Origin of the sequence: Micromonospora saelicesensis (assembly GCF_900091575.1) — a bacterium.
GTDB lineage: Bacteria > Actinomycetota > Actinomycetes > Mycobacteriales > Micromonosporaceae > Micromonospora > Micromonospora saelicesensis.
On the sequence record NZ_FMCR01000001.1, the window covers coordinates 680,603 to 791,575 of the forward strand.

Annotated in this window: 118 protein-coding genes, 2 tRNA genes and 1 pseudogene (2 of these 121 only partly in view); 48 read left to right on the forward strand and 73 right to left on the reverse strand. The window is 70.8% G+C overall.

Annotated elements, in window-relative coordinates; genetic code table 11:
- Positions 1-879 carry the 5' portion of a Gfo/Idh/MocA family protein gene (locus GA0070561_RS03195; RefSeq protein WP_091394690.1) on the reverse strand. It extends 207 nt beyond the left edge of the window, so only the first 879 of its 1,086 coding nucleotides appear in the window; the start codon lies at positions 877-879; its stop codon lies beyond the left edge, outside the window.
- A 59-nt stretch (positions 880-938) separates the two neighbouring features.
- Between GA0070561_RS03195 and GA0070561_RS03200 the strand changes: the two genes are divergently transcribed.
- Complete coding sequence (locus GA0070561_RS03200; protein ID WP_141710307.1) at positions 939-1,673, forward strand: hypothetical protein; 735 nt, start codon at positions 939-941, stop codon at positions 1,671-1,673.
- 117 nt (positions 1,674-1,790) lie between these two features.
- On the opposite strand, the gene GA0070561_RS03205 is transcribed toward GA0070561_RS03200, so the two are convergent.
- Both GA0070561_RS03205 and GA0070561_RS03210 read right to left on the reverse strand, forming a co-directional pair.
- Positions 1,791-2,273, reverse strand: a complete 483-nt coding sequence (locus GA0070561_RS03205; RefSeq protein ID WP_091394696.1) for an SRPBCC family protein — start codon at positions 2,271-2,273, stop codon at positions 1,791-1,793.
- The gene (locus GA0070561_RS03210; RefSeq protein ID WP_208603676.1) at positions 2,270-2,590 is read right to left on the reverse strand and encodes an ArsR/SmtB family transcription factor; all 321 of its coding nucleotides are present in this window, start codon (positions 2,588-2,590) and stop codon (positions 2,270-2,272) included. The genes GA0070561_RS03205 and GA0070561_RS03210 overlap by 4 nt, the downstream gene beginning before the upstream one ends.
- A 315-nt stretch (positions 2,591-2,905) precedes the next feature.
- On the opposite strand from GA0070561_RS03210, the gene GA0070561_RS03215 reads away from it, so the two are divergent.
- The gene (locus tag GA0070561_RS03215) at positions 2,906-3,430 is read left to right on the forward strand and encodes a hypothetical protein (RefSeq protein ID WP_208603677.1); all 525 of its coding nucleotides are present in this window, start codon (positions 2,906-2,908) and stop codon (positions 3,428-3,430) included.
- A 16-nt stretch (positions 3,431-3,446) separates the two neighbouring features.
- Complete coding sequence (locus tag GA0070561_RS03220) at positions 3,447-3,800, forward strand: tyrosine-type recombinase/integrase (protein WP_244166039.1); 354 nt, start codon at positions 3,447-3,449, stop codon at positions 3,798-3,800.
- Here GA0070561_RS03220 and GA0070561_RS03225 read toward each other — a convergent pair.
- From GA0070561_RS03225 to GA0070561_RS03250, 6 genes are all read right to left on the reverse strand, one after another.
- Positions 3,779-3,855: transfer RNA gene (locus tag GA0070561_RS03225), tRNA-Ala, on the reverse strand. The two genes, GA0070561_RS03220 and GA0070561_RS03225, sit on opposite strands and share 22 nt — an antisense overlap.
- A gap of 242 nt (positions 3,856-4,097) precedes the next feature.
- Positions 4,098-4,874 carry a divisome protein SepX/GlpR gene (gene sepX / locus GA0070561_RS03230; protein WP_091394699.1) on the reverse strand — a complete coding sequence of 259 codons (777 nt, stop codon included), beginning with the start codon at positions 4,872-4,874 and terminating at the stop codon, positions 4,098-4,100.
- A gap of 206 nt (positions 4,875-5,080) precedes the next feature.
- The gene (locus tag GA0070561_RS03235) at positions 5,081-5,731 is read right to left on the reverse strand and encodes a GNAT family N-acetyltransferase (RefSeq protein ID WP_091397273.1); all 651 of its coding nucleotides are present in this window, start codon (positions 5,729-5,731) and stop codon (positions 5,081-5,083) included.
- A 112-nt stretch (positions 5,732-5,843) separates the two neighbouring features.
- Entirely contained in the window at positions 5,844-7,157 is a 1,314-nt protein-coding gene (locus GA0070561_RS03240) for a molybdopterin molybdotransferase MoeA (protein ID WP_091394702.1), read from the reverse strand.
- Entirely contained in the window at positions 7,154-8,116 is a 963-nt protein-coding gene (locus tag GA0070561_RS03245) for a UTP--glucose-1-phosphate uridylyltransferase (RefSeq protein ID WP_091394705.1), read from the reverse strand. The genes GA0070561_RS03240 and GA0070561_RS03245 overlap by 4 nt, the downstream gene beginning before the upstream one ends.
- 9 nt (positions 8,117-8,125) lie before the next feature.
- On the reverse strand, positions 8,126-10,480 hold the full coding sequence (locus GA0070561_RS03250) for a GGDEF domain-containing protein (RefSeq protein WP_091394709.1): 2,355 nt from the start codon (positions 10,478-10,480) through the stop codon (positions 8,126-8,128).
- An 85-nt stretch (positions 10,481-10,565) separates the two neighbouring features.
- On the opposite strand from GA0070561_RS03250, the gene GA0070561_RS03255 reads away from it, so the two are divergent.
- Positions 10,566-11,243, forward strand: coding sequence for a 5-formyltetrahydrofolate cyclo-ligase (locus GA0070561_RS03255; RefSeq protein WP_091394712.1), 678 nt, complete (start codon positions 10,566-10,568; stop codon positions 11,241-11,243).
- Positions 11,240-11,446: pseudogene (locus GA0070561_RS34030) on the forward strand (FmdB family zinc ribbon protein); the annotation flags it as partial. The gene GA0070561_RS03255 and the pseudogene GA0070561_RS34030, both read left to right, overlap by 4 nt.
- A gap of 14 nt (positions 11,447-11,460) precedes the next feature.
- Here GA0070561_RS34030 and GA0070561_RS34035 read toward each other — a convergent pair.
- A complete protein-coding gene (locus GA0070561_RS34035; RefSeq protein WP_244166112.1) occupies positions 11,461-11,691 on the reverse strand; it encodes a hypothetical protein in 231 nt (76 codons plus the stop codon).
- Between the two features lie 384 nt (positions 11,692-12,075).
- Here GA0070561_RS34035 and GA0070561_RS33890 point away from each other — a divergent pair, with 384 nt between their 5' ends.
- Complete coding sequence (locus GA0070561_RS33890) at positions 12,076-12,318, forward strand: hypothetical protein (RefSeq protein ID WP_181545422.1); 243 nt, start codon at positions 12,076-12,078, stop codon at positions 12,316-12,318.
- A gap of 118 nt (positions 12,319-12,436) precedes the next feature.
- On the opposite strand, the gene GA0070561_RS03265 is transcribed toward GA0070561_RS33890, so the two are convergent.
- Positions 12,437-12,619 carry a hypothetical protein gene (locus tag GA0070561_RS03265; RefSeq protein WP_091397276.1) on the reverse strand — a complete coding sequence of 61 codons (183 nt, stop codon included), beginning with the start codon at positions 12,617-12,619 and terminating at the stop codon, positions 12,437-12,439.
- A gap of 152 nt (positions 12,620-12,771) precedes the next feature.
- Here GA0070561_RS03265 and GA0070561_RS03270 point away from each other — a divergent pair, with 152 nt between their 5' ends.
- On the forward strand, positions 12,772-13,284 hold the full coding sequence (locus tag GA0070561_RS03270; RefSeq protein WP_244166040.1) for a hypothetical protein: 513 nt from the start codon (positions 12,772-12,774) through the stop codon (positions 13,282-13,284).
- A gap of 33 nt (positions 13,285-13,317) precedes the next feature.
- Here GA0070561_RS03270 and GA0070561_RS03275 read toward each other — a convergent pair whose 3' ends face one another.
- Positions 13,318-13,800: a DUF2231 domain-containing protein gene (locus tag GA0070561_RS03275; protein WP_091397283.1), complete on the reverse strand. Its 483-nt coding sequence runs from the start codon at positions 13,798-13,800 to the stop codon at positions 13,318-13,320.
- A gap of 201 nt (positions 13,801-14,001) precedes the next feature.
- Here GA0070561_RS03275 and GA0070561_RS03280 point away from each other — a divergent pair, with 201 nt between their 5' ends.
- Both GA0070561_RS03280 and GA0070561_RS03285 read left to right on the forward strand, forming a co-directional pair.
- Complete coding sequence (locus GA0070561_RS03280) at positions 14,002-14,430, forward strand: Fur family transcriptional regulator (RefSeq protein WP_091394719.1); 429 nt, start codon at positions 14,002-14,004, stop codon at positions 14,428-14,430.
- Positions 14,431-14,489: 59 nt separating this feature from the next.
- Positions 14,490-15,353 (forward strand): oxygenase MpaB family protein, encoded by an 864-nt coding sequence (locus GA0070561_RS03285; protein ID WP_091394723.1) that lies wholly within the window; start codon positions 14,490-14,492, stop codon positions 15,351-15,353.
- A gap of 21 nt (positions 15,354-15,374) precedes the next feature.
- Here GA0070561_RS03285 and GA0070561_RS03290 read toward each other — a convergent pair whose 3' ends face one another.
- The 11 genes from GA0070561_RS03290 to GA0070561_RS03335 all read right to left on the reverse strand — a co-directional run bounded on the left by GA0070561_RS03290 (position 15,375) and on the right by GA0070561_RS03335 (position 23,802).
- A complete protein-coding gene (locus GA0070561_RS03290) occupies positions 15,375-16,325 on the reverse strand; it encodes a RecB family exonuclease (protein WP_425255879.1) in 951 nt (316 codons plus the stop codon).
- Positions 16,326-16,338: 13 nt separating this feature from the next.
- Positions 16,339-16,953 carry a MarC family protein gene (locus GA0070561_RS03295; RefSeq protein ID WP_091394729.1) on the reverse strand — a complete coding sequence of 205 codons (615 nt, stop codon included), beginning with the start codon at positions 16,951-16,953 and terminating at the stop codon, positions 16,339-16,341.
- Positions 16,954-16,994: 41 nt separating this feature from the next.
- Complete coding sequence (locus tag GA0070561_RS03300) at positions 16,995-17,867, reverse strand: PHP domain-containing protein (protein WP_091394732.1); 873 nt, start codon at positions 17,865-17,867, stop codon at positions 16,995-16,997.
- A gap of 53 nt (positions 17,868-17,920) precedes the next feature.
- The gene (locus tag GA0070561_RS03305) at positions 17,921-19,183 is read right to left on the reverse strand and encodes a hypothetical protein (RefSeq protein ID WP_091394734.1); all 1,263 of its coding nucleotides are present in this window, start codon (positions 19,181-19,183) and stop codon (positions 17,921-17,923) included.
- A complete protein-coding gene (locus tag GA0070561_RS03310; protein WP_091394736.1) occupies positions 19,180-19,965 on the reverse strand; it encodes a SigE family RNA polymerase sigma factor in 786 nt (261 codons plus the stop codon). Before GA0070561_RS03310 ends, GA0070561_RS03305 begins: the two co-directional genes overlap by 4 nt.
- 103 nt (positions 19,966-20,068) lie before the next feature.
- Positions 20,069-20,944: a PH domain-containing protein gene (locus GA0070561_RS03315; RefSeq protein ID WP_088951386.1), complete on the reverse strand. Its 876-nt coding sequence runs from the start codon at positions 20,942-20,944 to the stop codon at positions 20,069-20,071.
- A 6-nt stretch (positions 20,945-20,950) separates the two neighbouring features.
- Positions 20,951-21,109 carry a hypothetical protein gene (locus GA0070561_RS33450; RefSeq protein WP_007455302.1) on the reverse strand — a complete coding sequence of 53 codons (159 nt, stop codon included), beginning with the start codon at positions 21,107-21,109 and terminating at the stop codon, positions 20,951-20,953.
- A gap of 116 nt (positions 21,110-21,225) precedes the next feature.
- Positions 21,226-21,972 carry a DUF6758 family protein gene (locus GA0070561_RS03320; protein ID WP_341844837.1) on the reverse strand — a complete coding sequence of 249 codons (747 nt, stop codon included), beginning with the start codon at positions 21,970-21,972 and terminating at the stop codon, positions 21,226-21,228.
- Between the two features lie 10 nt (positions 21,973-21,982).
- On the reverse strand, positions 21,983-22,606 hold the full coding sequence (locus GA0070561_RS03325) for a TrmH family RNA methyltransferase (RefSeq protein WP_091397287.1): 624 nt from the start codon (positions 22,604-22,606) through the stop codon (positions 21,983-21,985).
- Between the two features lie 51 nt (positions 22,607-22,657).
- Positions 22,658-23,194 (reverse strand): hypothetical protein, encoded by a 537-nt coding sequence (locus GA0070561_RS03330; RefSeq protein WP_181541079.1) that lies wholly within the window; start codon positions 23,192-23,194, stop codon positions 22,658-22,660.
- A 92-nt stretch (positions 23,195-23,286) separates the two neighbouring features.
- A complete protein-coding gene (locus GA0070561_RS03335; RefSeq protein ID WP_030486570.1) occupies positions 23,287-23,802 on the reverse strand; it encodes a MaoC family dehydratase in 516 nt (171 codons plus the stop codon).
- A 548-nt stretch (positions 23,803-24,350) separates the two neighbouring features.
- Here GA0070561_RS03335 and trxA point away from each other — a divergent pair.
- The 3 genes from trxA to GA0070561_RS03350 all read left to right on the forward strand — a co-directional run bounded on the left by trxA (position 24,351) and on the right by GA0070561_RS03350 (position 26,264).
- A complete protein-coding gene (trxA, locus tag GA0070561_RS03340) occupies positions 24,351-24,713 on the forward strand; it encodes a thioredoxin (protein WP_030329190.1) in 363 nt (120 codons plus the stop codon).
- 154 nt (positions 24,714-24,867) lie between these two features.
- The gene (locus GA0070561_RS03345; protein WP_091394742.1) at positions 24,868-25,308 is read left to right on the forward strand and encodes a hypothetical protein; all 441 of its coding nucleotides are present in this window, start codon (positions 24,868-24,870) and stop codon (positions 25,306-25,308) included.
- Complete coding sequence (locus GA0070561_RS03350) at positions 25,305-26,264, forward strand: HTTM domain-containing protein (protein WP_091394745.1); 960 nt, start codon at positions 25,305-25,307, stop codon at positions 26,262-26,264. Before GA0070561_RS03345 ends, GA0070561_RS03350 begins: the two co-directional genes overlap by 4 nt.
- On the opposite strand, the gene GA0070561_RS03355 is transcribed toward GA0070561_RS03350, so the two are convergent.
- Entirely contained in the window at positions 26,228-26,647 is a 420-nt protein-coding gene (locus GA0070561_RS03355) for a thiol-disulfide oxidoreductase DCC family protein (RefSeq protein ID WP_091394748.1), read from the reverse strand. The genes GA0070561_RS03350 and GA0070561_RS03355 overlap by 37 nt on opposite strands.
- Before the next feature lie 93 nt (positions 26,648-26,740).
- Between GA0070561_RS03355 and GA0070561_RS03360 the strand changes: the two genes are divergently transcribed.
- Positions 26,741-27,784: an Rv2578c family radical SAM protein gene (locus GA0070561_RS03360; protein WP_091394750.1), complete on the forward strand. Its 1,044-nt coding sequence runs from the start codon at positions 26,741-26,743 to the stop codon at positions 27,782-27,784.
- A 19-nt stretch (positions 27,785-27,803) separates the two neighbouring features.
- Positions 27,804-28,211 carry a CoA-binding protein gene (locus tag GA0070561_RS03365; protein ID WP_091394753.1) on the forward strand — a complete coding sequence of 136 codons (408 nt, stop codon included), beginning with the start codon at positions 27,804-27,806 and terminating at the stop codon, positions 28,209-28,211.
- A gap of 109 nt (positions 28,212-28,320) precedes the next feature.
- Here GA0070561_RS03365 and GA0070561_RS03370 read toward each other — a convergent pair whose 3' ends face one another.
- A complete protein-coding gene (locus tag GA0070561_RS03370; RefSeq protein WP_091394755.1) occupies positions 28,321-29,517 on the reverse strand; it encodes an acyl-CoA dehydrogenase family protein in 1,197 nt (398 codons plus the stop codon).
- 177 nt (positions 29,518-29,694) lie between these two features.
- On the opposite strand from GA0070561_RS03370, the gene GA0070561_RS03375 reads away from it, so the two are divergent.
- Positions 29,695-30,234 (forward strand): DUF4190 domain-containing protein, encoded by a 540-nt coding sequence (locus GA0070561_RS03375; protein ID WP_181545424.1) that lies wholly within the window; start codon positions 29,695-29,697, stop codon positions 30,232-30,234.
- A 27-nt stretch (positions 30,235-30,261) separates the two neighbouring features.
- Here GA0070561_RS03375 and GA0070561_RS03380 read toward each other — a convergent pair whose 3' ends face one another.
- Entirely contained in the window at positions 30,262-31,167 is a 906-nt protein-coding gene (locus GA0070561_RS03380; RefSeq protein ID WP_091394758.1) for an SDR family NAD(P)-dependent oxidoreductase, read from the reverse strand.
- 118 nt (positions 31,168-31,285) lie between these two features.
- On the opposite strand from GA0070561_RS03380, the gene GA0070561_RS03385 reads away from it, so the two are divergent.
- Positions 31,286-31,843, forward strand: coding sequence for a DUF4190 domain-containing protein (locus GA0070561_RS03385; protein WP_091394761.1), 558 nt, complete (start codon positions 31,286-31,288; stop codon positions 31,841-31,843).
- 79 nt (positions 31,844-31,922) lie between these two features.
- Here GA0070561_RS03385 and GA0070561_RS03390 read toward each other — a convergent pair whose 3' ends face one another.
- Complete coding sequence (locus tag GA0070561_RS03390; RefSeq protein WP_091394764.1) at positions 31,923-32,879, reverse strand: HpcH/HpaI aldolase/citrate lyase family protein; 957 nt, start codon at positions 32,877-32,879, stop codon at positions 31,923-31,925.
- Between the two features lie 128 nt (positions 32,880-33,007).
- On the opposite strand from GA0070561_RS03390, the gene GA0070561_RS03395 reads away from it, so the two are divergent.
- The 3 genes from GA0070561_RS03395 (at position 33,008) to GA0070561_RS34040 (ending at position 34,919) form a co-directional block, all read left to right on the forward strand.
- Complete coding sequence (locus GA0070561_RS03395) at positions 33,008-33,832, forward strand: SDR family NAD(P)-dependent oxidoreductase (protein ID WP_091394766.1); 825 nt, start codon at positions 33,008-33,010, stop codon at positions 33,830-33,832.
- Positions 33,825-34,118 carry a DUF1330 domain-containing protein gene (locus tag GA0070561_RS03400; RefSeq protein ID WP_091394768.1) on the forward strand — a complete coding sequence of 98 codons (294 nt, stop codon included), beginning with the start codon at positions 33,825-33,827 and terminating at the stop codon, positions 34,116-34,118. Before GA0070561_RS03395 ends, GA0070561_RS03400 begins: the two co-directional genes overlap by 8 nt.
- Positions 34,119-34,274: 156 nt before the next feature.
- Positions 34,275-34,919, forward strand: a complete 645-nt coding sequence (locus tag GA0070561_RS34040) for a hypothetical protein (RefSeq protein ID WP_091394770.1) — start codon at positions 34,275-34,277, stop codon at positions 34,917-34,919.
- Between the two features lie 6 nt (positions 34,920-34,925).
- Here GA0070561_RS34040 and GA0070561_RS03410 read toward each other — a convergent pair whose 3' ends face one another.
- Positions 34,926-35,882: a DMT family transporter gene (locus GA0070561_RS03410; RefSeq protein WP_091394772.1), complete on the reverse strand. Its 957-nt coding sequence runs from the start codon at positions 35,880-35,882 to the stop codon at positions 34,926-34,928.
- A gap of 106 nt (positions 35,883-35,988) precedes the next feature.
- Here GA0070561_RS03410 and GA0070561_RS03415 point away from each other — a divergent pair, with 106 nt between their 5' ends.
- Positions 35,989-36,714 carry an HAD family hydrolase gene (locus tag GA0070561_RS03415; protein ID WP_091394774.1) on the forward strand — a complete coding sequence of 242 codons (726 nt, stop codon included), beginning with the start codon at positions 35,989-35,991 and terminating at the stop codon, positions 36,712-36,714.
- 8 nt (positions 36,715-36,722) lie between these two features.
- On the opposite strand, the gene GA0070561_RS03420 is transcribed toward GA0070561_RS03415, so the two are convergent.
- Both GA0070561_RS03420 and GA0070561_RS03425 read right to left on the reverse strand, forming a co-directional pair.
- Positions 36,723-37,253, reverse strand: a complete 531-nt coding sequence (locus tag GA0070561_RS03420; RefSeq protein ID WP_091394776.1) for a hypothetical protein — start codon at positions 37,251-37,253, stop codon at positions 36,723-36,725.
- 12 nt (positions 37,254-37,265) lie between these two features.
- Positions 37,266-38,135: a PhzF family phenazine biosynthesis protein gene (locus tag GA0070561_RS03425; RefSeq protein WP_091394779.1), complete on the reverse strand. Its 870-nt coding sequence runs from the start codon at positions 38,133-38,135 to the stop codon at positions 37,266-37,268.
- A 33-nt stretch (positions 38,136-38,168) separates the two neighbouring features.
- Between GA0070561_RS03425 and GA0070561_RS03430 the strand changes: the two genes are divergently transcribed.
- The 3 genes from GA0070561_RS03430 (at position 38,169) to GA0070561_RS03440 (ending at position 41,323) form a co-directional block, all read left to right on the forward strand.
- Positions 38,169-39,455, forward strand: coding sequence for a magnesium transporter MgtE N-terminal domain-containing protein (locus GA0070561_RS03430; protein ID WP_091394782.1), 1,287 nt, complete (start codon positions 38,169-38,171; stop codon positions 39,453-39,455).
- Positions 39,448-40,098 (forward strand): DUF1003 domain-containing protein, encoded by a 651-nt coding sequence (locus GA0070561_RS03435; protein WP_091394785.1) that lies wholly within the window; start codon positions 39,448-39,450, stop codon positions 40,096-40,098. Before GA0070561_RS03430 ends, GA0070561_RS03435 begins: the two co-directional genes overlap by 8 nt.
- Positions 40,099-40,174: 76 nt before the next feature.
- The gene (locus GA0070561_RS03440; RefSeq protein WP_091394788.1) at positions 40,175-41,323 is read left to right on the forward strand and encodes an Mrp/NBP35 family ATP-binding protein; all 1,149 of its coding nucleotides are present in this window, start codon (positions 40,175-40,177) and stop codon (positions 41,321-41,323) included.
- A 181-nt stretch (positions 41,324-41,504) separates the two neighbouring features.
- Here GA0070561_RS03440 and GA0070561_RS03445 read toward each other — a convergent pair whose 3' ends face one another.
- Both GA0070561_RS03445 and GA0070561_RS03450 read right to left on the reverse strand, forming a co-directional pair.
- Positions 41,505-41,927 carry a twin-arginine translocase TatA/TatE family subunit gene (locus tag GA0070561_RS03445; protein WP_091394791.1) on the reverse strand — a complete coding sequence of 141 codons (423 nt, stop codon included), beginning with the start codon at positions 41,925-41,927 and terminating at the stop codon, positions 41,505-41,507.
- Between the two features lie 97 nt (positions 41,928-42,024).
- Positions 42,025-43,491, reverse strand: a complete 1,467-nt coding sequence (locus GA0070561_RS03450; protein WP_425255885.1) for a S1C family serine protease — start codon at positions 43,489-43,491, stop codon at positions 42,025-42,027.
- 299 nt (positions 43,492-43,790) lie between these two features.
- On the opposite strand from GA0070561_RS03450, the gene GA0070561_RS03455 reads away from it, so the two are divergent.
- The gene (locus tag GA0070561_RS03455) at positions 43,791-44,360 is read left to right on the forward strand and encodes an O-methyltransferase (RefSeq protein ID WP_091397298.1); all 570 of its coding nucleotides are present in this window, start codon (positions 43,791-43,793) and stop codon (positions 44,358-44,360) included.
- A 54-nt stretch (positions 44,361-44,414) separates the two neighbouring features.
- Here GA0070561_RS03455 and GA0070561_RS03460 read toward each other — a convergent pair whose 3' ends face one another.
- Complete coding sequence (locus tag GA0070561_RS03460; protein WP_091394796.1) at positions 44,415-45,890, reverse strand: leucyl aminopeptidase family protein; 1,476 nt, start codon at positions 45,888-45,890, stop codon at positions 44,415-44,417.
- Positions 45,891-46,037: 147 nt separating this feature from the next.
- Positions 46,038-46,205: a DUF3117 domain-containing protein gene (locus GA0070561_RS03465; RefSeq protein ID WP_007455245.1), complete on the reverse strand. Its 168-nt coding sequence runs from the start codon at positions 46,203-46,205 to the stop codon at positions 46,038-46,040.
- 190 nt (positions 46,206-46,395) lie between these two features.
- Here GA0070561_RS03465 and GA0070561_RS03470 point away from each other — a divergent pair, with 190 nt between their 5' ends.
- Genes GA0070561_RS03470 through GA0070561_RS03485 form a run of 4 tightly spaced genes read left to right on the forward strand, consistent with a single transcriptional unit; the run spans position 46,396 to position 50,624 of the window.
- Entirely contained in the window at positions 46,396-47,214 is an 819-nt protein-coding gene (locus tag GA0070561_RS03470) for a PaaX family transcriptional regulator (protein ID WP_091394799.1), read from the forward strand.
- 4 nt (positions 47,215-47,218) lie between these two features.
- Entirely contained in the window at positions 47,219-48,010 is a 792-nt protein-coding gene (locus GA0070561_RS03475) for an enoyl-CoA hydratase-related protein (protein ID WP_091394802.1), read from the forward strand.
- A gap of 59 nt (positions 48,011-48,069) precedes the next feature.
- Entirely contained in the window at positions 48,070-49,368 is a 1,299-nt protein-coding gene (locus GA0070561_RS03480; RefSeq protein ID WP_091394805.1) for a DUF1800 domain-containing protein, read from the forward strand.
- Positions 49,369-49,382: 14 nt separating this feature from the next.
- Positions 49,383-50,624 (forward strand): DUF1501 domain-containing protein, encoded by a 1,242-nt coding sequence (locus GA0070561_RS03485; protein WP_091394808.1) that lies wholly within the window; start codon positions 49,383-49,385, stop codon positions 50,622-50,624.
- On the opposite strand, the gene GA0070561_RS03490 is transcribed toward GA0070561_RS03485, so the two are convergent.
- Both GA0070561_RS03490 and GA0070561_RS03495 read right to left on the reverse strand, forming a co-directional pair.
- On the reverse strand, positions 50,621-51,244 hold the full coding sequence (locus GA0070561_RS03490) for a hypothetical protein (protein WP_091394811.1): 624 nt from the start codon (positions 51,242-51,244) through the stop codon (positions 50,621-50,623). The genes GA0070561_RS03485 and GA0070561_RS03490 overlap by 4 nt on opposite strands.
- Positions 51,245-51,257: 13 nt before the next feature.
- Positions 51,258-51,839 carry a DNA-3-methyladenine glycosylase I gene (locus GA0070561_RS03495; RefSeq protein WP_091397302.1) on the reverse strand — a complete coding sequence of 194 codons (582 nt, stop codon included), beginning with the start codon at positions 51,837-51,839 and terminating at the stop codon, positions 51,258-51,260.
- 135 nt (positions 51,840-51,974) lie between these two features.
- Between GA0070561_RS03495 and GA0070561_RS03500 the strand changes: the two genes are divergently transcribed.
- Complete coding sequence (locus tag GA0070561_RS03500; protein WP_091394815.1) at positions 51,975-52,871, forward strand: sterol desaturase family protein; 897 nt, start codon at positions 51,975-51,977, stop codon at positions 52,869-52,871.
- Here the strand turns inward: GA0070561_RS03500 and GA0070561_RS03505 are convergent.
- A complete protein-coding gene (locus tag GA0070561_RS03505) occupies positions 52,816-53,313 on the reverse strand; it encodes an SRPBCC family protein (RefSeq protein ID WP_091394820.1) in 498 nt (165 codons plus the stop codon). The two genes, GA0070561_RS03500 and GA0070561_RS03505, sit on opposite strands and share 56 nt — an antisense overlap.
- Positions 53,310-53,924 (reverse strand): DivIVA domain-containing protein, encoded by a 615-nt coding sequence (locus GA0070561_RS03510; protein WP_091397306.1) that lies wholly within the window; start codon positions 53,922-53,924, stop codon positions 53,310-53,312. Before GA0070561_RS03510 ends, GA0070561_RS03505 begins: the two co-directional genes overlap by 4 nt.
- Positions 53,925-54,080: 156 nt before the next feature.
- On the opposite strand from GA0070561_RS03510, the gene folP reads away from it, so the two are divergent.
- A complete protein-coding gene (folP, locus tag GA0070561_RS03515) occupies positions 54,081-54,950 on the forward strand; it encodes a dihydropteroate synthase (RefSeq protein WP_091394823.1) in 870 nt (289 codons plus the stop codon).
- 67 nt (positions 54,951-55,017) lie between these two features.
- On the opposite strand, the gene ndhC is transcribed toward folP, so the two are convergent.
- Positions 55,018-55,395 (reverse strand): NADH-quinone oxidoreductase subunit A, encoded by a 378-nt coding sequence (gene ndhC, locus GA0070561_RS03520; RefSeq protein ID WP_091394827.1) that lies wholly within the window; start codon positions 55,393-55,395, stop codon positions 55,018-55,020.
- A gap of 129 nt (positions 55,396-55,524) precedes the next feature.
- Between ndhC and GA0070561_RS03525 the strand changes: the two genes are divergently transcribed.
- From GA0070561_RS03525 to GA0070561_RS03535, 3 genes are all read left to right on the forward strand, one after another.
- Positions 55,525-57,003, forward strand: a complete 1,479-nt coding sequence (locus GA0070561_RS03525) for a hypothetical protein (RefSeq protein WP_091394831.1) — start codon at positions 55,525-55,527, stop codon at positions 57,001-57,003.
- A gap of 281 nt (positions 57,004-57,284) precedes the next feature.
- The gene (locus GA0070561_RS03530) at positions 57,285-59,132 is read left to right on the forward strand and encodes a 2-oxoacid:acceptor oxidoreductase subunit alpha (RefSeq protein WP_091394835.1); all 1,848 of its coding nucleotides are present in this window, start codon (positions 57,285-57,287) and stop codon (positions 59,130-59,132) included.
- Positions 59,125-60,159: a 2-oxoacid:ferredoxin oxidoreductase subunit beta gene (locus tag GA0070561_RS03535; RefSeq protein WP_091394838.1), complete on the forward strand. Its 1,035-nt coding sequence runs from the start codon at positions 59,125-59,127 to the stop codon at positions 60,157-60,159. Before GA0070561_RS03530 ends, GA0070561_RS03535 begins: the two co-directional genes overlap by 8 nt.
- 76 nt (positions 60,160-60,235) lie before the next feature.
- On the opposite strand, the gene GA0070561_RS03540 is transcribed toward GA0070561_RS03535, so the two are convergent.
- Together GA0070561_RS03540 and GA0070561_RS03545 are read right to left on the reverse strand one after the other, a co-directional pair.
- On the reverse strand, positions 60,236-61,966 hold the full coding sequence (locus GA0070561_RS03540) for a trypsin-like serine protease (protein WP_167362329.1): 1,731 nt from the start codon (positions 61,964-61,966) through the stop codon (positions 60,236-60,238).
- Between the two features lie 500 nt (positions 61,967-62,466).
- Positions 62,467-63,111 carry an FMN-dependent NADH-azoreductase gene (locus GA0070561_RS03545; protein ID WP_244166041.1) on the reverse strand — a complete coding sequence of 215 codons (645 nt, stop codon included), beginning with the start codon at positions 63,109-63,111 and terminating at the stop codon, positions 62,467-62,469.
- A gap of 82 nt (positions 63,112-63,193) precedes the next feature.
- Here GA0070561_RS03545 and GA0070561_RS03550 point away from each other — a divergent pair, with 82 nt between their 5' ends.
- On the forward strand, positions 63,194-63,673 hold the full coding sequence (locus GA0070561_RS03550) for a MarR family winged helix-turn-helix transcriptional regulator (protein ID WP_091394849.1): 480 nt from the start codon (positions 63,194-63,196) through the stop codon (positions 63,671-63,673).
- 72 nt (positions 63,674-63,745) lie between these two features.
- Here the strand turns inward: GA0070561_RS03550 and GA0070561_RS03555 are convergent, their stop codons facing one another.
- Positions 63,746-64,759 (reverse strand): potassium channel family protein, encoded by a 1,014-nt coding sequence (locus GA0070561_RS03555; protein ID WP_030329269.1) that lies wholly within the window; start codon positions 64,757-64,759, stop codon positions 63,746-63,748.
- 166 nt (positions 64,760-64,925) lie between these two features.
- On the opposite strand from GA0070561_RS03555, the gene GA0070561_RS03560 reads away from it, so the two are divergent.
- From GA0070561_RS03560 to GA0070561_RS03580, 5 genes are all read left to right on the forward strand, one after another.
- Positions 64,926-65,438, forward strand: a complete 513-nt coding sequence (locus GA0070561_RS03560; RefSeq protein ID WP_244166042.1) for a SigE family RNA polymerase sigma factor — start codon at positions 64,926-64,928, stop codon at positions 65,436-65,438.
- Positions 65,439-65,449: 11 nt separating this feature from the next.
- Entirely contained in the window at positions 65,450-66,568 is a 1,119-nt protein-coding gene (locus tag GA0070561_RS03565) for a hypothetical protein (protein WP_091394855.1), read from the forward strand.
- A 113-nt stretch (positions 66,569-66,681) separates the two neighbouring features.
- Positions 66,682-67,179, forward strand: a complete 498-nt coding sequence (locus tag GA0070561_RS34585; RefSeq protein ID WP_091394858.1) for a helix-turn-helix domain-containing protein — start codon at positions 66,682-66,684, stop codon at positions 67,177-67,179.
- A 137-nt stretch (positions 67,180-67,316) separates the two neighbouring features.
- On the forward strand, positions 67,317-67,916 hold the full coding sequence (locus GA0070561_RS03575) for a ClpP family protease (protein WP_091394861.1): 600 nt from the start codon (positions 67,317-67,319) through the stop codon (positions 67,914-67,916).
- Positions 67,917-68,000: 84 nt separating this feature from the next.
- Entirely contained in the window at positions 68,001-69,317 is a 1,317-nt protein-coding gene (locus tag GA0070561_RS03580) for a M23 family metallopeptidase (RefSeq protein WP_091394865.1), read from the forward strand.
- Between the two features lie 21 nt (positions 69,318-69,338).
- On the opposite strand, the gene GA0070561_RS03585 is transcribed toward GA0070561_RS03580, so the two are convergent.
- Positions 69,339-69,411, reverse strand: a tRNA-Arg gene (locus GA0070561_RS03585).
- Between the two features lie 309 nt (positions 69,412-69,720).
- Between GA0070561_RS03585 and GA0070561_RS03595 the strand changes: the two genes are divergently transcribed.
- Together GA0070561_RS03595 and GA0070561_RS32915 are read left to right on the forward strand one after the other, a co-directional pair.
- Positions 69,721-70,290 (forward strand): RNA polymerase sigma factor, encoded by a 570-nt coding sequence (locus tag GA0070561_RS03595; protein ID WP_167362330.1) that lies wholly within the window; start codon positions 69,721-69,723, stop codon positions 70,288-70,290.
- Positions 70,287-70,850 carry a hypothetical protein gene (locus GA0070561_RS32915; protein WP_141710308.1) on the forward strand — a complete coding sequence of 188 codons (564 nt, stop codon included), beginning with the start codon at positions 70,287-70,289 and terminating at the stop codon, positions 70,848-70,850. The genes GA0070561_RS03595 and GA0070561_RS32915 overlap by 4 nt, the downstream gene beginning before the upstream one ends.
- Before the next feature lie 79 nt (positions 70,851-70,929).
- On the opposite strand, the gene GA0070561_RS03600 is transcribed toward GA0070561_RS32915, so the two are convergent.
- Positions 70,930-71,499, reverse strand: a complete 570-nt coding sequence (locus GA0070561_RS03600) for a hypothetical protein (RefSeq protein WP_141710309.1) — start codon at positions 71,497-71,499, stop codon at positions 70,930-70,932.
- Between the two features lie 1,111 nt (positions 71,500-72,610).
- Here GA0070561_RS03600 and GA0070561_RS03605 point away from each other — a divergent pair.
- Both GA0070561_RS03605 and GA0070561_RS03610 read left to right on the forward strand, forming a co-directional pair.
- The gene (locus tag GA0070561_RS03605) at positions 72,611-73,144 is read left to right on the forward strand and encodes a hypothetical protein (protein ID WP_244166043.1); all 534 of its coding nucleotides are present in this window, start codon (positions 72,611-72,613) and stop codon (positions 73,142-73,144) included.
- A 167-nt stretch (positions 73,145-73,311) separates the two neighbouring features.
- Positions 73,312-73,878, forward strand: coding sequence for a hypothetical protein (locus GA0070561_RS03610; RefSeq protein WP_244166044.1), 567 nt, complete (start codon positions 73,312-73,314; stop codon positions 73,876-73,878).
- 155 nt (positions 73,879-74,033) lie between these two features.
- Here the strand turns inward: GA0070561_RS03610 and GA0070561_RS03615 are convergent, their stop codons facing one another.
- On the reverse strand, positions 74,034-74,684 hold the full coding sequence (locus GA0070561_RS03615; RefSeq protein ID WP_091394885.1) for a CGNR zinc finger domain-containing protein: 651 nt from the start codon (positions 74,682-74,684) through the stop codon (positions 74,034-74,036).
- Between the two features lie 229 nt (positions 74,685-74,913).
- Here GA0070561_RS03615 and GA0070561_RS03620 point away from each other — a divergent pair, with 229 nt between their 5' ends.
- Positions 74,914-76,161, forward strand: coding sequence for an MFS transporter (locus GA0070561_RS03620; RefSeq protein WP_091394888.1), 1,248 nt, complete (start codon positions 74,914-74,916; stop codon positions 76,159-76,161).
- Positions 76,162-76,240: 79 nt separating this feature from the next.
- Here GA0070561_RS03620 and GA0070561_RS03625 read toward each other — a convergent pair whose 3' ends face one another.
- Complete coding sequence (locus GA0070561_RS03625) at positions 76,241-77,641, reverse strand: glycoside hydrolase family 6 protein (RefSeq protein ID WP_091394891.1); 1,401 nt, start codon at positions 77,639-77,641, stop codon at positions 76,241-76,243.
- Positions 77,642-77,801: 160 nt separating this feature from the next.
- On the reverse strand, positions 77,802-80,510 hold the full coding sequence (locus tag GA0070561_RS03630; protein WP_167362331.1) for an AfsR/SARP family transcriptional regulator: 2,709 nt from the start codon (positions 80,508-80,510) through the stop codon (positions 77,802-77,804).
- A 9-nt stretch (positions 80,511-80,519) separates the two neighbouring features.
- Between GA0070561_RS03630 and GA0070561_RS33455 the strand changes: the two genes are divergently transcribed.
- Positions 80,520-80,672 (forward strand): hypothetical protein, encoded by a 153-nt coding sequence (locus GA0070561_RS33455; RefSeq protein WP_167362332.1) that lies wholly within the window; start codon positions 80,520-80,522, stop codon positions 80,670-80,672.
- Between the two features lie 100 nt (positions 80,673-80,772).
- Here GA0070561_RS33455 and GA0070561_RS03635 read toward each other — a convergent pair whose 3' ends face one another.
- The 17 genes from GA0070561_RS03635 to GA0070561_RS03715 form a co-directional block, all read right to left on the reverse strand.
- Complete coding sequence (locus tag GA0070561_RS03635) at positions 80,773-81,750, reverse strand: carbohydrate kinase family protein (protein ID WP_091394896.1); 978 nt, start codon at positions 81,748-81,750, stop codon at positions 80,773-80,775.
- 14 nt (positions 81,751-81,764) lie between these two features.
- Positions 81,765-83,210: an adenosylhomocysteinase gene (gene ahcY, locus GA0070561_RS03640; RefSeq protein WP_091394899.1), complete on the reverse strand. Its 1,446-nt coding sequence runs from the start codon at positions 83,208-83,210 to the stop codon at positions 81,765-81,767.
- Between the two features lie 105 nt (positions 83,211-83,315).
- Positions 83,316-84,779 carry a peroxidase family protein gene (locus GA0070561_RS03645; RefSeq protein WP_167362333.1) on the reverse strand — a complete coding sequence of 488 codons (1,464 nt, stop codon included), beginning with the start codon at positions 84,777-84,779 and terminating at the stop codon, positions 83,316-83,318.
- A 154-nt stretch (positions 84,780-84,933) separates the two neighbouring features.
- A complete protein-coding gene (locus GA0070561_RS03650; protein ID WP_091394905.1) occupies positions 84,934-86,319 on the reverse strand; it encodes an acetyl-CoA carboxylase biotin carboxylase subunit in 1,386 nt (461 codons plus the stop codon).
- 4 nt (positions 86,320-86,323) lie between these two features.
- The gene (locus GA0070561_RS03655) at positions 86,324-86,761 is read right to left on the reverse strand and encodes an acetyl-CoA carboxylase biotin carboxyl carrier protein (protein ID WP_091394908.1); all 438 of its coding nucleotides are present in this window, start codon (positions 86,759-86,761) and stop codon (positions 86,324-86,326) included.
- On the reverse strand, positions 86,748-88,409 hold the full coding sequence (locus GA0070561_RS03660) for an acetyl-CoA carboxylase carboxyltransferase subunit alpha (protein WP_091394910.1): 1,662 nt from the start codon (positions 88,407-88,409) through the stop codon (positions 86,748-86,750). Before GA0070561_RS03660 ends, GA0070561_RS03655 begins: the two co-directional genes overlap by 14 nt.
- Positions 88,406-88,876, reverse strand: coding sequence for an SRPBCC family protein (locus tag GA0070561_RS03665; protein ID WP_091394913.1), 471 nt, complete (start codon positions 88,874-88,876; stop codon positions 88,406-88,408). Before GA0070561_RS03665 ends, GA0070561_RS03660 begins: the two co-directional genes overlap by 4 nt.
- Positions 88,877-88,880: 4 nt before the next feature.
- A complete protein-coding gene (locus GA0070561_RS03670; RefSeq protein ID WP_091394916.1) occupies positions 88,881-89,138 on the reverse strand; it encodes an acyl carrier protein in 258 nt (85 codons plus the stop codon).
- A complete protein-coding gene (locus GA0070561_RS03675; RefSeq protein WP_091394919.1) occupies positions 89,135-89,596 on the reverse strand; it encodes a cupin domain-containing protein in 462 nt (153 codons plus the stop codon). Before GA0070561_RS03675 ends, GA0070561_RS03670 begins: the two co-directional genes overlap by 4 nt.
- A gap of 2 nt (positions 89,597-89,598) precedes the next feature.
- On the reverse strand, positions 89,599-90,606 hold the full coding sequence (locus GA0070561_RS03680; protein ID WP_244166045.1) for a class I SAM-dependent methyltransferase: 1,008 nt from the start codon (positions 90,604-90,606) through the stop codon (positions 89,599-89,601).
- Entirely contained in the window at positions 90,603-90,944 is a 342-nt protein-coding gene (locus tag GA0070561_RS03685) for a TcmI family type II polyketide cyclase (RefSeq protein ID WP_091394922.1), read from the reverse strand. The genes GA0070561_RS03680 and GA0070561_RS03685 overlap by 4 nt, the downstream gene beginning before the upstream one ends.
- 4 nt (positions 90,945-90,948) lie before the next feature.
- Positions 90,949-92,571 carry an FAD-dependent oxidoreductase gene (locus tag GA0070561_RS03690; RefSeq protein WP_091394925.1) on the reverse strand — a complete coding sequence of 541 codons (1,623 nt, stop codon included), beginning with the start codon at positions 92,569-92,571 and terminating at the stop codon, positions 90,949-90,951.
- On the reverse strand, positions 92,564-92,890 hold the full coding sequence (locus tag GA0070561_RS03695; RefSeq protein ID WP_091394929.1) for an antibiotic biosynthesis monooxygenase family protein: 327 nt from the start codon (positions 92,888-92,890) through the stop codon (positions 92,564-92,566). Before GA0070561_RS03695 ends, GA0070561_RS03690 begins: the two co-directional genes overlap by 8 nt.
- 15 nt (positions 92,891-92,905) lie before the next feature.
- Positions 92,906-93,964, reverse strand: a complete 1,059-nt coding sequence (locus tag GA0070561_RS03700) for a methyltransferase (protein WP_091394932.1) — start codon at positions 93,962-93,964, stop codon at positions 92,906-92,908.
- The gene (locus GA0070561_RS03705; protein WP_091394934.1) at positions 93,961-95,181 is read right to left on the reverse strand and encodes a ketosynthase chain-length factor; all 1,221 of its coding nucleotides are present in this window, start codon (positions 95,179-95,181) and stop codon (positions 93,961-93,963) included. The genes GA0070561_RS03700 and GA0070561_RS03705 overlap by 4 nt, the downstream gene beginning before the upstream one ends.
- Entirely contained in the window at positions 95,178-96,440 is a 1,263-nt protein-coding gene (locus GA0070561_RS03710) for a beta-ketoacyl-[acyl-carrier-protein] synthase family protein (protein ID WP_091394937.1), read from the reverse strand. Before GA0070561_RS03710 ends, GA0070561_RS03705 begins: the two co-directional genes overlap by 4 nt.
- Positions 96,441-96,521: 81 nt before the next feature.
- A complete protein-coding gene (locus GA0070561_RS03715; RefSeq protein WP_091397314.1) occupies positions 96,522-97,310 on the reverse strand; it encodes an AfsR/SARP family transcriptional regulator in 789 nt (262 codons plus the stop codon).
- Positions 97,311-97,542: 232 nt separating this feature from the next.
- Between GA0070561_RS03715 and metK the strand changes: the two genes are divergently transcribed.
- Positions 97,543-98,730: a methionine adenosyltransferase gene (gene metK / locus GA0070561_RS03720; protein ID WP_091394940.1), complete on the forward strand. Its 1,188-nt coding sequence runs from the start codon at positions 97,543-97,545 to the stop codon at positions 98,728-98,730.
- A gap of 43 nt (positions 98,731-98,773) precedes the next feature.
- Here metK and GA0070561_RS03725 read toward each other — a convergent pair whose 3' ends face one another.
- From GA0070561_RS03725 to GA0070561_RS03750, 6 genes are all read right to left on the reverse strand, one after another.
- Positions 98,774-99,472, reverse strand: coding sequence for a response regulator (locus GA0070561_RS03725; RefSeq protein WP_181539555.1), 699 nt, complete (start codon positions 99,470-99,472; stop codon positions 98,774-98,776).
- Positions 99,473-99,601: 129 nt separating this feature from the next.
- Entirely contained in the window at positions 99,602-100,723 is a 1,122-nt protein-coding gene (locus tag GA0070561_RS03730; RefSeq protein ID WP_091394946.1) for a ScyD/ScyE family protein, read from the reverse strand.
- A gap of 88 nt (positions 100,724-100,811) precedes the next feature.
- Positions 100,812-102,887, reverse strand: a complete 2,076-nt coding sequence (locus GA0070561_RS03735) for a multicopper oxidase family protein (protein WP_141710310.1) — start codon at positions 102,885-102,887, stop codon at positions 100,812-100,814.
- A gap of 105 nt (positions 102,888-102,992) precedes the next feature.
- Complete coding sequence (locus GA0070561_RS03740) at positions 102,993-103,652, reverse strand: response regulator (protein WP_091394952.1); 660 nt, start codon at positions 103,650-103,652, stop codon at positions 102,993-102,995.
- Complete coding sequence (locus GA0070561_RS03745) at positions 103,649-104,767, reverse strand: sensor histidine kinase (protein ID WP_091394956.1); 1,119 nt, start codon at positions 104,765-104,767, stop codon at positions 103,649-103,651. Before GA0070561_RS03745 ends, GA0070561_RS03740 begins: the two co-directional genes overlap by 4 nt.
- An 82-nt stretch (positions 104,768-104,849) precedes the next feature.
- A complete protein-coding gene (locus tag GA0070561_RS03750) occupies positions 104,850-105,875 on the reverse strand; it encodes a methyltransferase (RefSeq protein WP_091394959.1) in 1,026 nt (341 codons plus the stop codon).
- A 127-nt stretch (positions 105,876-106,002) separates the two neighbouring features.
- Here GA0070561_RS03750 and GA0070561_RS03755 point away from each other — a divergent pair, with 127 nt between their 5' ends.
- Positions 106,003-107,541 (forward strand): aminotransferase class III-fold pyridoxal phosphate-dependent enzyme, encoded by a 1,539-nt coding sequence (locus GA0070561_RS03755; RefSeq protein ID WP_167362334.1) that lies wholly within the window; start codon positions 106,003-106,005, stop codon positions 107,539-107,541.
- A 162-nt stretch (positions 107,542-107,703) separates the two neighbouring features.
- Positions 107,704-109,401 (forward strand): MFS transporter, encoded by a 1,698-nt coding sequence (locus GA0070561_RS03760; RefSeq protein ID WP_091394965.1) that lies wholly within the window; start codon positions 107,704-107,706, stop codon positions 109,399-109,401.
- A gap of 52 nt (positions 109,402-109,453) precedes the next feature.
- Here GA0070561_RS03760 and GA0070561_RS03765 read toward each other — a convergent pair whose 3' ends face one another.
- The 3 genes from GA0070561_RS03765 to GA0070561_RS03775 all read right to left on the reverse strand — a co-directional run.
- Entirely contained in the window at positions 109,454-110,020 is a 567-nt protein-coding gene (locus tag GA0070561_RS03765; RefSeq protein ID WP_091394968.1) for a PadR family transcriptional regulator, read from the reverse strand.
- Positions 110,021-110,085: 65 nt separating this feature from the next.
- Complete coding sequence (locus tag GA0070561_RS03770) at positions 110,086-110,763, reverse strand: response regulator (RefSeq protein WP_244166046.1); 678 nt, start codon at positions 110,761-110,763, stop codon at positions 110,086-110,088.
- On the reverse strand, positions 110,760-110,973 hold the 3' end of the coding sequence (locus tag GA0070561_RS03775) for a sensor histidine kinase (RefSeq protein WP_208603679.1). The gene runs 971 nt beyond the window's last position; 214 of the gene's 1,185 nt are visible here — the last part of the coding sequence; its start codon lies beyond the right edge, outside the window; it ends in the stop codon at positions 110,760-110,762. The genes GA0070561_RS03770 and GA0070561_RS03775 overlap by 4 nt, the downstream gene beginning before the upstream one ends.

The window sequence follows — 110,973 nt, forward strand, 5'->3', positions numbered from 1 at the left end:
GCGGTAGACCACCTCGCCGTCGAAGCTGATGTGCTTGAGGTCGAGCCCTTCCAGGTTGAGGTCGAGACCGGTCTGCCGCCGGGTCAGGAACGACTCCACCGGCGTGCTCGGATCGACCAGGCGGACCACCCGGTCGTCCACCAGCTCACCGCGCGAGCCCCGGACCACCAACCGGCGGGTACGCAGCGGGTTCCACCACTGGTTGTCGGTGAAGTCGTACAACCCCATCCGCCCGCCGAAGTCGATGGTCGCGAGGGTGGTGGAGAGCTGCTGCGGGGTGTCGTCGCCGCTCCAGCCGGCCGGCGAGAGCGGGTTGGCCAGCGGCGCGACGAAGGCGCGCGCGCTCACCTCGGCGCTCTCGTGACCGACGCCGAGCAGACCCCGGATCAGCGAGACCGCGTGGTACAGGTGGGTCGAGGAGATCTGGACCGAGGTCGGCTCACCGAGCACCCCGGCGCGGACCAACGCCAGCCGTGCCGCGTGCCCGGGCATCAGCAGGTACTGCTCGGCGACCTGCACCAGGCCGCTGGCTCCGACGTCGGCCCAGAGCGAGCGCAGACCCGCCAGGTCGGGGGCGGGCGGCGTCTCGGCGAGCACCGGCACGCCGGCCGCCACCAACTCCCGGGTCGCCTCTGGTGTCACCGGCCACGGCACCGACACGATGACGAAGTCGGGCCGCTCGTGGGCGAGCAACTCCGCCGTCGTGCGGAAGGTCGGCACGCCCCAGTCGGCCGTCACGGCAGCACCCCGCGATTCGGTACGCGTCACCACCCCGGTCACCCGGAACCGCTCGGGAAGCAGCCGGGCCAGGCGAAGGAAGAACTCACCTCGCCAGCCACTGCCGATGATGCCGAACCGGGTCTGGGCCACCGAAGTCATCTGGGCTCCTCACGTAGAGGTCCGGATGCTAACCGTTCTCCTTCGCTACGGTGGTGCTGATGACCACCGAGCCGTTGCGGGCCGTACCCGTGCTGATGCCCGACGCGGGACCGCCCCTGGACTACTACCTGGTCCTACCTCGGCCCGACGACCACAGCCCGGCCACCACTGTGGAAGGGATCGTCGTCGAGGAGTTCACCCGCCACCACGACTTCGCCACGACGGGGCTGGACAGCGCCGGTTGGACGCCGGAGGCCGGCTGGTGGAGTTCCGCCGCGCTGAGCCGCGGCATGCGCACCGACCCCGAGGTGCTGGCGCGGGTGCTCCCCACCTCCCGCCGGGAGGCCGAGGACGTCCACCGCGCGCTCGGTGGTGGGCAACTGCCGGACGAGTCGCTGCTTCGTACGCACTTCCTCGACCATCAACCGATCGCCACCGCCCCGCCGCTGCGGCTCGGCCCGGCGCAGCCACCCGCCGGCTTCCACGAGCGGCGGGTGTACCGCGTCCTCTTCGCCAAGGACCTCCGCGCCGAGCAGGTGGCGAGCCTCCGGACGGCCTGGCGGACACCGGCGGGCGGCACTGTCGCGTCCGCCGCGAGCGGTCGTCTCGACGAGCACGGCGACCAGTTCACCTGGGATCTGCGCCGCGTCGGCCACTCCCTGGCCTGGTGTCTCGACGTGACCGCGCTGCTGAGGACCGCCGCCACCGCGACGCTCGGCTCGACCCTGTCCGAGCTGACGAACGTCCTGCGCCAGCACGGCCTGATACCCGTGACGACCGAACGCTTCGCCTAGGTGGATCAACGCCTCGCCTGGCCTGCCCGTCGGGGACGTCGGAAGGTCGGTCACGCACCTGAAAGATCGCAAAGGCCGTCTCCGACTCGCGGAAACGGCCTTTGCCGGGTCGTGCCGTCAGCTGCCGCCACCAAAGAGGGAGAGGTAGCGACTGAGGTAGAGGGGCCAGCCAGTATCGCTGTCGACTCCGTCTCGGACCGACTCCCAGCCAGGGCCGTGCCGGTCGAGGTGCCGGTGTTCCAGCTCGATTCGGGTCCGGTCTGGAGTCTCGGCAACGAATAGGACTTCGACCTCGCTGGTGAGATCCGGGTCGGCTTCGACCTGCCAGGTCGGTCCGATGTCCCAGCTGAAGACGACCCGGGTCGGCGGCTCGAACGCGAGAATGCGTGCCCACCGGCATTCGCTACCGTCGGTACCTCGGTCGTAGATGTGCCCGCCGGCCCTGGGCTCGAACACGGTCGCGGCGATCGGGACCTGGAGCAGATTGTGCTCGCGTGGCTTGAAGTCGCCGAACCGCTCGGTGAAGACGGTGAAGGCCTGTTCGATCGGCGCGTTGACGACGATCTGTCGGCGGACGACCGCCGTAGCTGCTTGCGTCATGGGCACTCCTCGGTCTCTTCAACGATGTCTTGATAGCCGTCCAGCGCCCGGCGCCAGAAGGTGTCGAGCTGGTCCCGCAGGGCGGCCAACCCGACCGGACTCAGCCGGTAGACGCGACGGGTTCCCATCGCCTGGTCGACGACCAGGCCCGCGCTCTTGAGCACCTTGAGGTGCTGCGACACGGCTGGTCGACTGATGGGCAGCTCGTCCGCCAGCTCCCCCACGGCACGGGGCCGCTCGGCCAGGCGCTGGACGATGGCGAGCCTGCTGGGATCGCCCAACGCCTCCCAGCCCGGATGCACTCCGTAAGTCACCACGAACGAAAGCTACGACTTACCGATACAGCCGTCAAGGCGAATCACCGAAGCCCCGGATCTGCCAACAACCATGGCGGCCCGGGGCTTCTTCGTATGTCGCGCCGACGGCGGGCTGTCAGCGGCGCGCTGGCGGCCGAAGGCCAGAGGCACGGCGGCGGGCCATCGGCCCGGCACAGAACAAACGAGTGCTCAGTCACGGGACATGCTTGACACTCGCGTCCCAGCAGGCGCTTGACATGATCGAGATGATCGTCAGCAGTAGTCCCCCCGTTCCTCGGCGCATTGATCCAGGGACAGTCGAGGAGGTTTCGCGGCGTGTTGGAGCCGGACAAGCTCGACGCGGCTCGTCGTCGCTTCCCAGTGGGCGAGCACATCACGGGTCAGGTCGTCCTCATACCGAGGCCCGGAGCGATCGGGTTGCTCGTGGACCTGGGCCAAGAGCCAGAGGGCTTCGTTGACGTCGTGGTCTTGCCACACGAACCGGCTGACTGGCCTCCAGTTGGCACAGTGACCACGTTTGAGGTTCTCCAACACAGGCCGGGTCAGGTTCGCCTTCTTCCTCTCGACGAGCGATTCCGTTCACGGAGCTACCTGCCCGCCAGCCTGAGCGACCAGGAGTGGCTATCCATCAAGGCGCGATTTCCGATCGGCTCCGTGGTCACCGCGACCGTCACTCACGTCTTCACCTCGAACAGGGAATACGTCGTGAGCTTCGAAGATTGCTGGTCGTCCCTGGGATGGAACAGCGAGACCCCTGAGGTCGGCGCCACTGGCAGGTACACCGTCACCCGGCACCTGGACGTCACTCGACGGGTCGTCCTTGGATCGACCGATTCATGACCAGCGGTGGTCGCAGATGTGGCGAACCTGGCGCAACGCGGCCAGCTGGCCCGATGAGGCCACCTTCCACTCTCGGCGACACTACTTCGTCACCCGCCTGATCACCTCGGGTGCCGATTCCACCGAGGCGCAGAACGCGCTACGGCACTCCAGCCTGCGGATCACGCTGGAAACCTCCGTCACTGGTGGCCGAAGAAAGACCGCCACCGCAACATCAGCAGCGGGGCTCTGCGCGACGCGAGCGCCAAACGAAAACGGGGCCCGAAGGCCCCGGATCCTCGCTGATTTGTGTCGGACCTGTGCCCGCCGATCTTGCTGGCGGGATTCTCCCCAGGTCGTACGTGTTGCTGGTGGAGCTGAGGGGATTTGAACCCCTGACCCCCTCGATGCGAACGAGGTGCGCTACCAGTCTGCGCCACAGCCCCCCGCCGGCGAACCGGCTTCGGTCCCACCCGGCTTACACCGGGCGGGCCGGCAGCAAGGCTAACAGGTCGTCGGCCTCCACCGCGAATCCGCCCCCGGCCCGGCGCTCCGGCCTGCCCGAAGATCGACTCGGCTTCCTGGAAATCGGGGCATCCCGGACGCCACAACCACCCGACTTCCAGAAACCCGAGTCGATCAAGCCAGCCGGGCACGGCCGGGACCTGGGCAAGGCCGGGACCCGGCGTCAGGCGCCTCGGCCGGCCTCGTAGGGACGGCCGCGCAGGCCGCCCGAGCGCCGGTACGAGACTGATCCACCGTTGACCGCCGCCGGCAGGTCTCCCGACCGGTCCAGGCCCATGGCGGCTCGGCGTACCCCTTCGCGTTGGGCGGCGAGGCGGCGCTGCGCCTCCCGGCGGGCCGCGGCCCGGCGGGCCTGCTCCCGGCGCACCTCGGCCTGCCGGGCGGCCAACCAGGCGGCCTCCCGGGCGCGGGCGCGGCGGCGGCGACGCCCGGCGAGGGCCTGACCCCGCAGGTGCACGACGTACAGGGCCAGGAGCAGGAAGGTGACTCCGAAGCCGACCCAGAAGCCGGGGCTGACGAACAGCACGCCGATCAGCTCGACGACGTTGAGGAGCAGGAGGGCGGCGAGCACCCGGCGACGCCGGTACACGGCGGGGGTGTGCTGTCGGCGCGGCGGCGGGCGGCGACGGGACCGCTTCGGTGCGGCGGGCACCGCGCGCAGTCGACCGGAGCGGCGGACGGCCGGTGGCGCGGAGACCGGCGCGCCCAACGCGCCGGTAGTCGCGTCTTCACTCAAGGTGACGACCAGTGAGCGCGGAGGATGGACGGGTCGCCGTCCCGGCACAGTGCGGCGCCGTCGGCGGCGCTGGAGCACCCGCGCCGTCGACTGCGCCCGCTCCGCCACCAGCCGCTCGGTGGCGTCGTACCGGCGAACCAACGCCGGGGCCAGGGCGAGCAGGCCGGCGGCGGCGAGGACGGCGAGGAGCACCGAGGTCGGCACCCTCACCCCTCCCGTCACCGAATTCGAAGCAACCGCCATCCGACCGCAGGATCTTCCATCGATCACGCCTGGGCGCGTGGATCGTCCGGCCGGGGAGCGCTTGCCGCAGCTTGCAGTTACTTGAGGTTACGGCGCACCGACCGGGATGCCACCGCGCCGCGCCGATCCCGTCCGTGGGACGAGTGGGCGGATGTCGGGAAATCCTCCTACCGCGCGTTGGCGCGAACCCGATGCCAGCGGGCCAGCAGGCCACCCTCGGCGGCGATCTCCTCACTCGTCATCGCGTACCCGATGTGGTCCCGCCAGGCGCCGTCGATGTGCATGTAGCGCACGTGGTACGCCTCCTCGCGGAAGCCCAGCTTCTCCACCACCCGGCGGGACGGCCGGTTCTCCGGACGGATGTTCACCTCCACCCGGTGCAGCCCGCCCGGCCCGAACGCGTGGTCCACGGCGAGCGCCAGCGCCGTCGGGATCACACCCTGGCCGGCGACCCGCGCGTCCACCCAGTAGCCGACGTAGCCGGAGCAGAGCGCCCGCCGCACGATGCTGCCCACGTTGATGTGCCCGACCAGCCGGTCCCGGTCGGCCTCACGCAGGCAGACCGCGAACGGCATGCCCTCACCCTCGCGGGCCGAACGCCGCTGGTCGCGGTGCACCCAACGGAACGCGGCCGGCGAGTTCATCTCGTCCCAACCGCCGGGCAGTGACGACTCCCAGGGTGCCAGCCAGGCCCGGTTGGCCCGCCGCACCTCCGACCACGCCGCCGCGTCGGAGCGCCGGTAGGGCCGCAGCAGCACTGGGCCGTCGGCCAGTTCCACCGGCCAGCCCGGTGCCCGCGCGGGTCCGAAGAGACTCACCCGCACAGTCTCCCGCGCGGGACCGTGTCGCGCGCAAGTGGTCCCACCGCGTTCACCGCACAGACCCCGACGATCACCCGACGCGGGCCGCGAGCGGACCGGTCGGGACGCGTCACCGGCGGCGGTCCAGCAGCAGGACGTCCACTGTGGAGCCGGCCGCGGCCGTGGTGACCCGCTCGCCGAGCACCAGCAACCCGTTGGCCTCGGCCAACCCGGAGAGGGTGAACGGCCCGCCGCTGAGCGGCTGGACCGTGTACCCGCCGCCGCGTCGCTCGGCGACGTGCGCCGGCCGGAACTCGCGCAGCCCCGTCGGCGACGACACGGTCTCCAGCAGGTGTGCCCGCACACTGGGTCGAAACACCGGCTCGGCGCCGGCGAGCAGTTGGATGGCGGGGCGGGCCAGCACCTCGAAGCCGATCAACGCAGCGCCCGGGTCGCCGGGCAGGCAGACCACCGGCACCTCCTCGGCGCCAACAGTGCCGAACCCCAGCGCGGTGCCGGGATAGAGCGCCACGTCGGTGAAGGTGACCGGCCCGGCGCGACCGCCCTCACGGCGGGAGAGGATCCGACGCACCATGTCGCCGGGGCCGGTGCCGGTGCCCCCGGTGGTGATGATCAGGTCGGCGCGCAGCGTCTGGTCCTCCAGCAGCCCGCGCAGCCCCTCCGGGTCGTCGTCGCAGATGCCCACCCGGTACGCCAGCGCGCCCACCTCGGCTGCCGCGGCGGTCAGCGCGTGCGAGTTCGCGTCCACCACCTGACCGGGTTGACTGCCCCGGCCCACGTCGACGAGTTCGTCACCGGTGGCCACGATGACCACCCGTGGACTGGGCCGGACCACCACGTGCCCGATGCCGGTCGCCGCGAAGACGGCGACCAGGGCCGGGGACACGTAGGTGCCGGCCCGGGCGAGCAGGGTGCCGGCGGGCAGCTCCTCACCCGCTCGGCGTACCCCGTACCCCCGTTTGGGGGTGCGGAAGATCTCCACCGCGGCCATGCCCTGGTCGGTCCACTCCACCGGGACCACGACGTCAGCGGCGACCGGCAGCGGGGCCCCGGCGGCCACCGAGAAGCACGAGCCGGGGGTGAGCCGGACCGGCCGCCAGCTCGCGGCGCCGAGATCGCCGACCACGTTGAGCCGGATGGTGCGGCCGCCGGGCGTGCCGGAGGGGGCCGGGACGTAGCTCGGCCCCCGGCCCCCTCCGGAAATGTCCTCCCAGCGCGCGGCGTAGCCGTCCACGGCCGCCTGGTCGAAGGCCGGGAAGGCGTGCGGCGCGACGACGTCCTCGGCGAGGACGTTGCCGTGCGCCTGGGTGAGGTCGAGGTCGAGTGGTGGCAGCGCGCGCAACCTGCGCAGCACGCTGCCCAGGTAGTCGGCGAGCGGCGTCAACTCGTTCGCGGCCGCCTCGGCGTCGGCCGTCGCGGTCATGTACCAGATCCGCCTGCCGCGTCGGCCTTGACGAAGTCGGCCAGCCAGGACCGGAACTCGGCGCCCAGGTCCTCGCGCTCGGCGGCGATCTGCACCACCGTCTGGAGGTACCCCAGCGGCATGCCGGTGTCGTAGCGGGTGCCCCGGTAGACGATCGCGTGCACCGGGACGCCCTCGGTGCGCAGCAGCTCCATCGCGTCGGTCAGCTGGATCTCGCCGCCGCTGCCCGGCTTGGTCCGCCGGATCGCGTCGAAGATCCTGCCCGGCAACACGTAGCGGCCGAGCACCGCGAGGTTGCTCGGGGCGTCCTCGGGCTGCGGCTTCTCCACCATCCCGGTCACCTTGACGACCTCGCCGATGTCGGTCAGCTCCGACTCGGCCGGCTCGACGGAGGCGATCCCGTACCGCTTGGTCTCGGACGGGTCGACCTCGAAGAAGGCGAGCACCACACCGCCGGTGCGGGCCTGCAACTCCAGCATCGCCGGCAGCAGCGGCTCCGACGGCTTGACGAACTCGTCGCCGAGCAGCACCGCGAAGGGCTGGTCGCCGACGTGCGACTCGGCGTACCCGATGGCGTGGCCGAGCCCGAGCTGCTCGGGCTGCCGCACGGTGTAGATCTCGGCCAGCTCGCTGGGCCGACGCACGGCGGCCAGCCGCTCGGAGTCGCCCTTCTCCTCCAACCTGGTCTCCAGGTCCGGGCGACGGTCGAAGTGGTCCACCATCGACGTCTTACCCCGACCGGTGATCAGCAACACGTCACCGATGCCAGCCTGCGTGGCCTCCTCGACGATGTACTGCAACACCGGCCTGTCCACCACCGGCAGCAGTTCCTTGGGCACCGCCTTGGTGGCCGGCAGGAACCGGGTGGCCAGTCCGGCGGCCGGGATGACGGCCTTGACCGCCAGGGGACGGCCAGTTGCGGCGACCGTCGATGAGGGGTTCGCTGAGTGCTCCGACATGCCGCGAGACTATCGGCCACGGCTCTGCCGCGGCGGGTGTGGCCCAGAAGACGCGCCGCCACCCGGCCCCGGCCGCGCCGCGTCCGGGCCGGCCCGCGCCGCGCCCGTCGCGCTGTCCGGCGTGTCGTCGGCCGAATCCGGTCGGGCGTGCGCCGGGCCCGCCAGCGATGATTCCGGTACGCCCGCCGCCGGGTCGGACCGGGCGGGCCCGCCCGGCTCCCGGCTGGCCTGCACCGGCTGGCCGGCGCGCGGCAGCCCGTCGGGTGGGCTCACCGCACACGCGAGCACCGGAATCTCCCGGGTCGGCAGATCCGAGCGCACCTCGGCGACCCGGTACGTGTCGCGGCCCGCCGCCTTGGCCGCGTAGAGCGCGTCGTCGGCGGCCTCCAGCACCTCCCGCCCGGTGCTGCCGTGGTCCGGGAAGACGGCGATGCCCACCGACACGGTCACCAGGACCGGCCCGGCGTACGCCTCGACGGCGATGGGCGTGTCGCGCACCGCCGCGCCGAGGCGCTCCGCCACGATCGCCGCGCCCCGCGCGTCGGTCTCCGGCAGCAGCAGCACGAACTCCTCACCACCCTGGCGGAAGGCCAGGTCGACCTCACGGATCTCCCCGCGCACCCGCCGGGCGAACTCGGCCAGGACGGTGTCCCCCGCTGCGTGCCCGTAGGTGTCGTTGACGTCCTTGAACCGGTCCAGGTCCAACGCGAGGACGCTGAGCATCCGCCCGAAGCGGCTGGCCCGTTCCACCTCCCGCCGGATCGACTCGCGCAGGTAGCGGTAGTTCCACAGCCCGGTGAGCGGGTCGGTGAGGGAGAGCCGCTGCGCCTCCTCGTGCACCCGCACGTTGTCCACCGCCACGGCCGCGTGACCGGCGAAGGTGCGCAGGGTGGCCAGGTCGTCGTCGTCGAACTCGTCGGCGCCCAGCCGGTCGTAGAGGGCCAGCACGCCGAGCGCGGCCGCCGCGCCCGCCTCGTCGACCGACCCCGAGGGTCCGCCGAGGGTGGCCGTGGCACCGCCGGCCGGGGCGGCGAACGGAACCGCGACGTAGGTGCGGCAGCGTGGCTCACCCGTTGGCGCCTCGGTCGACTCCGTCCTGCCCCGCTGCGGTTCCCCGGTGGCGGCGACCTCACCGACCACGCCGACGCCGACCGGCACCCGGAGCGTCTGCGACCCGTCCGCCTCCTCGGCCGGCCAGCGCCCGTCCAGCCCCTCGGTGCACTGCGCGACGAGCACCCCGCCGGTCTCCACCAACAGCACGGCACCGGCACGCGCGCCGGTGGCCCCGATGGCACTGCGCAGGATCACCCGCAGGATGCGTTGCAGGTCGTGCGTGCTGGCCAGGGTGTCGCCGAGCACCGCGAGGTGCCCGCGCAGCTGGTCCCGGTTGCTGGTCAACGCCGCGACGTAGGAGCCGGTCTCCCGGGTCATCCGGTTGAACGCGGCGGCCAACCGTCCCAACTCGTCGCGACTGCGTACCGGCACCCGGGCGGTCAGGTCACCCTGGGCCACCCGGTCGACCGCACCGGCCAGCTCCGCCAGCGGCCGGGTGGTCACCCGGGCCAGCCGCCAGGCGGTCAGCACGGCGAGCAGCCCGGCCAGCACGACCACCCCGAGCAGCGTGGCGTGCAGCCCCGGTGGCCGTTCACTGGGCACGGAGAGCACCAGTGGCAGCGGCTGCGCGTCGGAGGGCCCGAGCCTGCGCACGTACCGGCCCTCGTTGGTCTCGGTGACCTGCTCGCCCCGAACGCCGACGGCGGCGGCCAGCACCGCGTCGCGGACGTCACGGGACTCGGTCGTGTGGGTGACCCGCGCGGCGCTCGCCCCACTGTCGAGCAGGGTGACCGCCACCCCGGTCACCGCCGCCAGTCGGGCCACGAAGGCCGGGTCGACCAGTTGCGCGGCGGTCACCGTGCCCAGCCGGGTGCCGGCGCGATCGTGCAGGTCGACCTGGGCGGCCAACGCACGGACCGGGCCGGCCGAGCCTCGGTTCGAGCCCCCGTTCGTGCCCTCGGCCGAGCCGGCGCAGTCCTGCCACGGGGTCGACGGAGCACCGGGCGAGATGTAGGTGACCTGGCCGGCCACGTCGGTGATCAGCACCGCGGCGGCCAGTCCCCGGCCGACCAGTTGCGCGGCGGCGACGGCCGGATCGGCGGTGAGCGCCACCGCGTCGGCGGTGGCGCGTAGCTGCTGGCAGAGTGCGTCGACCGAGGTACGAACGGTGGACGCCGCCACCGCCAGGCGCTCGGTGGAGCGGCTGCGGTCGACCGCCGCGAGGGTAGAGGCGACGAAGAGCGCGCCGAGCAGGACCGGCCCGAGCACCACTACGAGGAAGGCTGCCGTCAACCGCCCGCGTAGCGTCACTCGGTCCCCCCGGAAGTTCCGCCTCCGTTGCTTGCGATGCTGACACAGTGCAACCGTGGGAGAGGCGTTGCGTCAGGAGTGTTGCGTGCCGGAATTTTCTGATGAAGCGGAAGTGACCCGGATGGCGAAGCGGGACACCCGCGTGGAACTGCTCGCTCGCCGCCGGTCGCTGCCCGCCGCCACCCGGGCATCCGCCGCCGGGCGCGTGCAGGCCGAGCTGGTCACCCTGGTACGCCGGCTGCGCCCGCACCGGATGACGGCGTACGTGCCGGTCGGCTCCGAACCGGGCGGCGCCGACCTGCCCAAGGTGCTGCGGGCGGCGCTGCCGGCGGACGCCGAGTTGCTGCTGCCGGTGCTCCTCGCCGACCTGGATCTGGACTGGGCGGCGTATACCGGGCCGGATGCCTTGATCGCGGCGGGACGGGGTATCCGCGAACCGGTCGGTGTCCGTCTCGGGGTGACCGCGGTGGCGCACGCGGAACTCGTTGTCGTACCGGCTCTCGCGGTCGACCGCCACGGTCGGCGGCTCGGGCGCGGCGGCGGCTCGTACGACCGCGCACTCGCCCGGGTACCCGATGCGGCCCTGACGGTGGTACCGCTGCACGACGGTGAGCTGGTCGAGGCGCTGCCGGCGGAGCCCCACGACCGTCGGGTGCGCGCGGTGGTCACTCCCGCCGACGGGGTGCGTACGCTTGACGGCGGCCCGGGAGCGGCGCACGGTGTCGCGCCCCACACGTCTGCTGGACGAACCCGGGGCGAATGACGCACCATTGGCACTCGAATACGTCGAGTGCCAACTGGCGGAGCCCAGATCCGGAGGAGAACGTGCCCACGTACCAGTACGCCTGCACCACGTGCGGTCAGCAGCTCGAGGCGGTGCAGTCCTTCTCTGACGAGCCGTTGACCGAGTGCCCGGCGTGTCAGGGGCGGCTGCGCAAGGTCTTCAACTCGGTCGGCATCGTCTTCAAGGGTTCGGGCTTCTACCGCACCGACTCCCGGGCTTCCGGCTCCGAGACGACCGCCGGCGGCACGGCCACCAAGCCGGCGAAGTCCGAGTCGTCCTCCAGTGACAGCTCGTCGTCCTCGTCGTCCTCTTCGGGGTCCTCGTCCTCGTCCGGGTCGTCCTCGGGCTCGTCGTCCTCCTCGGGCTCGTCTTCCGGGTCGTCCTCGGGTGGATCGGGCGGCGGCAAGGCGGCGGCGGCCAGTTCCACGACCTGATCGCCGAAGGCCCGACCCCACCACGGGTCGGGCCTCGATCAACTCGGGAGGTCAGCCCCTCCTCGCGGTGCCGACGACCCGACTTCCCACCAGACCCGACCGGCCCACCGATTGGTCTTGATCCACTCGGGTTTGTCTTGATCCACTCGGGTTTCAGGAAGTCGGCCTGTCTCCGTCGCCCTGACCGCCCAGATTCCTTGATCTTGAGTCGATCAAGGCGGCTGCCATAGCAAATCGTGCCGACGGATGCGCGTTTTCCACAGGCCGGGCGGTTGTCCACAGGCGTCGGCTGCGGGTCGGCCGAGGCGGCCGGAACTGCCTAGCCTCCCGTACGCGGGTGCCACTGCGGCGCTCGGGGACGGGAGGCGGCAGAGGCGATGGTCGATCCGGATTCCGCGCGGGCGTTGCGCCCGCTGCGCCAGCTCACTGCGCCCGGCGGGCGCACCCTGCTCCGGGCCGGTCTGGTCGCCGCGCTGCTCGGCCTGGCCGCCGCGGTCCTGCACACCCCGGCCGGATGCCCGCCGGCCGTCGTGCCCTCCGACTCACCATCGGTGGCAGACCGAACCCCGCCACCACAGACTCCACCGCCGTCAGCGGGGGCCCGAACCGGAGGGGGCTGACCCGCTCACCGACGGGTACGACACGACGGGGCAGGTTCCGCACGAAGCCGTCCTGCCCGGTCATCGCGCGGTCGAATGACGGATCGAGGTCGTGAGGGTCTGGCCGAGCCACCCGGGGTCACTCCCAGTGCGGGGGGCGTTCGGCGAGCAGCCAGTCGTCGTTGCCGCCCGACCGCTCGCCCCAACCACGGTCGGTGTCGTCAGAGGTCTGCTCGGGCAGCACCACGAAGTCTTCGCTCAGGTCGACGGCGCGGTCATCGTCTCCACGTGCGCCGTGCGTGCCGGGGTCCTCGGTGCTCACGAGCGGCAAGACTAGCGCAGCCGACGACGGTGGACCGGGCCATCGGCGGTGCCCACTCCGGCCAGAGCCGGCCAGGCCGGCCGGACCGCCGACCGTGGGCGCGCCGGCCAGAAGCGACCGGGCCGCCGGTCGCGTTGGTAGCGTCGGACGGCGTGACGACCCCCAGCGGTGGCAGCACCCCGGACGACTACTGGCGACGGCCCGACACCGGTGACGACGCGGTGGCGGACCAACCTCCCGCCGCGCCCGCGACCACACCACCGACCGGGCCCACCGACCCACCGCAGGACGAGCAGGCCAGCCCGGCATCGACGGGCGGTACTGCCAGCGAGAACGACGGCCCGCCGCCGGCCGGTCCAGCGCCAACGGGCGGTACTGCCAGCGGACACCCCGGCCCGCCACCGGCCGGGCCGACCGGGCCAGCGCCAACGGGCGGCACTGCCAGCGGGTACTCCGGCCCGCCACCGAGCGTGCCGCCGCCGGCGGGTTGGCGTCCACCCGTACATCTGCAGCCGGCGCCGCCGCGACAGCTGCCACCGCAGGACATGGCCGACCTGGACGCGGCCGAGCAGCGCTCGCAGCGGGTCACCTACGGCTTCGGCGCTGCGGCCGGCGTGGTGCTTCTGGTACTGCTCTGTCTGCTCTGCTCGCGAGTCATCTTCTGATGCCACCCCCGGGCAGCAGCAGCGGGCAGCAGCTCAGAGGGTGGTGCCCCAAACCGTCTCGGCACCGGAGTGGCCCGTCAGGTAGACGTAGACCAGGGCGGCAATGGAAAGCCCCACGGCCGCTACCGCCAGCACCGGGATGACCAGCGCGGGCAGTTGCGGCACCCGGGGGTGCCCACTTGTCGCCACGAGCAGCAGGATGGCCACGATCCCGAGCGGCACCACGACGCGTAACAGGATGTCACCGTATCGGGAGTGCTCGAAGATCTGATCGAGGATCGGCCCCTGGAAGCCCCGGGCCACCAGCGCATCGGTGAGTGCCTCACCCGACTTGACCGCGACGTAGGCGGTCACCGGCGCGGCCACGGCGAGGAGGCCCAGCGCCCAGTCCAGCCGGTGCCGCCACCGCGGTAGCCCCACGTACGCGATGGCCAGCACCGCCAGCAGCGGCACGAACACGACGACCGCGTGGATTACCAGGACGTGCACCGGTAGACCCAGGATCTCCTCGAACATCGAACCCTCCAGGTGGATCATGGTCAGGAGTGGTCAGCCTATGGTCCGCCGATCGTCCCCAGGCTCTCGACCGGTGACACGCGCGCCACGTCGATCGGGTTCATCCTCTGGGCCGTACTCCCGATCTTGCCTGGCTGTGTCGGTGGCCACCCGGAGCGGGCGACGGTTGTCGATGCGGGTCGGGCGTGTTGTCATTGGCCAATGTCCGGTGCCGAGGAGCTGCTGCGGTCGAGGGGCCTGCGTGTCACGCGGCCACGTCTCGCGGTGCTCGACGTGCTGGCCGGCGGCGGCCACCTGGAGGTCGACGAGATCACCCGGCGGGTTCGCGAACGCCTCGACTCGGTCTCCACCCAGGCGGTCTACGACGTGCTGGGCGCGCTGTCCCGGGCCGGGCTGTCACGCCGGATCGAGCCGGCGGGCAGTCCCGCCCGCTATGAGGCGCGGGTGGGCGACAACCACCACCACGTGGTCTGCCGGGGCTGCGGCGAGATTGCCGACATCGACTGCGCGGTGGGCAGCGCCCCGTGCCTGGAGCCGAACGGCGCACACGGGTTCGAGGTGGACGAGGCCGAAGTGACCTTCTGGGGCCTCTGCCCGGGCTGCCGGGCCCGCCGCTCCGCCGACGTCTGACCAGCGGCACCGGCGGCACGTGACCGGCGAGGGCGGCCCGACCGTGGCACTCTTGTGCGGTGGACTCCGATGACCTCGGCCTTTTCGGTCCGGGTTCGGTCACGTGGAAGGTGCACGAGGAGCCGATCCTGATCGTCGCCGGCCTGCGCTCGCTCTACCTCCAGGCGTTGCACCCCCGGGCCATGGCCGGGGTCGCGCAGAACAGCAACTACCGCACCGACGCCTGGGGCCGACTGCTCCGCACCGCTACCTACGTGGCGACCACCGTCTACGGGACCACCGCCGAGGCGGAGGCCGCCGGGGCCCGGCTGCGCCGCGTGCACGACCGGCTGCGGGCCACCGACACGCTCACCGGTGAGCAGTTCCGGATCGACGAACCGGACCTGCTGCTCTGGGTGCACGTGACCGAGGTCGAGTCGTTTTTGAGCACGGCCCGACGCGCCGGGCTGCCGCTGAGCGACGACGAGGTGGACGGCTACTACACCGAGCAGCGCCGCGCCGCCGCCCTGGTCGGCCTGGACCCGGCCACCGTCCCGGGGACCGCCGCCGAGGTCGCGGACTACTACGAGGCGGTACGGCCACAGTTGCGGATGACCCGGGAGGCCGCCGAGACGGCGGTGTTCCTCACCGCCCCGCCGCTGCCGTGGAAGCTCAGCCTGCCGGTCCGGTTGGGGCTCACTCTGGGCCCGCCACGCTGGGCGTACCTGGGGATCGCCAGCACCGCGTTCGCGCTGCTGCCGACATGGGCACGCCGGATGTACGGAGGTCTCGGTCTACCGACCACCGCGCTGTCGGCGGACCTGACAGTGCGCGCGCTGCGGCTCGCGTTCGCCGCCGTCCCCCGCCGCTACCTGGAAGGGCCGTTGATACAGGCAGCCAAGGAGCGGGCCGCGCGGCACGCCGCCGCCTCGCTGGCCGGCTGACCCGACCCTCGGCAGGGGCGATCAGCCGTCGGCGGGCCGGTCCATGGCCGCCCACGGCTCCTTGCCCGGGGCCTGCGCGCCCGTCGGGCAGTGCCGCCGGAAGTCGCACCAGCCACAGCGCGGGCTGGGTGCCACCGGGAAAGCCTCGTCCGCGTCGGCGCCGTCGGCGACTGCCCGCTCGGCGGCCATGATGTCGCGGGCTGTCTCTTCCGCGCGGGTCAGTTGTCGGGCCAGCGACTCGACGGTGTGGTCGTGGCCGGCGACCGTGCCGGTCGGCAGGTGGTGCAGCTCCACCCGGCGGCACGGCCGACGGAACACCCGCTCGGCGGCGTACGCGTAGAGCGCCAGCGCCTGCGAGCCCCGGGCGTCGTCGGTGTCCAGCCCGGTGCGGCCGGTCTTGTAGTCAACGATGACCAGCTCCGGCCCCTCCGGGCCGGGCCGCGAGTCGATCCGGTCGGCGCGACCGTTGAACGCCAACACCGCGGTCTTGACCGCCACCACCCGCTCCACGCCGAGCGGGTCGGAGTCCGGCTCCAGCGTCTCGACGTACGCCTCCAGCCATCCCAACGCCCGCCGGTAGGCGGCCCGCTCCTGCTCATCGTCGCGGTAGCCCTCGCGGACCCAGGTGCCCTTGAGCAGCGTGGCCAGCGCCTCGGGACGCCGCCGGTCGGCTGGCAGCGCATACCAGTTCTTCAGGGCCGTGTGCACGCTGGCGCCGAGCGAGTTGTGCGCCCACGGCGGGCCCTTGGGTGGGGCGGGCCGGTCGACGTAGGAGTAGCGGTAGCGACGCGGGCAGTCCGCGTACGCGCCGAGCTTGCTCGGGGTGCAGACGAACAGCCGCTCCGGCATGCCCTCGAAGCCGAGCTGCTCGGCGTCGCCGGCGCGCTGCCGCGGGGCCCGGCCGCCGGCGGCCGGCCGCCCCGCTGATGAGGATCGTCGCACGCCTGCGATCCTGCCATCCACCTCCGACATCGCGCGCGTGCCGTCAGGCCATGTTCACGTACTGCGTGACGAAGGCGGCCACCGCGTCGGCGATGAGCTGCACGGCGATCGCGGCCAGCAGCAGGCCGGCGATCCGGGTCAGCACCTCGATCCCGCCCGGCCGGAGGATCTTCACGATGCCGCCGGAGAAGCGCAGGACGATCCAGACGGCGACCATCACGGCGAGGATCGCCACGGCGATGGCGCTGAACTCTCCCAGCCCGTCGGCCTGCTGGACGAAGAGCATGGTGGCCACGATGGCGCCCGGGCCGGCCAGCAACGGCGTGCCCAGCGGCACCAGCGCGATGTTGGAGGTGACCTGCTGGCTCGGGTCGTCGGCCTTGCCGGTCAACAGCTCCAGAGCGACTAGCACGAGCAGCAGCCCACCGGCCGCCTGCAACGCCGGCAGGTCCACGTGCAGGTAGTCGAGCAGGGTCTGCCCCGCCACCGCGAAGATCACGATGACGCCGAGCGCCAACGCGACGGCCTGCCAGGCTGCCCGGTTGCGATCACGGGCGGGCAGCGGGCCGGTCAGCGCCAGGAAGATCGGCATCATGCCCGGCGGGTCGGTGATCACCAGCAGGGTCACGAAAACCTCGCCGAACAGCTTCAGATCCACGTGATCAACCTAGCCGCGCCACGATGGGCGAAATACCCGGATCAGCCCGAAGCGACCTCGGTCACCCCCTCGGCGACGATCCGCTCGTACGCCTCGACGCTGGTGCTGAAAGCGCCGAGTTGGACGGTCTTGTGGGTGCCGTGAAAATCCGAGGAGCCGGTGACGAGCAGACCCAGCTCGGCGGCGAGCGCCCGCACGTGTTCCCGCTCGGCCGGGCTGTGGTCCTCGTGGTCCGTTTCGAGCCCGGCGAGCCCGGCGGCGGCCAGCTCGGCGATCAGCTCGTCGGGCACCACCCGGCCGCGTCGGGTGGCTCGCGGGTGGGCGAAGACCGGCACGCCTCCGGCCTCCCGGACCAGTCGAACGGCCCGGAACACGTCGATGTCCTCCTTGGGCAGCCGGTACCGCTCGCCCAGCCAGTCCGGGCCGAACGCCTCCCGGACGCTGTCGACCAGGCCGGCGCGGATGAGTGCCTGCGCGATGTGCGGACGTCCCACGGTGCCGCCACCCGCGCCGGCCAGGATGTCCGGCCAGTTCACGTCGATGCCGTCGGCCCGCAGGAGGCCGACCATCCGTTCGCCACGCTCTTCCCGGGCGGCCCGTACCCGCGCCAGCTCGGCCACCAACTCCGGGTGGTCCGGGTCGAACAGGTACGCGAGCAGGTGCAGCGGCACCGCCGGCTGCGCGCCGGACCAGCGACACGACAACTCGGCACCCCGGACCAGACGCAGACCTGGCCGCAGTGCGCCCACGGCCGGCGCCCAGCCGGCCGTGGTGTCGTGGTCGGTGATCGCCAGCACGTCCAGCCCGGCGTCGAAGGCCGCGCCGACCAGCCCGGCCGGGGTCAGCGTGCCGTCGCTGGCCGTCGAGTGGGCGTGCAGGTCGATCCGGGGGGCGGAGCCGGTACGCGAGGTCACCGCCCGACGTTACCGAGGAAACAGCGAGCCCGGCTCACATGGGCCACCCGGGGTCAGAAGCCCTGCACCAGGATCGGCCGCTCTCCGGCCGGCACGCCGGGAACCGCAGCGGGGCTGGCGGGCTTCCCCGCCCGCACCTGGCCGACGTCGACCCGGACCAGTTCGCCGGTGCCGTCGAGGTAGGAGGCCTCTGTCTCGTCGCTCCACACGACCGCCCCGGTCATCGGCGGCCCGGCCGCAACGGCTGTCGCACCCGGCCCGAGCCGCTGCAGGTCGACCAGCAGGGACCGATCGGCGGTGCCGCTCCCACCGTTGACCAGCAACCATCGCCCGTCCGGCGAGACCCCGCCGATGCCGTCCCGGCTCAGGTCTGGACCGCAGCCGGTGCGTACCGGGTCCAGGTGACGTGCCGGGGTGAGGATGGCGAGGCAGGTCCGGCCCGGATCGGTCGTGGTGACCTGCCCGACGAGCCGCCCGTCGGGCAGCTGCCCGTAGACGTTGAGGCTCTTGCGGTCGAGGGCGTCGGGCAGTGGCCCCGCACCGGGCCGCCAGAGGGTGTGACCGGCGCTGGCCGGGTCGAGCCGGACCAGCACGCTGTCAGCGACGAACCGGACGGGCTCCGCAGCCGCCGGCACCGGGGTGCGCACCGCCCCGATGAGCTGGGTGCCGACCACGCCCGCCACCAGGAGATCGTCCCCGTCGCGCCAGGCGACCTGGAGGCTGTCCGGGGCCAGGACGATCGCACCGGCACCGGCCAGCACCACCTGCACAAGGCCGTCGTCCTGCACCACCCACAGGGAGCGTCCTGCGGTGCTCGGCGCGCCGACCACCAGCCAACCGCCACCGCTGGGCAGCGGCTGGACGTGTTCGGCCGGCCCGACGTCGGGCAGCACCAGCCGCCGCCCGTCGGCGTTGACCAGCGTCTCGCTGTAGAGAAGAGAGGTCGACGTCCTGGGCGAGGGGGCCGAGCCGGGAACGCTGGCCGTCGGGAGCGGTCGGTTGGTCGGGTCCGGGTCGCCGATCACGACGATGGGTGAGCCGTCCCGCCTGGTCTCGGCACCGAGCTGGGCCATGCCGGCGCTGAGCAGCACTGTGGTGACCGCCGCGAGGGCGAGGCCGGCGGCGCTGCGTCGACGCCGGATGCGGTTCGCGCGGCGGATGGCCTGGCCGGCCGGATCGACGCTCAGTGGGCGGGCAACGGCGACCTGGTGCGAGAGTGTCTCCCGCACCGCACCTTCCAGCTCGTCCGGCCGCACCTGGTATGAACGCTGCGGACCGTCCGTCAGGTTGTCGCGCCGGCCTGGGAACTGACTCACTGCTGTTCCCCGGAGCCCGTGCCGACGGGCACGGCCGCCGGGGCGGTGGGCAGCACGACCTGCGGGGTGATCGCACTCGGCACGGCGGGGCGCGGAGCGGCCGGGCGGGGCACGGGTCGGCCAACCGCCCGTTCGGGACGGGGTGTGGCAGCGGCACCGGTCGCCGGGCCTCGCCCGGTCCGGGAACCCGAGCCCGTCGCCCGGCCGGCGGCACCGGACGACGCGACCCCTGCACCGGCGGTAGCGGCCGACCGGCCGGCGATCCCGGCGGCGGCCGCGAGCTCCGGTGCGTCCGCGCCCAGTCGCCGACGCAGCGTGGCGAGCGCCCGGGACGCCTGGCTCTTCACCGTGCCCGGTGAGATGTCCAGCATCGCGGCGGTCTGCGCCTCCGACATGTCCTCGTAGTAGCGCAGCACCAGCACTGCCCGCTGCCGGTTGGGCAACTCCCGCAGGTGCCGCCAGAGCAGGTCACGGTCAAGTTGCTGCTCGATCTCGTCGACGCCGGCCCGTTCGGGCAGGACCTCGGTCGGGCGTTCGCCGTGCCAGCGCCGCCGCCACCAACTGGTCGACGTGTTGACCATCACACGCCGGGCGTACGGCTCGACCGCCTCGATTCCGCCGAGCCGCTTCCACGCGAGGTAGGTCTTGGTCAGCGCCGTCTGGAGCAGGTCCTCGGCCGTGGCCCAGTCGCCGGTGAGCAGATAAGCGGTGCGTAGGAGCGCGGCGGAGCGGGCCGCGACGAACTCGCGGAACTGCTCCTCCAACGAGTCTCTGCTCGCCACCGCCCACCTCCACACCCCCGCCGTCCTGGCAGAGTGCCACGTCAGGGGCGCTCTGGTCCATGACGAAAGGTGCGCACTTGCTCCGATGTTCGGTCGAAAACCTTCACGCCCCGTCGTCGGCCTTGGCCTCGTCGGCCTCCTTGCCGAGCCGCGCCTCGACGGCCTGAGGCTCGTACATCTCCTCGACGACGCGCAGGTAGAGCTCGTTCGGGTTGGGCAGATTCTTGATCTCGCGAAGCGCCTGCTCCTGGCCGGCGGACTCCAGCACGAAGGTGCCGTAGTTGAGCGCTCGGCCGGTCGGGGTCTGCTCGTACTTCATGTCGGTGACCCGGACCAGCGGCATCATCGCCACCTTGCGGGTGACGATGCCGTTGACCACCATGACCCGCTTGTTGGTCAGGATGAACCGGTCATACCACCAGTCGGCGACCTTCCACGCCACCCAGCCCATCACCGCGAACCACAGCAGCACGGCGATGGTGGTCAACGCGCCGACGTCCTGGCCGGCGAGGAAGCCGGAGAGATAGCCGAGCACGAAGGTCGCCGCTACGCCGATCAACAGCGGGTTGGTGAGGTGGATCCAGTGTCGCTTCCACTCGCCCCGGTAGCGCTCGGTGGGGAAGAGATAGCGAGCCACCAACGAACTGGGCTCGTCTTCCAGGGGCAGCACCCGCCGAGGGGTCGAGCCGGTCGCGTCGGCGCGCAACCCGGCCAGCTCGTCCTCGGAGATCTGCGGCGGCTGGTAGCTGGCCTCCGGATCACGGATCCACCCCCGACCGGAACGACCCTGGCCGGCATAGCCGGGCCCGTCGCCATAGCCGACGTCGTCCGAAAGGGACGGACCGTCGGACAGGCCGGGACCGGCCCCGTAGCCCGGGCCGTCATCAGGCCCGATCCGCGGGATCGGCTCGGTGTCTCGCTCGCGACGTTCCCGGTCGGGGTCGTCCGGGTCGAAGGGTGGACCGGAGGGGCTGCCCATCGGCGGCTAGGCGACGAGGCTGGTGAAGAAGTCGCCAAACCCCTGGGCGATATCCATGATCCCGCCGCCGAGCGACTTGAACACGTCCGCCGCAGAGTTTGGCCGGTAGGCGACGAAGAAGATCAAGAATGCGATTCCGGCCCAGGTGAGGACCTTCTTGACCATGGCGGGCCATCCTCTCGCGCGGCGCCGGGTCCCATTACCGCAGCGGCACCCAGAGTATCAGTGTGGTGTCGTACAGTGAATATCTGCGTCCGTTCTCCGTCAATCCGGAAGAGTTGTCAAGCTCTACCAGGTAGATACGGGGACGGTGCGCCGTACACGAGTTCGGGCGGAGTCCACTCGGTCAGGTCGTGTAGCACGACGTCTTCCGCGAGCAGGTGACCCGCACTCGCCGGCCAGGCTATCGCATGGAGCCACATTCCCCGAGCCTCGCCGGCGTACGCGCTTCGATCCGTCGGTGAATTCACCAACCACAGTGGAGTAGGGTGCCCGCCGACCTTGATCTTCGCCTGTCCGACGTGGTCAGGGTGACCCGACCCCGGGTCGGTCAGCGCGTCCACCAACTCCGGTCCCGGATCCGGGCCGGCCAGACCGGCGAGCCGGGTGCCCAGGCCGACACCGGGTTCCTCGGCCACGAAGACCAGATCGGCCGGACCACCACCGAGCGGCGCCGGGCCCGCGCAGGCCACCACTGTCGCCCGCACGCCCGTCCGGTCGTCCCCGGCGTACGCCACGCCGGTGAGTGTCCAACCGGGCGGCAGCGGCCACGGGCACCACAACGGCGTCACCGGCGGATCGCCGGTCGCGGTGATCCGTTCCACCACGCTCGCCACGATGTCCGCTCCGATGTGCTCGGGCACGTGCAACGGCGGCACCGGGCCGCAGCGCACACACCTCGAGTCGGTGTTCATCAGATCCGGCGCCCGTACCGGGCCCCCGCATCTCGGACAACTCACCGCGACACTCACATCCCCACCGTCTCCCCGGACCGCCGGCACGTCAAGCCGGAACGTCCGATTCGGCACCGTACGTGGGTCAGTCCGGCGGCGTACCGGCGTGCGCACGGATCCAGGCGTGCATGGCGATTCCGCTGGCCACGCCCGCGTTGATCGACCTCGTCGAGCCGTACTGGGCGATGGAGTAGAGCTGGTCGCAGGCGGCACGGGCCGGCGCGGAGAGGCCGGGCCCCTCCTGGCCGAACAGCAGCACGCAGTCCCGCGGCAGGGTGCCGGTCTCCAGCGGACGCGACCCGGGCAGGTTGTCGATGCCGAACACCGGCAGCTGCCGCTCGGCCGCCCAGGCGACGAACTCCTCGATCGTCTCGTGGTGCCGTACGTGCTGGTACCGATCGGTCACCATCGCGCCGCGCCGGTTCCACCGTCGCCGTCCGACGATGTGCACCTCGGCGGCGTTGAACGCGTTGGCGTTGCGCACCACAGTGCCGATGTTGAAGTCGTGCTGCCAGTTCTCGATCGCGACGTGGAAGCCGTGCCGGTGCCGGTCCAGGTCGGCGACGATCGCCTCGTGCCGCCAGTAGCGGTAGCGGTCGACGACGTTGCGCCGGTCCCCCTCCGCCAGCAGTTGCGGGTCGTAACGGGGGTCGTCCGGTGGGTCCCCCGGCCAGGGGCCCACGCCCACCTCAAGCTGGTCGTCGGTCACGGTCATCAGAGGGTACGGACCGCGTCGGCGCCCGCCGCGACGACCTGCCGGTCAGCCCAGGTCGAGGGCGGCACCGAGCCGGTCCAGGAAGCGCCGGTCCGCCGGGCTGGCCGGCGGGTCCACCCGGCGCGCGCCGGTGCCGGGCACCGCGCGACAGACCCGGGCCGCGACCGACTGCACCCACTGGCGGTACGCGGCCGAGTCGGCGGGGTCGGCCCGTCGCCGGAGGACCCGGCTCGCCGCTCGGCAGGCGGCCAGCAGGTCCACCAGGTCGGTGAGCCGCTCGGCGGGTTGCGGGGTGCCGTCGTGGCGGGCGTAGATCGTGGCGACCACCGCACGGACCAGGTCGCTGTCGGAGGCTCGGCCCGCGGCCACGGCATCCAGGCCGGCCAGGCCGGCCATCACTCCACGCTCCGTCCGGCCAGGACCGGCTGCCGCGGCGGCAACGAGAACCCGACCGGGCAGGCTGGTGAGCAGATCCCACTCGGCGGCGGAATAGACAGCGGTGGTCAAGGGTGCGGCTCGGCGGCCGGCAGAGGACGGCTCTCCCGCTACGGAGTGGCTCATCGGAACCTCCGGCGTCAGCATATGCCCCGCGACGGGCACAGGGCCCCTTCCCCAGCAGACCCGCTGTGGGGAAGGAGCCCGGTGTTCGTCGACGGTCGAGCCCGCCGCGACTGTCAGCGCGGCTCGGGGAAGCTGGGCCGCTCCGGATCCACTCCGTCGGGCACCGCGGCGGCCGCGTACTCCCGCTTGGGGACCATGACCTTGCGCCGGAAGACGCAGACCATCGTGCCGTCCTGGTTGTAGCCGCGGGTCTCCACCGACACCACGCCCCGGTCGGGTTTCGAGCCGGACTCGCGCTTGTCCAGCACCGTGGTCTCGCCGTAGATGGTGTCGCCGTGGAAGGTCGGCGCGACGTGCCGCAGCGACTCGACCTCCAGGTTGGCGATCGCCTTGCCACTCACATCGGGCACGGACATCCCGAGCAGCAGCGAGTAGATGTAGTTGCCGACCACGACGTTGCGCTTGAACTGGCTCGCCGTCGCGGCGTAGTGCGCGTCCATGTGCAGCGGGTGGTGGTTCATGGTGAGCAGGCAGAAGAGGTGGTCGTCGTACTCGGTGACGGTCTTGCCCGGCCAGTGCCGGTAGACCGCGCCGACCTCGAACTCCTCGTAGTAGCGACCGAACTGCATGCTGGTCCCTTCGACGGGCGGCGATGGAGTTCGGCACAGCATGCCTTACCGATGGTTAAGGCGACCGGCGGGGCGCGACGGCGGCGGAAATGTCACACCGGTCACTCGCCTGGGGGGAGACGCAATGAGCGGCGGGGCCCTCCCCGGCACCCGCCGCCCACGCTCTGATGTGAGGAATTCTGCCCTACGCCTACGTAGGTTCAACAGAGATCGCGGTCACATTTATCTTTTTGTAACACTACGGAGCGTGACGAAGTGAAGGTTGATCAGCGATCTCCGCAGGCCGGATACCTCCTTGTCAAGGCCCAAGTTACCGATTCGTAGTGCTCAATCGCGTGGATCTCCCTGGAAACGCTCCCATTACCGCAGGTCACGCAAGTGCGTCATGCACTTGCGTTCCGCAGGTCGGGTGTGAACAGACGTGCATCGATGACCCGCGGCACCGCCCGGCAGCCCCGGGCACGTTTCGTGCCCCACCCCCCGGGAATTCGATACGGTCAGCCCTGGTTCTACGGGACGTAGATAAACCGCGGTGATCGGAGAGTGCAATGGCAACCGTTGAGCTGACCTCGGCGAACTTCGACGAGGTGACCGGCAACGACGGCATCGTCCTGGTCGACTTCTGGGCCGACTGGTGTGGTCCGTGCAAGCGGTTCGCCCCGGTCTACGAGCGCTCCTCGGAGAAGCACCAGAACATCGTCTTCGGCAAGGTCGACACGGAGGCTCAGCAGGAGCTGGGCGCGAAGTTCGACATTCGCTCGATCCCGACGATCATGGCGATCCGTGACGGCGTCATCGTCTTCGCCCAGCCGGGCGCTCTTCCCGAGTCCGCGCTGGAGAACCTGATCGAGCAGGTCGAGGCGCTGGACATGGACGACGTCCGCAAGCAGCTGGCCGAGCACAACCACTGAGTCGTCCCCACGACGACACGCGAGGCCGGGCCCGATGCGGGCCCGGCCTTCGTCGTACCCCCACCAACTCCCGCATGATCACCTGCCTGGTCAGGCCGAACTGGCCGTCGGAGGGACCCGAGGCCGTCGGTACATCCCGTATCGTCACGACCCGATGGAGAACCTGACCACCCGCGGGCGCGTGACCCGGCTGGGCGCGACCGCACTCGGCCTCGTCCTGCTCGTCGTCGGCACCTTCTGGGGCAGCGACGACGACTTCCCGTTCGGCCCGTTCCGGATGTACTCCACCTCCAACCCGCCGAACGCACCCGCGCCCGACACCCGCGTCGAGGGGGTGAACAGCTCCGGGGCGGTGGTCGACCTCGACCAGAACGCGACAGGCATCCGCCGCGCCGAGATCGAGGGACAGCAGGCCCGATACGCCGCCGACCCGACGCTGCTCACCGAGGTCGCCGACGCGTACGCCGAACGCCACCCGGACGCCCCCGCGCTGGTCGAGGTCCGCATCGTCATCCGCTGGCACGGCATCCGCGCCGGCCGGCCGACCGGCCAACACACCGACCAGACCGTCGTCCGCTGGCAGGCCACCCGATGAACCGCTGGCTGACCGAGGCCGTACCCCGGGGCCGGGTGGCCGCCTTCCGCACCCTGATCTACCTGTTCGTCGCCGCCGACCTGGTGATCTTCACCCCCTGGGTACGCACCCGGGTCAGCGTGCCCGGCGACCTGTACCAGCCACTCCTGATCGGCCGCCTGCTCCCACTGCCGACGCCAACCGAGACGCTGGTGACGGTGATCTTCTGGGCGTTGCTGCTGCTCGCCCTCCTCGCCGCCACCGGACGAGCGCCCCGGCTGCTCGGCTGGGCGGTGTGCGCGCTGTACCTCGAGTGGATGATCATCGCGATGAGCTACGGGAAGGTCGACCACGACCGGTTCGGGCTGCTCGTCGCACTGGCAGTGCTGCCCACCGCCGGTCGCGCCCGACACGGCGACACCACCCGCACCGAGGCCGGCGGCTGGGCGCTACGCGTCACCCAGATCGCGGTGATCTGCACGTACTTCCTGGCCGCCTTCGCCAAGCTGCGCTTCGGCGGCCTGGACTGGCTGACCGGCTCGGTCCTGGCGCGCGCGATCATCCGACGCGGCACCGACCTGGCAGACCTCATCGCCCAGGTGCCGTACCTGCTGATCGTCGCCCAGTTCGGCATCGTGGCGTTCGAGCTGCTGAGCCCGATGGTCTTCTTCCTGCCGCCCCGCTGGCGACTCGCCATGGTCGGCTTCTTCTACTCGTTCCACGCGGTCACCATCGCGACCATCACGATCTCGTTCGCGCCGCACCTGGCCGCGATGGGAAGCTTCCTGCCGCTGGAGCGGGTGCGCCCGCTGGTCTGGGCACGCCGGCTGATCGGGCGTGGCCCCTCCGAGGCGGCGACCGATGTCCCTCCGACGGACGCCGACACGGCGCCGTCCGGCCAGGACCCCGTGGGAGCTGGCGTGGAGCGGGCGCTGGACGATCAGGCGCCGGTGGTCGGGCGACCGGTCGGGCCGTAGAGCCGCTCCCGGGCCTCCTGAGGCAGGGAGCAGGCCGCCGTGCCACCGGGAAGTCGGTGCCGGTTGCGCGCCACCCAGCGGTACAACGGCCAGGCCGCGACGCGTACCGGAGGAATCCGCAGGCCGGCGCCGGCCACCCGCCAGAGCGGACCACTCGCGGCGAGCAGCTTCGCGATGGCGTCCGGACCGGCCGCGCGCGAGCCGTCCGCGCCGACCCACTGCACGGCCTCCTCGCACTCGGCCACGCTGAGGCCGAGCGCGTCCAGGTCGGCGAACTGCCAGGGCACCACCCGTGCGGCGGTGGGGATGCGGCGCTCGATGAACTCCGCACAGCTCGTGCAGAACGCGCAGTCCCCGTCGTAGACGAAGGTCGACGTCTCCATGGCGTCCATCCTCCCCTCTCCGACCACCCGGACGCCCACCGGTGTACGGCGGGTCACTTGCGCTTGCCTCGTACACGTGTTCGAATGATGGCCATGCGCTGGGACAACCTCACCGCTCCCCCGGTCGAGGGAGACCCCGAGCGGGCAGCGCCAGCGACGCCACCCCTGCCGCTGGCGCTGCCCGGCGCCGTCGCCCGCACCTTCGACACCCCCGAGTTCGCCGGGATGACCTTCTACGAGGTGCAGGCCAAGTCCATCCTCAACCGGGTTCCCGGGCAGTCCCGCGTCCCGTTCGAGTGGACGATCAACCCATATAGGGGCTGCTCTCATGCCTGCACTTACTGTTTCGCGAGAAACACTCACACTTATCTCGATCTCGACGCCGGCGCGGACTTCGACCGAAAGGTGATCGTCAAGGTGAACGCCGGTGAGCTGGTCCGGCGGGAGCTGGCCGCGCCGCGCTGGCGGGGCGCGCACGTGGCGATGGGCACCAACGTGGACTGCTACCAGCGCGCCGAGGGTCGTTACCGGCTGATGCCGCAGATCATCGGTGCCCTACGAGACTTCGCCAACCCGTTCTCGATCCTCACCAAGGGCACGCTGATCCTGCGCGACCTGCCGCTGCTGCGCGAGGCCGCCGAGGTGACCACCGTGGGCATCTCCTTCTCGGTGGGGTTCGTCGACGAGCACCTCTGGCGCACCGTCGAGCCGGGCACGCCGCACCCACGCCGCCGGCTCGACGCCGTCCGGGCGCTCGCCGACGCCGGCTTCTCCGTCGGCGTGCTGATGGCCCCGATCCTGCCCGGCCTCAGCGACGGCGACGAGTCGATCGACGCCACCGTCTCGGCGATCGCCGCCGCCGGTGCGACGAGCGTGACCGCCCTGCCCCTGCACCTGCGTCCCGGCGCCCGGGAGTGGTACGCGCACTGGCTCGCCCGTGAGCACCCGCACCTCGTGCCCCGCTACCGCGAGCTCTACCGGGCCGGTGCGTACGCCCCGCAGGCGTACCAGCGGGAGTTGACCGCGCGGGTGCGGATCGCCGCCCGCCGGCACGGGCTGCACCGCGGGGAGCGGGGCGACAACCGCAGCCTGCCCGAGCCGCCGCCACCGGCTGCGGAGCAGCTGACACTGCTCTAGTCGGAGCTACAGTCGGCGGGTGCGTACCGCTCAGCAGATCCTCGCCGATTCCGCCGTGATCGCCGTCGTGGGCGCGTCCCGCGACCCGTTCAAGGCCGCGCACGGCGTGCCGTTGCAGATGCAGCAGTACGGCTGGCGCATCATCCCGGTCAACCCGACGGTCGACGAACTGTTCGGGGAACGGGCCTACAAGAGCCTCGCCGACATTCCGCACCCCGTCGACCTGGTGGACGTGTTCCGACCGGCGGCCGACGCCGTGCAGGTGGTCCGGGACGCGGCGGCGATCGGCGCCCCCGCGGTCTGGCTGCAACTGGGCATCGTCTCGGCCGAGGCGCGGCGGATCGCTGAGGAGGCCGGCATGGACTACGTCGAGGACCGCTGCCTCATCGTCGAACGCGCCGCCGCCAACCTGACCCGCCTGACCTGACCCACCCTCCCCATCCCGCGATCTTGCACTTACTGTCCCGGCATATCCGGCACAAGGGTCAATCGGGCAACCGAAAGTGCAAGATCGCGAGGGCGGGGGGCGGGGCCGGTTAGAGCTTGTATTCCTTGAGGAGGCCTCGGGAGATGATGGTCTTCTGGATCTCTGAGGTGCCCTCGCCGATGAGCAGGAACGGGGCCTCCCGCATCAGCCGTTCGATCTCGTACTCCTTGGAGTAGCCGTAGCCGCCGTGGATGCGGAACGCCTCCTGGACGACCTCGGCGCAGTACTCCGACGCGAGCAGCTTGGCCATTCCGGCCTCCACGTCGTTGCGCTGGCCGGCGTCCTTGAGCCGGGCGGCGTTGACCATGAGGGCGTGCGCGGCCTCGATCTTCGTGCCCATCTCGGCGAGCTTGAAGGCGATCGCCTGGTGCTTGGCCAGCGGCTGACCGAAGGTCTTGCGCTGCTGGGCGTAGCTCACGGCCAGCTCGAAGGCGCGGATGGAGATGCCGCAGGCACGAGCGGCCACGTTGACCCGGCCCACCTCGATGCCGTCCATCATCTGGTAGAAGCCGCGGCCCACCTGGTCGGCGCCGCCGAGGATCGCGGAGTCGGGCACGGTCACGCCGTCGAGCACCATCTCGGTGGTCTCGACGCCCTTGTAACCCATCTTCTCGATCTTGCCGGGGATGGTGAGGCCGGGGGCGGTCTCGCCGAAGCCCGGCTCCTTCTCCAGCAGGAAGGTGCTCATGTTGCCGTAGACGGACTCCGCGCCGGTGTCGGTCTTGACCAGGGTGGCCACCACCGAGGAGTACGCCCCGTTGGTGAGCCACATCTTCTGCCCGTTGAGCACGTAGCGGTCGCCGTCCCGGACGGCCCGGGACTTGATCGCCGAGACGTCGGAGCCGGTCTCGGGCTCGGACATGGAGAACGCTCCGCGCACCTCGCCGGTGGCCATCTTCGGCAGCAGGCGGGCCTTCTGCTCGGCGGAGCCGTGCTGGGAGATCAGGTACGCCACGATGAAGTGGGTGTTGACGATGCCGGAGATCGACATCCAGCCTCGGGACAGTTGCTCCACCACCAGCGCGTAGGTGAGCAGCGATTCACCGAGGCCGCCGTACTCCTCGTCGATGGTGAGACCGAACAGCCCCATCTCGCGCATGCCGTCGAGGATGTCGGTGGGGTACTCGTCGGCGTGCTCCAGCCGCTGCGCGTGCGGGATGATCTCCTTGTCGGCGAAGTCCCGAACGGTCTCCAGGATCGACTGTTGCACATCGGTCAGGCCGGGCGTCTGGGCGAGTCGGGCCATCTCAGCCTCCGGGGATCCGCGCACTACTCATGGGTAACTGAACGCTGGGTCAGTATCGGCCCCTCGGGTCGACGAGGCCAAGGTGACCAGTCCACACAACCGCTGTGAAAAGGTTCACCGCTGCGGGTAGCGTCCGGCAAGAGGGACTTTTCCGGCACCGGCAGGAGGAGGACAGCTGTGAGCTACCCGCCGCCGTCGGGACCGCCCGAGGACGAGCCCCCGCCGTCACCCTACGAGCCACCGAAGGACCAGTCGCCGTACGCGCCACCACCGGCCGGTCAGCCGCCGTACACGCCGCAGCCGGACCAGCCGGCGTACGAGCTGCCAGCGGAACGCTCACCGTACGGGCCACCGGCGGGTGAACCGTCGCCGTACGGCCAGCAGGGGCCGCAGCAGTCGGCGCACTGGAGCCAGCAACCGCCGTACCCACCGCAGGGCCCCTACGGTCAGTACGGCCCACCGCCGTCCGGGCCGGGTCGGGGCACCAACGTGCTGGCGATCCTGTCGCTGGTGTTCGCCTTCGTCTTTCCGCCGGCCGGCGCCGTCCTCGGCCACGTGGCCAAGCGGCAGATCCGCACCAGCGGCGAGGAGGGCGACCAGCTCGCCACCTGGGGGCTGATCCTTGGCTACGTCTTCACCGGGCTCACCGTGCTGGCCTGCTGTGGCTGGCTGGCGCTGGTGGCCTTCAGCAACACCGGCGACAGTGGCGGCTACTGACGAACGGGCCGGTGCGGACCGGCACCGTCAGCGGAAGCGGGCCTCGCGGACGCTGTTGCCGCCGTCCACCACCAGCATCTGCCCGGTGATGTACGAGGCGGCCGGCGAGCAGAGGAAGCTGATCGCCGCGGCGACCTCGTCCGGTGTGCCCGGTCGCCCCACCGGGGTGCCCAACCCCTGCTTGATCTCGGCCATGGTGGACGCCGCGGTGTAGATGGTGCCGGGCGCCACCGCGTTGACGGTCACCCCGTCGGCGATCATCTCCATGGCCAGGGCCCGGGTCAGCCCGACGACCCCGGCCTTCGCCGCGGCGTACGCGGCCTCGGTGGGCAGGGCGTTGACCGGGCCGGCCGTGGCCGCCAGGTTGACGATTCGACCCCAACCCCGCTCGGCCATCCCCCCGATGAACGCCCGGCTGCACAGGAACGCGGTGGAGAGGTTGCGGTCGATCTCACCGCGCCACTCGTCGTAGGTCAGCTGGGCTACCGGCCGCAGCACCCCCTGGCTGGCGCGACTGGCCAGACCGGCGTTGTTGACAAGCACCTCGACGTCGCCCAACTGCTCGGCGACCGCATCGGCCAGCGCGCCGACCTCGGACTCGTCGGTCAGGTCGGCGACGAAGCCGGTCACCCCCAGCTCGGTCGCCCGCTCGTGAATGCGTCGGGTGGTGGAGACGATGGCCACCCGCGCGCCCAGGTCGGCGAGTCGCCGGGCGGTGGCGTACCCGATGCCGTCCGGGCTGCCCGCCCCGGTGACCAGGGCGACCCGCCCGTCGAGGCGCATGGTGACCGGGTCGGTGAGCGCGACCGGCTCGTCGGGGCCGGGGCTACCCGCCGGGGCGGCCGTCCGGGCGCGCCGGGCAGCGCCCGGGCGGCTGACGTCCCGTCGGGGTCGACTGCCGGAGCGGTCCGCGGCGCGCGCGTCGTATGCCATGTCAGGGATCCTGCCCGTTACGACCGGCCCGAGCAACGCGGCACCCGGAAGCAGGGGCGTCGGGTTTGGGCGGCGCTGGCTACCCTGTCTCCGCACCCCAACCCGACGGAGAGTTCGCATGACCAATCCCCCGCCGCCCGGCAACTGGAGCGATCCCACGTGGTCGGCCCAGCCGTCGAGCCCCGCACCGGACCCGACCCTGGTGGCCGGTCAGCCGGTGCCCGCGCAACCCGGCCCGGTCGACCCGTACGCCCCGGCCCCGTACGCCCCGGATCCGTACGCCCCGGACCCGTACGCCCCGGTCGACCCGTACGCCGGCGCGAAGCAGTCAGCGGCCCAGCCGATGCCCGGATACGCCCCGCCCGGTTACCCACCGCAGTACCCCGGCTACGGCTACCCGCAGCCCCCGAAGACCAACGGGATGGCCATCGCGGCGTTCGTGCTGGCCCTGATCGGTTTCACGTCCTGCATCACCGCGCCGATCGGCGCGATCCTCGGCCACGTGGCGCAGAAGCAGATCCGGCTCAGCGGCGAGGGCGGGGCGGGGATGGCGAAGGCCGCCATCATCGTCGGCTGGATTCTCACCGGGTTCCTGGTGCTGGTGATCGCCATCTACGCCGCCGCGATCATCTACGCGATCGCGACGAGCGACAACAGCAGCAGCAGTAGCTACTGACCGGCCCGCGGGCGGGCCGGCGTACCGCCGATTGTCGGGCCGGACCGACAGCCGGCGGCGGTCGTCCCGGCCCGGCCGGTCACTGCGCCGGTGGGGTGAACGACGAGGTACGGCTCATCCCGGCGGCCCGGCCCTTGGCCGCGACCACCAGCGCCATCTTGCGGGACGCTTCGTCGATCATCTCGTCACCGAGCATCACGGCGCCGAGCCGGCCGCCGGCCTCCGAGGTGTAGTGCTCGTACGCGTCGAGGATCAGCTCGGCGTGGTCGTAGTCGGCCTGGGCCGGCTGGTAGACCTCGTTGGCGGCGTCGATCTGGCCCGGGTGCAGCACCCACTTGCCGTCGAAGCCCAGCGCGGCCGAGCGCTTGGCCACCTCGCGGAACGCGTCGACGTCGCGGATCTGCAGGAACGGGCCGTCGATGGCCTGCTTGTCGTGCATCCGCGCGGCCATCAGGATCCGCATCAGGATGTAGTGGTACGGGTCGCCCGGATAGTCCGGGATCAGGCCGCCGACCACCATCGACTTCATGTTGATCGACGCCATGAAGTCGGCAGGGCCGAAGATGATGGTCTCCACGCGCGGTGAGGCGGCGGCGATCGCGTCCACGTTGACCAGACCGGCGGCGTTCTCGATCTGCGCCTCGATGCCGATCCGACCGACCTCCAGGCCGATCGTCTTCTCGATCTGGGTGAGCGTCAGGTCCAGCCACTGCACCTGGGCGGCGGTCTGCACCTTCGGCAGCATGATGCAGTCCAGGTTGGCGCCGGCGCCCTCGACGACCTCGATGACGTCCCGGTAGGTCCACGGGGTGGTCAGGTCGTTGACCCGGACCACCCGGGTCTTGCCGGCCCAGTCACCCTCGTTGAGGGCGGCCACGATGTTCTTGCGCGCGTCCGGCTTGGCCAGCGGGGCGACGGCGTCCTCCAGGTCGAGGAAGACCTGGTCGGCCGGGAGGCCCTGGGCCTTGCCGAGCATCTTCACGCTGGAACCCGGCACGGCGAGGCAGGACCTGCGGGGGCGACCGACTGCGGCCATGGATGCGCTCCTTCCAGCGTCCGGCGGGCATGCCGACGCCACCTGACGACAGATCCGGGACCTTAACGATCCCAAAGGGCGTTGTGACGCCACGGTAACCTCGCGCCATGACCGGGGTGAATGGACCTGTGGAAGATCTCACTGGACGCCGACTGGTGGTGGTGACCGGGGCCAGCTCCGGCATCGGGCTGGCCGCCGCCGTGGACCTGGCCTGCCGGGGCGACCAGGTGGTGCTGGTCGGGCGGGACCCGGCCCGCCTGCAGGCCGCAGCCGTTCGGGTACGGGAGAACTCCGGTGAACGTCCGGAACTGTTCCGCGCCGACTTCGCGATCCTCGACGACGTACGCCGACTGGCCGAGCAGCTCCGGTCCGCGTACGACCGGATCGACGTGCTCGCCAACAACGCCGGCGCGATCGCGCTGCAACCACTGAGCACTGTCGACGGGTTCGAGATGTCGATCCAGGCCAACCACCTGGCCCCGTTCCTGCTGACCAACCTGCTCGCCGACCGGGTGGGCCGGGTCGTGGTGACCGCCTCCGGTGCGCACCGCTTCGGCGCACTGGACCCGGACGACCTGAACAAGCCACTGCGTGACTACCGGCCGATGGGGGCGTACGGCACCAGCAAGCAGGCGAACGTCCTGTTCACCGCCGAGGCCGCCCGGCGCTGGCCGGGCGTTGCCGCGTACAGCTTCCACCCCGGGGTGGTCCGCACCCGGTTCGCCAACGACAGCAGGCTGGTCGCGTTCGGCATGCGGTTCATGCCGTTCCGCAGCCCGGAGAAGGGCGCCGAGACCCTGGTGTGGTTGGCCAGCCAGGAGCGCTCCCGGCTGATCAACGGGGGTTACTACATCGACCGCCGGCCGCGTCGACCGCTCCGGAAGGCGGCCGATCCGCAGCTCGCCGCCCGGCTGTGGGCGGCGAGCGCCAAGGCCGTCGGTCTCGATGACTGACCGGGCCGGTGTGCTGACACTCGTCGCGATCGTCGAGTTCGCCGTCGGGGCCGAGGCCGCCGGGCAGCGCTACGAGGACGCCGTGCTGGCCCTGCTCGAACGGCACGGCGGCCGGCTGGAGCGGCGACTGCGCGGCACCGACGGGCAGGCCGAGGTGCACGTGATCCGGTTCGACGGGCGGGCCGGCTACGAGTCGTTCCTCGCCGACCCGGAGCGGGCGGCGCTGCGTACCGCCCTCGGTGAAGCCGCGCCGACGACCCGGGTCATCGAGGTGCACGAGGCCTGACCTTCGGCGGCAATGGTCGCCCTGGTGCCGGAATCGGACCTTCACCGGGGGGAGCCACGGATCTTCCGGCAGACCTGCGTCTTCCCTCACTTCATCACGGGTTGGCGGGCGAGAACAGGACTTGATCTTGAAGCGCTCGACAACCACCATCGAGGCATGGATTTCGATGGGACAGCCACCGCGCGCCGAGCCCTCTGGATCGGCGGCGGGCAATGGGCTGGCAAGTCGACCGTCGCCGTCAACCTGGCCCTGCGGTTCGGCCTGACTGCGTACCTCTACGACCGGCACGACGCCCGGGGGCACGACGACCGGCGCATCGCCGACCGGATCCGGCGCGGCGAACCTCCGGCCGGCCCAGATCCGGAAACGACCTGGGTCCGCACCGCGCCAACCCGAATGGCTGCCGAGACACTGGCAGGTTTTCCCCGCCGCTTCGCGTGGGTGCTCGACGACCTGAGCGCACTGGTACCCGGCCGCCGGGTGGTGGCCGAAGGCTGGGGGCTGCGACCTGAGTTGGTGGCGCCAATCGTCGAATCGGTACGGCAGATGGTGGTGCTGGTGCCCACTGCCGAGTTCCGCGCCCAGCAGATCGCCCGGCTGCCGCGTGCCAGCGTCGTCGTAGCGAGGGTCAGCGACCCCGAGCGGGCCCTCCGTAACAGGTGGGCGAGGGACGAACTGGTAGCGGCGGACTCAGTGGCGCAGTCTGAGCGGCTGGGCGTCCGGGTGGTTCAGGTGGACGGCAGCCTCGACGGTGATCAGCTGACCGACCTGGTCGCGGATCACTTCGCCGCGTACCTGTAACGGCAGTCAGTCGGCCAGCGGGGTCGGGTCGGTCGGCAGTGCGTTGGGTGCCGCCCGGCGAGCGGCCCGACCGCCGCCGAGCACCACCACCGCCACGCCGGTCAGCAGCAACGCCATGCCGAGCAGCGCGTACGGGCGGGGCAGCTGGCCCAGCCAGGCCCAGCCGAGCAGTGCCGCACCGGGCGCCTCCAGCAGGATCAGCACGCTCACCGTGGTCGCCGGGATCTTCCGCAGGGCGTAGTTGAACATCGAGTGCCCGAGCAGTTGGGCGCCGGCCACCAGGGCCAGGATGGCCAGCCAGGTACGACCGTCGAAGCCGGTCAGCCGTACGCCTCCGACCAGGCACAGGGCCAGCAGGATCAGCGCGCAGATCCCGTAGCAGATGGTGGTGTAGGTGGTGGTGCTGATGCTGACCCGGGCCCGTTCCCCGAAGGCGGTGTAGACGGCGGCGAACATGGCGCCGATCAGCGCCAGCACGTCGCCGAGGACGGCCCGGCCGGAAACGCCCACGTCCACTCCGGTGGCGACCGCCGCGCCGCCGACCGCCACCGCGATGCCGATCCACACCACCCGGGGCAGCGGACGCCCCTGGGCGCGGGCGATCAGCCCCTGCCAGACCGGCTGGGTGGCGACCAAGGCGGTGGACGTGGCGACCGAGGTGAGCTGGGCGCTCGGCACCCAGGTCGCGAAGTGCCCGGCCAGGGCGACCCCGGACAGAACGCAGAACAGGCCCTCCCGCCGGCCCGCGCCCACTGTCAGCCTGCGGAACTCGGCGCGGCGTCGGGCCAGCGCGAAAGGGCTCAGTACGGCCACCGCGAGCAGGTTGCGCCAGAACGCGATGGCCAGGGCGGGGGCGGCTGCGTACGCGATCAGCGGCGCGGACGACGACACGGCGACCACGGCCAGCCCGACCGCGCCGGTGGTCAGCGGATCCACTGACGGCCGGGGCGAAGGTGGGGGCACGGGACGTAATCCTCACACGTGTGATGGTCAGCACGGACGGTCATCACTCCGTTACGATCACGCGGGTTCGCGCCGGCGACCCTCGACCGCCCGGAGGCGCTCCCCCATGCCCAGCTACCAGGCGGTGCTGTTCGACTTCTTCGGCACCCTGACCCGTTCGGTACAACGCGGTGTCGCGCACGTCGGCACCGCCGAGCTGCTCGGGTGTCCCACCGAGATCTTGACCGAGGTGCTGAACCGCACCTACTACGAACGGGCCAGCGGCCGGCTCGGCGACGCGGAGGCGACCCTGCGCTGGGTGTGCGCCCAGGCCGGCGTACACCCCAGCGACCACGCGGTACGGGCAGCGGTGGCGTCCCGGCACCGGGCGGTCCGCGCCGACACCTGGCTGCGGGCCGACGCGGTGCCGGTCCTGGCGGCTCTGCGCCAGCGCGGCCTGCGCACCGGCGTGATCAGCGACTGTACGCACGAACTGCCGGCCTTCCTGCCGCAGCTCGCGATCGCCCCCCTGCTCGACGTACGGGTCTTCTCGGTGCAGGTCGGGCGGTGCAAACCGGATCCGACGCTCTACCTGACGGCCTGCCAGCGGCTCGGGCTCGCGCCGGGCGACTGCCTCTACGTCGGTGACGGCGGCAGTCAGGAGTTGACCGGCGCCGAGCGGGCCGGGATGACCGCCGTCCGGCTCGCCGCACCGGATCTGGCCACGCACATGGTCTTCAACGCCGACCGGGACTGGCGCGGCCCCACGCTCGGCACCCTGGGCGAGGTGCTCGCCCTCGTCGACGCCGACGTCGACGCCGCGGTGGCGGGCGTCGGCGGTCGGACGGGCTGATCAACCGATCAGCGGCGGCGGACCCGGTGCAGGCGGAACGGCTTACGGGTGGCCCGGACCGCCGGAGTCGCCCGGGGTGGCTCGGCCTGCGCGTCGGCCGGCAACTCCGCTCCGGCCAGCGGCGTACCGGCCGGGGCGAGACGGTTCACCGCGCATCCGTCAGCGGCCCATCGGGCCACCAGGTCAGCGGTCGGACCCGGCGCGTTGAGGCGCTTCGCCGCCACCAGTGGCGCGGTGACGTCCCACGCCTCGGTGCCCGGCTGCAACCGGCTCACCCGGGCCGGCCAGGTGACGATCCGACCGCCGTGGTCGCCGCGCAGGGTGACCTGGGCCTCGGTCGCGTCGGCCAGACCCGGTGCGGCCTGCTCGCCCGGCCCGCTGACCACCAGCAGCGCGCCCTCCAGCGGGGCGCACCAGAGCGCGAGCGCCGGCCCGCCGGCAACGCTGACCCAGGCCACGGCGGCCTTCTTCATCGCCTCGTCGACCAGTGGGGTGCCCCCGGGGGCGTCCTCGTCCGTCACACCCGCATCCTCCCGCATCCGTGCCTCCGCTCAGCCCACGAACGGCGGCACGGCGATCTCGCCACGGGCCACCGGCACCACCTGACCGGCGACCGTCGCGCCGACCGCCACCCCGTTCGCCGCGGTGACAGTGCAGGCCAACGCGGACGGACGGTTCATCTCCACGCCCTGACGTACCGCGTACTCCGACCGCCCCTCGCCGGGCAGCAGACCGCTCGCCACCAGCCAGACACCGAGGCCGAGGGCCGCCGAGCCGGTGGCCGGGTCCTCAGGGACACCCATCCCCGGCACGAAGACCCGGGCGTGCGCGGTTTGCGCGGCGGCGTCCCAGGAGAAGACGCTGACGTGCGACACCCCGTACCGCTGCGCCGCCGCCGGGTCCACCCGGGCGCGGGCCACCGACTCCGGACGCACCGGCAGGTACGGGAACTCCAGCCCGCAGCCGGCGACCCGTGGGGCGGGCCCGATGTGGTCCTCGGCGACCAGCCCGGCAATCTCCAGCAACGGCTCCGGGTCCAGCTCCGGCCCGAGGGTCGGGGTGCCACCGGTCAGCGTCGCCCCGGACGCGGTCACCTCGATCGGCAGCACACCGGCCCGGCACTCCTGGGTGACCTGCCCCACACCGAACATGCCCCGCCGGCAGGCGGTGACCGCCGCGCCGACGCTGGGATGCCCGGCGAACGGCAACTCCTCCACCGGAGTGAAGATCCTGGCCCGGTAGGTGACGCCGACCTGGGTCGGCGGCAGCACGAACACCGTCTCGGACAGGTTGAACTCCAACGCGAGCGCCTGCATCTGCTCGGTGGCCAGCGCCTCCGCGCCGAACACCACCGCCAGCGGGTTGCCGGCGAAGGGGCGATCGGTGAAGACGTCCACGATCTCGTAGGCCAAGGTCGACATGTTGATAAACACTAGGCGCTTAGGCTGGTGCCCGTGAGTACGCCGACCCGGGTCTACATCGCCCGTCTCGCCGGAGTCGCCGTCTTCGACCCGAACGGCGATCAGGTGGGACGGGTTCGTGACGCCGTGGCACGGCTGCGGGCGACGAAGCGTCCGCCGGAGGTGGTGGGCCTCGTCGCCGAGATGCCGATGCGTCGCCGGATCTTCCTGTCCATCAACCGGATCACCTCCATCGACGCGGACGCCGTCGTGCTCGGCTCCGGCACCCTCAACCTGCGCCGGTTCGAGAAGCGCCCGAACGAGCTGCTGGTGCTCCAGGAACTGCTCGACCGGCGGGTGCAACTCGACCCGGGCGGCCAGCCTGGCGCGGTCGTGGACGTCGCGATGGAGTGCTCGCGGGGTGGCGAGTGGTCGCTGACCCGTGTCGCCGTACGCGAGCAGACCGGCCGGCTCAGCCGCCGCGGCCACCTGCACCAGGTCGAGTGGGACCGGGTGCGCGGGCTCAGCGGCATCGCCGACAACCGGGGTACGGCGAACCTGCTCGCCGTCCTGGAGGACATGCGCCCCGCCGACCTGGCCAACGCGTTGCAGGATCTGCCCGACGCGCGGCGCAACGAGGTCGCGGCCGCGCTGGACGACGAGCGCCTGGCCGACGTGCTCAGCGAGCTGCCGGAGCACGACCAGGTGGAGATCCTCGCCGCCCTCGACCGGGAACGGGCCGCCGACGTCCTGGAGGAGATGGACCCGGACGACGCCGCGGACCTGCTCAACGAACTGCCCCCACCCGAGCAGGACGTGCTGCTGGACCTGATGGAGCCGGACGAGGCCGACCCGGTACGCCAACTGCTGAAGTACACCCCCGGCACGGCGGGCAGTGTGATGACCTCGGAGCCGGTCATCCTGCCGCCGGACGCCACGGTCGCCGAGGCGCTGGCCCGGATCCGGGAGCCACAGCTCTCCCCCGCCGTCGCCGCGCAGGTCTTCGTGACCCGGGCACCGCAGAACACGCCGACCGGCCGCTACCTGGGCATGGTGCACTTCCAGGCGCTGCTGCGTGAACCGCCGGCCGACCTGCTGGGCAAGGTGGTGGTCAACGACATCGACCCGCTGCGCCCCACCACCCCGTTGCCGGAGATCACCCGTCGGATGGCCACCTACGACCTGGTCGCCATGCCGGTGATCGACCGGAGCAACCGGCTGGTCGGCGCCGTGACCGTGGACGACGTGCTGGACCACTCGCTACCCCGGGACTGGCGGGACCGCGACGCCCTGGCCGCCCCGGGCACCACCGACGCGGCGCTGGACGGCGCGGATGGCTGAGCAGCGGCGGAACGAACGGCTCGATCAGCCGCGCGAGCCCCGGGGCATCAAGCTGCCCCGGTTCGACGCGGAGGCGTTCGGCCGGTGGTCCGAGGGCATCGCCCGGGGCATGGGCACCGCGAACTTCATCGTCGTCATGACGGTGGTGATCACGATCTGGTTCGTCTGGAACACCCTGGCCCCGGCGGATCTGCGCTTCGACCCGTACACCTTCACGTTCCTGACCCTGGTGCTCTCATTGCAGGCCAGCTACGCGGCGCCGCTGATCCTGCTGGCCCAGAACCGGCAGGCCGACCGGGACCGGGTGGCCCTGGAGGAGGACCGGCGGCGAGCCACCGCGCAGAAGGCGGACACCGAGTACCTGGCCCGGGAGATCGCAGCCCTGCGGATCGCGCTGGGTGAGGTCGCCACCCGCGACTTCCTCCGCTCCGAGCTGGCCCGGCTTGCCGAGGAGCTGGACGAGATGGGGCAGCGCCGGCAGAGGCTGGAGCGCCGCCAGCAGGAGAAGGACAGCCGGCAGGAGCGACGTGGCCAGCGGCCGACCGACGGCGTCGGCCTGGAAGAACCTCGCGACGACCTGGACGGCGACTTCACCCGGGACGCCCGGCCGGACGGCACCGGCCCGCGCCGGTCAGAGAGCTGACCGACGCGTCATCGATTGGCTCACACCGCCCCGGGCAGCGGCGGCAACGGATGCCCCGCGACGTAGCATTGCGGGCATGTCAGCACCCGTGAGCACCGTCGAGGACGCGATCCAGGCCGCCCTGGCCACCGTCAACGACCCGGAGATCCGCCGGCCCATCACCGAGCTGGGCATGGTCCGCTCCGCCACGATCGGTGCCAGCGGCGTCGTCCGCGTCGAGCTGCTGCTCACCGTCGCCGGCTGCCCGCTGAAGGACAAGCTGCGTAACGACATCACCGCCGCCGTCGCCGCGGTCCCCGGCGTCACCGGCGTGGAGATCGACTTCGGGGTGATGACCCCCGAGCAACGGCAGGGGTTGCAGTCGCAGCTGCGCGGCGGCGGCGCCACCGAGGAGCCCGTCATCCCGTTCGCCCAGCCCGGCTCGCGCACCCGCGTGTACGCGGTGGCCAGCGGCAAGGGTGGCGTCGGCAAGTCCAGCGTCACTGTCAACCTGGCGGCGGCGCTCGCCGCCCGTGGGCTGTCCGTCGGCGTGGTCGACGCGGACATCTACGGCCACTCGGTGCCCCGGATGCTCGGCACGGAGGCCCGGCCCACCCGGGTCGAAGACATGATCATGCCGCCGCAGTCGCACGGCGTGAAGGTGATCTCCATCGGCATGTTCACGTCCGGCAACGCCGCCGTCGTGTGGCGCGGCCCGATGCTGCACCGGGCACTGCAGCAGTTCCTGGCCGACGTCTACTGGGGCGACCTGGACGTGCTCCTGCTCGACCTGCCGCCGGGCACTGGTGACGTGGCCATCTCGCTGGCCCAGTTGCTGCCCAACTCGGAGATCCTGATCGTCACCACCCCGCAGACCGCCGCCGCCGAGGTGGCGGAGCGGGCCGGGGCGATCGCCCTGCAGACCCACCAGCGGGTGGTCGGCGTCATCGAGAACATGTCCTGGCTGGAGCTGCCGGACGGCTCCCGGATGGAGATCTTCGGCGCTGGCGGTGGTGAGGCGGTGGCCGAGTCGCTGAGCCGGACCATCGGCGCCCAGGTGCCGCTGCTCGGTCAGATCCCACTGGACACCCGGGTCCGCGAGGCCGGCGACGCCGGCAACCCGATCGTGCTGGCCGAGCCGGAGTCCCCGGCCGCTCAGGCGCTCGGCACGATCGCCGACCGGCTCGCCCTGCGCCGCGAGTCACTGCTCGGCAAGCCACTCGGTCTCAAGCCCGCTGGGCGCTGACCACCCGGTACACCGTCCAGCCCGTCGGCCACTGTTGGCCGGCGGGCTGAGTCGCATCCACGGGTGGTCCAGCCAGGCCGCCGCGGCGTCGGCCGGCGACCGGCGGGGGCAGGCAGGCGGCCGAGTCCGGGCAGGCGGGACTCGCCGGTCGCGGGCAGCAGTCGGTCGGGGTACGGGTCGGTCAGGTGGCGTCGTCGTAGCTGGCGCGGGGGGCCGGAGCCGAGGGGCTGCTGGTGGCCGTGCCGGACCGGGCCTCGTTCGACCGCAGGTCGGCGGCGTTGGCCACGTCCTTCAGGTCGTTGTGCACGCCGCTGACGTCCGCGCGCAGGTTGTCGTAGACGCCCTGCAACGGCTTGCGGATCGCCGCCTCGTCCTCCTCGCTGAGGAGGTGCTTGCGGATGAACGCCTTGGGGTGCAGGTCTTCCAGCTGGATGTCGGTGCCCAGCTCACGGCTCAGGTCGCCGGTGGCGTTGCGGGCCATGTTGCGCAGGTTGCGCACCAACCGCAGGCCGTCGGTGATCACGGCGGGGAGCCGGTCGCCGAAGATCAGCAGCGCCAGGAGCAGCAGCGCACCGATCTCCCACCAGTTCAGGTTGTCGAGCATCCCGCGGGCCTCCTCTCGGCGTCAGCAGCAAGACTACGCACGGCGGACGGCTTTCGGGCAAGGGGTGCGCCGCTGTTCACTTCGCTTCCGCGGTGAGTCACTTCGCGTCCGCGGCGAGAGTTACCGAGGTGTTCTGCCGGGTGGAGCCCCGCCGATACTCGACGGTCACGACCGAGCCCGGCGCGTACTTACGGACCAACGCGGTCAGATCCGTCGGCTCGGTCATCGGCCGCCCGTTGATCTTGAGGATCACGTCGCCGACCTTCAGTCCGGCGCCGTCCGCGGGGCCGGACGGCTCCACCTCGGCCAGCCGCAGGCCACCCCCGACGACCCCGGTCGGGCCGTCCGCCCGGGCGCCGATCACCGTACGCCGGGCCTTGCCGGTGCCGATGATGTCCTGGGTCACCCGCTTGGCCTGGTTGATCGGGATGGCGAAGGCGAGCCCGATGTTGCCCGCCTCCTGCCCCTCGGCGACAAGTGACTTGATGGTGGAGTTCACTCCGACCACCCGGCCGGCGCCGTCGACAAGTGGGCCGCCCGAGTTGCCGTGGTTGACCGCGGCGTCGGTCTGGATGGCGGCGTAGTAACGCACCGGGCCGCCCGGTTCGCCGGCCTGCATCGTCCGGTCCAGCGCACTCACGATGCCGGCGGTGACCGTGTTGGCCAGCGACAACGGCGAGCCGATGGCGAGCACGGGGTCGCCGACCGCCAGCGCGTCGGAGTCGCCGAACTCCACCGGCCGCAACCCGGGACGACTCACCTTGATCACCGCGATGTCCGACTCCGCGTCCTGACCGACGATGGTCGCCGGCGCGGTGCTGCCGTCGTTGAAGACCACCGAGGCCTTGCCGGTGCCGCCGGCCACCACATGGTCATTGGTGATCACATGGCCGTCGGCGGTGGCGACGAAGCCGGAGCCCTCACTGGTCCCGCCGAGGCTGCTCACCCGGACGGTGACCACGCTGGGCAGGACCCGTTCGGCGACCCCGGCCAGCGACTCCGGTTTGCGCTGCGCCAGCGCCGGCACCTCCGCGGGCGCACCGCCGAGGACCGCCGCACCAGCGCCGCCGCGCACCGCGAACGCGTAGCCCAACGCACCGCCGAGGGTGCCGGCCAGCAGCGCGGTGATCACGGGAATGAGCAACAGGTGGCGCAGTGTCGGCCGGCCCGGCGCGTCGGGGTCGGTGACCGGCTCGGGCTCGGCGCCGGGGGCCACCACCCCGGGCACCACCACCGCGGTCGGGGCCGCCGGGTCGCGCCAGGGGTCGGCGAGCGCGTCCGACCACCAGGCCGACGCGTCGGCCGAGTTGGGCCCGCCCGCAGCCGGCGCACCGTAAGACGCCGGCCCGACGGGAGACGCCGGCCAACCCGGTGTCGATCCGCCGGAAGACGCTGGCCAACCCGGTGTCGGTCCGCTGCCTGGCGAGGCGAGGGGCGTGCGGTCAGCCCCCGGCATGGTCGGCGGCCCCACCGGCGGGGCTCCTGCCCCGGGCGGTCGCGCCGGAGCCGGAGTCTCACCGCCCCGGCGCCAGTCCCAGCCGTCGGTCACGTCGGTGCCTCCCAGTCCGTCCCCGGATCCCGCGCCGCGTCGCCCGGCCACGGGCCGGTCTGGTCGCGGCTGACGGGATACCGCCTCCAGGATTGCACGGATGGACGCGGTGCAGTCAGCGGTTGCCCCGGTGATCGCTTCCGGCGGAGGCGCGGCTGCGCCCCACGACGGTCGCCTCTACGCTCACAGTGCCAACCCGCCCCCGCACAACGCACCGCCCCCGGAGGTGCCCCATCGCCACGGTCGCCGGTTCCGGCAGTTCGACGACACAGGCCCAGCATTTCGCCGAGTCGTACGTCACCGAGGATCTCGTTCTGCGTACCGCCCGCAGCCTGGCCCGGGAGGTGGGCCTCGACGCGGTCACCCCCGGCGCGGGGGCGGCGCTGCGGCTGCTGGCCGCCGCCGGCAACGCCCGTGCGGTGGTGGAGATCGGCACCGGCACCGGGGTGAGCGGCGTCTGGTTGCTGCGCGGCATGCGCGTGGACGGCGTGCTCACCACCATCGACGTGGAGGTGGAGCACCAGCGGATCGCCCGGCGGATCTTCGCCGAGGCGGGTTTCGCGGCCGGGCGTACCCGGATCATCACCGGTCGGGCGCTCGACGTGCTGCCCCGGCTCGCCGACGGCGCGTACGACCTGGTCTTCGTGGACGCGGAGGCGACCGGCTTCCATGCCTGTGTGGAGGCGGCGCTGCGGCTGTTGCGCCCAGGGGGCGTGCTGGCGCTCAACGGTGTGCTGGCCAGCGGACGGATCGGCGACCCGGCCGCCCGGGACGCGGAGACGGTGACGGTTCGCGAAACGATCAAGGCGGTCCGGGAGTCGGAGCACTGGATTCCCGCGCTGCTTCCGGTCGGGCACGGGCTGCTCGCCGCGGTGAAGTGCTGATTCGAGCCCAGGACGGGTCAGAGCCCCGGTCGCGCCGAGGCTCTGACCCACGCCCTAGTTGACGTCGGCGAGCCAGCGCAGCAGCGACCGGACGCCCCAGCCGGTGGCGCCACGGCTGACCTCGGCCTGGTCGCCGTCGGCCCAGGACGGGGCGGACATGTCCAGGTGCAGCCAGCGGTCACGTAGGTCGCCGGTGAACTCGCGCAGGTAGAGCGCGGCCAGCACCGAGCCGGCACCCTGCGTGGGTGCGCTGTAGAGGTCGGCGATCTCGCTGCCGAGGTACTCGACGTAGTCGGTGTGCAGAGGCATCCGCCATGCCGACTCGCCGGCCGCCTCGGCCGCGGCCAGCACGCTGGCGGCCAGCTCGTCGTTCTCGCTGTAGAGGGCGGCGGTGCGCTTGCCCAGCGCCACCGAGTTCGCGCCGGTGAGCGTGGCCAGGTCGAGCAGCAGGTCCGGCTTGAGCTGCTGCACCGCGTACGCCAGCGCGTCGGCGAGGACCAGCCGACCCTCGGCGTCGGAGTTGGTCGTCTCGCTGGTCGTACCGCCGTAGTGCCGGATCACGTCGCCGGGACGGAACGCCGAGCCGCTGACCATGTTCTCGGCCAGCGGGGTCAACGTGGTGATCCGGACCGGCAGCCGCAGCGCGGCGGCACCGAGGGTGGCGGCGACGACAGCGGCCGCGCCGGCCATGTCCTTGCGCATCAGCTTCATCGACGCCACCGGCTTGATCGAGATGCCACCGGTGTCGAAGGTGATGCCCTTGCCGATCAGCACCACGTGGGTGCGCGCGTTGGCGGGGTGCCAGTCCAGTTCGACCAGCCGGGGCCCGCTGGCGGAGCCACCGCCCACGGCGAGGATCCCGCCGAAGCCCTCGGTGGCCAGCTCGGCCGGGCCACGGACCCGCAGCCGCAGGTCCGGAAGGTCGGCCGCGGCGGAGGCCACCTGGTCGGCGAACCACTGCGGGGTCTTCACCGAGGACGGAGTGTTGGTCAGGTCCCGGGCGAGGTGGGTCATCGCGGCCGTGGTCCGGGCCGTGGCGACGGTGTCCTCGTACCCGGTCGGGTCGTCGAGCAGCAGGTCGACGCCGGTGAGCGCCGGTCGGTCGCCAGCCTCGGTGAGTCGGAACCGGTACGGGGCGAGCAGCAGCCCCTCGGTCAACCCGCGAACGGCGGCGGGTGTCACCTCGGCCGGCAGCGCGATGGTGATATGCGTCTCAGCTGAAGTTGAGCGGGCCAGGGCCGCGCCGGCCGCCCGCCAAGCCGCCTCGCCGCCGTCACCGATGCCGAGCAGCAGCAGCCGGCCGGGAGTACGCCCGGGGCGCAACTGAGTGTGGATCTCGCCGGCTCGGCCCGTCAGCCGGGCCGCTGACGCCAGCGCGACCGCCTCGTCGGCCGTGCCGTCCGGGCCCGCCACGGCGGTCGACACGGGCTCGGCCGAGGTCTCACCTTCCGCCGTCGAATCGGCGGAGCGGACGGGCAGGACGAGGACGTCGAGCCGGTCAGGCTCGGCGATCAGACGGATGGCGAGCACGCGGAACCGAACCTCCAGGAAAGTGTCGCGGACCGGCGGAAAAGCCACCTGACCGCAGCGTTGAAGACCCTGAGCCACCGGCGATTCCGGTGGCTCAGGGTCCAAAGAACGTTCCGGGCGGCGTGAGCCGCCCGGAGCACTCCTTACTCAGCCGGCCGCTGCCTTCAGTGCGTCACCGAGCGCGTTGGCCTCGTCGGGAGTCATCTCGACGACGAGCCGGCCACCGCCCTCCAGCGGGACCCGCATGACGATGCCCCGCCCCTCCTTGGTGACTTCCAGCGGACCGTCGCCCGTCCGCGGCTTCATCGCCGCCATGTTGTCTCCCCTCAGACCTACACCAGGGTCGGTGGGTTGCCCCACAGCCACTTCGTCACGACCACCCGCAACAGTCACGGGGGTGTCGACCAACGATTTTCCCTGATGAACACCGCCGGACCCAAACCGGAGCAGCATTGATGTAACAGCATCTAGCTTATCTTGAGAAGGCCTGTCACAATGTGCGGTCATGCAGGCACGGTCGGCACTCTTCGACCTGTACGGCGACCACCTCCGTCCGAGGGGTGGCCGGGCACCGGTTGCTGCCCTGGTCAAGCTACTGGCGCCGCTGGGAATCGCACCGCCAGCAGTTCGCACCGCCGTCTCCCGGATGGTGCGCCAAGGCTGGCTCGAGCCCCTCCGGTTGGTCTCCGGACCGGGATATTCGATCACACCGAAAGCTGCTCGCCGACTCGACGAGGCAGCGGCCCGGATCTACCGGACCGGCCGGGTCACCTGGGACGGCCGGTTCGATCTGCTGGTGTTGGAGGCCCCGGGCTCCCGGCGGGACCGCCAGCGGCTCGCCGCCAACCTGAGCTTCCTCGGCTACGGGACGCTCGACGAGCAGACCTGGGTCGCCACCCGCCCGGCTGAGGACGTCGACCTGCTCCTCGCCGAGACCGGCATCCGGTTCGAGCGGTTCACCGCCTCGCACTTCTCCGGCACCCCCGGCGCGATGGGCGTGGTCCGACGCGCCTGGAACCTGGCCGAGATCGGCCGCGCCTACGAGCGGTTCGTCGCGGACCAGCGCCCGCTGCTCGCCGCGGTCACCGTGCGCAGCAGCGACGAGGAGGCGTACGCGACGCGGTTCCGCCTCGTGCACGCGTGGCGTACGTTCCTCTTCCAGGATCCGCAGCTGCCCCCGGCGCTGCTGCCCGAGCGGTGGCCCGGCACCGCCGCGGCCAGTTTCTTCGACCGGCACGCAGCCCGCCTGCGTCCGGCCGCCGACCGGTACGTCGAACAGTGCCTCGACGCCGGCAACCGCATCGTCCGACAGAAGGGTCGTTAGACACGTGACCGAGCCGCTGCTGGTCGACCGGACCGATGCCGTCGTCACCCTCACGCTGAACCGGCCGAACGCGATGAACGCGCTCGACGTGGCGCTCAAGGAGGCGCTGCGGGACGCCCTCGCGGAGCTGGAGACCGACCGGTCCTGCCGCGCGGTCGTCCTGGCCGGGGCCGGCGGGTCGTTCAGCGCCGGTCAGGACCTGCGCGAGCACGTGGCCACCCTGGAAAACTCGGCCAGTGACCCGCTGGGCACCGTGCGGGCGCACTACAACCCGATCGCCGCCCGGCTCGCCAACCTGCCCAAGCCGGTGATCGCCGCGGTCCGCGGGATGGCCGCCGGGGCGGGCGCGTCGCTGGCGTTCCTGGCCGACATCCGCATCGGCGGTCCGACCACCAGTTTCCTGATGGCCTTCGCCAAGGTCGGTCTCGCCGCCGACACCGGCGCCTCCTGGACGTTGCCCCGACTGGTCGGGCACGCCAAGGCGGTGGAACTGCTGCTGCTGGCCGAGCCGGTCCGCGCCGAGGAGGCGTGCCGGTTGGGCCTGCTCAACCGGTTGACGGACGACGACGAGCAGGTGCTGCCCGTCGCCCAGGAGTTGGCGGCCCGCCTCGCCGCCGGCCCGACCGTCGCGTACGGGGCGATCAAGCGCCAGCTCTCCATCGCCGACGCCGGCACCCTCGCCGACGCCCTCGCCGCCGAGGCGCAGGCCCAGTCGATCTGCGGCGCCACCGCCGACCACCGGGCGGCCACCCTCGCCTTCGTCGGCAAGCAGAAACCGGTCTTCGAGGGACGCTGAACGCGATCCGGACGCCGCCCTTACCGTCCTCGAACACGGGACGCCTAGCGTCGGCCGGTATGAGCGATCGTGAATCGGTGGCGCACCTGCTGCGCCGGGCCACCTTCGGGCCGACCGCCGACGAGGTGGACGCGGCCGAGCGGGCCGGGCCGGCGGCGACCCTGGACCGGCTGCTCACCCCGCCCGCGACGGACCGGGGTGCGGCGGCTACGCCAGTTCCGGCGCTGCCCCCGGACCCGTACGCCGGGCTGACCAAGGACTCCACCCGCGAGCAACGGCAGCAGGCCAACGCGGAGCGCCGCAAGCAACTCCAGCAGGTCACCGAGTGGTGGCTGGACCGGATGGTGGCCGCCCAGGACGGGCTGACCGAGAAGTTGCTCTTCTTCTGGCACGGGCACTGGGCCACCAGCGCGCAGAAGGTCAAGTCGGCGCGGCTGATGGTGGGCCAGTTGGAGACGCTGCGCCGGCACGGTCGTGGGCCGCTGGGCCCGCTGGTCGCCGCCATGGTGCGCGACCCCGCCCTGATCGTCTGGCTGGACGGGCAGAAGAACACCCGCAAGGCGCCGAACGAGAATCTGGCCCGCGAGCTGATGGAGCTGTTCACCCTCGGCATCGGCGCCTACAGCGAGGCCGACGTGAAGGCCGGCGCGCGGGCCCTGACCGGCTGGGTGGTCGACCGGCGTACCGGGACGGTCCGCTTCGAAACCAAGCGGCACGACCCTGGCGAGAAGAGCATCCTCGGGCAGAGCGCCCGGTTCGACGCCGAGGCGTACGCCGGTCTGCTGGCGGCCCAACCGGCGGCGGCGACCTTCGTGGCCGGTCGGCTCTGGTTCCGCTACGCCAGCACCGAGACCCCCGCGCCGGACGGTCTGGCCGGCGCGGACACCATCGCGACAGTGCGCGCGCTGTTCTCCGCACCGGCCTTCGCGCAGACCCGGGGCACGCTGGTGAAGCAGCCGGTGGAGTGGTTGGTCGGTGCGCTGCGGCAGCTCGGTGTCCGACCGTCCGCGCTGCCCGAACAGCAACGGAAACAACTGCTGGCCGGTCTGAACGCGCTCGACCAGGTGCCGTTGCGCCCACCGAGCGTGGGCGGTTGGCCGGCCGGGTCCGCCTGGCTGACCACCTCGTCGTTGCAGGCCCGGCTGCGCACGGCCGGGGTGCTCGCCGCCGCCACGGCACCAGGGGTGCTGGCCCGGCTGACCGCCGCGCCCACCGCCGGCCGACCGGACGCGCTGGCCCGACTGCTGGTGGTCGACGGCTGGGGAGCGCGTACCCGCGCCGCTCTCACCCCGCTGGCCGGTGAGCCCCGCAAACTGCTGGCCGCCGGCCTGGTCAGCCCCGAATACACAGTCAGCTGAGCGGAGGAGTCGACATGGACACAGTGACCCGACGCAGGTTCCTACTGACCAGCGGGGTGGTCGGCGCGGGCGCGTTGGCCGCCGGAGCCGGCGCGTACAGCCTGCGGGACCTGCTGGACACCAGCGGGGACCGGGACCCGCAGTCCCGCACGCTGGTGCTGGTGACCCTCTACGGCGGCAATGACGGTCTCAACACGGTCATCCCGTACGGCGACCCGGCCTACCGGGCGGCTCGCCCTGAGCTGGCGTACCCGGACGGGGAGGTGCGGCGGTTGGACGACGACTTCGGCCTCAACCCGGCGCTGGCCGGCCTGCACCAGCGCTGGTCCGGCGGTGGGTTGGCGATCGTGCGCGGAGTCGGCTACCCGAAGCCGGACCGCAGCCACTTCCGTTCGATGGACATCTGGCACACCGCGCAACCCGACCGGCCCGGCAACACCGGCTGGCTCGGACGGTGGCTGGACCGCGCCGGTGGCGACCCCCGGCTGGCGGTCTCCTTCGAGCCGGCGCTGCCGCCGCTGCTGGCCGGGGCCCAGAGCGCCGGTGCAGCAGTGCCGGTGACCGACCGGAAGGCCGCGAAGGGCCTACCCGCGGCGACACTGACCGCGTTCGCCGCCGCCGAGGCGGGCGAGTCGGCGGCCCGGGGTCGGGCCGCGGCCTGCTTCGCCGACCTGCGGTCGGTGGACGAGATGATCCGCCAGGTACGCGACTCCGCCGACCCGGACACGGCGGACCCGGACGGCGAGCAGGCTCCCGCGACGGCCACCGGCGGGGCCCGCACCCCACTGGACGCGCAGCTCGACCTTGTCGCGCAGTGCGTCGAGGCCGGAGTGTCCACCCGGGTCTTCTCGGTGTCGCTGGGCGGCTTCGACACGCACGCCGACGAGAAGCAGTTGCAGGCCGTGCTGCTGGGTCAGCTGGACCGGGCGTTGACCGGGTTCGCCGACCGGATGAGTCGCACCGAGGCGGGCCGGAAGGTGGTGGTGGCGGTCTACTCCGAGTTCGGCCGTCGGGTACGGGCCAACGCCTCGGACGGCACCGACCACGGCACCGCCTCGGACGTGCTGCTGCTCGGCGCGGGCGTCCGGGGCGGCTGGCACGGCGCACCACCAAGCCTCACCGACCTCGACGACGGCGACCTGAAATACACCACCGACTTCCGGGACGTCTACGCCACGCTGCTGGACCGGGTGCTGGACACCGACCCGGGCCCGGTCCTCGCCGACTGGCGGGGACGAGTGGACAAGCTTTTCTAGTCGTCCTCTTCCGGGTCCTGGTTGGCCTGCTCGCCCAGCACGAACGCCTGCATGGCCAGCTCGTCGCCGGCCGGCGAGACGAAGGCGGGCAGCTCACGTGGGCCCAGCTCCTGCACGTAGGACCAGAACAGCCGAACCGCCTCGGCCGGCGTGCCGGCCTCGATCGGCAGGTCGAGGCTGACCAGCCAGGTGCGCCGCGCCGGGGGCGGGCCGAGCTGGTCGACCAGCGCCCGGAAGGCCGCCGGCTCCACCGCGGTGACCGGCCCGTCGAGCGTCAGCAGGTCGGCCGGCACCGGCTCGTCGAAGGCCCGACGGGTGTACGCGACGACGAGCGTGCCCGGCTCGACCGGGGACTGCGGGTCGTCCGGGTCTTCGCGGTGGCGTCGACCCGGCGCGGTGACCCGGCCGAGGGCCACCAGCCGTGGCGGCGCGTCGACCAGCACGGCGACCTGGTCGCCCAGCCCTGGCCGGGCGACGTCGGTGAGCCCGGTCAGCTCCAGCGTGTCGTGGTGCACGAGCCGCTCGGCCTCGTACCGTTCGGCGGGCAGCAGCACCGCCCAGGTGCCCACCCCGTCGGCGTTGCCGGCCGCACCGGCCCGGTGCGCGGTCTCGGTCGTCATGCCTGCCATCTCATCACGCCGCCGGTGCAACGGTGACGTGACAGCCGACGATGTGATCGTCGACCATGCCGGTGGCCTGCATCAGCGCGTACGCGGTGGTCGGGCCGACGAACCGGAAGCCGCGCTTCTTGAGTGCCTTGGCCATCGCCGTCGACTCCGGGGTGATCGGCGCCAGCTCGGCGAACGAGGCGGGACGAGTCGGCCGGGGCTCCGGCGCGAAGGACCAGAGCAGAGCGGACAGGCCCTCCGGCAGCTCCAGTGCGGCGCGGGCGTTGGCGATCGCCGCCTCGATCTTGGCCCGGTTGCGGACGATGCCGGCGTCGGCGAGCAGCCGGGTCACGTCGGAGTCGTCGTAGCGGGCGACGGTCGGGATGTGGAAGTCGTCGAAGGCCAGTCGGAACGCCGGACGCTTGCGCAGGATGGTCAGCCAGGACAGCCCGGACTGGAACGCCTCCAGCGTCATCCGCTCGTAGAGTGCGTCGTCGCCGCGCAGCGGCCGCCCCCACTCGGTGTCGTGGTAGATGGCGTAGTCGGGGGTGCTCGACCCCCAGGCGCAGCGAGCCAGCCCATCGGGGCCGATCACCAGGTCAGTCACCTCGTACACGCTAGGGCATCCGTCCGACACCCCATTGCCACCGGCCGCCCGGCTGCCTATGGTGCTTGTTACCGACCGGTAGGTCGGGGTCACCCGAGGGTGCGCCCCGACCGGTGACGGCGAGCGGAGGCCGCGGTGAAGGAGTTCCCGGACGTCATCGCCTGGTCGATCCCGGCCTTCGTGCTGCTCATCGTGCTGGAGCGGGTCTCCTACCTGCTGCACCGCGACGACGACGAGGTCGGCTACGGCGGCGCCGACACCGCGACCAGCCTGACGATGGGGCTGGGCAGCATCTTCGCCGACCTGCTCTGGAAGGTGCCGATCGCCGCCGCGTACGCGCTGCTCTACGCGCTCACCCCGCTGCGGATCACCGAGCTCTGGTGGACCTGGCCGCTGATCCTGCTCGCCCAGGACTTCTGCTACTACTGGTCGCACCGCGGCCACCACGTGATCCGCATCCTCTGGGCCTCACACGTGGTGCACCACTCGTCGCAGCGGTTCAACCTCTCCACCGCGCTGCGCCAGCCGTGGACCGGCCTGACCAGTTGGGTGTTCTACATCCCGCTGATCATGGCCGGCGTCCACCCGGCCGTGGTCGCGTTCTGTGGCTCGGTCAACCTGCTCTACCAGTTCTGGATCCACACCGAGCGGATCGAGAAGATGCCGCGCTGGTACGAGGCGGTGTTCAACACCCCGTCGCACCACCGGGTGCACCACGCGTCGCAGGGCAGCTACCTGGACCGCAACTTCGGCGGCATCCTGATCGTCTGGGACCGGCTCTTCAAGTCGTTCGCGCCGGAACGGGAGCGTTGCGTGTACGGCCTGACCAAGAACCTCGGCAGCTACAACCCGGTCCGGGTGGCCTTCCACGAGTACGCCTCGATCGCCCGGGACCTGCGCGCCGCAGTGACCTGGCGGCACCGGGTCGGGCATCTCTTCCGCGCACCGGGCTGGCAACCGGCGCCGGGCTCCCCGGTCAGGGCAGCCGGCCCTGCTCGACCAGACGGGCAAACCTCTTCAGCGCCTGGGTGAGGCCGAGCTTGGAGCCGGGCCAGAGCACCGGCCACGCCAGTCGACCGGCCCGACCGCCCGGCAGGTGGAACCACTCGTGCCAGACCACCTGCGTGCGGTCCCGGTCCAGCTGGGTGCAGCGCAGCACCCCCGGGCCGCGCAGCAGCTGGCCGTGGTGCACGACGCCGATCTCGTACGGCTCGTCGACCCGGACCACCCGCATCTCGTCGCGCAGCGTCGCCCGGCCGAGCGCGGTCACCGCCTCGATCCGGCTGCCCTCGCGCCCGTCGCCCTCGACAACCCGGACGCGGGTGAAAGGGATCCAGTCGGACTGACGTTCCCAGGCGAGCAGCGCGGCGAACACCCGCTCCGCCGGGGCCTCGACGATCACCGTGGCGGTCACCTCACCGGCGCCGGGTCGGGCCGCCTCGCGAAGATCGTCAGCGCCCTCCGGCTCGGTCACGCCGACTCCGACCGAACCACCGCGTCGCGCTGCTCGGTGCCGGCGGTCTGCTCACGGTCGGCCGACTCGTCGTCGGCGGGCGCGGCGGCAGGCGCCACCCCGTCGGAATCCGCCGGGGACGAGCTGGCAGCGGGCAACGGGCCGGGAGTCGTCGAACCGACCGGGGCCGACCCCGCCTCGCCGGTCAGCGGCGCGTCCTCGCCCGGCTCCGCCGCCTTGCCCGGCTCCGCCGCCTCGGCGGTGGTCACCTTGCTGGCGGACTGCTCGCGGGCCTGCCGCAGCACGTCCGCGTCGTCGGTGCGCCCCTCACGCAAGGCGATGACCTCCGACTCCAGTACGCCGATCAGCTCGGACTTGTAACCGATGTCGTAGGCGGCACGGCGCAACGCCTGATCGACCTGGTCCATCCGGTACCCGCGCAACCCGGTGTCGAAACGGACCGCCCCCACGTCGGATTCGCGCAACGGGCGGGTGCCCGGCAACGCGACGGCCTGCGAGTCCGGCTCGGCCGGCACCAGGCCGGGATCGCGCCCGCTGACCAGCACCGTCACGCCGAATATCACCGCCGCGACGGTCAACGCCACGACCAGGAGGAGCAGAAGCTGACCCATGTACTGATCGTGGCATGGCAGCCGGCCGGGAGCGACCCCGCCACCCGCCTCGATCACGATCGGTGCCGACGCCCGCCCGGAATCGTGGACGGGCGACCGACTAGCGTCGGGACCGGCCGACGCGGCGGCGACGGCGCGAACTTCCAGGAGGCGGGCATGGCCGGGGCGCTTCGGCTGGGTGGGCACACGTTCGCCCCGGGCGAGCTGGTGGTGATGGCGATCATCAACCGCACGCCGGACTCGTTCTTCGACCGCGGGGCGACCTACGCCGCCGACAGCGCTCTGCGCGCGGTGGAGCGGGCGGTGGACGAGGGCGCGGCCATCATCGACATCGGCGGCGTCAAGGCCGGCCCCGGCGCGGACGTGGACGTCGCCGAGGAGATCCGGCGCACGGTGGACACCATCGCCGCCGTGCGAGCCGCGTTTCCAGAGGTGGTGATCTCCATCGACACCTGGCGGGCCGAGGTGGCGACGGAGGCCGTGGCCGCCGGGGCCGACCTTCTCAACGACACCTGGTCGGGCGTCGACCCGGCACTGGTCCGGGTGGCCGCGCGGACCGGCGCCGGCCTGGTCTGTTCGCACGCCGGCGGGCTGACGCCGCGGACCAGGCCGCACCGGGCCGCCTTCACCGACGTGGTCGCCGACGTGGTCGCGACGGTGACCGGGCTCGCCGAGCGCGCGGTGGCGGCAGGGGTACGCCCGGACGGCATCCTCATCGACCCGGCGCACGACTTCGGCAAGAACACCCGGCACTCGCTGGAGATCACCCGCCGACTGGACGAGCTGACCGCGACCGGCTGGCCGGTGCTGGTGGCGCTCTCCAACAAGGACTTCATCGGTGAGACGTTGGGCCTGCCGGTGGCCGAACGGCTGGAGGGGACGCTCGCCGCGACGGCCGTCTCCGCCTGGCTGGGTGCCCGGGTCTTCCGAGCCCACCAGGTCGGCCCGACCCGCCGGGTGCTGGACATGGTGGCCTCGATCCGAGGCGACCGCCCGCCCACGGCCACCCGCCGGGGACTCGCCTGACCGGTCGTCGCCGTAACCGACCGCGAACGGCCGGACGGACCGACACGATCGCCGGAGGCAGTGGCGCTCAGGTCCAGCGGAGGATGTTCCTACGCCAGGCGTAGAGGATGCCGAGCGCGAGCACGGCCACGAACACCGCCATCTCCACCACCGTCACCAGTCCGAAGCCCGGCCGGTCGAAGACCACCGCCCAGGGGAAGAGGAACACCGCCTCGACCGCGAACAGTACGTACAGGTAGGCGTACACGTAGTAGCGGATCTGCATCTGCGCCCAGTCGGCACCGACCGGGTCGAGCCCGCACTCGTAGCTGGCCCGCTTGCCCGGCGGGTCGGCCGGACGCGCCGGGCGTAACACCCGGTTGGCCGAGAACGCCGTAACGAAGAAGAGAACGCTGGCGAGCAGCAGGAGCCCGAGCGTCGCGTACGAGCCCAGGTATCCGTTCACAGTCGGCAGCCTACCGTCCGCCCGGACGGGCCGTCCCAAACACGTTACGGATTTGTTTCCGGATGGGACTAGTGCACAGGGGCAACTGTTACCGAATATTGGACACCCACCCATGTCACCGGAGGACAGATGGCCCGCGTGAAGGCATCGCCCGGTAACCGGGCGGAGGGGCGACGTTCCACGCCCCTGCTGGCGACCGCGCTCGCGCTCGGCCTGCTCACGGCGCTCGCCGTCGGGCCGGCCTGGGCCAGCGCGGCCGCACCGGACGCGGACCCGGTCGCGACCTCGGCCGAGCCGGTCAACGAGCCGGGCGGCGAGGAGCCCCCGACCACACCGGCGGAGGAGCCCACCCCGACCGAAGACCCGGGCGGGGAACCGGAGCCGACCGACCCGGCACCGGAGACCACCGCACCACCACCGGAGACGACGCCACCGGCGCCGGTGACCACCGCCCCGGAGGTCCCGCCAGCGCCGACCACCAGCGCGCCCGCGCCGGGCGGCACCACCCGACCGCCCAGCCCGGCTCCCCCGGTGCCACCGACGGCGCCCCCCGCCCCGCCAACACCGCCGGCGCCGACGGTCCGCCCGCCCGCCCCGGGTTCGGCGCCGCCGCCGCAGAGCCCGCTGGGCGTGCAGGTCACCACCGGCGACGTCACCCTCACCGAGGCGTACTGGAACACGCCGAGCACGGCCGCCACCCTCCAGGTCACGGTGCACAACACCGGTACCACCACGGAACAGATCCGACTCTCGTACACGCTGCCCGCCGGGCTGACCGACGCCGGCACGAAGGGCTGCGCGGCCGCTGGTGGTGGGACGTACCGCTGCGGGGCCTGGACCGCCGGAGCGGGCGTTCGGTTCAGCACCGTGCTGCGGCTGCGGGTCGCTGGCACGGCGTGGAAGCAGATGCCGCTCAGCGGCTCCGTCCAGGTCATCGCGGACGCGCCGGGAGCCGCCGGAGAGGCGACCGACGACCAGGGCTTCGCGGTGCTCTTCCCCGCCGGCCCGCCGGTGCCCGGGATCGCGCTCGCCGCCGACGAGGTGGCCTTCGACATCAGCGGCGGCCCCAGCACCCTCACGCTCCGACTGGGCAACACCGGCGCGGTGGACGCCGCCGGCCGGGTCGAGGTCGTCCTGCCGGCCGGGGTGACCGTGCCCACCCCACCGATCGGCTGCGTGGCGGTCGACCCGACGCGTACCCGCTGCGACGCCGGTCTGGTGCTGGCGGGCACGACCGCCGAGGTGCAGCTGCCCGTGGAGGCGACGCCGCAGGCGCAGCGGGAAGCGCCGCTGTCCGGGGCCGTGATCGGTCAACTCGATCCACGCAGCGGTCCGACCCGTCGGGTGCAGATGAGCTTCCGGATCACCGCGGCCGCCGCACTGGCCACGCCGGTGGTCTCCCCGCCCGCACCGACCGGCTCACAGGGCGTACTGCCCGCCGGTGCCGGGACCGGAGACGGCGGGTTGACCTCGGTGCAGCGCACCGCGGTGATCCTGATCGCGGTCTCCACGCTGCTGGTGGTGCTGGCTCTCACGCTGGCCACGACCTCGCTGCGCCGCCGGCTCGGCGGCCCGCCGCCGGAACCCGCGCCCAACCCCGCCGACTGATCGACGGACGACCCCGGCAGCGCGCGGCCGGGGTCGTCCGCGCCACCCGGTTGGTGATCTGAATTACGGCGGGCGGGGCGTAACACCGCAAATGTGGGCGTTTCACGACCACTTCGGGTCCCAGTCGGCGGACCTCCGGGGATGGTTAGGGCTCCCTTAGACGTAGGCTCTCAGGTGAGGAACGACAGCGGCCGGACCAGCCTGGGGCGGTGCGGTGAAGCGTTGCGTCAGGGAGGTTCCGTGGCCGGGCAAGCCCCGCAGTCGCGAACGAAGGTGGCACAGTGACCAAGCAGATCCGTCAACTCGACCGGGTGGTCATCCGGTTCGCCGGTGACTCCGGCGACGGCATGCAGCTGACCGGTGACCGGTTCACCTCGGAGACGGCGCAGCTCGGCAACGACATCTCCACGCTGCCAAACTTCCCCGCCGAGATCCGGGCTCCTGCCGGCACCCTGCCCGGCGTGTCGAGCTTCCAGGTGCACTTCGCCGACTACGACATCCTCACGCCGGGCGACGCGCCCAACGTGCTGGTGGCGATGAACCCGGCGGCGCTCAAGGCCAACCTGGCCGATCTGCCGCGCGGCGCGGACATCATCGTCAACACCGACGAGTTCACCAAGCGCAACCTCGCCAAGGTCGGTTACCAGACCAGCCCGCTGGACGACGACTCGCTGGCCGGCTACGTCGTGCACCCGGTGGCGCTGACCTCGATGACGGTCGGCGCGCTCGCCGCCCACCAGGTGTCCAAGAAGGACGCCGAGCGGTCGAAGAACATGTTCGCGCTCGGCCTGCTCTCCTGGATGTACTCCCGGCCCTACGAGTCGACGCTGCGCTTCCTGGAGCGCAAGTTCGCGGCCCGTCCGGAGCTGGTCGCCGCGAACGTCGCCGCCTTCAAGGCCGGCTGGAACTTCGGCGAGACCACCGAGGACTTCGCGGTCCGCTACGAGGTCAAGCCGGCCAAGATGAAGCCGGGCACGTACCGCAACATCACCGGCAACGCGGCGCTCTCGCTGGGGCTGGTCGCCGCCGGGGTCCGCTCCGGGCTCCCGGTCTTCCTCGGCGCGTACCCGATCACGCCCGCGTCGGACATCCTGCACGAGCTGAGCAAGCACAAGCGCTTCGGCGTTATCACAGTGCAGGCTGAGGACGAGATCGCCGCCGTCGGCGCCGCACTGGGTGCCTCCTACGGCGGGTCGCTCGGCGTGACCACCACCAGCGGCCCCGGCGTGGCGCTCAAGAGCGAGACGATCTCGCTCGCGGTGGCGCTGGAGCTGCCGCTGGTGATCGTGGACGTGCAGCGCGCCGGCCCGTCGACCGGCATGCCGACCAAGACCGAGCAGGCCGACCTCAACATGGCGCTCTACGGTCGGCACGGTGAGGCGCCGGTCGCGGTGATCGCGCCCCGGTCACCGTCGGACTGCTTCTTCGCTGCGCTGGAGGCGGCCCGGATCGCGCTCACCTACCGCACCCCGGTGATCCTGCTGTCCGACAACTACGTCGCCAACGGCTCCGAGCCGTGGCTGCTGCCGGACGTGGAGTCGCTGCCCGACCTGCGGGTCGAGTTCGCCACCAAGCCCAACGGCGACGACGGCACCACCTTCCTGCCCTACCTGCGTGACCCGGAGACCCTGGCCCGGCCGTGGGCGATCCCCGGCACGGCGGGCCTGGAGCACCGGATCGGCGGTCTGGAGAAGGCCGACAAGACCGGGGACATCTCCTACGACCCGGCCAACCACGACTTCATGGTGCGCACCCGGGCCGCCCGCATCGAGACCATCCCGGTGCCGGACATCGAGGTGGAGGACCCGGACGGCGACGCCCGGGTGCTGGTCCTCGGCTGGGGCTCGACGTACGGGCCGATCGGCGCGGCGTGCCGCGGTGTCCGCCAGCGTGGCCTCTCCATCGCCCAGGCGCACCTGCGGCACCTGGCACCGATGCCTGCGAACCTCGGTGAGGTGCTCCGCTCGTACGACAAGGTGGTCATCCCGGAGATGAACCTGGGCCAGTTGGCCCACGTCATCCGGGCCCGCTACCTGGTCGACGCGATCAGCTACAACCAGGTCCGCGGCCTTCCGTTCACGGCCGCCGAGCTGGAGACGACGCTGGAAGAGGTGCTGAAGAATGTCTGAGCCCGTCGCCGTCAAGCTCACCGCGAAGGACTTCAAGTCCGACCAGGAGGTGCGCTGGTGCCCCGGCTGCGGTGACTACGCGATCCTGGCAGCCATCCAGCAGTTCATGCCGGAGCTGAACATCCCCCGGGAGCGCACCGTCTTCGTCTCCGGGATCGGCTGCTCGTCCCGCTTCCCGTACTACATGAACACGTACGGGATGCACTCGATCCACGGTCGGGCCCCGGCGATCGCGACCGGCCTGTCGGTGTCCCGGCCGGACCTGTCGGTCTGGGTGGTCACCGGCGACGGCGACGCGCTCTCCATCGGTGGCAACCACCTGATCCACGCGCTGCGGCGCAACGTCAACCTCAAGATCCTGCTGTTCAACAACCGGATCTACGGTCTGACCAAGGGCCAGTATTCTCCGACGTCCGAGGTCGGCAAGATCACCAAGTCGACACCGGCCGGCTCGGCGGACGCCCCGTTCAACCCGCTCTCGCTCGCCCTCGGGGCGGAGGCCAGCTTCGTGGGCCGCACCATCGACTCCGACCGCAAGCACCTCCAGTCGGTGCTTCGGGCCGCCGCAGAGCACGAGGGTTCGGCCTTCGTGGAGATCTACCAGAACTGCAACATCTTCAACGATGGGGCGTTCGAGCAGCTCAAGGACCCGTCCACCCGGGACAACTACCTGATCCGCCTGGAGCACGGCCAGCCGATCACCTTCGGAGCCGACGGGCAGTTCTGCGTGGTGCACCCGCCGGGCGGCTTCGGCCTGGAGGTCCGGGACACCAACTCGGTCCGCCCGGAGGAGATCGTCGTGCACGACGCGACGGTGACCGACCCTGCTTACGCCTTCGCGCTGTCCCGGCTGCCCGGCCTGGACCTGCGCAACACGCCGATCGGGGTGTTCCGCTCGGTGGACCGACCGTCCTACGACAGCGTGGTGCAGGCTCAGCTCGCGGCCGCCAAGGCAAAGGTCACCGAGACCCCCGAGCAGCAGCTCGCCGGCCTGCTGGGCAGCGGCGACACCTGGACGATCATCTGACGCTCGGAACTGAAAGGGACAGGGCCCGCAACCGTTAGGTTGCGGGCCCTTCCCGTTACTGCTGTGAACAGCCTGATCAGAAGACCAGGTTGAAGGCACCCCAGCCGGTGCCGATGACCGCGCCGCTCGAGTCGATCCACTGGCCGTAGCCGTTGGTCGTGTAGAGCCGCATCCGGCCACTGCCGTCAACGCCGAGCATGTCCATCATGTTGTCGCCGCTCCAGTCGCCCGGAACCATGATGTTCTTGAAGCCACCCCAGCCGCTACCGATCTTGGTACCGAGCGGGTTGGTCCAGCCGCCCTTGCTGTCGGACTGGTACATCTTCAGGTCGCCGGTCGAGGTACGACCGATCAGCACCTCACGCCCGTCGCCCTTCCAGGCCCCAGGGGTGAGGAACAGGTTGAAACCGTTCCAGCCGGTGCCGATCTTGGTGCCGAGGGGGTTCTCCCAGCCGCCCGCACCATTGCTGGTGTAGCGGACCAGGTCGCCGTTGGACTTGCGCACCAGCAGGCTCGGCCGGTTGTTGCCCAGCCAGTTGTTCGTCACCATGAGCGCGGTGAAGCCCTGCCATCCGGTGCCGATCTTCTTCGCGCCACCGACGAAGTTGCCCTTGCCATCGGTGTTGTAGATGAACAGCTCACCGTTGGGCTTCATCGCCATGATGGACGGCTTCTTGTCGCCGTTCCAGTTGTAGACGCGGAACACGCGGCTGTAGATGCCCCAGCCCGCGCCGATCTGCTGGCTACCGTAGAAGCCGCCGTACCCGTCGTTCGAGAAGCCACTGCCGTAGAACAACCCCAGGTTGCCGGCGCCGTCACGGGCGAGCAGGTCGGTGTGACCATCGCCGGTCCAGTCCGCGTTGACCAGCGGCGGACGGGTCAGGTCCGCCTTGATGGAGTTGTTGTAGTAGCTCAACCGCTCGTAGTAGCCGGGCGACGAGCCACACGGCTGGAAGCCCCAGTCGGTGATGCCGACCTGGACCCCCTTCACGAGCAGCGGACCGCCCGAGTCACCCCCGCAGGTGTCGCTGCTCGGCGTGGCCTCGGTGCCCGAGCCAGCGCAGATCATGCGGTCGGCGAGGTAGAGCCCGGGGGCGTCGGGGACGTTGCAGTCCGCATCGGACCGCATCGGAACAGTCGCCTTGCGCAGCCGACTGTCCGGCTCCAGCTCGTCGGACGTGGTGACGCCGTAGCCCGCGATCTGGGCCTGCGTGCCAGCCACGTACGGAGTCTGGTCACCCTGGGCGCTCAACGGCACCGCGGTGTACGCGCTGGGCAGGTTCTGCTTCAGCGTGAGGACCGAGACGTCGTCGACGATCGGCGCGTTGGGGTCTTCGTACTGCTGGGCGATGTTCCAGCCCGGGTGGGTCCAGGTCGAACCGACCTCGGCGACGAACCCGCTGCCACCGACGAGCTGGCCTTCGCTGTCGACCAGCCGGTCGTTGCCGGCGATGACCCGAGTGGTGCCGGGCCCGTCGGCGGTGCAGTGGGCGGCCGTCAGCACCTTGTTACGGGCGATGATGGTGCCGGTGCACCAGTACCAGTAGAAGTCCGGGCCGTCCTGGAAGGTGGTGACGATACCCACGATGTACGGAAACTCGGAGGCGCTCGCCAGGGTCCCTTGGAAGACCTTGGGAGAGGCACCCGTACCGGACTGGAAGGTCCGACCCTGGGCGCCCGGCTTGGGAAGCGTGAGCTTCCCCTTGTGCAGGTTCGGCAGCTTGCTCAACCGGTCCGGTCGCGAGCTGCTCGCCACGTCGTACGCGCCGCCGGCTGGGGCGGCGTTAGCACTGGTCGTGGGTGCCACGGCCGCCACGCCCGTGAGAGCGAGGCCCGCCACGACGCCGGCATACCACCGCCGTCGGGCTCCTGCGGATGTTGCCACTTCAGCCACTGATTGCTTCCCGTCGTTCGATTAACGAGGCACTCGGAACTGCCCGGGATGACCTGCGTGGGACGCGACGGGTTGAACGACAAACCACATCAGGGCGAGTCCGCCCGAAATTGAAGATTTCCCCGTCGTGCCTGCGCCAACGACGCTGCACCGGCAAGTCCCGGCAGCGACACCCATTGACAGCTCTAAGCCGAGACACCGTAGCAAGGGTTCGATCGGGAAGCTGCCCTGCAACGACCTTTTTTCATGATCCGCAACCGGACCGCGATGAAGCGATGGGGTCAGCGCAGCCGCGCCTCATCCGGACGGTTGCGGCGTCAAGCCGCCTGGTGTTCAGAAACTGGATGTCCCGCCCCCGGGGGATGGCCGTTCCGCTGTGGATCGGCCACCCCCGGACGGCGAGAAAAAAGCAGTCAGCGGGCGGCGCCGGCTGGCACCCAGAGGTTGTCGATCTCCTTCTCGGCCGCCGCGAGACTCGCCTCGTGCAGCGGGATCAGCTCGGCCATCGCCGGCACCGACGGTGCCAGGGTCAGCTCGGCGCTGATGAAGCGCGGCTGCATACCGGTCATCGACAGGCCGTGCGGCAGCCACGGCTCGGCGTGGTCCCAGCCGTAGCGAGGGGTGCCCTCGCCGTAGCCACCGCCCCGGGTGGCCAGCACCACGAACTCGCGCCCGCCGAGCAGGCCCTCCTGCGTCGTCGGGTCGTACGCCAGTCCGGGAACGATCAGATGGTCCACCCAGGACTTGACGCTGCTGGGCGCGCCGAAGTTGTAGAGCGGCAGGCCGAGCAGCACCACGTCGGCCTGCTTCACCTCGTCGACGAGCCGCTCGCTGAGCTGCCAGGACTCGCGCTGGGCCGGCGTGTGCTGGTCCGGAGGGGTCATTCGCGCCAGCCCACCCTCCGCGTCCAGGTGCGGCAGCGGCTCGGCGCCCAGGTCCCGGTAGGCCACGGTGCCGTCCGGGTGGGCCGCACGCCATGCGTCGACCGCGCGGGCGGTGAGCCGCCGGCTGACCGACCAGTCACCGCGGATGCTCGAGTCAATATGCAGTAGATGCATCATTCCTCCTTCAGGGATCATTCGTGAAGCACCAACTATTTATAGCAGGCCGATGTTCCGCTGAGTCGGTAGACTGGGTCACATGTCCGCGCAGCCGCTCGACTCCTCCGAGCACCGCTCGGGCGCACTCCTGGACCATCTGGCCCGGCGGATGCGGCTGCGGTCGGAGTCGGTGCTGGCGCCGCTGGGGCTACGCCCCCGGCATCTGGTCGCGCTCACAGTGCTGCGTGCGGGCGGCGGCACCGGGCAACAGGCGCTCGCCACCATCCTGGAAATGGACAGCACCAACATCGTCGGGCTGCTCAACGACCTGGAGGCGAAGCAGCTGATCGAGCGTCGGCGCTCACCCGAGGATCGCCGCCGACACGTCGTCGAACTCACCGACAATGGGGCGAAACGCCTCAGTGAGGCCGAATGCGCCCTGGCCACCGCCGAGGACGAGGTGCTGGGCGCACTGGATCCCGCCGAGCGGGAGACGCTCTACAAACTGCTCAGCCGGGCCTCCACCGGCACGGCGGTCAACTGCACCGAGGCGATCTGCGTCGCCGACGACGCCTGCTGACGCCGCCTCACCACAGCGGCGGCAGCGGCGGCGGCATGCCAGCGGTCACATCAGCCGGCAGCGGTAGGACGGTCAGGCGGTGGTGGCCGACTGGGGTCGGTCGTCGCGTACGTGCACCAGCATGTCACCGGTCTCGATCACCGCGCCGGCCCGGTCGGCAAGGGTGACCACCTTGCCCCGCCGCACCAGGGCGATCACCAACGACTCCAGCTCGCGCGGCGAGCGACCCACCTCGTCCCGCTCGGCGGAACGCATCGCCAGCGCCATGCCCTGGCCGGGGGTGAGCAGGTCCTCCACCACGTCGATCAGCGGCGGCGCCGAGGTGGACAGGCCGAGCAGCCGGCCCGCCGTGGCCGAGGAGACGATCACATGGTGCGCGCCACTCTGCTTGAGCAGCGGGGCGTTCTCCGCCTCCCGGGCCGCCGCGATGATGCGGACCTGCCCAGCGGTGAGCTGCCGTACCGTCAGCGCGACCAGCACCGACGCGTCGTCACTGTCGGTCGCGATGATCACGGCCTTCGCGCTCTTGACGTGCGCCTCGTTCAGCACTGACGAACGGGTCGCCGAGCCCTCGATCGCCACCAGCCCAGCGGAGGTGGCCTGGCGCAGGGCGGCGGCACTGCGCTCCACCACCACGATCCGTGAGCGGTCCAGACCGTTCTCCATCAGGGCGGAGACAGCGCTGCGCCCCTTGGTGCCGTAGCCGCAGATGATGACGTGGTCCTTCACGGCTCTCCTCCACCGCGACAGGCGACGGCCGGTCCGGTACTGCTCGGTCAGAACTTCCAGGGTGGTGCCGACCAGGATGATAAGGAAGATCACTCGGGCCGGGGTGATGAAGAGGACGTTGACCAGCCGGGCCGACGGCGCGGCCGGGGTGATGTCCCCGTAGCCGGTGGTCGAGAGCGACACGACCGCGTAGTAGAAGCAGTCGAGGAGGGTGAGGCCGTCCTCGTTGACATCGCGGTAGCCGTCCCGGCCCAGGTAGACCGCGGCGACCACGGCGAAGACCAGGCCCAGGGCGGCGGCGAGCCGAAGGCTCAGCGCGCTCAGTGGGCCCCGGCGCTGTGCGGGAAAATGGATCACCGTCGAACCTGCTCCCCCGCCGTCGCCTGCACGCCCACAACATAGCGGGTACACCGTCGACCGCACGCCCGGGTTGCGGCGGACAACCGTCGGCGCACCCGCACCCGACTACCGGATGACAACGACGAACCGGTGCAGGCCGGCAGACGGAGGGGGCGCGACCCTCGTGACGACGAGCGGCAGACGGCGAGCCGAGGCCGACGACGAATACACCGAGTACGTCCGGTCCCGGATGGTGCAGTGGCGGCGCACCGCCTACCTGATGTGCGGCGACTGGGACCGGGGCGACGACATCCTGCAACGGGTGCTCACCGAGCTGTACCGCTCGTGGGCGCGGGCTCGGCAGGCCGATCACCTGGACGCGCTGGTCCGCACCATGTTGGTGCGGCGACTGATCGACGAACGGCGGTTGCGTTGGGCGCGGGTCCGCCTCGGCGCCGCGCTGCCCGACGTGTCCAGGGCCTTTGCCGACCCGACCGACCGGATCACAGTGGTGGGCGCGCTGCGGCAGGTGCCGCCACGCCAACGCGCGGTGCTGGTGCTGCGGTACTTCCAGGACCTCAGCGTCGAGGAGACCGCCCAGGCCATGGGCTGCTCGACGGGGACGGTGAAGAGCCAGACCGCCAAGGGCCTCGCCACCCTGCGCACCCTGCTCACCCCCACCCTGACCGCGAACTGAGAGGAGCGACGATGCTGGACGAACGCCAGATCGGCGACCTGATGCTGACCGAGATCGAGTCGGCCGAGCAGCCCTCCGTCGTGCTGAACGTGGAGCGGGCGATGAGCACGGCACGGCGGCAACGCCGCCTCGCCCAGGGTGCCGGCGCCGCGCTGCTGGCGGTGGCCCTGACCGTCGGCGGGCTCACCGTCCCCGACCTGCTCACCCCGGACCGACCGCCGGCCCCCGCCCCGTTCGGCACGGCGCCCGCCGATGGCCAGACCGGCCTGCCGGTCGCGCTCACCACTGTCGACCCGCAGCGGGTGTACGTCCGGTTCGGCTGGCTGCCGGACGGGCTGCCCAATCTTCAATACCAGGCCGGGCTGCTGCTCTCCGGCTCCGGCGTCTATCTCAGCGCGTCCACTGCGCCCGGCGGCGGCCAATGGAAGGGCGTCGCGATCACCCTCTATCCGAAGGGAGTGCAGCCTTCGGCACCGCAGCGGGACAGCGGCGAGGCGGCCCGGCCCGGCGAGACCACACCCGGCCCGCAACTGAACGGCGGGGCCAGCAGTTTCGCCTCGTACAGCGGGGCCGAGCAGCCGGAGGCGATCCTGCGCTGGCGGTACGCGCCGGACGGCTGGGCACAGCTCAAGGTGGTCGGCGTCGGAGCCGACGTCCGGAGCACCGCGACGCAGGTGGCCCGGGCTCTGCGGTTCGGCGACGACCCGATCCCGATGCCGGCCACGGTGGCGGGCGTGCCGGCCGCCCTCCAGGTGATCGTCGTCGACGTGCAGGAGTCGCTGGACGAGCCGAAGGTCTGGTACGCGTCGACCACCTGGTCGCCGAAGTCGATCAGCGGCGATCCCGGCCAGCAGCGGGCCCGGACGATGACGGTGAGCATCTCCCGCTACCGGAACATCACCGATCCCGCCGACAACGAGTACGTCGACCCGAACACCACTGTCGGCGGGCACCCGGCGCGGTTCGGCGGGCAGAACGGCTCCGAGTCCCTGACCGTCTACGACGTGAACGGGGCGAACGTGACGATCGACGACAGCGCACTGCTCCCCACCGGTGGCACCCGGGCGCTGTTCCCGGCGGTCACGCTCGTGGCCGAGCCGGCCAACTGGCACACCCACCTGCACCGGTGAGAGCCCCGGGCCCGCTCCGTCGGAGCGGCGCGGGCCCGGACGGGTCGGTTTGGACGGCCGGGGACGGGCATGATGAGGGTGTTCCCGACGGCGACCGCGAAAGTGAGGCCGGCATGTCGTTGCTGCGACGAGTCATCGGCGGAGTGCTCCGCCGCCACCGCCAGCGTCAGGGCCGCACGTTGCGCGAGGTGGCCGCGTCGGCCGACGTCTCCGTGCCCTACCTCTCGGAGGTCGAGCGGGGCCGGAAGGAGGCCTCGTCGGAGGTGCTGGCGGCGATCTGCCGAGCGCTCGGCATCAGCCTCGCCGACCTGCTCGGCGAGGCCCGCGACGACATGCGCCGGGTCGAGCCGCGCCTCCCGGCCGCGCCGCGCGCCGCGCTCACCCACCTCGAGCGGGTCGATGCGACTCGGCGGGAGATCGGCAACGCCACCCTGCTGGTGGGTCCACGTGTCAGCGGGTTCGTCCTGCACCGCGGGCCGGTGGCGAGCGAGGCGACCCTCAGCGTCGACGGGAAAGCCTCCGCTGGTGGCTCGCGCCCCGGTCCGCGTACCGCCGCCCTGGCTGACTGCGCACAGACCCGGCTGGGCCTGCGGCGGCTGACCGTCGCGTAGGCCGCGTGGGTTCTGCCGTCGGCGGATCTGCCGGCGGCAGAATCACTGGGCCAGCCACCGCCGTCGCCCGCACGCTGAAGGGGCCGGTCCACCGGGTGGTCCCCACCGCCCGCCGGCACGGCGGAAGGCGACGGCACATGATCGGGTACGACGTGCGGATGCTGGAGGGCGGGCAGCCGTCCTTCGGTGACCAGGTGTTCGAGCGGCTGCTACGGGAGCGGATCGTCTTCCTCGGCACCGAGGTGACGGAGGAGTCGGCCAACCAGATCTGCGCGCAGATCCTGCTGCTCGCCGCCGAGGACGACGACCGGGACATCTACCTCTACATCAACTCGCCGGGCGGTTCGGTGAGCGCGGGAATGGCTGTCTACGACACGATGCGCTACGTCCGCAACGACGTGGCGACGCTGGCGCTCGGGTTCGCCGGCTCGATGGGGCAGTTCCTGCTCTGCGCGGGTACGGCCGGCAAGCGGTACGCGCTGCCGCACTCGCGGATCATGATGCACCAGCCGTCCGGCGGGATGGGCGGAACCGCCGCCGACATCACCATCCAGGCGGAGAACATGCTGCACGTGAAGCGGACGATGCAGGAGCTGATCGCCCAGCACAGTGGACGTACCCTCGACGAGATCCAGCGGGACTGGGACCGGGACCGGTGGTTCACCGCCGAGCAGGCCCGGGAGTACGGCCTCATCGACCAGGTGGTCACCCGAGCCGAACAGCTGCCAACGCTCTGATCAACGTCTGGTGGCTGCGGTACCGCCAGACCACCCCACCCATTAGCCTCCGTAGATGTCTTGGCGGGCGCAGAAGGAGTGGGAATGACGGACGGCTACGAAGGCAGCTGCTGCGGCGGCGACACGACCACCTCCGCCGTGAGTCGCCGCACGATGTTGCGCGCGGCGGTGCTGGGTGCGGGCGCCATCAGCACCGGCGGCCTGCTGGTTCCCGAGGCCGCACAGGCCGCGCCGGCGATCTACAACCCGTTCAGCGCCTACCCGATCACCGACACCTGGGAGGGTCACCTCCGCCGCGGGTCGCTCGGCGGCATCGACTTCGGGATGGGGGTGGGCACGGCGTTGCCGGCCTGCGGCGCTGGCACCATCCAGAACATCCCCAACAACGGCACGGGCGGGCACACCGTCACGCTCCAGCACGCGGACGGGTACCGCAGCCAGTACCTGCACCTGTCGCAGTTCCTGCTCGGCAACGGTGCCAGCGTGGGCGCGGGCACGATCGTGGGCCGCTCCGGCGGCGCGGCCGGCGCACCCGGCTCGGGCAGCTCGACGGGCCCGCACCTGCACTGGCACATGATCGACCCGTCCGGCACCCGGATCAACCCGCTGGTCTTCATCCAGCAGAACCCGGCCGACCAGGCCCGTCAGGTGTTCGAGGCAGCCAGCAACGCCGGCTGGCGTGCCCTGCCGGTCTCCGGCAGCGCGGGCGCGGTGACCGGCACGGCAACGACCGCGGTCACCCTCGGATCCACGAAGATCCTCTACACCCTCAACGGCGGCCGGATCCACGAGGCCGCCAGCAACGCAGGCTGGACCAACCTGTGGACCGGCATCCACGGCGCACAGGGCACCGCACTGGCCGCGTTCAACCTCGACGGGGTGAAGCTGGTCTACAACGTCGTCGACGGGTACGTGCACGAGGCCGCCAGCAACAACGGCTGGCGGAACCTCAACACCGGCATCGGCGGGGCAAGCTCGTCGTCGATCTCGGTGATCGCGCTGAACGGCGTCAAGTACGTCTACAGCATCGTCGGCGGCTACGTACACGAGGCGCACAGCGCCAACGCCTGGCGGAACCTGAACACGGGCATCCCGGCCTCGGCGGTGGCGGCGATCACAGTGGGCAGCACGAAGATCGTCTACACAGTGAACGGCGGCCGGGTCTACGAGGCCGCCAGCAACGCCGGCTGGGCCAACCTGTGGACCGGCATCCACGGCGCACAGGGCACCTCGCTGGCCGCGCTCAACGTCAACGGGGTGAAGCACATCTACAACGTCGTCGACGGGTGGGTGCACGAGGCCGCCAGCAACAACAGTTGGCGCAACCTCAACAGCGGGGTCCGCGGCACGCGGGCAGCGGCACTCGGCCTGGATGGCGTCAAGCTCATCTACGCCGTCTGACCGGCTCGCTGCTTCGTGAGGTGCCCCCGGCAGGATTCGAACCTGCGACACACGGTTTAGGAAACCGATGCTCTATCCCCTGAGCTACGGGGGCGCGAGGGCCCAGTCTAGCGACCCGGGCGTCCAGCAGGGGTGGCAGGGAGTGGCCGACGTTCACCCCGTCACCCGGACCCACGTCTGCCCAGTTCATGAGCACGGCTTGAGCACACCCCCCCGGTTCGCGACCGGCCCGGACGGTACGTTGGCCAGCCAGGCGTACGACGCGGCGGGCTGCGCACAGGTGCCTGTCCACGCGAGCGCGACGTCCGAACGGGTCGTCGGCGCCCGATATTTTTCAGGTCTGCGGTAAGAAAGTCGGCGCGCGACGACAAGTACTGGTGTGAGACCACCACCTGGAGGAATGGTGCCGGACGCCGACACAACCGCCGCGGACCACCAACGCCTTACCGATCTGTTTCGACGACACGGCAATGCCATCTACGCCTACGCCAGTGATCGACTGAGCGGGGACGACGCCCAAGATCTCGTGGCTGAGGTCTTCGTCGTGGCCTGGCGGCGACTGGAAACCATCCGAGTGGGCGAGGAGCGCCCGTGGCTGTTCGGCGTCGCGCGGCGCCTCCTACTGCAGCAGCACAGGCACCGTGCAGACCAGTCGGCACTGCAGAATCGCCTGAATTCGACTGTCGAGCACGACCCCGGTCCTGGCGGTGGCCCCCTGTGGGAGGGGCGGACCGAGGTCGTGGCGGCCCTGGCGAAGCTGCCTGAAGCCGACCGGGAGGCGCTGCTCCTGCGGTACTGGTACGACCTCAGCGGCGGGGAGTCGGCAAAGGTGCTGGGGTGCACAGCTGCAACGTTCGCGGTGCGGCTGCATCGCGCGCGTCGTCGGTTCAAGAAACTATATGAGGCCCACTCGGTCGATACGCACTTGGTGCCGGACTCCAGCCTGACGGCGTACATGAGGGGATTGCAGTGAAGCGGCAGGGTAGCGAGACCGAAGAGCTGATCACTCGTGCGCGGCCGGTTGCCCGGGTCGACTTCACGACGAGCCCACAGGGAGAGAGAATGCTCGCCCGGGTCCTGGAAGTGCCTCGGCAGCCGGAGAAGCGCTCGCGGAAGCGAATCTCGATTATCGCGGCGATGGTTGCTGCTGGAGCGATCTTCGCAGGTGGCGCAACCGCAGCGGTTGGTGGCTTCCACGCGCCGGTCGCACCGCCGGAAGCACAGCCAGCCAATGGTGACGCGTTCGTCTGCGGGACGGCGGGCATGCGTCGAATGGGTGAGACCGTAGCTCGGGATGGCGAAACTCCTGTCGACGCCTGCCGGCGGTCCTGGGAACGGATCTTCAGCGACGAGGCGCCCGCTCACCTGTACGCCTGCGTCCAGCGCGTCGACCCGAGCCCTTCACCGGGTGGCACTGAGTCCCCGGCTCCGTCGTGGGGCAAGCTCGTCTACGTTCTCGACGGTCAACAGTTCAAGAACGCGCCTGAAACCTGCGGTTCCGTGAAGATGCTTGTCGCCCCGACTGGTAACTGAGATACCGCTGGCCTTCCCGGTGAACATGCCGGGAAGGCCAGCGGAACTTCGCTGTCAGGGATGCCCTACCGGGGGATGATCACGGGTAGTTCGGCTTCCAGGGCGAGGGGACCGAGCCGCAGACGTGAACTCCGTCGATCTTGTCGTTCGGGGTTCCGGAGACGCCATCCTCCCTCGTGTCCAAGGCGAGGTTCGACCGATACTGCTTCGATCCGACGGTCACCATCCTGCTCCAGTTACCCGAACCGTTGTAGTTGTAGAAGTACGAGGTGGTGCCGGAGGACTGCTGGTTCGTGATGGACGAGATCCGGTCGTTCCAGTAGCCGCCGCCAGAGTAGGCGTAGTTACCCAGGTTCCATTCGCGACCGCAGACGGAGAAGACCAGTTCCTCACCGCCGTACTGCCGGTCCGTGTAGACGCAGACGTAGTAGATGTTGCAGGAGGCCAGCGGGACGATCGGCGAGTCAGCCTGCCTGGCACCGTCCTTGACCGGGCTGCGGAACCGCATGGTGAGACCGGGGGCCATTTCGACGGTGGTCTGGTCGATCTGGCGCGCACCAGGCGTACGTGAGATGACATCGTCGATGCCCTGCTGCAGCTGGGCCTTGGTGGGTGCGACCTTGGCGTTGTTCCAGTCGTAGGCGCCCACGTTCACCTTGTCGGCAGGCGTCGGTGAGCTCCCTGCGCTCGGTGCCGCCGAGGCGGCAATGGGCGACGCGAGGAGTGCGGCAGTCGTCAACAGAGCGGTCAGCCCCGTCCGGAACATAGAAATGCGCACAGTGGAGTCCTTTCACCAAGCATTGTGTGCCAGCATGAGGAATCGCTTCTCGGTTGTCACCTCTTAGAGACGACCCGAGGCCTTGCGACCGATTGATCGCAGCATGAATCATCACCTGTTGATACGACAGCAGGCGTGGCAGTGTTCTTCTCAGTGACGTTCCGTTGAAACCTCCCCCGTTTCACGGCTGCGCAGGCAAGATGGCCAGAAAAGCGGGCAACAATCTCGCGTTGACAATTTCTACCACAGGCGAGTGGACTCCGGTTGCCCGTTGATTGCCCGCTGCCACCGCGATCGGAGCAACCCTATGCAACAAATGTCCGATTGAAAGGTGACGATCCGTACTGGCCCCGGCAGAAGAACCTGCTGGCCGACGTTCTGCCTCGTGGACGGTGAGTGACTAGCGACAGCAGTGCGATTCGCAAAATCTGGATCGCACCCGATGCGCGGCACCCACCGACCTCCTGCGGCGGCCTCGGCGGCACTCGCCGGCTTGGCCAATCCTCGCCGCCAATAGCGCCCGCACTGCCACGATCGCTGATCTCGTCCTCGTCCTCGTCCGCGGCGCCGGCCTTCACCTTGCCTGACGGGCTTCTCGCAGCGCCCGCCTCACGGACAGCGACAAGAACATTCACCGGGAGGAATGGGGCGGAATCCTCCCCGCGTGTCCTGCAATCGATGCCCGGAACAGGCCGGCAGCAGATCTCGAAGACGGACGTCGAATGCACGATTGCCAGTTCCATTGACGGCGGTTTTTGCCTATTTTCAGGCTTTTGGCAGGTAATGATCTCTGCGGGTCCCGCCCTGGCCGCGATCGGGATAGCGTCGGCCGACCAAGTCGCGGAACGGGGGCGCCCCGCAATTGTGGGTCGTGCGCTGCATTTCCACGGCACAGATGCACCTCAGTCGTTGAAAGGAAAGCATCTTGTCGCATCGCAGAAGTCTGTCCGAAAGAATGTTGGACGTACTACTGGTCATCGGAGTGGCCGTCACCCTGATCGCCACCGGCGGGTCGGCACCCGCGCTGGCCTACACCGAAGCGGTTCAGGGCACTGGCAACTCCGCTCCGTGGTTCGACTTCGACAAGAATCCATCAAGCGCGCTGAACAGCACGCTTACGGCGTACGTCAGCGTGGGTGGCGTGCGTTATCGCATCAGTCAGCGTGCCGGCAGCGGTAACGGAAGCACCAACGAATGCCTGTCCAACCAGGGGTGGCTGCCCAACGGCTACTACTGGGCAGACGGAAGGGACAGCACCCGCTTCGAGCACATCAACAAGACCTGGGGCAACGAGGTCGTCCGCGGCTGGGTCTGGAACCTCGGATCGAAGAAGTGCTCGGGTTCAACCACCCGCACGGAACTGTTCATCCACTCGCAAGGAACGTCCGGATGGACGAATTCCAACTACGCGTCGAACGGGTGCATCAAGATTAACCAGACCGACCGCACCCATCTGCACAACCGGTTCAACGCCGCATACGACAAGTCCAACGGCTTCCTCCAAGTAGTCAGCTGAGAGATCGGACCTCTGACATGGACAACTCGAATCGTCGTAACCGTGCACTGCTGTCGGTAGCCGCACTCATCGCGGCCACGATTGGCACCTCCATCATCCTTCAACCAGCGGCCCACAGCGAACAGCCCAGTTTGATCCGCGATCAGGTACTTCGCCACGAGCAGTTGGTGGCGGACTGCATGAAGGTGCGGGGCTTCGAATACGAGGTGACCGTTCCGGGCGACCTCCTGGTCGAGGAGGCGCGCGCCGCAGCGGAGGCCGACGGCCGCGACATCAGGGCCGCAGTGGAGCAGGCATCCGCCGCGCGTGGCACGTCGCCCAGTCCGAACGAGCTGTTGGTGGCCGGGCTGGAGCCCCGGCAGCAGCAGGCCTGGGGAGATGCTCTCTGGGGCACGGACGACACCGCCGGTTGCATGGACAGCACCCTTCAAGCCGCCGCCCGGGTCGACGTGGAGGCCGGGCTCCGACGCGCGGAGGCCATCCTCGCCCAGGCGAAGTCCGACCCCACGGTTCAGTCAGCCGAGAGGACGTACGTCGCCTGCATGACGACCCAGGGTTACGCCGTCACATCTGTCGATGGCATCCACGAGTACGTGGGCAGGCGCGCCGAGGTGCTCAGCGAAGAGGCCGGGCAGAAGCTGGAGGACAAGGCGTACGCCCGACACGACGCCTGTGTGCGGCCGTACAACCAGACGTTCAATGCCACCCATCTCCGGCTTCTCGGTGGTAAGTGACGCTGTCGGGACAGCCCGGCTGACCAGGTGATCACACGATCGGCTGACAGCGGCATCGTCCGGTGACGGTCTCGTAAGCGGGGTGGTTGGGCCGGTGGTCGGTCCAACCACCCCGCCGCCGCGCACGGTGTTGGTTGAAGACGATCGTCGACCTGCTACGAGTTGGCGGGCCGGGCGGCACGGCGACGCTCGGTGAGCCGTCGCGCCTTCACCGCGTTGCCGCAGTCGGCCATGCGACACCAACGGCGGGATCCGTTGCGGCTCTGATCGAGGAACAGCCAGCCACAGCCGCCTTCGAGCACCGGGCAGCGGCGTACCCGGGTCAGGTCGGCCGTCAGCATGACGTCGAGGGCGGACTCGGCGATCCGGTCCGGCACCAGCATGGCCGGCACCGTGCCGTAGACCAGCCGTACCTGCGACGAGTCGAGCACGAATCTCGCTCGGACGGCCGCGCCGGACCAGCGCTGATGTAGAGCGACCAGCGCGGCCCCGGCCGCGATGGGGTCACCCGCCGTTCCACCGTCCGCGTCGGTGGTCGCCGCGAGCAGCACGAGATACAGCCCTTCACGGATGTCCCGCACGGCGGCCAGTCCCGCGTGGGCCGCCGCAGGCTCGTCGCGCCACGCTCGGCCCACCTGGTCGACCTCCGCGTCGCTGACCACGCCCACCCGAACCGACCAGCGCAGCAGAGCGGAGCTGTCGGTCAGGAAGTCGTGCGGCGACCCGCCCCCTCGCTCCAGCGTGTTGACCAGATCGAGTGCCGGGTGGCCGCCGACCAACGGTAGCTGACACACGTCGGTTGGCATACCGGGGATGCTACCACCGAAGCCGCCTAAGGCGGTTAGTCCCTACGCCCACATCTCCGCGTGGGTCGCCCAGCATCTCAACCCAGCGTGCGGATGTGGGTTCGCGGCGCGAAAACAGCGAGGGATGCGCACCTGCCTATGCTACCGTCAAAATCCAGTTAGCCGGGATCACGGTGCCTCATCCGTGACAGCTGATCGCTCCACCTCGTCAGGATCTGGGAGGTAGCCAATGGTGCACGAACGACGCGCGGTCTATGCCCTCGCCGCGTTGTCCGCCGCCACTTTCTGTTACGTCACCACCGAAGTGCTTCCGATCGGGTTGCTCACGCTGATCGCGCCGGACCTGGGACGCTCCAGGTCCGAGGCTGGTCTGCTGGTGACTGGGTACGCCGTGGTGGTCATGATTGTGGCGCTCCCGCTGACCCGGGTCACTCGGCGTGTGCCCCGGCGCCCGCTGCTCGCCGGCGCCCTCGGTGTGTTCGCCGCGGCGACGACGGTGTCGGCCTTCGCAACCTCCTACGAGGTGTTGCTCGCCGCGCGGCTGGTGTCCGCCACCACCAACGGTGTCTTCTGGGCGGTGGTGTTCCCGGTGGCGATCTCGATGTTTCCCGCGAACATCCGCGGCCGCATCGTGGCGCGACTGTCGATCGGTAACGCGCTCGGCCCGGTTCTCGGCGTGCCGCTGAGCACCTGGTTGGGCGGGCAGGCCGGATGGCGAGCGGCCTTCGTCGCGATGGCCGTCTTCGGCTTCGTCACCTGCATCGCGGTCGCCCTGCTCCTGCCGAGCGTCACACCGCAACAACAGAGTGCCGGCGACATCGGGCCGATGCCGGACCGGCCCCGCTTCGTCGTGCTCCTTTTCGCCACCATCCTCGCGGTCACCGGCGCCATGGGCGCGTTCACCTACATGACCGTCTTCCTCCTCGACGTCAGCGGGTTCGCCGCAGCGTCTCTCGGCCTGCTGCTCTTCGTTCAAGGCTCCTTCGGCGTGGCTGGCACCTGGGCGGTCGGCCGGGTCCTGGACCGCTTTCCGCTCGGTGTCGTGCTGGTGCTACTCGGGCTCCTCACCGCCGCGATGCTCGGCCTCTACGGAGTTGGCGCGAGCAAGGCGTTGACGATCCCGTTGCTCGCCGTGGCGGGGATGTCGTTCAGTTCGCTGATCGCGGGAATCCAGCACCGCGTCATGCAGGTGGCCCCGTCGACAACCGACATGGCGTCGGCCAGCCTCAGCGTCGCGTTCAACTTCGGCCTCGCGGCCGGCTCGTTGATCGGCGCGGGTCTGCTGGCGACGGCCGGGGTACGCGTCATCCCATTGTTCGGTGGCCTGCTGACGGCCGTGGCGATCGCGTTGCTCGCCGGCCACGAGATGTCCCGCAGGAGAGGGAGGAACCACACGCCCGACCACAGCAGTTGGTCGGTGCGACCGACCCCCAGCCGCGATGCCGAGAAGCCACCGGCCACCAGCGTGCGGACATAGATGGCGCGGACCTGGGGTGGCAAGAAGCGGCCCGGCGCGGAGAGTGGTCCTCCGCGCCGGGCCGCCGCATCGGCTGAAATCAGCTGGTCACACAGTCGGCCAACACGCCCGGACCGGTGCCGGTGCCCTGGAAGCCGAAGGTGGTCGACTGCCGGCCGAGGACCCGTCCGTTGTAGCTCACGTTGGCGAACCCTACGGTTCCGCTGGTGCCGCTGACCTGCGCGTTCCAGGCGCTGGTGACCGCGCCGCCGGGCAGCGCGACGGTCACGGTCCAGCCGTTGATGTCCGACTTGCCGGCGGTGACCGTCACGCTCGCGGTGAAACCGCCAGCCCACTGGTTGAGCGCGATCGACGCGTAGCAGCCGTCACCGGCCGGCGGAGTGGTGTTCGGCGGAGGGGTGGTCGGCGGCGTGGTCGGCGGCGTGGTCGTCGGTGGGGTCGTGGTCGGTGGAGTGGTCGTCGGCGGCGGCGTCGTCGGCGGGGTGGTGGTGGGCGGGTTGGGCACACCGTTGGCCAGGCTGAAAGCCAGGTCGGGCTGGAACGAACCGGCCGTGAAGCGGCAGCCGTCCGCCTCCCCCGGCGGCTTCACCCACAGGTACGCGTCGATGTTGGCATCGCCGGTGTTTGTCGTCGGGTACTGCCCGATGCGCCGGTCGGTGTTGTCGTCGCCGCACCAGTCCCCGCTGGCGCCCCCGTTGCGGCTGGTGTCGATGACCTGGCGCTTGCCCGAGATCCCCATGCCGTTGAGGGAGGAGATGACCGCCCGACCGAAGTTCGCCTCGCTGGAGGTCGAGTTGTAGTTCGACACGTTGGTGAAGAAGCCGTCGGCGTACTGCACGCCGGCCGCCCGGAGCCGGTTTGCCGTCTCACCCGCGCTGTTCCAGGTGGAGTGGCCGCCGTCGAGGTACACCTTGGCGTTGGGGTTGCCCGACTTGATGGTCCGGGTGGCCGTCGAGATCGCCTGGTTGCGCGCGTTGATCTCGGCGGTGCTCAGGCACGTCAGCAGAGCGAGCGAGTCGGTTTCCAGGATGATGATGACGGTCTGGTTGCCCAGTCCCCTGGCGAAGTTGGACACCCACGTCTGGTACTGGTTGAGGTCCGGCGCCCCACCGGCGCTGGCCCCGCCGCAGTCCCGGTTGGTGATCTCGTAGACGGCCAGGACCGGGATCTGCTGCGCCGCGTTGGCGGCGCCGATGAACCCGGAGACCTCGGACTGCACGGTCGAGGGGTTGAAGTTGGCGAACCAGCGCGCCTGCGGCTGACTCGCGATCTTGTCGCGGATGACGGCCGTACGCGAGTCGCCAGGGTTGGCGGCGACCCAGCGGACGACGGCCGAACTCGGGTCACGGTAGAGCGACCCGGACAGCGTGCCGGCGGAGGCGCTGCTGACGGCGAGGCAGACGCCGACGGCGGTGGCGCCCGCGACGGCCGCCACGCTGATTGCCGCCGATCTGCGGCGGAGCGAGGAGAGGATAGCCACGACGTGTTGCCTCCAGATCACATAGATGTATCCAAGTTCATGGGAGCGTTCCCAAGGACGTTAGCGGAGGCGTGCACCGCTGCCAAGGTATGAACACTCGTCGATGAGCCGGATGCCCGTGTTTGGGGGTCCGTGTCTGGGTGTCACAACTGGTAGGCAGTCAGGAGCCGTAGATGCTGACCTTCAGCTTTTCTCGAATGACTGCCGCCTGCACCTCGTCACGTCCGTCATAGACATCCAAGGCTTGATGCCACACCTTCCACGCGGCGGCCAGGTCACCCGCGGCCTCGTAGGTGTCGCCGAGGCGGGCCAACGCGCTGGCCTGGAGAGTGGTTTCGCCGACCTCCGCGGACAGGTTGACCGCACGCCGCCCACAGGAGAGCGCCTGGGCGTGATCGCCTCGTTGGTGGTGAACATGCGCCAGGCTGTCCCACACGTACGCCTCACCGTGGAGGTCGCCCAGGCGTTGCATGAGAGCAACGGCGCGTCCGCAGTAGTCAAGCGCGCGGGTGTGGTCGCCCAGCAGGCTGTGATACCACCCGACAGCGTTGAGTGCGCTGGCCTCGCCAGATTCGGGGCCCGCATGCCGATGGAGGTGCAGCATTTGTTCGGCGTGTGCCAGCGCGTCACGGTAGCTTCCCTGGCGCTCGGCCAACCAGGACAAATTGCTGTGGACCTGCGCCTGTCCGGTCCGGTCCCTGATCTCGACGTACAGCTTCAAGGCAGACCCGTGGTGCTGGCGGGCACGTTCGTAGTGCCCCAGGCGGGTGTGGGCGTTGGCGAGGCCGCGATGGCAGCGGGCCTCGGCCCTGCGGTCCTTCAGCCGCTGTGCAGCGACGAGACCCGTGGCCTCGACCGCGGCCCACTCGTGCCACCACCCGCATCGGTTGAGGAAGGTGGTCAGCGTCCAGCCAAGTTGCCATGCGTGCGAGTCGAACCCGTTCGAGGCTGCCATGTCGACGGCCGTGACGAGTGCCCGCCGTTCGTGCGTGTACCAGGCGAACGCCGCGTCGCTGCCGTTGAGGATCTCCGTGGTCACGCCGGGCTGCGGCGCCGCGAGGTCGATCGAGTCACGCCGGTGCGGATAGATCAGGCGATCGGCCACATGGGCGGTGTGCAGGTAGTGGTCGAGCATCCGATGCCGCGCGGCGCGCAGATCGCGCTCGGTCTCGTGAACATCGACGAGTTCGCGCGCGTACGCGCGCAGAAGATCGTGGAGCGCGTACCGGTCGGTCGAACGTCGCTCGACCATGTGGACGGCTACGAGGTCGGCCAGCAGTCGGCTGGTCTGGTCCAGCGGCAGGCCGGCCAGGCTGGCACAGGTCGACACGGCCATCTCCAGGCCGTGATGCAGGCCGAGCAGGCGAAACAGTCGGGCGTGTTCGGGGCTGAGAGCCCGGTAGGAACCGGAGAGAACTGTCCGGAGGTCCGACCGCGGATCGTCTCCGGCAAGGACGTCCAGATCTCCGCCGCTCCCGAGGCGACTGGCGAGGACCTCGATCGAGAGCTGGGCGTCGGTGGCGGCACGCGCCGCGACGATGGCCAGCGCCAAGGGTAGACCTGCGCACCGGCGGATGATCTGGTCGACGGCTCCCGCGTCCCGCACGACCCGGGCGACGCCCAGTCGGCGGGTGAGCAACTCGTGCGCTTCCACCTCGGTCAGCATGCCGAGCGCGACGGGTTGAGCCCCTTCGTTCACGACGAGTCCGGTGAGCCGGTTTCGGCTGGTGACCACGACCAGACAGGACGGGTTGCCCGGGAGCAGCGGGCGCACCTGTGCCGCATCGCGGGCGTTGTCCAGTACGACCAGCACCCGCCGGTCGGCCAGGACGCTGCGGTAGAGACCCACCTGGGCGTTGAGCCCGGGAGGTATCCGGTCCGGCGGAACGTGCAACGCTTCCAGGAAGTCCCGCAGGACGTCGGTGGGCTTGAGGGCCGTCGTTCCGTCCGGGCCGAACCCGTCCAGGTTCACGAAGAGCTGCCCGTCCGGGAAGCGGTCGCGGACCCGATGTGCCCAACGGACGGCCAGCGCGGTCTTGCCGACACCGGCATGGCCCACGATGGACAGGACCGTCGGGTGCGGCTGGTCAGTGGGATCGGTGGCCAGGGCCGCATCCAACTCGGCCAGACTGGCGGAACGGCCGACGAACAGGGCCCCTTGCATAGGAAGTTGAGCCGGGCGAACAGGTGTCGCACCGGTGTCGGGCGCAAGGGTGACGCCCTCGGAACGCGCCGACGGGTCGAGGGCTCGGTCCTGCCGAAGAATCGCCTCGTACCTCTTACGCAGCTCGTCGCCCGGGTCGACGCCCAGTTCATCGGCGAGCGTGGCAGCGACGCGCTGGTACGCCTCGATCGCCTCGGCCTGCCGCCCTGACTGGTAGAGGCCGGTCATCAGCATGGCCGCGAGCCGCTCGCGCAGCGGATGTCTCGCCACCAGATCAGTCAGTTCGGCGACCACGGCGGCCCCGCCGCCGAAAGTCAGCTCGCACTCCAGACACTCTTCGAGGACCGCGATGCGCATCTCCTCCAACACGGCCGCCTCGCGCTCCAACACGATCCCGTTCAGATCCGCGAGCGCGGGACCCCGCCACATCGACACCGCCTGACGCAGCACGACGGCGGCCTTGCGCTTGTCATCGAGCGCTACGAGGCGTCGCCCCTCGGACACGGCGTCCTTGAATCGGGCGAGGTCCAGCTGACCCGCGTCGACCCGAAGCCGGTAGTTGGCGCGCTCACCATCCAGCAGATGCGCCGCACCGTAGCGATCAAGTGTGCGACGCAGCTGCCAGATTCCGCTGTGGATCTGGTTGCGAGCTGTCGCGGGCGGGTCCCCGCTCCAGGCGATGGCGATCAGGTCTGCGGCGGACACCAGCTGACCGTGGCGGAGGAGCAGACCGGCCAGCAGCCTTCTCTGCCGCTCGCCGCCCAGCTCAACGCGTCGGCCGCCAGCGCGAACCTCCAGGGGCCCGAGCACCATGAAGTCGATCGGCACCGCCACGATGACACCCCCGATGTGCAGATCGGCCCGTAGGGTAGTCATCTGGTTTCAGAGTGTCAAGATCGCGCTTTGCTGGTCGTCGTAAATCGTCTGAAGACCGCCCGGGAACGCGCCCCTCCCCGGGCTGCCCCGATCAAACCCGAGCCAGCCCCAGCGCCCGCACGTCGACCGCGACGTCCGGGCCGTAGGAGTCGGCGATGCGGCGCTCGAAAGCGTCGGCGTCGACCGTGTATTCCTGTGGGCCCTCGACCTCCAGCACGTGCGCCGCCAGTACGCAGCCCACCTGTGCCGCGCGCTCGATGGGCAGGTCGGCGGCGAGCGCGGCGAAGAAGCCGGCCCGGAAGCCGTCGCCCACGCCGGTCGGGTCGACGATGCGGCCCACCCGCGCCGCCGGGACCAGGAAGTCACCCTCCTGCCCGGTGACGCGTACCCCGTTGGCGCCCAGGGTCACGACCCGCACGCCCACGCGGCGCAGGATGTCGTCTTCGCTCAGCCCGGTCTTCGACTCCAGCAGCGCCGCCTCGTACTCGTTCGTCAACAGGTAGCGAGCGCCGTTGATCATCGCCTCGATGTCGGCCGACGGCATCCGGGCCAGCTGCTGTGACGGGTCGGCGGCGAAGGGCAGGCCCAGCCGGCGACAGGCCGCGGCGCGGGCGAGCATCGTGTCCGGGTTCTCCGCGGCGACGATGACGAGCCCGAGCCCGCCGGCCCGCGCGGCGACACCGTCGAGGCTGATCCGGTCCGGCTCACCCATCGCGCCGGGATAGAACGACGCGATCTGGCAGAGATCGGTGTCGGTGGTGCAGATGAACCGGGCGGTGTGTGCGATGGAGCTGACCTGCACCTCCGAGCAGTCGACCCCGTGCCGTTCCAGCCAGCTGCGGTAGTCGCCGAAGTCGCCGCCGACCGCGCCGAGCAGCACCGGCCGGTGCCCGAGTTGGGCGAGCCCGAAGGCGATGTTGGCCGCGACCCCGCCGCGCCGGACGACCAGGTCGTCGACGAGGAACGAGAGCGAGACGGTGTCGAGGCTGCCGGCGATGAGTTGCTCGGCGAACCGCCCCGGAAAACGCATCAGATGGTCGGTCGCGATCGAGCCGGATACGGCGATCATGCGGACGGGCCCTCTCAGTAGCGGTAGTGGTCGGGCTTGTAGGGCCCTTCGACCGGGACGCCGAGGTAGTTGGCTTGTTCCTTGGTCAGTTCGGTGAGGCGGACACCCAGCGCGGAGAGGTGGAGTCGGGCCACCTTCTCGTCCAGGTGCTTGGGGAGGGTGTGGACGCCGACCGGGTACTGGTCGGTGCTGGTGAACAGCTCGATCTGCGCGATGGTCTGGTTGGCGAAGCTGTTCGACATCACGAAGCTCGGATGCCCGGTGGCGTTGCCCAGGTTCAACAGCCGGCCCTCGGACAGCACGATGATCGAGTGGCCGTCCGCGAACCGCCACTCGTCCACCTGCGGCTTCACGGTGATCCGCTCGACGTCCCCGCGTTTCGCGAGACCGGCCATGTCGATCTCGTTGTCGAAGTGGCCGATGTTTCCCACGATCGCCTGGTGCTTCATCCGCGCCATGTGCTCATTGGTGATCACGCTGAAGCAGCCGGTGGCGGTCACGAAGATGTCCGCGGTCTCGACCACGTCGTCGATGGTCGCGACCTGGTAGCCGTCCATCGCCGCCTGGAGGGCGCAGATCGGATCCACCTCGGTCACGATGACCCGCGCACCCTGACCACGCAGACTCTCGGCGCAGCCCTTGCCGACGTCGCCGTAGCCGAACACCACGGCGACCTTCCCGCCGATCAGCACATCGGTGGCCCGGTTGATCCCGTCGATCAGCGAGTGCCGGCAGCCGTACTTGTTGTCGAACTTGCTCTTGGTCACCGAGTCGTTCACGTTGATCGCCGGGAACAGCAGGTTCCCTGCCTGCTGCATCTCGTACAGCCGGTGCACGCCGGTCGTGGTCTCCTCGGTCACCCCCTTGATCCCGGCGGCGACCCGCGTCCAGCGGCGGTTGTCCTCCCGCAACGACCGCGTCAACACACCGAGGATGACCTCGTACTCCTCCGAGTCGGCGCTCTCCGGCGACGGAACCGCTCCGATCGCCTCGAACTCGGCGCCCTTGTGCACCAGCAGCGTGGCGTCACCACCATCGTCGAGGATCATGTTCGGGCCCTGCCCGTCCGGCCAGAGCAACACCTGCTGGGTGCACCACCAGTACTCGTCGAGGGACTCGCCCTTCCAGGCGTAGACCGGGACACCCGCCGGGGCGTCCGGGGTGCCGGTCGGGCCGACCACGATCGCCGCCGCCGCGTGGTCCTGGGTGGAGAAGATGTTGCAGGACGCCCACCGGACCTGCGCGCCGAGCGCCACCAGCGTCTCGATCAACACGGCCGTCTGGATCGTCATGTGCAGCGAGCCGGTGATCCGCGCGCCCTTCAACGGCTGCCGTTCGGCGAACTCCCTCCGGATCGACATCAGACCCGGCATCTCATGCTCGGCCAGCTCGATCTCCTTACGCCCGAAGGCCGCCAACGACAGATCCGCCACCTTGAAATCGCTGAAGTTGCCAGTCATGCCCGCACCCTCCCCCACCCGCGTCGAGGACCGTTGGAGTCCCGTTCAACGGGCTCATGCTCCGCACACCGGGCCACGCCGGGCCCGGGTGCGGAGCAGGCGCCGTCAGGAGTTGCGGCTGGCCGGGTCGACCCGGGCGTACGTGAGCAGGTCGGCCATCGTGAACTGGCCCGAGAAGCGGGCGGGCAGGGTCGGACGCCAGTTGGGCTGCACCTTCAGGTAGCTGGCCGGGTCGAGCTGGGCGATGCCGATGAGCACCTCTGCCACGATTCGCCCACCTACCGCGCCCAACGAACCTCCGCCGGCCTGGAGCTGTGCCTCCTTGAGGATGTAGTAGAAGAGCGGGGTGTTCGAGTCCAGGCCGAGGCCGTACCCACTGAGCTCCGGGAAGTTGAAGCTGCCCAGTGCGGGCGCCCCGATGTGGGCGGCGATCCGCTGGCCCGACGGGATGCCGAAGGTGAGCTGACGGAGCAGGTCGCGTCCGAGCAGGTTGGCCGACGGCGAGCCGGACGGCGGCGGTGGCAGCGGGAAGCCGAACAGCGGCGTCGAGTTGCGGACGTCGACCCACTTGCTCCAGCGCACCTGGCCGTCGAAGAACTGGAACCAGAACTGGTAGTCGAGGTAACGACGGGCGGCCCGCTTCCCGCCGCGCAGGTCGGCCGGGTCGGCGCCGCTCAGCGCCGGGTCGAAGAGCATGGCGTAGAACTCGTCGCCACCGTTGCCGGTGCGGTTGACCAGGTAGGCCGGTCGCGGCTGGCTGTGGCCGAAGCGGAACGCCGCCGCGGTGAATTCGACCGGGATGAACGTCGCGTTCGGCTCCGGCCGGTAGAAGCGGCGGCCTCCGTTGAGCACTGTGAAGACAGTGCCCGGGCCGGCGATCAGCGGAAGGAACTCGTTGAGCACGATCCACTGGTAGTGCCAGGTGACGAGTTGCCGGGCGGCGGCGAAGACCTGTGCCGCCGGTGTGCCCTGTGCGCGCACCAGGTCGACCACCCGGTTGTGGAAGAGGATGAACGCGGCAGTGATCTGCGCGATCGGCAGGTTCTCGTCGTTGCGGACGTCGAAGACGATCGCCCTGCCACTGGAGTTGCGCGGCAGGTCTTCGAAGCGCCCGCCCGACTCGATCTTGAGTTTGGCGGGATCGGCGGAGTTGTACAGCTCCGGGTTCCCGGTCGGCCCGCCACCGTAGAGCGAGTCGAGGTCGAGGGCCGGCGTCCGGGGGTTCGGCACCGTGGTCGGGTCGACCGGCGTACCCAGCGGCGCCGTCGTCTCGAAGGCCAGGTCGTGGTCGACGAACTGCCCGAAGTACGTCATGCCCTGCGGGATCGAGAAGTTGTCGGGGTTGTTGATGCTGTGCTGCTGCTGGTCGGCGAGCGCCTCCGCGCCGACGTTGAGCGGGTCGCGGGCGTCCATCGGGCCGCCGACGCGCGACAGGTCGATCAGCGCGTTCCGCATCTGGGTCGTCGCGGACCCGAACGCCGGCAGCGACGGGAACATCCGGCCGAACCGGTTGGAGAACGCGGCCGCCGCGGGCGTCGCGTCGAGCAGGACTCCCCCGGTGCCGGCCACGAGCGCCCCCGCGCCGACTCCGGCCAATAATCGCCGTCGGCTGACACCTCGAGAAGCGTTGTCAATTGCCATGTCGGCCACCTTCCGTCCGCGGGCGCCCGCGTGGACGCACGGGCCGTAAACCCGCGAACCGGCAGCAGTGTGAACCCTTCGGTTAGTGGCGCCCTGGAGCTTCGGTGGTGTCCGGCTGGAGGCCGGTGAGCATGGTGTCGACCAGCGAGGTGTCGTGTTTCGCGGCGCGGAACAGCGGGTGGTCGAGCGTCGATCGGAGGAAGTCGCGGGTGGTGGCCACACCTGGCCCTTCGACGGCGCACTCGTCGAGGGCTCGGGCCATCCGGGCCAGGGCCTGGGTGCGGTCGGGCGCCCAGACGACCACCTTCGCGAGGAGGGAGTCGTAGTCGGCCGGAACCCGGTAGCCGGCGTACCCGTGCGTGTCGACCCGGACGAACGGGCCGGCGGGCAGGTCGAAGCGGGTCAGCTCACCCGGCGTCGGTACGAAGCCGCGCGCCGGATCCTCGACGTTGAGGCGACACTCGATCGCGGTGCCGCGCGGCGTCACGTCGGCCTGGGTCAGCGCGAGCCGTTCGCCGGCCGCGACGAGGATCTGTTGCCGCACCAGGTCGACGCCGGTCACCAGCTCGGAGACCGGGTGTTCGACCTGGAGCCGGCAGTTGACCTCCATCAGGTGGAAGTCGTCCCCACCCCCGACCAGGAACTCGAAGGTGCCCGCGCCCACGTAACCGACACCGAGCGCGCCGGTGACCGCGGCGGCGGTCATCCGGTCGACCATGTGTTGCGGCAACCCGGGCGCGGGCGACTCCTCGATCAGCTTCTGGTGACGCCGCTGCACCGAGCAGTCACGCTCGCCGAGGTGGATGCCGTTGCCGTAGCGGTCGGTGAGCACCTGCACCTCGACGTGGCGGGCCGACTCGAGGTAACGCTCGATGTAGACCCGGTTGTCGCCGAAGAGCAGCTGCGCCTCGGCCCGCGCGGCGGCGAACTCGCCCAGGAACGAGGCCGGGTCGCGGACCACCCGTACGCCCCGACCGCCGCCACCGGCGACCGCCTTGATGATCAGCGGAAAGCCGATCTCCTCGGCGACCGCGCGGGCATGGGCCGCCGACTCGACGGCGTCGGTCGTGCCGGGGAGTACGGGCAGGCCGAGGCCCGCCATGATGCCCCGCGTCCGGGCCTTGTCGCCCAGCGCTGCCATCACGGCGGGCGGCGGCCCGATGAACGTGATCCCGTCCGCCTCACAGATCTCGGCGAAGTCCGGGTCCTCGGAGAGGAATCCGTAGCCCGGGTGGATGGCGTCGGCCCCCGTGCGGCGGGCCGCCTCGATGATGGCCGGGGCGCTCAGGTAGCTGCGCCGGCTGGGACCCGGCCCGATCTGGACGGCTTCGTCGGCCAGCCGCACCACCGCCGAGTCCCGGTCGACGGTCGAGTAGACCGCCACGGTACGCAGCCCCATCTCCCGGCAGGTCCGGGCGATCCGGACCGCGATCTCGCCCCGGTTGGCGATCAGCACCGACTCGAACACTGGGTCAGCCCTCCGACACAGCTAAGGCGATCAACCGTTCGCCGTACTCGACCGGGGTCGCGTTGGGCACCAGCACCTTCACGACCTCGCCCGCGCGGTCGGCTTCGACCGGGATCATCATCTTCATCGCTTCGAGGATCGCGACCTGCTGGCCCGGCACGACCTGGTCGCCCTCACGGACGAACGGGTCAGCGCCGGGCGACGGCGCGAGGTAGAGCGTCGCGACCATCGGCGCGCACACGTAGTGCAGACCGGCGTCGGCCTCCACCGGCGGGACCGGCGGGACCGCCGCCATCCCGGGTGCGCCGTCCGGCCACTCCACCTCGACAACCAGGTCGCCGTGCTGGAGCCGGGCGCGGCGGACCGGACCTGGCGTCGACCCGATCAGCCGCGCGAGACTGCGGACCGCGGCATCCAGCGGGTCGGCGTTACCCTCCGGCATTCGTCAAACCTCCGATCTGTCGGAAGCGGGCCCGGCGATGGGCCCGCACCTCCTCGCGGTTGAGACCGGCCAACTCCGCGAACGCGTCGACAACCGCCCGGTGTACGGCCGACGCGGTCGCCCCGGGGTCGGCCGGTGCCCCGCCGGGTGGTTCGGGAACCACCCCGTCGACGATGCCGAGCGACAGCAGGTCGCCGGCCTGGAGCTTGAGCTGCGCGGCGGCCTCGTCGGCCCGACCGGAGTCGTTCCAGAGGATCGCGGCGCAGCCTTCCGGGCTGATCACCGAGTACGTCGCGTTGGCGAGCATCAACACCCGGTTGCCGACGCCGAGGGCGAGCGCGCCTCCGCTGCCGCCCTCGCCGGTCACGATGGCGACGACCGGGACCGTCAGCCCGGCCATCAGCCGGATGCTGTCGGCGATGGCGAGGGCCTGCCCGTTCTCCTCCGCCGAGATGCCGTGGTAGGCGCCGGGCGTGTCGATCAGCGTCACGATCGGCGTGCCGAGCTTCTCGGCCAGGCGCATCAGCCGGGCCGCCTTGCGATAGCCGGCCGGTGTCGCCATGCCGAAGTTGCGGCTGGCCACCTCGGCGACCGTGTGGCCCTTCTGGTGGCCGATCACCACCGTGGGCCGGCCGTCGATCAGACCGACGCCGCCGACGATCGCCGGGCAGTCACTCGCCAGCCGGTCGCCGTGCAGCTCCACGAAACCGTCCACGAAGTGGCCGATGTAGTCGAGTGTGGATGGTCGGCCGAGATCGCGGGACAGCGCCACGACCGCCCACGGGTCCGCCGACGGCGGGGGCGTGGTGGCCCGTACCGGGTAAGGATCCGGCGCGGACCGGTCGGCCCCCGCGAAGGCGAGCAGCCGGCCGATGGTCGACCGCAGGTTCGACCGGGGCACCAGGTCGTCGAGCATGCCGCGGGCGAAGAGGTACTCGGCGGTCTGGAAGCCGGCCGGCAGCGGCTGACGCAGCGTCTGCTGGATGACCCTCGGCCCGGCGAAGCCGAGGCGCGCCCCCGGCTCGGCGAGAATGACGTCGCAGAGCGTCGCGAACGATGCCGCGACGCCACCGTAGGTCGGGTCGCTGACCAGCGAGATCGTCAACACCCCGGCCTCGTCGAGGGCTCCGAGCGCCGCGCTCGTCTTGGCCATCTGCATGAGCGACAGCACGCCCTCCTGCATCCGGGCGCCGCCGGAGGCGCTGACGATCAGCAGTGGCGTACGGGTTTCGAGCGCCAACTCGGCGGCCCGGGTGATCCGCTCGCCGACGCCCGCGCCGAGGCTTCCGCCGAGGAAGCGGAAGTCCATGACGGCCGCGATCAACGGCTGCCCCTCGACAGTGCCCCGCACGCAGACCACTGCCTCGTCGAGCCCGGTGCGCCGGCGGGCCGCCTCGATCCGTTGCGGATAGGGCTTGGTGTCGACGAACCCGAGCGGATCACCGACGGCATCGACCGGTGGCAGCTCCTCGACCGAGTCGAGATCGAAGAGCTGCTCGATCCGCTGGTGTGCGGTGACCTGGTCGTGGTGGTCGCACTCCGGGCAGACGCCCAGGTTGCGCTCGACCCGGCGCTGGTAGAGCAGCGCCCGGCAGCCCGGGCAGATCAGCCAGCTCTTGCCGACGGGCGTGTTGACGGTGGCGGTCATGACTGCCCGCGTTCGGCCGCGGCCTTCTCCACGATCTCCCGGATGCGTGCCTGCTGCTCACATGTGGTCCGGTTGAGGTGGGCGGTCATGCCCTCGTCGTCGGCGTGCCCGCCCGGCCGCATCTCGAAGTCCTGCACCCACCGCATCCGCACGCCGCCGTCCGGGATCTCGGTGTATTCCCAGAACAGGTTCATGTACTTGAAGGCGCCCGTCTCCAGCCGCCGTGCCCGCACCACCCGGTCGCTGCGGTCGGGCACCCGCTCGGAGACCCAGCTCCAGACCCGGCCGGCCGGGTCGGGGTGCATGGTCAGGCGGAAGACGACGGCCCCGTCGGCGGACGTCGAGAGCACCTCGGTGCTGGCGTACTCGCTGAACAGGGAGGGCCAGTTGGGGATGTCGTTGGTCAGGTCCCAGACGAGGTCGAACGGTGCGTTGATGACGACCGCGTTGTCCGTGTGTCCGGCCATGGGGTCACCGATCCGCGAGTCGTTGGTTGACGTAGTCGACGGCGAGCCGCGGCGTCTTCATGATCGACACGGCGTCGTCGGGGATGCGCACCTCGTACTCCTGCTGCACCCGCGCCGCCAGCTCCAACAGCGCGAGCGAGTCGTAGCCGAGGTCGTCGAACGGCGCGTCGAGCGTCGCCGGATCGGCCCAGTCGGTCTGCTCGACCACACCGGAACTGGTCTCCAGGATCCGACGCAGGTCGTCGAGGGTCAGCTGGCTCATGAGTTTCCTCCCGTCGGTCGTTGCCACCCGTCGCGCACGCCGCCGACCTGCGGGACCGGCGACTCGGGGTGCGGGACCTCCTCGGTGTCGACGTGGCCCAGCTCGGGGCGCGGCGCGAGCGGGCTGATCTGGAACACGATCAGCGCGGTCTCGCCACCGGCGTTGACGATGCGGTGCCGCTGGCCGCGACGGACCATGAGGGCCTCGTCGGCCGCGAGCTTGACCTCCGCGCCGTCGACCCGGATCACGACCTCGCCGCGCACCAGATAACAGAACTTGTCCGAGTACGGGTTGTACTGCTCCGCCAGGAACTCGCCCGGCTCCAGGCGGACCGTGCCCATGAAGCCCTCCGTCGCGTCGACGGTCTTCGGGCTGAGCAGGATCCGCACCTCGCCGCCGATCCGGTTGATGCCGGGCACGTCGGTGGCGGCGACCTTCACGATCGGTTGCCGATGCATTGTCATCCCTTCTCTGCGACGAGCACTCGGAACGGCAGGTCCGTCGGGTGGACGGTGGCCGGGCCGAAGCCCGCCGCAGCGAGGGCCCGGTTGTAGGCGGCGACGGAGTGCGACTCTCCCTCGAAGGTCCAGACCAACATCAGCACCGAGAAGAGGTACGGCGCCGGGTCCAGTGCCGGCGACTCGTCGCCCGTGGTGAAGCCGACGATGACCAGCCGGCCACCCGGCTTGACCACCGAACCGAGCCGGTTCACCAGCTCATGCACCCGCTCCTCGGAGAAGTGGTGGGTGACGTTGGTGAGCAGCACGACGTCGTAGGGGCCACCGAGATCGGTGGTGAACATGTCACCCGGCAGGAACGACGCCCGGTCGCGCACGCCGAGCCGCTCGGCGTGCTTCTCCGTCACGGCGAGCACGTTGGGCCAGTCCAGCGAGGTCACGGTCGCCTGCGGGTTGTGCTGCGCGAGCGTGTAGCCGTAGACGCCGTGGCCGCAGGCGACGTCGAGGATGTCGAGTTCGGCGCGCTCCTTCGTCCACGGCGCGAGCGCCTCGGCCATCACCTCGGCGGTCGGCTGGGCGACCTTCGTCGCGTACGCGGCGAAGTCCTCCCAGTAGGTGTACTCCGGGGTCTCGGCGTGCACGTCGAGGACGGTGCCGCCGGCCCGTACGGCGGCGCTGAGGTCGCGCAGCGCGTCCCACTCCCAGTCGCTCGACATCACCTTGACCATTCCGCCCAGGTAGTCGGGACGGGTGCTGACCAGGTGGTCGGCGGCCGCCGGGGTGAGCGAGAAGTGCTCGCCGGTCCGGTCGGTGAGGCGGATCGCGGTGAGCGCGTCGAGCAGGATGCGCGCGCCCCGCGGGTGGATGCCGAGCTTCGGAGCGAGCCCGCTGGCCGTGGCCGGGCCGGCGGCGAGCGCATCGAAAACGCCCAGCTCCACCCCGGTACGCAGCAGGCTCGTCTTCTTGTAGGCCTGCATCATGTCGTTGATGTCGCGGCGGGTCAGCGTCACGCGATGCTCCCTGTCTCGGGGCTCCAGGTGTAGAAGGGCGTCGCCTTCGAGTCCTGCAACTCGGTCATGCTGTCCGGCGCGTAGCGCTGCAGGTAGGCAGAGAGGCGCCGGTTGACCTCCTGGAAGTCCGCGCGGGCTCGGGCCGCGAGGAGCTTGTCGAAGACGTCGGTGTCGGCTTCGAGCAGGTGCATGTAGAGGTCCTGGTACTGGAAGAGCGTGCGCCGCGAGATGCCGACGACGTAGGGCATGTCGCCCTTGTCGTGCTCGGCGAAGAGCTCGGCGACCGCGTCGGCGTGACCGGGGGCCATCCGCATGACCATGAGGGCGCGGTAGGACATGTGCTCACGCTCCCCGCAGGATCGTGGCCAGGGCGGCGGTCAGGGTCTGCGCCTGGTCGTCGACCTGGCCGGCGCTGCGGAAGGCCACGATGCCGTCCGGGCGTACCAGCAGCGCCCCGCCGGGGCCGACGCCGCAGCTCGCGAGCCACGAGCCGTCGTCGGCGAGGTCACCGCCGGGACCGGCGGTCAGCGCCTTGATCGGAAGCCCGGTCTCCGCCGAGACCGCCTCGGCCGCCGCGAGCCAGGCGTCGTCGCCGGGAGCCGTGGCCAACGTCCAGCCCTCGGTCAGCACGTCGATCGTGGAGACCCGAGCGCCGTCCTGGTCGACCCAGCCGTGCGGGGCACGCGATCCGGGTTGGCCGGTGAAGGTCAGCTCGCGGGGCAGCAGCTCGGTGTCGGCGGGCGCGCCGACGATCGCGTTCGAGGTGTACCGGTAGCCCATCGTCACGATGACGAAGTCCCGGTAGGCGGCCTTGTCCTCGTCGGCGAGCTGACCCCGGGTGCGGAAGAGCATCCACGCCTGGTCGGCGGTCGCCGCGCCGACCGGGCGACGCTCGGCTTCGTAGGAGTCGAGCAGGCTCTCGTCGGCGTGCCCGTGAAGCACGTCGGCGAGCTTCCACGCCAGGTTGTGCGCGTCCTGGATGCCGGCGTTGACGCCGAAGCCGCCGGCCGGCGGGTGGGCGTGACAGGCGTCGCCGGCGAGGAAGACCCGCCCCGACTGGTACGCGTCGGCGACCATGTGCCGCGCGTCCCAGGGCTGAGCCGACTCGACCTCGACGTCCAGCTCGGGGTCACCGGCCGCGATCCGGGCCAGCTCGACGCAGCGTTCCGGGGTGAAGTCGGCCGGCGACTGCCCCCGCTCGGGGTAGTAGTTGACGCCGAACATCCACCGCCCCGGCTCGATGAAGAGCAGCAGACCCTGGGCCAGCTGGTTCATCAGGTAGATCAGCGTGAACCGGGGTGCCGACTCGGGCAGGTCGACCTTGGCGCGGAAGATGATGCTGACGAAGTTGCCGGCGACGCCGTTGCTGCGGTTTCCGATCTGGAGCAGGTCACGGACGGGGCTCTTCACGCCGTCTGCCGCGACGACGTAGCGCGCCCGGATGGTGCGTGTCGTGCCGTTGTCGTTGACGGTCGCGGTGACCCCGTCCTCGTCCTGGGTCAGCCCGATCAGCTCGTTCTGGAAGCGGATCTCCGCGCCCGCCTCGACGGCGGCGTCGTGGAGCAGCGGCTCGTAGTGGTCCTGGCCGCACCAGATCGGCCAGCTCGGCGTGAACTTGTCGTAGTCGACGTCGTGCGCCTCCATGACGAAGGACTTGTGCAGGTCGGCCAGGGACTGGGCGCCGAGCATGACCAGTGGTGTGGCGCGGCCGGCGCGGACGAGGTCGAGTTCGGCGCCCGGCCCGACGATCTTCATGCCGGCCTGCTGCACGGCCGGCTCCAGGCCGACGGTGCGGAAGATCTCCACAGTGCGGGCGTGCAGACCGGTCGCGCGGGGGATCGTCGACAGCCGGGGCCGACGTTCGACCAGGATCGGCCGGATCCCCTTGCGGGCCAGGAAGAGCGCGGTCGACAAGCCGACCGGGCCGCCGCCGACGATCAGGACGTCGGTGCTTCCGTCAGACATGAGCGTCCTCCGTGTAGACGACTTTGTAGAGGTGTCGTTCCGGCGTGGCGATCGCGCGCACCTCGCCGAAGTGGGGGTGGACCTCGGGGTTCTGGAGCATCGCGGTGAAGTGCTCTTCGCTCTTCCACTGCGCGTAGTTGACGACCCGGGTCCCGTCGAGGCTGGCGTGGATGTTCGCCGACACGAACCCGTCGACCTTGGACATCACCGCGTCGGTCGCCTCGATCAGGATGTCGACGAGCTTCTGCTGGTTGGCCGGCTCGACGGTGAAGATGTTGACCATCGTCACGACCGGCTGGTCGATGCCGATGTGTGCCATTGCGGGCTTCCTTTCCTAGATCGGACGCGCTTCGAGCAGGGCCCAGCCGCGGGACGCGGGGGTGTTGACCAGCTCGAAACCGGACGCGGTGAACAGCGCCTGCCATTCGCGGAGGTCGCGCTCCTTGCCGCCGAAGAGCACCAGCATGTCGATGTCGATGATCTTGGCGTGGTCCCACTGGTTGCGCGGCGGCACGATCTGGTCGATCGCGATGAGGCGGGAGTCGGCGTCGCCGATCGCCGCCCGGATCCGACGCAGCAGCGTGACGCAGGTGTCGTCGGGCCAGTTGTGGACGATCGACTTCAGGATGTACGCGTCGGCACCCGCTGGCAGCTCGTCGGTGAAGAAGTCGCCGCCCCGCACCTCGACCCGCTCGGTGACACCGTGCTCCTTGAGCAGCGGTTCGGCGTCGGCCACGACCTCGGGCAGATCGAAGAGGACACCGGTGCCCTCGGGGTGACGCTGGAGCATCTTGGCCAGGAAGTAGCCGTTGCTGCCGCCGATGTCGGCGATCCGGCCGAACCGCTCGGGCGCCAACTCCGCCGCGAACCGGTCGGCGAGCCGCCGGCTCCAGTGGGCCATGAAGCCCTCGAAGAACCGGTTGGCCTCCGGGTGGGCCTGGAGGTAGTCGTAGAAGCCCATGCCGAAGACCTTGTTGAAGGCCGGCTCGCCGGTGCGGACGCTGTGCAGGATCTCCGCGTACGGGAGGCGGTTGAAGTCGGCCCCGCTGAACTGCACCATCGGCCGCAGCCCGCCGATCCGGGCCGACGTCAGCCCCTCACCGAGCGGGGTCAGCGCGAACGACCCGTCCTCCTGCTCGTCGAAGATGCCGACCGCGGAGGCCGCGCGCAGGATCCGCCGTAGCGCGTCCTCGTGCGACTCGGTCGCCGCCGCCAGTTGGGCGACGGGCACCGGTCCGTCGACGAGCAGGTCGGCGACGCCGAGCTCGGTGACCACGTAGATCACGTTGGCGATCTGTTTGGCGCTTCCCAGCACCGCGATCTGCCGTTCACGCAGGTCAAGTGCCTGCTGCTCGTCGAAGTTCGCGACGGCGGCGAGGCTGGCGTCGGTCATCGTCCATTCCTTTCGTCGGTCACGACCATGGCCGCGTTGAACCCGCCGTAGCCCCTGGCGAGGACGAGCGCCGCGCGTACGGGTGTCTCCCGCGCGACGTCGCGCACCAGGTCGAGGTGCAGGCCCTCGGCCGGCTGGCGGATGTTGGTGGTGGGCGGGATGACTCCGTGCCGGATCGACAGCAGCGCGGACACGAGGTCGAGCGCCGCCCCGCCCGAGTAGAGCCGGCCGGTCATCGTCTTGGGCACGGTCACCGCCACCCCGCGTGGGCCGAAGACAGCGGTGATCGCCTCGGCCTCGACGCGGTCGAGCTCCGCGACACCGGCGCCGTCGGCGAAGACGACGTCGATGTCGGCTGGTGTGAGACCGGCGTCGGACACTGCCATTTCGGCCGCCCGACGCAGTCCCGGCGGGCGGCCGGAGCCGGGCCGGGGGTCGAACGTCGCGCCGTATCCGGCGATCACCCCGTAGACGGCGGCCCCGCGCCGGGCAGCGGCGAGTTCGTCCTCCAGCACGAGGATCGCCCCGCCCTCGCCCGGCACGTAACCCGAGGCGTTGGCGTCGAACGGCAGGAACGCCGTGGCCGGATCGCGCCCCGTGCTGAGGAGGCCGTTGGCGAGCTGGGCCGTCCAGCCCCACGGGCAGAGCGACGCGTCGACACCGCCGGTCATCACGAGCTGCACGCCCTTGCGCACCTGACGCCGGGCCTGCGCCACCGCGTCGAGCCCACCCGCCTGCTCGGTGACGAGCACCCCGGTCGGCCCACGCATCCCGTGGCGGATCGAGATCTGGCCGGTGTTGACAGCGTAGAACCAGGCGAACGACTGGTACGCGCTGACGTGCTCGGAGCCCTTGCTCCAGAGCTTCTCCAGCTCACGGTGGCCGAACTCGAAGCCGCCCGAAGCGCTGGCCGTCACGACACCCATGCCGAACTCGGGCAGCGCCGACGGGTCGACCGACGCATCGGCCAGCGCCCACTGCGCCGCCGTCAACGACAGCCGAGTCATGTGGTCGGTCTGCGCCATCAGCCGGCTCGGGATGTGATCGGCCGCCTCGTATCCGGGAACCTCGCCGGCCAACTGGGCCGGGTAACCCGAGGGGTCGAAACGGCTGATCGGCCCGATCCCACCCACCCCGGCGACGGTGGCCGCCCAGAAGGCGTCGCGGCCCAACCCGTTGGGCGCGGCCACCCCGACCCCGGTGACGACAGTGGTCATGCCACACGCGCCAGGAGCATCGCGCTCTGGAAGCCGCCGAACCCGCTGCCCACGCTCAACACCACGTCGGTCTGCTGCTCGCGGGCGGTGAGCGGCACGTAGTCGAGGTCGCACTCCGGGTCGCGTTCGTGCAGGTTGGCCGTCGGCGGCACCGCCCCGTGCTTGATCGCCAGGGCCGACGCCGCGATCTCGATCGAGCCGATGGCACCGAGCGAGTGGCCGATCATCGACTTGATGGAGCTGACCGGGGTGCGGTACGCGTGATCGCCGAGGCTCCGCTTGAACGCCGCCGTCTCGTGCCTGTCGTTCTGCTTCGTACCCGAGCCGTGCGCGTTGATGTAGTCGACGGCGTCGCCGGGCAGCCGGGCGTCGGCGAGCGCGACGCGGATCGCCTCGGCCATCTCCCGCCCGTCGGGCCGCAGGCCGGTCATGTGGAACGCGTTGGAGCGCGAGGCGAACCCGACCAACTCGGCGTAGATCTGCGCACCTCGCCGGCGGGCGTGCTCGAGCTCTTCGAGGACGAACATCGCCGAACCCTCGCCGAGAACGAACCCGTCGCGACTGTTGTCGAACGGCCGCGAGGCGTGCGTCGGGTCGTCGTTGCGGGCCGTGGTCGCCTTGATCGCGTCGAAGCAGGCCACAGTGATCGGCGAGATCGGGGCGTCGGTCGCGCCGGCGATCATCACGTCGGCCGAGCCCTCCCGGATCAGCTCCCGGGCGTGGCCGACCGAGTCGAGGCCCGACGTGCAGCCGGTGGAGACCACCGTCGCCGGACCTTCCGCCCCGACCGACCACGCCACCTCGCGGGCGAACGAGCTCGGAACCAGATAGTCGTAGAGGTGCGGGGTGGCGTACCGGTGATCGGTCAGCCATTTCCGGCCGCCGTCGCTGACCACGACGTACTCCTCTTCGAGGCTCATCGTGGCCCCGACCGCCGTGCCGACGCTGACGCCGACCCGGGTCGGGTCGGCGACCTCGAAGCCGCTGTCGGCCAGCGCCTCCCGGGTGCAGACCACGGCCATCTGGGCCGCCCGGTCCATCCGACGGACCTCCTGCGGCGACAGGCCCTCGGCGACCGGGTCGAAGTCGGCCTCCGCGGCCACCCGCGACCGGAAGGGGGTGGCGTCGAAGAACGACAGGGTACGGGTGGCCGTGCGGCCAGCGGTCAACAGTTCCCAGAACGCCTTGGTGCCCAGTCCACCGGGGGCGATGACGCCAATCCCGGTAATGACCACCCGACGGTCGGATGTGCTCGTCATGGAAGACCTCCTGGCCGCGATGTCCGTGTGAAAGCTAGGGACGGCCGGTCGAACGGCGCTGGAGCGTCGGTCGAGGGCCTGTCACGAGGCCCTGGCAAGCCCCGGGCGCAGTGGCCCGCCGGCGGCCAACACCTCCCGCTGGAGCCGCTGGAGGTCAGGCGAAGGGTCCAGGCCCAACTCCTCACTGAGCACCCGGCGCAGGTGGTGGTACGCCTGCAACGCCTCACCACGGCGCCCCGAGCGGCTGAGCGCCACGATGAGCTGGCGGTGGAACCACTCGTTGAGCGGGTACGTGCCCACGAGATAGCGCAGCTCGCCGATCAGCTCCCGGTGGCGGCCGAGCGTGATGTCGGCCTGGATGCGCAGCTCCAGCGCCCGGATCCACTGCTCCTGGAGGTGGATCGCGTGCGCCTCCAACGCCGGCCCGAACGTCACGTTGGCGCCCACCGGCCCCGTCCACATGGCCAGCGCCCGCCGCAGCACCTCGGCGCCCTCCTCGGGCCGGTCCGACTCGATGTGCGAGCGCCCCTGGTCGAGCATCGTCTCGAACACCTCGGCGTCGAGCTGGCCCGGCTCCACCCTGAGCAGGTAGCCGCGGGCACGGCTCTCCAGCACGGTCCGGTCCGGGGTCTCTATGCCCTCTTTCGCGAAGAGCTTGCGCAGGTGGTAGATGTAGGTCTGCACCGTGGTGACGGCGCTGCGCGCCGGATCGTCACCCCACAACTCCCGGATTATCGAGTCGACCAACACGACCCGATTGGCCCGCATCACCAGCAACGCCAACACGGTCCGCACCTTCGGCGGCGTCGGCGTGCAGATCCGGCCCTCGTGGATCACTTCCAGCGACCCGAGGATCTCGTACCTGACCACAGTGGTCCCCCCATTCCCCATAGCACTCGTCGAGACGCTCTCAAGCTATGGATGAGCGGGGCGTGTCGGAACGACCGCAGGTAGCGACATCACGGGTTCTTCCGAGGATCGATGCGTGTCGAAAGTTGTACGGCGGATACCCCTTTGATCGCTCGATGCTTCCTCCAGGCAACCTCCACCAGGGGCGGGAAGACTCGCCGGGCCCCCACGCCCCTCGGGTTAGGAGTCACACATGTCGCGCCGCCTCTTCACCTCCGAGTCGGTCACCGAAGGTCATCCCGACAAGATCGCCGATCAGATCAGCGACGGGATCCTCGACGCGTTACTGGCGCAGGACCCGCACAGCCGGGTCGCCGTCGAAAGCCTGATCACCACCGGCCAGGTCCACGTCGCGGGCGAGGTCACCACGCAGGCCTACGCCGACATCCCGCGCATCGTGCGGGAAACGGTCCTGGGCATCGGGTACGACTCGTCGAAGAAGGGCTTCGACGGCGCATCCTGCGGCGTCAGCATCTCGATCGGCGCCCAGTCGCCCGACATCGCGCAGGGTGTCGACACGGCGATCGAGCTGCGCGACGGTTCGTCCGGCGGTGGGCTCGACGCCCAGGGCGCCGGCGACCAGGGCATGATGTTCGGCTTCGCCTGCTCGGAGACGCCGGAGCTGATGCCGCTGCCGATCGCGCTGGCCCATCGGCTGGCCCGTCGGCTGGCCGCCGTCCGCAAGGACGGCACGGTGCCCTACCTGCGGCCGGACGGCAAAACCCAGGTCACCGTCGAGTACGACGGCCTACGACCGGTCCGGCTCGACACCGTCGTGGTCTCCACGCAGCACGCCGCCCACATCTCCCTCGACGAACTGCTCGCCCCCGACATCCGGGACCACGTGATCACGCCGGAGCTGGAGGCGCTCGACCTCGACACCGAGGGTTACCGACTGCTGGTCAACCCGACTGGCCGGTTCGAGATCGGTGGCCCGATGGGCGACGCCGGCCTGACCGGACGGAAGATCATCGTCGACACCTACGGCGGGTACGCCCGGCACGGTGGTGGCGCGTTCTCGGGCAAGGACCCGTCGAAGGTCGACCGCTCGGCGGCGTACGCGATGCGGTGGGTGGCGAAGAACGTGGTCGCCGCGGGCCTGGCCGAACGGTGCGAGGCACAGGTGGCCTACGCGATCGGCAAGGCCCACCCGGTGAGCCTGTTCGTGGAGACGTTCGGGACGGAGACGGTGCCGCTCGACCGGATCGAGAAGGCGATCGGCGAGGTCTTCGACCTGCGCCCGGCGGCGATCATCCGTGACCTGGACCTCCTGCGTCCGATCTACCAGCAGACGGCCGCCTACGGCCACTTCGGCCGTGAACTCCCGGACCTGACCTGGGAGCGCACGGACCGCGCCGCCGACCTCAAGGCCGCTTGTTGAGGAACGTCGCCGGTCGCCAGGGCCTGTTTCATAAGAACTGGCCCTAGAACGGCGGGCGGCGCGGGCGTGGCACCAACCGGTCGTGTGGCAGCGTCACCAGTGACGCTGCCACCGCCTTGTTGACCGCGTCGATGCGGGAGACCGCGCCGAGCTTCGCGAAGATTCGACGCAAATGGCTCTTCACAGTGGCCTCGGTCAGGTCGAGCCGCCGTGCGATCTGGGCGTTGGTCATCGCCTCGGCCGCGAGTTGCAGGATCTCCAGCTCGACGGGGGACAGAATGGCGGACTCCGCGTTCTGCACCTGCACCAGGCTCTGACCGGAGACCGAGAGCAGCACCGAGCCGCTGCCGTCGCGCGCCTTGCGGATCGCGGCGACCAGTTCCTCACGACCCACGCTCTTGAGCAGGTAGGCGCGCACCCCGGCGGCGATCAGACGGCGCAGCAGGTCGGGGCTGTCATACATGCTGAGGATGACGACTGCGCTGTCGGGCGACACCTCACGGATGCGGCGCACCGTGACCACCGGGTCGTCGCCGGGAATCTCGACGTCGAGCAACACCACGTCGGGACGCTCCGACGCCGCCTTGGCGACCGCGGTGGCCGAGTCGCCCGCCTCGTCGACCACGTCGAGGTCGGCGTGCACCTCGAGCACCCAGCGCAGCCCCTCGCGGACGAGAGCGTGGTCGTCGACTATGAGGATGGTGGTGGCGCCGGCGGGAGACCCGCCGTCGGACCGCGTCAACCTAACCCCCAGACCCCATCCCCCGCCGCCAGCGTGCACACGATTGGCACCGTATCGCGGACGTGTGACACCACAGCCATCGTGGCGTCCTCCCGACACGAAGAACGCCACGATCGCCGTGCGACTCTGTCAGTCTCGTGTGGACAGACGGACCAACTCGCCGATGCCGAGGCCCTTGTTGGCGATGTAGAAGCTGCCGTCGGAAGCGATGGCGAACGACATCGGGGAGTCCAGGCCGGTGCTCGCCAGCTCCCGGTGGCTACCGTCGCGCTCCACCCGGATCAACGCACCGGTGGAGTCCCCGGAGCTGAGCCCGTTCTTCGCGATCTCCAGCACGACCAGTCGACCCCGCTTGTCGAACGCGATGTCGATGATGTTGGTGAAGCCGGTCGCGAAGATGGTCGGCTCCTGCCCGGGCACCAGCCGCCACACCCGGGCGCCGCCGTTCGGGAAGGGGTGCCCGGTCAGCTGTCCGATGTAGAGGGCACCGTCCGGCCCGCGGGTGATGGTGACCGGCACGAACTGGATCGGCGTCGTCGAGCCAGGCGGCAGGCCCCACTCCGGCGGCGCAGGAACCTGCTCCTGTGGCCACACATGTTCGGCAGTGACCGCGCCACGGCGGTCGATCTTGAGCACGTCGTTGGCGGCCGCGTCGAGCGCGTAGACGTCACGCCCGTCGGCGACCACGGCGTACGGCTGGCTCTCCGGAATGACCCCGTCGGGGTTGTTCTGCCCCTCGAAGGCGGAAAGGTCGCCGACGACCGACCAGCGGCGCTTCCCCTCGACCCGGAGGACCGTCCCCATCGTGGCCCCGGCCGCACCGAGCAGGTCGCGCGAGACCGGGTCGGTGCTGTAGCCCATCGCCACCAGCAGCTTGCCCTGCCGGTCGAACGCCAGGTCGTGGGCCCCGTAGACGGAGAAGCCGCCGCCGGTGCTCCGCAGCGACGGCAGACCCGTCACGACTCGCTTCTGCCAGCCGTGACGGACCGCCGTGATCGCACCGGTCGAGCCGTAGCAGAGGTTGGTGCCGAACGTGCCGGGGATGCACACGTCGTCGCCGCCGAGCCCGGCCTCGGCGACGTAGACGGTGCCGGCCCGGTCGATGGCGACACCGCGAGGGTTGTCGAGGTTGCGGGCGACGACGGTCAGTCGCCCAGTGGTCGAGGTGGCCGCAGTGGCGGGCGCGGCAATGCCGGCCACCAGTACCAGCGGCACAGCCAGCGACAACGTTCGTCGCATCGCGTCGAGCATGGGTTCTCCTCAGCATGCGGGGTTCGGATGCGAACGACGCTGCCGTCGTTGCCTCGAGGCCCGGTGGAGGAAGGCTCGACAGGTCCGCCTACTCCGGCTGATTGGGAGTGCCGCGCCCCAGCTCATAGGGGGATGTCACGCCCTCGTAGGCGAGGTGCATCACCATGCCGTTGGCCGCGTGGTCGAGGTTGTGGCAGTGGTCCATCCAGAGCCCCGGGTTGTCCGCCTTGAAGCCGATTTCGTAGATCTCACCGGGGATCACGTCGAGGCTGTCGATCCACCACGGCGACCCGGTCGCGCGGACCCCGTTGCGGGACAGCACCAACGCGTGGTGGCCGTGCAGATGCATCGGGTGGTTCTGGTGGCTGCGGTTGACGATCCGCACCTTGACCACGTCGTCCATCCGAACCATCAGCGTCGGCGTGTCGGGGAAGCTGTGCCCGTTGATGATCGGCACCAGGTGCAGCCCCCCGTTGTAGAAGGACAGCCGGTCGTCGAGGAGCTGGGTGAACGAGCGGTCGTACGACGAGCCGGCGTCGAAGGGCCGGGAGCCGCCAGAACCGTACGAGAGCGGGTCGAAGTGGTCCCCGTCGTCGACGATCTTCGGCGTCGAGGTGTCACCCGGTGGCGCCAGGACCAGCCCGCCGTCGCGGTTGGCGAGGTCGGTCAGGCGCACCGGGCCCGCCGGCATCGTGAACGTCACGTCGTAGCGTCCACCGGTCGCCAGCCCGAACCGCGGGTCGGTCAGCGGGGTCGGGCCGTTGACGTCGACCCCGTCGATCGCCGCCACCCGCACCGGCGTGCCGTTGACCGTCAGAGCCCGCGGCCGACTGTCGGTGGACGGGTTGTTGTCGGTGTTGATCAGGCGCAGTCGCACCGGCGTGCCCGGGGCGACCTCCTGGCGTTGCAGCGTGTCGCTGGTGCCGAACGAGACGATGTTGTCGTCCGGCGTACGCCACTCGTGGGCCTGCACGACGAAGTCACGCTCGCCGGGGGGTGGGCCGTCGCGCGGCTCGACGATCAGCGCGCCGAACAGACCCCGCCGGATCGCCTCGAGCGGGTTCTGGTGGGTGTGGTACCAGAACGTGCCGACCTGCTCGGCGATGAACCGGTAGGTGAAGCTGCCGCCCGGCTCCACCGCGTTCTGCGTCGCGCCGGCCACGCCGTCCTCACCGTTGGGGACGTCGAGGCCGTGCCAGTGGATGGTCACGTTCTCGTCGGGAATCTCGTTGTGCAGCGTCACCTCGACGAGGTCACCCTCACGGACCCGCAGCTCCGGACCGGGCGACTGTCCGTTGTACGTCAGTGCCTTGATCTCGGTGCCCGACGAGAGCCGTACCGTTGCGTTCTTCGCGGTCAGCGTGAAGGCCTTGTTGGGCTTGCCGGTCTGCGGCCCACGCAGCTCGTCGACGGAGGTCCCGCCGTGACCACCGTGACCGATCGAGGGGCCACCGCCGTAGTCGACGTTGTCGTGGGACGTCATGGACATGCGGTCCGGCAGCCTGCTGCTCTGGGCCACGTAGGTGATGCCGGCGGCGACGACCAGCACCACGACGGCGGCCTGTGCGGTGGCGCGCAGGGCGCTGGCACGCCGGCCCCGACGCGCGAAGTCGGTCGCGGTGACGACCCGCAGGCGACGCCCCTGCCAGAACCACAGCACCAACACCGACAGCAGGATCGGCGCGGCGTGGGTCGCGATGTCGTCGAGGTAGGACGGGACCGGACGGGACACGTACGCGAAGTAGACGCCAATGACCGTCGCCACGGCCGTGACCTGGACCGGCACGACGAATCGGGGATCGGCGGCGGCGGAGCGCGTCTCGACGTCCACCGGTGCGTCGTCACGGTTGGCCAGGGCGCGCAGGCCCGGCACGGTCCAGATGACGACGGCCAGCATCGGCAGCAGCAGGAGCGGCATCTGCACGATCACGCGGTTGTCGGCAAAGATCCAGTCGACGGCGAGCATCAGCCCGATCGCGACGCACTTGACGACCAGCACCACCAGCGCGGCGACGAGCAGACGCAGCAGCCGACGGGCGCTCTTGCGCAGCGCCTCGGGCGTCGGCCGCCAGGCCAGCCGCGTGGCGAGGATCGCCGCGGACAGCCAGATCAGGAACAGGACCCCGGCCAGGATCCCATCGGCGTTCTCTCCGACCTCAAACATGACGCCAACATACGAAGGATGCGCACCCCACGGCATCCGTTGAGCAACGGCCGATGCGTACGGCGATCGCCGTAGCCGGCACCGCCTGCGAAACAAGTGCCGTAGTCAGCTGCCGGGCGCGACGAGCCCCGTCTGGTAGGCGAGGACGACGAGTTGCGCGCGGTCGCGGACGCGGAGCTTGACCATGGCCCGGTGGACGTGGGTACGGGCCGTGGCCGGGCTCATCGACAGCCGGCGCCCGATCTCCTCGTTCGTCAGCCCGCTGGCCACCAGGCTCATCACCTCGCGCTCACGGTCGGTCAACACCGCCAGCCGGCCGCCGTCGACCGGCGTCGGCGCGACAGTGCTGACGAACGCGCTCACCAGCCGGCTCGTCACCCGCGGCGAGATCAACATGTCGCCGCCGGCCACCACCCGCACCGCCTGGCGCAGCTCGTCGGGTTCGATGTCCTTGAGCAGGAACCCGCTCGCGCCGGCGCGCAGCGCCTCGAAGACGTACTCGTCGAGCTCGAAGGTGGTCAGGACGATGACCCGCACGGCCGGGAACCGCTCGACGATCGCGGCCGTGGCCCGGACGCCGTCGAGCACCGGCATTCGCACGTCCATCAGCACGATGTCCGGCCGGGTCGCGGCGACCATCTCGACAGCCTGGGCGCCGTTGGACGCCTCACCGACCACCTCCAGGTCGTCGCTGTGGTCGAGCAGGCCCCGGAAGCCGGCCCGCACGAGTGTCTGGTCGTCCGCCAGCACCATCCGGATCGTCACGCTGTCTCCTCCACCTCGACCGGCAGCCGCGCGGCCACTCGGAACCCCCCGCCCTGCGGCCGGGGCCCGGCCTCGAGCGACCCGCCGGCGGCCGTGGCCCGTTCCCGCATGCCGGCCACCCCGTGCCCCCGCTGGCTCGCCCCGGACCCGACCCCGTCGTCCACGATCTCCACCGTGACGGCGTCGCCCGCGTAGGCGATGGTGACGTCGACGGTCGTCGCTTCGGCGTGTTTGACCGTGTTGGTGATCGACTCCTGCACGATCCGGTAGACCGAGAGCGCCACCTCCGGCGGGATCGGGCGCGGGGTGCCGGCGATCCCCGACCGCACCTTCACGCCGGCCTGTTCGGCGACCGCGAAGACGCGGGCCAGGTCAGGCACCTCCCCGGCGTCGCGGAGCATGCCGATCGCCGAGCGGACCTCGTGCATGGCGTCACGTGCCGCGCCCCGGATGCTCCGCAGCGCGGCCCGCGCCTCGGCCGGCTTGCTGTCGAAGATGTCGTCGGCGAGGCTCGCCTGCACACTGATCGCGGCGATCGTGTGACCGAGTACGTCGTGGACCTCGCGGGCGATGCGGAGTCGCTCCTGGGCGACCTCGTGCTGACGCTCCTGGCGCATCACGGCGAGGCGCTGCTGTGCCTCGGCCAGCCGGACCCGGCGGGTGCGGATCGTCTCGGCGAGCAGCACCACGGCCGCGAGCAGCGAGCCCTCTTCGAGGGTGGCCGAGAGGGCGGGAAAGAAACCCTCGCCGAGCAGCGTGTACCGCATGATCAGCTCAAGGACGACGAAGAACCCGGCGACGATGAGCGCCCAGGTGAACCGGCCGGCGGCCGCGACGGAGAAGAGCGCGGCGGCCAACGGGAGGGCGGGCGGGATGCCCGGGTACTCGAGCGCGTAGTAGATCATCAGCGCGGTGACCGAACCGACCAGCACCAGCAGCGGCCAGCGGCGCCGGAAGACCAGCAGCAGCCCGATCACCGCGCCGATCGCGTAGGCGCGCGCGTCCGGCGGCCGGGCGCCGGGCTCGTCGGCGACCCGGATCGCCACCGCCACGACGGCCGCGACGACGACGGCGATGAGGGCATCGATCGCGATTCGTCGGATGGCCGGGTTCATGTCCGCAACGGTACGACGCGGGCACGGTCCGTTAGCGAGGGCCCCTTCCCGACCGGGAACCGTCGGCAAGGGGCCCGTCGGCTCAGCCGCGGCGGAGCGAGAGCAGGGTCTGCCCGGTGGGGATCACCGTGCTGCCCGCCACCTGGAGCCCGGCCTTCTCGCCCAGTTCGGCGTACTCGCGCCAGGTCCTCGCCTTGCCCGCCATGAGCGAGAGCAGGCGCAGGTCCATCTGGGTGATGAACATCAGCCGGGCCGGGTCGTCGGGGAAGTTGTCGTTCTCGTCCTTCACCAGGATCTGCACGATCAGCACCTTTCCGGTCGTGCCGATCGCATCCGCTGCCCGCTGGAGGATCTTCTCGGCGGCGCTGTCGTTCCAGTCGTGCAGAACGTTCGACAGGATGTAGACGTCGGCGCCGGCCGGGAGCGGGTCGAAGATGCTCCCGCTGACCACCTCGGCGCGGTCGGCGATGCCCGCCGCCTCGAACCGGGCCCGGCCCTGCTCGACGACACCCGGCAGGTCGACCACGGTGCCACGCAGGTGCGGCTGGGCCTTGAGGATCTCGGTGAGCAGTGCACCGGTGCCACCGCCGACGTCGACGACGTGGTTGACGGTGCTCCAGTCGTAGCCCTGGACGACCTGGTCGAAGTAGCTCGCGTGGGTGGCCATCAGCGCGCCGAACGACGTGGCCCGGTCGGGGTTGGTGGACAGGTCGTCCCAGAACTCGATGCCGTAACGCACGGGGTACGCGGCGTCGCCGGTGCGGATCGAGTGGGTCAGCGAGCTGAACGTGCCCTCGATCCGGCCGGCCATCGAGTCGACGTCGAGCCAGGGACGCTGGGCGGCGGGGTGGTCGGTCTTGAGGAACTCGGCGGCTTCCGTCAGGGCGTACACCCGCGGCTCGGTCTCCTTGAAGACGCCGCGGACCGCGAGGTAGCGCAGCAGCCGGTGCAGCGCGTCGGGATTGGCCTTCGTCGCCGCGGCGAGCTCGTCGAGCGTGGTGGTGCCCGCGGCGATCAGGTCGGCGAGGCCGAGCGTCGCCGCGGCCCGCACTGCCCACGGCGTGATCGTGTCGGTCAGCGAGTAGAGATTGACCCGATTTTCCGTCATGGCGGCGAGCTTCGACGACGGCGCTCGAGACCGGCTCGAAGCCGCGTCGATCGACCGGTTCTCCAGCCGGGTTCGAGTGGACGGGCGCAGGCTGCGCCTGTCACGGCCGCCATGCGAAGGGGACACGATGGGCGCCAGCCACCAGGAGCGCGGAGCGATCGAGGTCATTCAGGACCTCATGCAGCAGAAGTGGGTCTACGAGCTGTTCGGCGAGATCGGCGCGCGCCAGGGTGCCTCGGCCGCGCACGTCGAGCAACTGAGGGCGGTCGACGCCGCCGCGCACGTGTTCTGGCCGTTCCAGGCACCGCCGTTTCCGGTCATCGCGGCCACCGCGAGCGGATCGACGTTGACCGACATCGACGGCAACGACTACCTCGACTGCCACATGGGATACGGCGCTCAGGCGCTGCACGGGCACAACCCGGCGCCGGTCGTCGACTTCGTCCGCGAGCACCTCGGCAAGGGCACCGGCAACGGCTACACCAACGCGTTGGAGCTGGAGCTGGCGACGCTGCTGCGGGAGATCCTCCCGCACAACGAGAAGTTCGCCTTCCAACACTCGGGTACGGGCGCCACCCAGTCGGCGATCCGGCTCTGCCGTGCGCACACCGGGCGGCGGATGGTCGCCAAGTTCGAGGGCACCCTGCACGGGTCCCACGACCTGGCCGTCCACAACACCGCGCCCTGGTATCACGGGCATCCCGCGGTACCGTTCCCGGAGATCGGCAAGGACGGCATTCCGCTGGTCTCGGCGTTCGCCGGCGTCACCCCGGCCGAACCGCGCGACCTGCTGATCCTGCCCAACGACACCGCGCTCGCGGTCGAGTTGATCGAGCGCCACGCGGGCGAGTTGGCCTGCATCCTGGCCGAGCCGGCCGCCTCGTCGTTCCCGTTCGAGGAGACGACCATCCCGATGATCCGCGAGGTGGCGGTGGCCGCCCGGCGGCTCGGGGTGCCGTTCATCCTCGACGAGGTGCTGACGGGCTTCCGTTCGGGGCTCGGCGGCGCCGCGCAGAAGTTCGACATCCCGACCGACCTCGTCACCTACGGCAAGGTGATCAGCGGGCTCGGGCTGCCGCTGTCGGCGATCGGTGGTCGGGCCGACATCCTCGACATCTCGCAGACCAGTGGGCAGTCCTGGACCGACTTCGGCCAGAAGACCGGCCTGCAGGGCAGCCACACCGGCAACTACCTGTCGGTGGCGGCGTCGCTGGCCACGCTCCAGCTGCTTCGCGACAAGGGGCCCGCCTACTACACCGACCTGCAGGCCAAGGTCGACCGGGTCCAGGGGCGGCTGGCCGCGTTCCGGGCGGCCGAGGGGATCCCGCTGCGCATGGTGGGGTTCGGCGACTACATCGGGTGCTTCCAGTTCCTTCCGGAAGACTCCTACACCGACTACCGGGTCTACTCGCGGGCGCTCAACCCGGCGACGTTCATTCTCACGCTGCTGCTGCGCAAGCGCGGCATCTACACGCTCGGCATGCCGATGTTCTTCGCCGGCGGCGCTCACAGCGACGCCGACGTCGACCGGCTGACCGACGCCGTGCTGGAGAGCACGCTGGAGCTTCGCGCCAACGACTTCCCCTTCGACCTGGCGTGGCCGGCGACGTCCGCGTGGGGCTCCGGTTCCTCCGAGTGGGGTTCGGGTTCGTCCGACTGGTCGTAGCCACCTCTGCGTCACCGGGCCCGGGTCAGTTCCTGACCCGGGCCCTCCTCATGTGCCGTACAGGTCATACGCAAATAGCCGTACTTGACTAATCGTACGCGACGGCGTGTAGTCGAAGGGTGGGTCCGCTGTCGACCCCCGTCCGACTTCAGGAGGAACGCGATGACGGAGAGCTGGACCGACGAACGCAGCGCCGCCCCACCCAATCCGCGCCGATGGCTGATCCTGGCCGTCGTTCTGGCCGGGGCGTTCATGATTCTGCTGGCGACGACGATCGTCAATGTGGCGGTCGCGCCGATCCAGCGCGACCTCCGGTCGACCTACACGGCCATGGAGTGGGTCATCGCCGGCTACGCGCTCGGCTATGGCCTGCTGCTCATCCCCGCCGGCCGGATCGGCGACCGCTTCGGCCACCGCAAGCTGTTCCTCATCGGCGTCGCGGGGTTCACGCTCGCGTCGGCGGCGTCGGCACTCGCGGACACACCCGGCCAGCTGATCGCGTTCCAGGTGGTGCAGGGCATGATGGCCGGCATCCTCAACCCGCCGGTGCTGGCGCTGATCCAGACCACGTTCCCGGCGAAGGAGACCGGCAAGGCGTACGGGATCTACGGCGCGATCGGCGGCATCGCGACCGCCAGCGGCCCGCTCCTCGGCGGCCTGCTGATCGCGTGGGACCTCAACGGCTGGGACTGGCGGCCGGTGTTCCTGCTCAACGTGCCGATCGGCCTGGCCACGTTCGTCGCCGCGCTGATCCTGGTGCCCGAGTCGCGAGGCCGCCGCGGTGGTCTCGACGTGATCGGCATGCTGCTCGTCTCGGCCGCCGTCCTGCTGCTGGCCGTCCCTCTGGTCGAGGGCCAGCGCCTGGGATGGCCGGCATGGACGTTCGTCTCGATGGCGGCGGCGCTGCCCGCGCTGGCCGTCTTCGCGGTGTGGGAGTTGCGCCGTGCCCGACGCGCCCAGGTCCCGCTGGTGAGCATGCGCCTCTTCGCGCACCGCTCGTTCTCCGCCGGCGTCGGCATCAGCCTCTGCTACTTCGCGGGCTTCATCGGCCTGCTCTTCGCGCTCTCGCTGCACCTGCAGATCGGCCTGGAGAAGTCCGCCCTGACGACGGGCCTGATCCTGCTGCCGTTCTCGTTCGGCACACTGGTCGGCGCGGCCATCTCCGACAACGTCGCCCGGGCGCTCGGTCGCGGCGTCCTGATGCTCGGCGCGGGCATCGTGATCGTCGGCATGGTGGGCATCATCGCCACGATCCACTGGTGGGGCTCCGGCCTGGAGCTACTGCCGGCCCTGCTCTTCGCCGGCTTCGGCTCGGGCCTGGTGATCGCGCCGAGCGTCGAGATCGTGCTGGCCGGAGTGCCCTGGCAGGACGCGGGCGCGGCCAGCGGTGTGCTCGGCACCGCCCAGCGTCTCGGCCAGGCGATCGGCGTCGCGGTGGCCGGCGTGGTCCTCTTCGGGACGCTCGGCTCCTACTCGGGGACCGCCGCGGAGAAGGCGAGCCCGGAGCTCCAGGCATCGCTCGTGGCGGCGGGCCTGCCGCCGGCCGAGGCGAGCGCGGCGACGACCACCTTCGCCGACTGTTTCATCCGCCAGTCGCGCGCGTCGGATCCGACGGCCACGCCGCCCGGCTGCGCAGACTCGGCGCCGGGCCCGGTCGGCGCGGCCTTCGACAGCGCGGCCACGTCGGCGCTGGAGACCAACTTCAACCGGGCGGTCCAGTGGACCGTCGGCGCCGTCCTGGTCGGCGTGATCCTCACGTTCCTTCTCGTCTACCTGCTGCCCCGCCGGCCCGAAGAGCCCTGGGCGGAGGCGAGCAAGCCCGACTGGAACGTGACCACCCAGACTGAGCCCGCTCAGTGACAAGCCGCCAGCCCCGGCCCCGCAGATGCCACCGGGGCCGGGGCTGGCACCGTCACGAGGTCGTCATCGAGGTCGGTTGGTTGGCCATCAGCTTGGGCAACTGGTCGAGCAGCTCGTCGTGCCAGGCGAGCTCGGTACGGAGTCGGAGCTCGGTATGACGGAAGGTCGTCCACTCCAGACCGCGGATGTGCGGTGCCGCCAGCTCTCGGAGCGCGAGCCACGAGTCGAGCTGCTCGGCGAGGGCCTTCCGGCGCGCCACGATGATCGCGCGCAGCGCGTCCTCTCCGAGGTCGATCACGTTCTGCAGGGCCAGGTCGACCGGGTCGTGACGGAGCTTGGTGTCGCGCAACGCCTCGTCGCGGTGGCCGATCAGCTCCGCCGCGCCGGCCGAGGTGAGCGCGTAGATCGTGCGGGCGGGCCGGTTGCCCTCCTGCTCGGTCCGGACCGCCTCGATGACGCCCTCGACCTGCATTCGGTGCAGCGCGCCGTAGAGCGACCCCGGCTTGACGTCGCTCCACAGCTCGGTACGGTCGACCTGGGCCGCCCGGCGGATCTGGTGCCCATGCATGGGGCCCCCGCGCGCGAGCGCTCCGAGTACGAACAGGCGAGTGCTATTCACGGCATTAGTCCAACACGAGTGCCCGTTTGCGGGCAAGTTACCCAGAGCAATCCTTGAGCGGCCTGCTATCCGTGAAACGTCGGGTCGACGCAGAGCCTCGGCAGGACGATCAGGGAGGCCGCGATGGCCCTGTTGACCGCGTCGATCCGGGACACCGCACCGAGTTTGGCGAAGATGTTGCGCAGGTGGCGCTTGACCGTCGCCTCCGACAGGCAGAGCCGACCGGCGATCTGAGCGTTGCTCATCGCCTGACCGACCAACTGCAGGACCTCGCGCTCACGGTCCGACAGCGTGCTGTGCACCGGCCCCTGCACCTGGGTCAGGCTCTCCCGCGAGACTGCCAGCATCACCGGCGCGTCATCGGCGCGGGCGCTGCGGATCGCCGCCACCAACTCCTGGCGCGTCGAGTTCTTCAGCAGGTAGCCGCAGATGCCAAGGGTCAGCAACTCACGCAACAGCGTCGGGCCGTCGAACATGCTGAGGATGATGACCCGGCTCGCCGGCGCGACGTCACGGATCCGACGGACCGTGGTGGTCACCCCGTCGCCGGGGATCTGCACGTCGAGCAGCACGATGTCGGGCTGGCGGATTCGGATCTCGTTGATAGCGGCGCCGCTGTCGCCGGCCTCGCCGACGACCACGAGGTCGCGCTGGGCGTCGAGGATCTCCCGGAGGCCGTCCCGCACCACGACGTGGTCGTCGACCAGCACGATGCGGGTCGGCTCGATCATCGTGACGGTCACCGGTCAGCCCCCGCCCCGACGGCGAGCAGCGGCACGACGAGCTCGACCGAAGCGCCCTGGTGGCCCGCCGCACGCACCGCGAGGCGACCGCCGACGACGGCCGCGCGCTCAGCCATCGCGCGCAGGCCGGAGCCGTCGCGCACCGTCGCGAGGTCGAAGCCCACCCCGTCGTCGACGACGGTCGCCCGCAGCTCGTGCGGGGTGATGTCG

Coding starts and splice junctions, on each gene's coding strand:
- GA0070561_RS03200 (WP_141710307.1), top strand. CDS start 939: ATGACCACCGAGCCGTTGCGGGCCGTACCCGTGCTGATGCCCGACGCG.
- GA0070561_RS03205 (WP_091394696.1), bottom strand. CDS start 2,273: ATGACGCAAGCAGCTACGGCGGTCGTCCGCCGACAGATCGTCGTCAAC.
- GA0070561_RS03220 (WP_244166039.1), top strand. CDS start 3,447: ATGTGGCGAACCTGGCGCAACGCGGCCAGCTGGCCCGATGAGGCCACC.
- GA0070561_RS03240 (WP_091394702.1), bottom strand. CDS start 7,157: ATGACCGCGACGGCCGACGCCGAGGCGGCCGCGAACGAGTTGACGCCG.
- GA0070561_RS03245 (WP_091394705.1), bottom strand. CDS start 8,116: ATGTCGGAGCACTCAGCGAACCCCTCATCGACGGTCGCCGCAACTGGC.
- GA0070561_RS33890 (WP_181545422.1), top strand. CDS start 12,076: ATGGTCGATCCGGATTCCGCGCGGGCGTTGCGCCCGCTGCGCCAGCTC.
- GA0070561_RS03275 (WP_091397283.1), bottom strand. CDS start 13,800: ATGTTCGAGGAGATCCTGGGTCTACCGGTGCACGTCCTGGTAATCCAC.
- GA0070561_RS03280 (WP_091394719.1), top strand. CDS start 14,002: ATGTCCGGTGCCGAGGAGCTGCTGCGGTCGAGGGGCCTGCGTGTCACG.
- GA0070561_RS03290 (WP_425255879.1), bottom strand. CDS start 16,325: ATGTCGGAGGTGGATGGCAGGATCGCAGGCGTGCGACGATCCTCATCA.
- GA0070561_RS03315 (WP_088951386.1), bottom strand. CDS start 20,944: ATGGGCAGCCCCTCCGGTCCACCCTTCGACCCGGACGACCCCGACCGG.
- GA0070561_RS33450 (WP_007455302.1), bottom strand. CDS start 21,109: ATGGTCAAGAAGGTCCTCACCTGGGCCGGAATCGCATTCTTGATCTTC.
- GA0070561_RS03330 (WP_181541079.1), bottom strand. CDS start 23,194: ATGCTGACGCCGGAGGTTCCGATGAGCCACTCCGTAGCGGGAGAGCCG.
- GA0070561_RS03335 (WP_030486570.1), bottom strand. CDS start 23,802: ATGCAGTTCGGTCGCTACTACGAGGAGTTCGAGGTCGGCGCGGTCTAC.
- trxA (WP_030329190.1), top strand. CDS start 24,351: ATGGCAACCGTTGAGCTGACCTCGGCGAACTTCGACGAGGTGACCGGC.
- GA0070561_RS03345 (WP_091394742.1), top strand. CDS start 24,868: ATGGAGAACCTGACCACCCGCGGGCGCGTGACCCGGCTGGGCGCGACC.
- GA0070561_RS03350 (WP_091394745.1), top strand. CDS start 25,305: ATGAACCGCTGGCTGACCGAGGCCGTACCCCGGGGCCGGGTGGCCGCC.
- GA0070561_RS03355 (WP_091394748.1), bottom strand. CDS start 26,647: ATGGAGACGTCGACCTTCGTCTACGACGGGGACTGCGCGTTCTGCACG.
- GA0070561_RS03360 (WP_091394750.1), top strand. CDS start 26,741: ATGCGCTGGGACAACCTCACCGCTCCCCCGGTCGAGGGAGACCCCGAG.
- GA0070561_RS03370 (WP_091394755.1), bottom strand. CDS start 29,517: ATGGCCCGACTCGCCCAGACGCCCGGCCTGACCGATGTGCAACAGTCG.
- GA0070561_RS03380 (WP_091394758.1), bottom strand. CDS start 31,167: ATGGCATACGACGCGCGCGCCGCGGACCGCTCCGGCAGTCGACCCCGA.
- GA0070561_RS03385 (WP_091394761.1), top strand. CDS start 31,286: ATGACCAATCCCCCGCCGCCCGGCAACTGGAGCGATCCCACGTGGTCG.
- GA0070561_RS03390 (WP_091394764.1), bottom strand. CDS start 32,879: ATGGCCGCAGTCGGTCGCCCCCGCAGGTCCTGCCTCGCCGTGCCGGGT.
- GA0070561_RS03400 (WP_091394768.1), top strand. CDS start 33,825: ATGACTGACCGGGCCGGTGTGCTGACACTCGTCGCGATCGTCGAGTTC.
- GA0070561_RS34040 (WP_091394770.1), top strand. CDS start 34,275: ATGGATTTCGATGGGACAGCCACCGCGCGCCGAGCCCTCTGGATCGGC.
- GA0070561_RS03415 (WP_091394774.1), top strand. CDS start 35,989: ATGCCCAGCTACCAGGCGGTGCTGTTCGACTTCTTCGGCACCCTGACC.
- GA0070561_RS03420 (WP_091394776.1), bottom strand. CDS start 37,253: ATGCGGGAGGATGCGGGTGTGACGGACGAGGACGCCCCCGGGGGCACC.
- GA0070561_RS03425 (WP_091394779.1), bottom strand. CDS start 38,135: ATGTCGACCTTGGCCTACGAGATCGTGGACGTCTTCACCGATCGCCCC.
- GA0070561_RS03435 (WP_091394785.1), top strand. CDS start 39,448: ATGGCTGAGCAGCGGCGGAACGAACGGCTCGATCAGCCGCGCGAGCCC.
- GA0070561_RS03440 (WP_091394788.1), top strand. CDS start 40,175: ATGTCAGCACCCGTGAGCACCGTCGAGGACGCGATCCAGGCCGCCCTG.
- GA0070561_RS03445 (WP_091394791.1), bottom strand. CDS start 41,927: ATGCTCGACAACCTGAACTGGTGGGAGATCGGTGCGCTGCTGCTCCTG.
- GA0070561_RS03465 (WP_007455245.1), bottom strand. CDS start 46,205: ATGGCGGCGATGAAGCCGCGGACGGGCGACGGTCCGCTGGAAGTCACC.
- GA0070561_RS03470 (WP_091394799.1), top strand. CDS start 46,396: ATGCAGGCACGGTCGGCACTCTTCGACCTGTACGGCGACCACCTCCGT.
- GA0070561_RS03480 (WP_091394805.1), top strand. CDS start 48,070: ATGAGCGATCGTGAATCGGTGGCGCACCTGCTGCGCCGGGCCACCTTC.
- GA0070561_RS03485 (WP_091394808.1), top strand. CDS start 49,383: ATGGACACAGTGACCCGACGCAGGTTCCTACTGACCAGCGGGGTGGTC.
- GA0070561_RS03490 (WP_091394811.1), bottom strand. CDS start 51,244: ATGACGACCGAGACCGCGCACCGGGCCGGTGCGGCCGGCAACGCCGAC.
- GA0070561_RS03510 (WP_091397306.1), bottom strand. CDS start 53,924: ATGGGTCAGCTTCTGCTCCTCCTGGTCGTGGCGTTGACCGTCGCGGCG.
- folP (WP_091394823.1), top strand. CDS start 54,081: ATGGCCGGGGCGCTTCGGCTGGGTGGGCACACGTTCGCCCCGGGCGAG.
- GA0070561_RS03525 (WP_091394831.1), top strand. CDS start 55,525: ATGGCCCGCGTGAAGGCATCGCCCGGTAACCGGGCGGAGGGGCGACGT.
- GA0070561_RS03535 (WP_091394838.1), top strand. CDS start 59,125: ATGTCTGAGCCCGTCGCCGTCAAGCTCACCGCGAAGGACTTCAAGTCC.
- GA0070561_RS03545 (WP_244166041.1), bottom strand. CDS start 63,111: ATGCATCTACTGCATATTGACTCGAGCATCCGCGGTGACTGGTCGGTC.
- GA0070561_RS03550 (WP_091394849.1), top strand. CDS start 63,194: ATGTCCGCGCAGCCGCTCGACTCCTCCGAGCACCGCTCGGGCGCACTC.
- GA0070561_RS03565 (WP_091394855.1), top strand. CDS start 65,450: ATGCTGGACGAACGCCAGATCGGCGACCTGATGCTGACCGAGATCGAG.
- GA0070561_RS34585 (WP_091394858.1), top strand. CDS start 66,682: ATGTCGTTGCTGCGACGAGTCATCGGCGGAGTGCTCCGCCGCCACCGC.
- GA0070561_RS03575 (WP_091394861.1), top strand. CDS start 67,317: ATGATCGGGTACGACGTGCGGATGCTGGAGGGCGGGCAGCCGTCCTTC.
- GA0070561_RS03580 (WP_091394865.1), top strand. CDS start 68,001: ATGACGGACGGCTACGAAGGCAGCTGCTGCGGCGGCGACACGACCACC.
- GA0070561_RS03615 (WP_091394885.1), bottom strand. CDS start 74,684: ATGCCAACCGACGTGTGTCAGCTACCGTTGGTCGGCGGCCACCCGGCA.
- GA0070561_RS03620 (WP_091394888.1), top strand. CDS start 74,914: ATGGTGCACGAACGACGCGCGGTCTATGCCCTCGCCGCGTTGTCCGCC.
- GA0070561_RS03635 (WP_091394896.1), bottom strand. CDS start 81,750: ATGATCGCCGTATCCGGCTCGATCGCGACCGACCATCTGATGCGTTTT.
- ahcY (WP_091394899.1), bottom strand. CDS start 83,210: ATGACTGGCAACTTCAGCGATTTCAAGGTGGCGGATCTGTCGTTGGCG.
- GA0070561_RS03655 (WP_091394908.1), bottom strand. CDS start 86,761: ATGCCGGAGGGTAACGCCGACCCGCTGGATGCCGCGGTCCGCAGTCTC.
- GA0070561_RS03660 (WP_091394910.1), bottom strand. CDS start 88,409: ATGACCGCCACCGTCAACACGCCCGTCGGCAAGAGCTGGCTGATCTGC.
- GA0070561_RS03665 (WP_091394913.1), bottom strand. CDS start 88,876: ATGGCCGGACACACGGACAACGCGGTCGTCATCAACGCACCGTTCGAC.
- GA0070561_RS03670 (WP_091394916.1), bottom strand. CDS start 89,138: ATGAGCCAGCTGACCCTCGACGACCTGCGTCGGATCCTGGAGACCAGT.
- GA0070561_RS03675 (WP_091394919.1), bottom strand. CDS start 89,596: ATGCATCGGCAACCGATCGTGAAGGTCGCCGCCACCGACGTGCCCGGC.
- GA0070561_RS03685 (WP_091394922.1), bottom strand. CDS start 90,944: ATGTCCTACCGCGCCCTCATGGTCATGCGGATGGCCCCCGGTCACGCC.
- GA0070561_RS03690 (WP_091394925.1), bottom strand. CDS start 92,571: ATGTCTGACGGAAGCACCGACGTCCTGATCGTCGGCGGCGGCCCGGTC.
- GA0070561_RS03695 (WP_091394929.1), bottom strand. CDS start 92,890: ATGGCACACATCGGCATCGACCAGCCGGTCGTGACGATGGTCAACATC.
- GA0070561_RS03700 (WP_091394932.1), bottom strand. CDS start 93,964: ATGACCGACGCCAGCCTCGCCGCCGTCGCGAACTTCGACGAGCAGCAG.
- GA0070561_RS03705 (WP_091394934.1), bottom strand. CDS start 95,181: ATGACCACTGTCGTCACCGGGGTCGGGGTGGCCGCGCCCAACGGGTTG.
- GA0070561_RS03710 (WP_091394937.1), bottom strand. CDS start 96,440: ATGACGAGCACATCCGACCGTCGGGTGGTCATTACCGGGATTGGCGTC.
- metK (WP_091394940.1), top strand. CDS start 97,543: ATGTCGCGCCGCCTCTTCACCTCCGAGTCGGTCACCGAAGGTCATCCC.
- GA0070561_RS03730 (WP_091394946.1), bottom strand. CDS start 100,723: ATGCTCGACGCGATGCGACGAACGTTGTCGCTGGCTGTGCCGCTGGTA.
- GA0070561_RS03735 (WP_141710310.1), bottom strand. CDS start 102,887: ATGTTTGAGGTCGGAGAGAACGCCGATGGGATCCTGGCCGGGGTCCTG.
- GA0070561_RS03745 (WP_091394956.1), bottom strand. CDS start 104,767: ATGAACCCGGCCATCCGACGAATCGCGATCGATGCCCTCATCGCCGTC.
- GA0070561_RS03750 (WP_091394959.1), bottom strand. CDS start 105,875: ATGACGGAAAATCGGGTCAATCTCTACTCGCTGACCGACACGATCACG.
- GA0070561_RS03755 (WP_167362334.1), top strand. CDS start 106,003: ATGGGCGCCAGCCACCAGGAGCGCGGAGCGATCGAGGTCATTCAGGAC.
- GA0070561_RS03760 (WP_091394965.1), top strand. CDS start 107,704: ATGACGGAGAGCTGGACCGACGAACGCAGCGCCGCCCCACCCAATCCG.